Genomic DNA, 115,343 nt, shown 5'->3' with positions numbered 1-115,343 from the left:
CACCGCGAACACCAGCAGCATATCCCCCATGATAGAGATCAGCCCTTCCGAAAAAATATCGGCAATGGTTTCCAGGTCTGATACCGTACGGGTAATAAGCATACCTATAGGCGTACGATCAAAATACTTCAGGCGCAAACTGGTAATGTGGTTAAAAATATCAATTCGAAGATCACGGATAACAGATTGCCCCAGGGCGTTGGTTAAATAAGTTTGATAATATTGGGCAATGGTTAATACGATGAGCTGTGTTATCATCAATATAACCATAAGAAGCAGCCCATCGTAATTATCATTCAGGATATCGTTATCCAGCGTGTGTTGTATCAGGATGGGTTGCAGCAACGCGCCGCCTGCCAGGAAAATGGTCAGAAACGCCGAAATTACAAACGTGCTGTTATACGGCTTTACATAATGCATTACCCGTTTTAACAGTTTCCAATCAAGCGCTTTTCCGGTTACTTCCGACATAGTATCAAGTAATTAGTATCAAGTATCAAGACCTTGGCTTAGCAAATATCGAATAAAAACAGATCAATTGTGTTTGCAGATTGCAACATCGTAATTATCAAGACAAAAAATCGTACTACTTGATATTAACTACCTGATACTAAAAATGGGTATTTCACCTCGGTTAAATATAAGCCGCACGCAGGCACGCTGGTACCAGCGTTTGACCGGTTTTTGCTCTCAATAATGGCACGTACAGTTTCGGGTTCTATTTCATGGCGCCCTACCATTATTAATGTACCAACGATGGCTCTTACCATATTACGCAAAAACCTGTCGGCTGAAATATGAAAAACAATACCCCGTTCTGTTTTCACCCACTCGGCCCGGGTTATTTTACAATTGTTGGTTTTTACCTGCGTATTTGATTTACTGAAACAACTAAAATCGGTATACTCCATAATAATACCTGCCGCCTGGTTCATCAACACCGTATCGGGCACATCGCGTACCAGCCACGAATAGCCATGCAAAAACGGATCCTTCTGAAAATGGATATGGTATTGATAGGAACGCTGTGTGGCATCGAATCTTGCATGCGCTTCGGCATGAACCGGGATGATGTTTTTTATAGCAATATCAGGCGGAAGAAGGGAATTGAGACCTCGCACTTTTAGTCCATAGTCGATAGTCGATAGTCCATGGTTCATAGATTCACTTTCGTTCGTTTTCAGACTATCGTCTATGGTCAATGGACTATGGACCTCCACATCAAAATGTGCAAAAAACTCCCGGGCGTGTACACCCGTATCTGTACGGCCGCAACCAGTAGTTTCAACCGGCTGCCGCAGAATAGTAGCCAGGGCCTTATTTAATAGTTCCTGTACGCTTATTGCGTTTTGCTGTATCTGCCAGCCATGATAATGAGTGCCATCATAAGCCAGTTCAATAAAATAACGTTGTTTATTGGTCACGAAGCAAAGTTAATGATTTCAAATTGGCAGATTTCGGACAGGCATATCAAAAATTCCCCCTTCAGGGGGTTAGGGGGCTAAAAACAATTATATTTGCCCATATAATTTATTAAATATCATGCTGCAACGTATTCAAAGCATTTATCTGTTATTTGCCAGCCTCGTGCTGTTCGCGCTTTTCTTTTTTCCGTTGGCCCATAACGTTTATGTTGCCGGCAAACCTGTAAGCATTATGGTTACCGGCATATTTCAGGATGTAAACGGAGCCCAGCAAAACACAGAATCTTTTACAGCACTTACCGCCGTAACCGCTATTGTAGCCCTTATTCCACTGGCAATTATCTTTTTATACAAAAACCGCAAACAGCAAATTACCATTTGCTACGTAGCCATAGCGGCATTAATAGGATACAGCTACTGGATGGCCCAAACCGTTAAAAATATTATAGGCAGTGGACAGCTTGATACCCATACCATGGGCATAGGCATCTTCCTTACCTCACTAAGTATTGTACTGCTTATACTGGCAGCCAAAAGTATACAACGCGACGATAAGCTGGTGCGATCAGCTGATAGATTGAGATAATTTTTTTGTTAGACTGTAGGATTTTAGGACTATAAGACTGAGGGACTTTGAAATTTTCATGACCAGAGGATTAAGGCCAAAAGTTTTTGATAAAACATAAAAGGAGCAAATATTAAGGACATAAAAATATTTATCCCTAATCTTTGCTCCTTTTTTTATTACCCTCTTGGTTCTTTATTCCACAAACCCCTACTCTTTGCTCTTCAAATCCAAAAGTCCTAAAATCCCAAAGTCCAACAGTCCCCTAAGAATAGTCGAAACTTCCTTTTTTGAACGGCAGTTTAAAGAAAGCTGTTATCACATTAGCTATATGTTTTAAGCGGTACCTCAAGTTCTTTTTAACTTTTGCCATACCATGGGCTTCCAGGTTCATGGGCGGAGTTTTGATGGTTCCGGTTTGTGATGATGTAGGCTGCGGCGTCGGGCGTTTCTCTACAACCACAATCGAATCGTAATAATGAACAGAATTTACCGAACGGGTGAATGAGCTAACCGGCAACGATTTTTCGACCGAATGATAAGCGTTCAGCTGATCAATAAAATTTTTAGAGTATTCGATAAAGCTGCCACGCCTTTTATGGCCACCTCCGTATTTTAGCCAGTATGAGGTATGAACATCCTCGCACAGGTATACACCATCGGGTTTAACATGATCAAAAAGCTCCTCGTATGATACAATTTGCTGCAGCATGGTATGCCCCCCATCGTCAATTAAAATATCGATCGGTGGAATTTCCTGCTTCACCTGCCTTAAAAAGTTACGATCTGTTTGTGAGCCTATCAGTACTTTAATATTTTCTTCCTCCACCGCTTTACAAGCCGGGTTAATATCCATTCCATAAATTTTCGCTTTATCGCCAAAATAGCTTTTCCACATTTGCAGGCTACCGCCATGCAGCGTACCTATTTCCAATATCACAATATCTTTACCACGGTATTTACTAAAATGACGCTCATAAACATCAAAATAATGAGCCCATTTATAAATTACCCGCTTATCATTTTTATTAAAATATAACTCCAGATCGTTCATTTCAGCTTAATTAACGGCTTTAAACCTACATAAAAAAAATCGACTGCCAAATTGAAATTCAATTTGAATAACACCCGGGCACCCGCTTATCGCTTAACTCTCAAATTATCAAAAAGTTACCATATTTTTAAAAATTCAACAAGCTATTGTTTTTAAAAAATATAAACTCTATCTTTGCGCCCGATTTGGCGATGTTGCCAAATTCGTTATTTTAATTCATGAACCCATTTATTCAACTGGGAATCCGTCATGATATTGTTAATGCCATCTCTGAGTTAGGGTTTGAAAACCCAACGCCAATCCAGGAACAGTCAATTCCGGTATTGTTAACAGGCAGCAACGATTTTGTCGGATTAGCCCAAACCGGGACCGGTAAGACTGCTGCCTTTGGCCTACCATTATTAGAGCTGTTGGATTTCGAAGAAAATCATCCACAGGCACTTGTTTTATGCCCAACACGTGAACTTTGTTTACAGATCACGAACGACATTAAAAATTACGCCAAGCAAATGAACAACGTACACGTTGTTGCTGTGTATGGTGGTGCAAGTATTTCTGATCAGTTACGCCAGATTAAACGCGGCGTACAGATCGTAGTGGCCACACCTGGCCGTATGCTTGATATCATCAATCGCAAGGCGATAGATTTTTCGCAGGTAAAATACGTAGTATTGGATGAAGCTGATGAAATGCTCAATATGGGCTTTCAGGAAGACATTGATAATATCTTATCTACCACGCCCGACGAGAAAAAAACCTGGCTGTTTTCAGCCACGATGCCTGCCGAAGTTAGGCGGATCGCCAAAAAATACATGGAGAATCCGTTCGAACTGACCATGGGCACCAAAAACACCGGTAATGCCAACATTGAGCACGAATACTATATAGTACGTGCCCGTGACAAGTATGCCGCGTTTAAACGTATTGTTGATTTTAACCCCGATATTTTTGGTATTGTTTTTTGCCGTACCAAGATAGAGACCCAGGATATTGCAGAAGCGCTGATCAAAGACGGTTACAATGCCGATTCTTTACACGGCGATTTATCGCAACAACAACGTGATAAAGTTATGAAACGTTACCGTGAGCGTAACCTGCAGCTATTAATAGCTACAGACGTTGCCGCCCGTGGTATCGACGTTAATGATGTTACCCACGTAATCAACTACTCGTTACCAGACGAGATTGAGAATTACACCCACCGTAGCGGTCGTACCGCCCGTGCCGGTAAAACTGGTGTATCTATCTCTATCGTTAACGGTAAAGAGCTTGGCAAAATTCGCCAGATTGAACGTGTTATTGGTAAAAAGTTTTCAAAAGCCGAGATCCCCACAGGTTTTGACGTTTGCGAAAAACAACTGTTCTCTATTGTACATAAAGTACATAACGTTACCGTTAACGACGAGCAGATTGAGCAATACCTGCCACGTATCATCGAGGAGTTTAAAGATGTAAGCAAAGAAGAGTTTATCAAACGTTTTGCTTCTATCGAGTTTAACCGCTTCCTGGATTATTACAAAAACGCTCCTGATTTGAACGCAAGTGTTGAAGAAGGCCGTCGTTTTGAAGACCGTGGCGAACGCACTTCAGGTGGCAAATCAGCTTACACCCGTTTATTTATAAACTTAGGTTCTGTTGATGAATTTAACCGCGGCGATTTGCTGGGTTACATTTGTAACACCACCAAAATAAGCGGCCGTACTGTTGGTAAAATTGATGTAAAAGGCGTTTACTCATTTTTCGAAGTTCCGCATGAGGATGTAGAAAAAGTAATGACTGCTTATAAAGAGATCGAATACAAAGGCCGTCCGGTAAGGATAGAAATATCTGGCGAAGGCACCAGTGATAATCGCAGCAGCGGCGGTGGATACCGTGGCGGTGGCGAACGTCGTGAAGGCGGATACCGTGGTGGTGAGCGTCGCGAAGGCGGTGGCGGTTACCGTGGTGGCGAACGCCGTGAAGGCGGTGGTTACCGTGGTGGCGAAAGAAACGGCTCTGGTGGTGGTTTCCGTGATTTCTCTGGAAAACCCCGCGAGGAACGTCCGGAACGTCGCAGAAGATTCTAATTTAAAGAGTCAGGAGATGAGATTCAGGAGTCAGGACCGAAAGCCAGAAACAATAGCAATTTTGTCCTGATTCTTGAATCTTACTTCTTGATTCTAAAAAGAAAATAGTTTTTCATGTAGCTTCTCTGGTAAAGAAGCATAGTTTTAGTTTAGTTTTGTTAACAAAGCCTTCAGCCGCATCAGCAGCATGAAGGCTTTTGTTTTTAATGAGGATTTTGAGCAGCCATCTGAATCAAGGCAAAACTATATTTTATTTTCTTGACTCTTGATTCTAATGTCTTGACTCTTTTAACGACTAAATTCTACCAGGTCAGAGTCTGGGTAAAACAGCGTCAGCTTATGATCGTCCAGATTTTTGATCAGGAATTTGGTAAACGGCCTGCTGCCCTGGTACGATGTAAAAATGGTATCATTCGTTACAAAGTAGTCTTCCGTAACAGGCTTGCCATCGTCCATCGTAAATCCTTTATCGGTTATTTCAAGCTTGGTTTCGCCATCTTTTGACTGCCATTTGCCCACCAGTTTTTTGTTAACCGGGTGTTCAGGCGCACTGTTGCAGGCAAAAACCAATAATATCAATCCAACTACGGGGATCAATAAAGCTTTATGTTTCATATTTAATTTTTATACCCGTGGCAATCCGTATTACCAGATTTTGTTATTTTTTCTCAACAGGTTTATCTTTCAATTTGCTTTTGCTAATATAGATGTGTTTACCCTTTTTATTGACATAGAAATATTTTGAATTCTTATCAATATAAATGGTTTGCCCCCTTGGCCCCACCTTATCAGCATACTTTTTATCAGCTACGGCCGCCGCGCCTTTGGATGCAATTTCGGCTGTTTTATGACCAACTGATGTAGCCACTTTACCAGTCTTGTCGCCCACTTTTTTAAAGAAGCTGGTATCCTTTTTGGTTTTAGTTTGTGAAAAGGCTGGGGATATCATAAATACACACGCAGCAAGGAGGGTAATTTTGAATAGATTTTTCATAAGGAACGGTAATTAAGTTTATTACTAATTTAATAAAATAATCAACTCAATTTTTCTGCCAAATTGTTCATTTCCAATACCGGAGAGCTTTTCCCATATAAAATGGCATAAACAGCATCACATATAGGCATATCCACATTGTATTGTTTATTCACCTCGTGTAGGCAATTTACTGCATAATATCCTTCGGCTATCATATTCATTTCCAGTTGGGCCGATTTTACTGTATACCCCTTACCTATCATATTGCCAAAAGTACGGTTGCGGCTAAACTGCGAATACGCGGTCACCAGCAGATCGCCCAGGTAGGCCGATTCTTTAATGTCCCGGTTAATCGGGTGCACCGCAGCAACAAAACGTTCCAGCTCGCGTATAGCGTTTGATATTAGTACTGCCTGAAAATTATCGCCATAGCCCACACCATGGCAAATACCACTGGCAATGGCATAAACATTTTTTAACACAGCGCCGTATTCCGTACCATATATATCATCAGATACGATGGTTTTGATATAACGGGTATTGATCATGCCTGCAAACTCAGCAGCCAGTTCGGCATCTCCTGATGCGATGGTAAGATAAGAGAGCTTTTCAAGCGCTACTTCCTCGGCATGGCAGGGACCGCTGATCACCATAAAATCATTAAACGAAACGCCCATCTTCTGGTTTAAGAAATCACCAATAATCAGATTTTCATCGGGCACGATTCCTTTTATGGCTGATACTATTTTTTTACCGGCCAGATCGGCAGGGGTTATACCCGTCAAGGCATCTTTTAAAAATGCGGCTGGTACATTCAGCAAAATAATATCCGCATGCTGTATGATCTGCTTAAGATTAACCGAGATATTTTGTTTGGGCAGTTTAATTTCAACCGAGCTTAAATAATGCGGGTTATGCCCAAATTTATGCAAATGTTCCACCGCCTGTACATTCCGCATCCACCAAAAAATCTCCTTTTCTGTAGTATTATCAGCCAGCATTTTAATATTGGCTGTAGCCCAACTCCCTCCGCCAACAACCGCGATCTTTTTCTTGTTTTTTTGCATTAAATAGTGTTGCCAGGTTTTAATTGACAAAGCAAATTAATGAAAAATTGAGGTAAAAGGAGAATGGATTTTTGTTCCTTGCTCATTAAATAGTTAAGTTTGTTTTATACCCTATACCTATGGATCCATCAGCCAGAGCAACATTTAACCGGCACTTTACGACAGAAAAATACGAGGGCTTTTTAACCCGCCTTAACGATGGTCTGCGCAATCCCGTATTATTTCGTGTAGCAGAAACACCGGTTTTCCTGGCTGATGACTTTCGCGATAAACTCATGGCTGCCGGCGAGGGCATCATGGATACCATTTTACAAGCCGGGTTTAAGGAACTTACAGAACGATCCATACCTGATAAGTGGCGCCTGCCCAATGAAAATGCCCATCCACATTTCATCGCACTTGATTTTGGTGTTTGTAAGGATGCCGATGGCCGGATAGTCCCTAAATTGATCGAACTGCAGGGCTTCCCTTCTTTGTATGGTTTCCAGGTTCATTTGGGCAATACCTATCGTGAAGTATTCAATATCGATACAAACAAAACCATCTATTTTAATGGCCTTAATGATCAATCCTACTTTGATCTGCTCAAAAAAACCATCCTTGGCCCCTATCAGCCCGACGAAGTGGTTTTGATGGATGTAAACGCGCCTGAACAAAAAACCTCGGTTGATTTTTATATCACCCAGCGCTACCTGGGCATTCCCGTTATTTCGCTGAGTGATCTGCTACAACAGGGCGACCAGCTTTTTTACGAAGCAAATGGTCAAAAAAAACGCATCCGTCGTATGTATAACCGGTTGATATTTGATGAGATAGACGGCGACGAAAATATTTTTGACAAGGTTGTTGATATACGCCAGCCGCTTGATGTTGAGTGGATAACTCATCCAAACTGGTTTTACCGTATTAGTAAATTTACCATGCCTTACCTGCATGGCGATTATATTCCCAAAACACGATTTTTACACCAGGTAACGCCAATACCTACCGACCTGGAGAATTATGTACTTAAACCCTTGTTCTCTTTCGCGGGTCAGGGGGTGATCATTGATGTAACCGCCGATGATATTAATAATATTACTGATCCCGAAAACTGGATATTACAACAAAAAGTAAATTATGAGCCGGTAGTACAAGCACCGGATGGCGGTGTTAAGGCCGAGATACGCTTACTTTATCTATGGCCCGATGGCGATGCTAAGCCTACGCTGGCCATTAACCTGGCCAGACTTAGCCGTGGCAAAATGATAGGCGTGCGTTATAATCAAAATTTTGACTGGGTAGGCGGAACAATTGCCTTTATGCAGCGTTAAACTTTATACTAATTAGAGCGTCTGTACGTATAATATTGTATATATTAAAAATGTAGTATTTTTGCGACATGAATATTCAAACCATTATAGTAATTATTCTTTTTGCTGGCGCAGTCTTTTACATCGGCCGTATGCTGTATAAAAGCCTGACCGCGAAAAAGGGGTGTGGTGGTAATTGTAAATGTGGAGTTGATTTTTCTGGTATCGAGCCAGAGAACGCGCATAAATAATCAACAATACCATTCATTAAATCTTCATTTGTAACCCGTACTTTTAAATTTAGAAGTAAACTCACTTAATGTCTTCAAACAAGCAAGTTTTTCAAGCCGATTCACCAGGTAGATGGAATAAATTCAAGTGGCTCAGCCGCATACTTCTTGCAATACTTGTAATTGGGATAATAGCCGTAATAGTTACTATCAAATCAACCTATTACCCCGATTTGCCCAACCTGAACCCAGCCCCGAAAAAAATGTCGAAAGAAGAACTTGACCAGTTAAAACGGTCAACCAAGTTCAAGTACTTCAATATACAAAAGTCTGAAATTGAGGCCATGGAGCGAACCCGGCGTTTGCACCAGCTCAAGCATCCTAATAATAAAGACCGCATTAACGCGGCCTTTTACCTGGCCTGGGATCCTCAGGCTTATAATTCACTGATCACCAATCTCGGTCACCTGGATATGGTGGTAAGCGAAGGTTTTTCGATAGCACCCAAAGTTGATACCGTAATTACTAAAATTGATACCGGGCTTGTCAACATCAATAAAAAGTTTAATAAGCCAGTGCTCATTATGCTTTCTAACTACGTTAACTATAACAACGTAAGCGGCGGTTTTGACAGTAAAGATGTTGAACGGATCATCAAAAGCAAAAAACTCCGTACAGGCTTTATTAACAGCATTATCAATAGCCTTACTAAACATAAATTCCAAGGTATTAATGTTGATTTTAATGAAATTAAAGATCGCAACAGCGCAGAGTACCTTACCTTTTTGCAGGAACTTTACAAGGCTCTGCACGCCAAAAATTTCCTGGTAACCCAAAATGTGGTGCCCGATGATGAAGCCTATAACCTAAAGAAATTACAGCATTTTAACGACTTTTTGTTTGTAATGGCTATTGATGAGCACTATGATGCCACCAATGCCGGCGACCTGTCAAATCAGCACTGGGTTGAACAGATACTGGACGACGTTTGCAGCCAGGTGCCCAGCGAAAAAGTTATTTTAACTTTTGCCGCGGGCGGATACGACTGGCCCGAAAAGAGTGTTGGCCATGCCATAGGTTACCAGCAAGCTATAAGTACCGCGCAGGAAAAACAAAGTAAAATTATTTTTGACCCGCTATCGGCCAACCTGCATTTTAATTATGTCGACCAGAATGGCCTTCCACATACCACTTATTTTACAGACGCCGCTACCAATTTCAACGTTATCCGAATGGCCGACGATTGGGCCACCGGTGGTGTAGCTTTATGGCGCCTGGGATCTGAGGATCCGCGTTTATGGTCGTATTTCCAAAAGAATCTTTCGATAGACTCTTTAAGAAAAACAGGCATCGATCTTAAAAAGCTAACTACGGTAGGTTTAAATAACCGTGTGAATGTTGATTATGATGGCGAAGGCGAAGTTTTGGATCTCATCACTACTCCTACTACGGGCCAGATAGACGTAAAACTGGATACCGGCAGCTATACCATTACCAATCAACAGTATATTAAACTACCCACCAAGTACGTAATACGCCGCTATGGCTATGCCCCTAAAAAAGTAGTTTTAACTTTTGATGATGGCCCCGATCCGGATTTTACGCCACGTATTTTAGATATCCTTAAAAAGGAAAATGTACCGGCAGCTTTCTTCGTGGTGGGCTCCATGGCCGAAAAGAACATGCAGCTGGTGCGGCGTGAATATGAGGAAGGCTATGAGATAGGTAACCATACATTCTTCCACCCGGATATCTCAACCATCAGTCTTGACCGGGTTATATTGGAGCTTAACTCAACCCGTAAGCTTATTGAATCCATAACCGGAAGAAGCACCATACTTTTCAGGCCTCCGTTTAATGCCGATGCCGAGCCACAAACCCTGGCCGAGGTTATCCCAGTAGCCGAGAGCCGCAGGCAAAGTTATATTACCATTGGCGAATCTATTGACCCCTGGGACTGGCAGCCGGGTGTAACAGCCGACAGTATTATTGCCCGTACCATCAGGCAAAAAGATAATGGCTCGATGATATTGCTGCACGATGCTGGTGGCGATACCCGGGAAGAAACGGTAAAGGCATTGCCCGAAATTATCCATTTCTTTAAATCGCACGGATACCAGTTTACCACCATTGCCGACGTGCTGGGCAAAACCAAAGCCGATCTGATGCCGCCTATTCCAAATGATCCGCATACAGGTATCCTGGGGCCGGTATATGACGTGGCGGTGCATGGCTATTTTTATATCAACTGGATACTCATCTATATATTTTTATCGGCTATTTTCCTGGCGATTGGCCGTATTGTTTTAATTGGAGTACTGGCCGTAAGGCAGCATGGCGAAAATAAAAAGATGGTAAAAGCCCGCGGCAACAATTTCCCATTGCCACCGGTGAGTATTATTGTGCCTGCTTATAACGAAGAGGTAAATGCCGTTGCTACCATACAAAGTTTATTAAAAACAGAATACCCATCATTTGAGATCATTTTTGTGGATGACGGGTCAAAGGATAAAACCTTTGAAGTGGTTAACTCCGCTTATGCCAATAATCCGCTGGTTAAAATACTAACCAAGCCAAACGGCGGTAAAGCATCGGCACTTAATTTTGGTATTACCCATGCTCAAAATGATTATGTGGTTTGTATTGATGCCGATACACAGCTAAAAACCGATGCCATTTATCACTTAATGACCTATTTTACCGATGAGGAAATAGGCGCAGTAGCGGGTACCGTAAAAGTAGGTAACGAAACCAATATCATTACCCGCTGGCAATCTATAGAATATATTACGGCGCAAAACATGGATAGGCGGGCATTTGACCTGATCAATAGTATTACTGTGGTGCCGGGAGCCATTGGCGCGTTCCGCAAATCGGCAATATTTAAAGCAGGCGGTTTTACTTATGATACGCTTGCCGAGGATTGCGACCTCACCATGCGCATCCTAAAGCAAGGCTATATTGTAAAAAATTGTGCCGAAGCCATTGCTTATACCGAAGCCCCCGAAACCATCAACATGCTGTTGAAACAACGTTTCCGCTGGAGCTTTGGCGTAATCCAGAGTTTCTGGAAAAACCGCGACGCGCTGTTCAACAAAAAGTATAAATTCTTTGGGATGGTGGGCATGCCAAACATTTTGATCTTCCAGATCATATTGCCGCTGTTTTCGCCGCTGGCTGACCTGATGATGATATTTGCCCTTTTTGGTGCCAAACCCGAGAAAATGCTATTCTACTATATAGCCTTTGTTTTGATCGATTTCATCGTGGGCATCATCGCCTTCCGGATGGAAAAAGAGGACTACAGAAAGCTCATTTACATTATCCCGCAACGTTTTATGTGGCGCCAGTTAATGTATTACGTTCTGTTTAAATCTATCAGAAAAGCATTAAAAGGCGAGCTGAGCGGCTGGGGTGTACTGAAACGTACAGGTAACGTAAAGGTTGAAAAAGAAAAGGAAAATCAGGTTTAAATCCTACACGTCATTGCGAGGAACAAAGCAAGCCCCTCACCCAACTCTCGTCAAAAAGTAATAACCCATGAAGTGGCTCAATCGCGCGGTATCGACTCATCCCGACATCGCTGCGCTTATCACCCATCTCTCCGCTTCGCGCATAGAGGGGATTTTCATTCCTTTTTTCTCTTTCCGCCGAAGGCGAAGAGAGGCAGGTCCAGCGAAGCGTAGACCGTGTGAGTCGGCTCTGCACCCTGCTATTTCTCAACAAGACCTATTCTATCTTTTCATGCGCTGTTACATGAGGGCTTCGTCGTTTAGAGGAGCCCCTCCCAAGACAAGCATCATGTCAATTGAGTTTATAGATATGCTTAATTTGGAAACTAAATACGCTGGAAATTAAACGATATTGGTCGGTACCAATTTTTACCTAATGACCAATAAGATACCTGCTATAAGGCCCTCATGGCTTCCATACCTGTTGATTTTATGTTTTAGTATATCCGCGCTTACAACCGTAGCGCAGGATAAAGGCGATGAGGATAAAACCATGGCCAACAGTGTTAAAACCCGCGATCAAAAAGCCATTGACGAGGCTATGCAAAGCTGGTGGCCGGCATCCATGAAAACACGGAACAGCCGGCTAACCTGGTGGCGCGACGCCCGTTTTGGGATATTTATACACTGGGGCATATACTCCTTACCTGCCGGCGAATGGGAAGGTAAAAATATCGGCGGCTATGCCGAGCACCTGATGCGCAAGGCTAAAATACCACGTTCAACCTACCTGGAACTGGCGCATCACTTTGATCCAACAAAATTTAATGCCGATAAATGGGTACAGGCAGCCAAATACGCAGGCATGAGGTATCTGATCATTACGGCCAAGCATCATGATGGTTTTGCAATGTATAACTCGCAGGTTTCTGATTACAATGTGGTTAAACAAACCGCCTGGAAACACGACCCCATGGTTGATCTGGCTGCGGCCTGTAAAAAATATGGCATTAAGTTCGGCTTTTATTATTCGCATGCTTTTGACTGGGAACACCCCGACGCGCCGGGTAACGATTGGGATTACCAGAACCCTGGAGGCGATCTGAACTTGTTTGGTGGCCGCGACTGGTACGATCTGCACCCGGAACTGTTACCCAAAGCGGTTAATTATGTAGATAAAAAGGCCATTCCCCAAATCAAAGAGCTCATCACCAAATATCATCCGGATATACTGTGGTTTGATACCCCGCAAAAACTACCGCTATCAGAAAACATCCGCATCCTGAAAGCCATCCGGGAAACCGACCCGAATATTATAGTGAACGGAAGACTGGCACGGGGCAGCGGTAATTTACAGCTGGGCGATTATAAAAACACCGCCGATCGCCCTGCAGAGTTTTTCCCTGTAATCGGCGATTGGGAAGCTATACCCACTACCAATGAGTCATACGGCTACTCTAAATTTGATAAGAGCCATAAACCGGTAAGCTTTTTTATTCGTTTACTGGCCAAAGCCACATCACGCGGGGGTAACCTCTTGATGAATATCGGCCCCATGGGTGATGGCGAATTTGCTCCGGAAGATACAGCTATTCTGCAAGGCATAGGCCGCTGGATGAGCAAAAATTCGGCAAGCATCTATCAAACAACTAAAACCGCACTACCCTATCAAAGCTGGGGCGTATCAACCCGAAAAAACAACTTGCTTTATCTGCATGTATTTAACTGGCCAAAAAATGGCCAATTGATAGTGGGTGGCTTAAAAAGCGGGATCAGCAAAGCATGGGTGCTGGCTGATAAAAAGGAGTTAAAGTTTAGCAGGCTCGATCCGCTTGATGTGGCCATTCATTTACCTGCACAGGCCCCCGATACCAGCAACACGGTTATTGTATTAGAAACAACAACCGGAAAGATAGAAACCGATACCGTACGCTTGTTGGCAAGCCGTGAAACAACCAATCGTTTACTGGCATTTGATGCCCGCCTGGAAGGCAAGGGCTTTGGTTTTGGTGACGGTAAAACCAGCAGCTATTATGTAGAAGGCTGGAAAAACACCAACCAATCTGTAAACTGGGATTTCAGGCTAATAGAGCCTGCTACCTATAAAATACTTTTAAAGTACGCGGCAGATAATGTTGATGAAGGCACTTATGAATTAAGTAGTGGAAACCATAAAGTAAAAGGCAGCGTTGAAGCTATAGCTAAAGGCGTACAGGTTAAAGAACAGGAGTTAGGTACTGTAAGCCTTGAACCGGGCGCGCATAGCCTGAGCATTACACCGGTTGAAATAAAGAAAGCCGGTTTAATGAAGATATTAGAGATACAGCTGATACCAGTGAGTACACCTTAGTCGCGTTCAATAAGGCAAACCGCGTAGGCTACTACACCTTCTTCACGGCCAATAAAGCCCATTTGCTCGTTAGTAGTGGCCTTAATGGATATATCCTCCTCGCTGATGGACGCGGCCTCGGCTATATAGGTTTTCATGGCCGGTATGTGCGGGTTTATCTTGGGCGCTTCCAGGCATACCATAGCATCGATATTGCCAATACTAAAACCCTTCTCTTTGATCAGCACTACCACATGCTGTAACAGTACCAGGCTGCTGATGCCTTTCCAGCGGTTGTCGGTATTGGAAAAATGAAAGCCTATATCGCGTAAATTCGCGGCTCCGAGTAAGGCATCACAAATAGCATGTAACAATACATCGGCATCCGAATGCCCGTAAGCACCGGAATGATGCTCCAGCTTTACGCCGCCTAAAACAAATGGGTGCTGTTCTTTTAACTGATGTACATCAAACCCAAAACCTACTTTTATCTTACCCATTACCGTTTACCCACATTTGATATACCGCCAAAATTTGCCGACAAGGTAAAGCGCAGCGTATTGGCTAAAGGACTATTTTGCTGGCTCGCTGCCAGGTATGAAAAATCGAAATTAAAAATATTATACTTCATGCCTAAACCCAGGGTTAGATAGTGCCTGTCGCCCTTATCTGGGTTTTCATAAAAATACCCGGCCCTAACCGCGAATTGGTGATTATACCAGTATTCAACCCCAGGCGAAAAGCTGATCTCTTTCAACTCCTCACTAAAACCTCCCGGAGCATCACCAAACGACTGGAATATACCCGCCGGTACAGATACATCATCATCGTGCCCTTTGATGATATTTCCATTCACATCGCGTATGGGAGGTGTAGGCACCAGTAATTTATTGATATCAAAAGTGGCGGTTAATTCATTGGTTTCGTCAAGCTCCCAGGTATTGGCCACGCCCAATTTTAAATTGGTGGGTAAAAAGTATTTAGGTCCTACATCGCTATAGCCTATTTTTGTGCCTATATTGGAGATATGCGCACCAAAGGCAAAAAGATTTTCACTACCCCAGGGCTTTTTATAATACAACGATACATCAGCAGCAATCGCGTTACCCGGCTTGTTAACCTGCCCCGATCCCTGCGCAAAGGATATACTTGATATGCTTGAACGTATATAACGCAGCGTTAATCCGAGCGACAGATTCTCGCCAAATTTACGGGCAAATGAACCGTCTATCGAAAACTCGTTTGGCGTATAAGTGCCCTGGTCATTTGACTGATCATCCGTTAATTGAACCGAACCGTAATTAAAATAACGGAGGGATGCTCCAATGGTATTACGATCATTCAGTTTATGTGCATAGCTCAGGTAGGAAAGGCTGATATCGGGCACCAAATGTCGTAACCAAGGGCTATAAGATAGCGAAAGTGCATCGTTACTCTCCAGAAAAGCGAGTTTGGATGGATTCCAGAAATTGGCATTAACGTCTGGTGAAATAGCCACACCAGCATCGCCCATAGCTCCCGAACGAGAATCAGGGGATATATTTAAAAAAGGCACCTGGACCGGTATCGCCTTAATATTGCTCCCATCAGTACTTGTACCTACAGGCGTTTGCGCAATAGCCGAAACCGGCAGCAGAAAGAGCACGGAATAAACAAGATAGCGAAAGGTAGAAAACTTCATTGGGTGAATTTAGCTTTTATAATTTAATTCATATACAGGTACTCCCAAAATTTACTCAGCATTTTTAAAAAACTATTGTAATAATTGCTCAATCAAAAAAAGCAAACCGGTGCAACTAATTTCAACAAATTTTCGTTCAAATGCCTGATAATAGTTTGAATTATTTTGAATAATGGGTTGTGTGCATTAGCATTATATCCATTTTTTTCTAAATTTACCCTATAATATAACCGTAAAAATATGAAAATACTTTTTACTAAAACTGCTTTCGTGCTGTTGGCTGTAAGTGCCGTGGTAAGCAGCTGCAGTAAACAACACGAAACTTCGCAAAAAACCGGGATCACTTATAACGACAAAAACAATGGTGGTTATGTGCGGTTCAGGCAAACCCATCCCGCACCGGGCCCGGGTCTGGTACCCATTGAGGGTGGTACTTTTGTGATGGGTGGCAGCGCTGACCAGGATGTTGCTTATGACTATAATAACGTAAAACGCAGAGTAACTGTCCCATCTTTTTACATGGATGAAACCGAGGTATCTAACCAGGATTGGCTTGATTACCTGCATTGGACGGCTATCACTTTCCCGAATGACCGGGAGTTATATTATGATGCTTTGCCCGATACCCTGGTATGGCGTAAACCCTTATCGTACAATGAGCCTTATGTAGATAATTACCTGCGTCATCCTGCTTTTCAGGACTATCCTGTAGTGGGTGTAACCTGGGATCAGGCACAGGATTATTGCCAATGGCGTACCGACCGTACCAATGAAAATATTTTACGTGAATCGGGCCGAATGGTGGCCTGGAAGGATTTGAATGGTGGCAAAAACGGGCAACCGGCTGCATCAACAGAACCTTACAATAATGACATGTACCTTAACGGTCAGCAAAGAGGTCCCGGGTTTGACGGCAAGAAAATGATGCCGGATCTGAGTCCAAATGCCCAGGCCGGCACGGGCAAAAACGGCAAGCCCGTAAGGCCAGTACGTATGGAAGATGGTATACTAAAACAAGGTTACCGTTTACCTTCGGAAGCTGAATGGGAATACGCGGCTTTAGCTTTAGCAGGCAATACTCAGTTTGAAAACATCGACGACGGTAAAATGTACCCATGGAATGGTTTGGGCGTACGCTCGGCCAAGAGCAAAACCCGTGGTTTAATAATGGCTAACTTTAAACGTGGTGCTGGTGATAACGCTGGTGTTGGTGGTTACTTGAATGACAAGGCCGATATTACCGCTCCGGTACGCTCCTATGCACCAAACGATTTTGGTTTGTATAACATGGCTGGTAACGTAAACGAATGGGTTGCTGATACCTACCGCCAAACCTCATTTGAAGAGTTTGATGACTTTAACCCCTTCCGTGGTAACGAATACACCAACAAACGTATGGCCGATCCATCAAAAGGTCTTTACGCCAAAGACAAATACGGTCGCCCGATCAAAGATCCGGCAAAAGCCAACAGAAAATTAAAATACAGTGAGCTTTTAGCCTTGCAAGGTCAGCGTCCGGACTCAACCAATGCAACACAGGCTGCCCCTGTAGCAAATGGCAGCGTAGCAGCTGCCAATGCGGCAAGTGCTAATGCACAATTAGCTGTCCGCAATTCGGGTAAAGCATTTAATCCCGATTTGAGGGGAGACAAGGATACCGTTAACCTTGCTCTATACGGAAACACTACGCTTGTTAACAACCGTTCAAAAGTTTACAAGGGTGGCTCATGGAACGATATGGCTTATTGGCTAAACCCGGCTACCCGTCGCTTTATGGATCAGGACGAAGCCAGCGCCGAAATCGGTTTCCGCTGCGCGATGACCCTGGTTGGCGCGCCGGAAATTTACCCGAATGGCAAACCACATTACGGTGTTAAAAAGGCCAAAACTTTTAAATCAAAATAAAATATTCTTCTTATTTATAAAAAAAGCCATCTGGTAAACAGATGGCTTTTTTTATACTCATATTTTCAGCTCCATGTATGGAGGCTTCCTTGTAGTCTTCTTTAACAACAAAAAGGCTCCGTTATTTAGCCATCTTCCGCTACAGCTTCATTTCATCATATATAATCAAAGGATAATATCCGCATTCTGTGATAATCAATTAATTTAAAAAAATGACTATGCGCTTTAATACGCCTGTTTTCCTTATAACAAAAAAAGCCCCGGCCTATATAGCCAGGGCTTTTTTTGTTCAATAGTATTTTATTGATAACCTTCGTTTTGCGTTAAGTTCGGATTTGCATCCCGCTCACGTTTAGGTATCGGAAATATCAACTTTGGTGAATTCCACACGTAAGTATCAGTTACATTACCATCATCGTCATGGAGTATTACCGATTCATGATAACGTTTTAAGTCGTTTAACCTGAAACCTTCAAAAGCAAGCTCAACTCTGCGTTCCTGCTTAACGGCAGCAAATAAACCATCAAAATCTGTTGCTGTGGTATTATCTAATTTAGCCCGGTTCCTTACTACATTTATATCTGCTGCAGCACCGGTTAAATCAGCAGATGGCTTTCTTAACCTCGCTTCTGCTCTGATCAAATATACTTCGGCTAAACGCATCAAAAGAATATTGCCATACAGGTTGTTAAATTTTGAAGTAAAGGTATCACCTCCCGAGTCTGTAAATTCATTGGCCCTGTCATCGCCTTCTTCATAACGGTCAAAATGCTGTTGATTTATTACAGTTTCGCCACGCCCGCCAAAATTGCTGGCTGCAAAAACTTCATTTAGTGCATTAAAGCCCGACTGGCTCGACATTTGAATAGCAAAAATATCTTCGGAAGTATTAAATACGTGTGTGGCCTGAGGAGGAACCTGAAACTCATCAACAAATTTGGGCACCAGAGTAAAATCACCGCTGTTGATCACTTTAGATGCTTCAGTTTCTGCAAGTACAAAATTTTCCTGGGTAAGGTAAATCCTCGCTAAAACAGTTGATGCAGCTGATGAGCTTGCATAAGTCGATCTCCCAACTACAAGATTAGCTTCCGCTTCCTGCAAATCGGCAATAGCTTGCGCATATACCTCGGCTACGGTATTACGTTTCACTTTTTGTATACCTGCTATTGTAGTAGTGGGTGTAAGGACAATCGGTACGCCAGGGTTTGAAGAAGGGGTACCGTCATTCCAGGCCTTACCAAATATTCTTACCAGGTCAAAATAGGTCATACCGCGTAAAAACTTGGCTTCTGCCTGTACCCTTACCTTTTTACCTTTCGCAGTATCAACTAAATTGATATTAGCCAAAACCGTATTACACACGTTTATAGTATTATAGCCACTATTCCAAACACCTTCAACAAAAGCATTGTTAACAGTGATCGTTTTATTACTTAGCTCCGTATATTCTGAAAATGAGCCAAAATAGGAGAAATCGCCATCATCGCCCAAAAAATCAGTAGTTGACATGAGCCTGCCACCATAAATACCCCGTAAAGCGGCGGCAGTATATGCGCCAATCAGCACACCTTCAACATCTTTAGAGTTTTTTATCGCCTGATCTGCCTCAACATCGTTTTGAGGCTTAATATCTAGTTGCTTTTTGCAACTGGAGCTATACAGCATTACCAATGTACTTAATGCTATGATTGAATATTTAATTTTTTTCATCTTTTTCAGCTTAATTTAAAAGCCCACGTTAATTCCAAAAGTGATTGTTTTAGCCTGTGGTGCAGCATAAAAGTCATAGCCCTGGGTTATATTTCCCGAAAAAGCATCTGAATTTAACTCCGGATCCCAGCCTTTATATTTGGTCCAGGTCGCGAGGTTAGTTGCCTGTGCATATATTCTAAGGCTCTGCAATTTAATTTTGGTCAATATCTCCTTGGGGAAATTATAACCTATAATAATATTTTTTAACCTTACATATGACCCATCCTCAATATATCTTGAGCTTGGGCTAATACCGTTACCACCAAATAAACGAGCCTGTGGTACATTGGTAATATCGCCTGGCTTTTTCCATGAGTTTAGCTGATCAATGGTTTGATTGTCATAACCATTGCTACCGCTTGATGACATGTACTGCCCAGCTCCGTTATAGATGTTGTTGCCCTGAACAGCTTGCAATAAGAAACTAAAATCAAAACCCTTAAAAGCTACCGAGTTGTTTAAGCCCGCTATATATTTAGGGTTTGGATCGCCAATTTTAACTGGCGTTGCCTGGTTATAATCATTGGTTTTAGTCCTGTCGCGCTGACCATTTCCCATATCTGTGTTTTTGTAATAAAGCGCATCACCATTAGCAGGGTCAGCGCCTGCAAATTCTGGTGCAAAAAACACGCCCAATGGCTGGCCTTCAACTGCACGGTTTACGGCATCGCCGCTGCCGGTAATCACCTGCCCTTTCAAATCGGTAATCTTGTTGCGGTTAATGGATAGGTTAACGCTGGTTGACCACTTAACCACACCAACAAGGTTTTTGGAATCAATTTGCAGCTCAAATCCTCTATTTTGCAGTTTACCCAAATTTTGAGTAATAGTTGTATAGCCCGAAGTACCAGGTACCTGTACATTTAATAAAAGATCCCTTGTTTTTTTCTGATAAACATCAAACGTTCCAGCTAAGCGCCCTTCGAAAAAACCTATATCCAAACCAAGATCAGCTTGTGCGGTAGTTTCCCACTTCAAATCAGGGTTGGGTAGTTGCGTTGGCCTTGCACCCGCTACACCAGCGTAGCCAAATGCACTAAATAGTCCGCGTGCCGGGAAATTACCAATCTCGGAGTTGCCTGTAAGACCATAACTGGCTCTTAACTTTAACTCAGAAACAAGTTGTTGTTTCTTCATAAAGCTTTCTTCTGAAACAACCCAACCCACTGAACCTGCAGGGAAAAATCCATAACGGTGATTGTCACCAAATCTTGATGAACCATCAACACGTCCACTTAATGACAGCAAGTATCTCTCGTCATATTTATAATTCACCCTACTGAAATATGACAATAAGGAGTAAGCCGAAGTAGTTGATGATCCTGAAATAATGTTTGCCGAACTGGTCAACTTTTTATAAGCATCACTCGGAAACTGCGTACCCTGTAATTGGTTAAGATCATTTTGTTGCCTTTGATAGGTCATACCGCCAACTGCGTCTATATGGCTTTTATCAATATCCTTCGTAAACTGCAAAAAGTTGTTTGTGTTAAAGTTTACCGATGATACTGACGAACTGAAACCTGTTCCATTTGGTGTAGAAGTATTACGAACAGTAAGGCTGCCGGTATAAGTATCTTCGCCAGAATTTAATATATCAACGCCAACCTCTGATCTGAAATTTAAAAAGGGAAGTAATTTTACCTGCGCAAAAACATTCCCCAGGTTGCGGTAATCCGTTGTTTTATAATAACCATCGATAGCATTCAGTATCGGGTTAAAATAAGTAGGATAATTAGTGTTTGGTTCGCCTGTTGTTGGATCTAAAGCGCCACTGACCAAGCCGGTACGCGGGTCAATTGCCGGTGTAATTGGAGCCAAAGCTACAATTTGCATCGGTGTTGAAAACGCGTTATCATTATCTAAACGATTATTTCTGGTACGCGAAATACTTAAGTTTGCACCCACAGTTAACCAACTAGTAGCCTGGTTCTCGATATTAGTTCTGAAACTATATTGGTTAATTGAATTATTGAGCAGATATCCTTTTTGGTTATTATAGGTGCCTGACATATAAAACTTGGTTTTATCATTACCACCAGAAAACACCAAGTTATAGTTTTGTACAGGCGCGTGCTGTACGATCTCATCAAACCAGTTGGTATTTACCTTATAGGTTTTATAATCATCATTACCAGCCGAGTATCTTTTTAACCTCGCCTCGATTGAAGCTGATGAAACCCCTCCGTTTTCAGCAGCTTCACGCATATAGGCAACGTATTGTTGAGCATTCATAAACTCACGTTCATGTGTGGGTTTGCTAAAACCGTAATATTGATTATAACTAATATTTGTTTTACCCGCTTTACCCTTTTTTGTTGTAACCAATACTACCCCATTTGATGCCCTTGAACCGTAGATTGCAGCTGCAGAAGCATCTTTCAATATTTCAATAGATTCAATATCATTTTGGTTGAGATCCACCAGCGGATTGGTTGACGCACCATTAGTCGAAAAATCATCAACCGTAATAGGCAAACCATCTACTACATATAGCGGCTGGCTGCCGGCCGATACCGACGAAGCACCGCGTACACGTACCTGTATGCCCTGGCCCAGCTTACCATTCTGCGCTTGTATGTAAACACCCGGTGTTCTGCCTTGTATTGCCGACTCTAAACTGGGTACAGGGATGTTTGCAATATCTGCTCCTTTGACCTGAGATACAGAGCCCGTTAATGATCGCTTACTCTGTGTTCCGTAGCCTACAACCACTACTTCAGAGAGTTGTTTTGAATCTGACTCCAGTTGTACATTTAGAGGTTTGTTACTAATGGAAGCTTCGATTTCTTTAAATCCAAGAAATTTAAAAACCAGCACCTTTGCGGTAGCCGAAACGGTGAGGCTGAATGTACCATTTGGACCGGTTTGAGTGCCTGTTCCCTGAGCCCCCTTCACAGTTACACTTACCCCAGGTAAGGGCGAACCGTCTTTCTGATCTGTTACTTTACCTGTAATAACACGGCTTTGTGCTAAACCAAATGTAATACAAGAAAACAACAACAAAATTGTTAGTAAATTTTTCTTCATATAATCAGTATTGAGTTAAAAACTCAAGCTAATAAAAATCGGGGGTAAAAACAATAAAAATCTTAAAAAAGCGTTGCCTTTGTTGCGATTTGTATCAAATACTGGTCAAAACTAACTAATTGATGATCAAAATTTTACCTAAACAGAAATATCGACCAATTACCGGTGATATCGTCCATTTTTATAAAAAAACACCCAGAACAAGTGTTTCTACTGTGTAAATATGTATTGAATAAGATTTGCACCCATTTTTAGTGCTTTTAAGCGTGCTTCCTGGGTATCACCGGCATAAGTACCATAATCTTCCCATCCATTACCTAAATCGCACTCATAGGTATAGAAACACACCAAACGGCCTTTGTAGATGAGCCCAAAGCCCTGTGCCCGTTTACCATCGTGTTCATGGATCTTGGGTAATCCATTAGGGAAAGGGTATTTTTGATGATAGATAGGATGATTAACCGGCAATTCCACAAAATCAAACTCCGGAAAAACCTTTTTCATTTGCGGACGAATAAATTTATCGAGGCCATAATTATCGTCGATATGTAAAAAACCGCCTCCGGTTAAATACTTGCGCAGGTTGCGGGCTTCCTGATCGGTAAATATCACGTTGCCGTGGCCGGTCATAAATGTGAAAGGATAATTGAACAAGGAACTGCTGCCCACTTCCACTACGTCATCATCGGCTTCAAAATTTGTTTTTAAATTTTCGTTACAAAATTTGATCAGGTTGGGGAGTGCTGTACGGTCGCCATACCAATCACCGCCGCCATTATATTTAAGCCGTGCAATTTTATAAGTAGGATTGTTAAAACCGCTCATCAGTATGATGGCTGTAAAAGCAATTACAAAAATCTTAATGGTCTTCATACGCGGTTCAAAAAGTTCACCTCAAAGCAGGCCTCAAGTGCCGCGGTTTCGGTGCGCAGGCGGCTTATACCTAAAGTTATGGGTTTAAACCCGTTTTGCAAAGCGCTTTCTATTTCGGCAGGGGCGAAATCGCCTTCAGGCCCTATCAATATCAGGTAACGGCCCTGTTGTTGTAATTCATCACGCAGACTAAGCTTGTCGCCTGGCTCGCAGTGAGCAATATACTTTTGCCCGTCAAACGGACGTGTCAGTAGCTCATTTAGTTTCACGGGCTCGTTTAAAACGGGATGATAGGCTTTAAGGGATTGCTTTGTCGCAGCGGTAATAATCTTGTTAAGCCTCTCGGTCTTGGCCTCCTTACGCTCAGATCGTTGACTGATGATCAAGGATATTTCATCAATACCAATCTCTGTAGCTTTTTCCAGAAACCACTCCAGGCGCTCTATATTTTTCGTGGGGGCAACTGCTAAATGCAGGTAATGGTTACGCTTATTAAAATCAGTTGTAACCGAAGTAATACTTAATATGGTACGTTTGGGGTGGGCATCATGTATAAACGCGGTATAAAATCCTCCGCGGCCATCAATTAATTGAACTTCGCTGCCTGCTTCCAACCGCAACACACGAATGGCGTGTTTACTTTCTTCCTCACTAAGAAAGTACTGAGGGTGTGCGGAGTCGATATCAGGTGTGTAGAATAGATGCATTTGATTAGTATCAAGTAGTTAGTATCAAGTATCACGACAGCTGCATTTACTTCAAGTAGTTAAAAAATCTTGATACTTGATACTAACTACTTGATACCTGCTACTAATGCAAATCTACCGTATCTTCTTCATTGATCAGCAATTCCAGTTTAACTGATTCGATGTTCTGGTCCGATTTCCGGAGCACGGTGATATTATATCCGTTTGATTCTTTTTGTTCACCTACATCGGGGATCTTACCAAAGATATCGCCCAGCCAGCCGGATACAGTATCAAAGTCGCCATCCTCGGGCAGATCATGCGGCAAATGCTCATTTACATCATATATCGATGCCAGGGCATTTACAATAAATTCACGATCATTTACTTTTTCAACGATAGGCTTTTCCTCATCGTATTCGTCCTGAATATCGCCTACCAGCTCTTCCACAATATCTTCCAGGGTAACCATACCGGCGGTACCGCCAAACTCATCAAGCACAATCGCTATTTGAATGCGTTTCTGCTGCAGCTCGGCCATCAGATCGTTGATCTTTTTAGTTTCGGGAATAAAATAAGGTTTGCGGATAATATTTTTGAGTACGATCTCTTCATTACGGGCCAGCAATGGCAAAATATCCTTGGCGTGTACAATCCCGATGATCTTATCTATCACGTCATCATAAACAGGCATGCGCGAATATCCCTCTGTAATGATCATATCCAGCAATTCTTCTTTGGTGGAATTGATGTCGACGCCCGATATTTTAGTACGCGGTACCATGATATTTTTTACCACGCGTTCATTAAAATCAAATACGTTTTGGATCAGTTCATGCTCGTTTGAATCCAGAGCGCCTGATTCTTTACCTTGCTCAAGCAGATATTGTAATTCTTCGGAGCTGTGATGGGCCTCTCCGCCTTCTAAAGTATTAATGCCTAAAAGCTTAAGGATAAAATTAGCAAAGCCGTTTAGCAACCAGATTAATGGCTTAAAGAATACAAAGAAAAATCTGAGTGGAAGAGAAACCGCCAACACCGTGCGTACCGATTTTTGAATGGCTATTGATTTGGGAGCAAGCTCACCAAATACAATATGCAATACCGTAATAAAGGTAAAAGCCAGAATATGGCTTGCAGTAATAAACCCGTTTGAAAGATTTATCCCTACAGCCATAAAGCCTCTGATCACGATGTTTGTGGCAACTTCTTCGCCTACCACACCCAATGCCAGTGATGCGATGGTAATACCTAATTGCGTTGCCGCAAGGTAACCATCTAAATTATGTAATATGCCACGTGCAACTTTGGCAACCCCGCTTCCCGATTTGGCTTTTATTTCAATTTGTGAGCCTCGTACCCTTACCATGGCAAACTCGGCGGCTACGAAGAAACCGTTGAGCAAAACCAGAAATACGGTTGCAATTAAATAAAAGGTACTTATTTCGTAATGCGCGGGGTCCATCTATTAATTATTGCGTGACAGGAAAAGTAGTCTTATACAATTCCAAACTTTCTTGTATTACCTTATGGGCATAACGTACACCCAGCAAATGCTCAATGGTTACGTTTTTGCCTTCCAGTTTCTTGTAATCTTTAAAGAAACGTACAATCTCGGTCATGGCATGCGGGGGCAGCTCATTCAAGTCGTTAATATAATTTACCGACATATCATTTTTGGCTACCGCGATAATCTTATCGTCCTGCTCGCCATTATCAACCATGTGCATTACACCTACTACTTTGGCCTCGATGATCGACATCGGGAATACGTCAATAGAGCATAACACCAGGATATCAAGCGGATCTTTATCGTCACAATAAGTTTGCGGAATAAAGCCATAATTGGCCGGATACATTACCGACGAAAATAAAACACGGTCGAGTTTTAATAACCCTGAATCTTTATCAATTTCGTATTTAGCTTTTGAACCTTTGGGGATCTCGATGATCGCATTAACAACTTCAGGAATATTATCACCAGGAGAAACCTGGTGCCAGGGGTGTTGTGTACTCATTTAGTATATTCTGTTTATATTATTTATTTTCTTTTGCTTCTATTATTTTCTTTCTGATATACGCTACAATCAACGGAATAGAAGTAGCTATGATCAACCCTAAAACAATGTATTGCAGATAATCTTTTAACTGAGGGAAACGTTTTCCCAGAAAAAAACCGCTCAGGGTAAACGCGCATACCCAGGTTATACTGCCTATAAAGTTAAATAAAGTAAACCTCTTTATATCAACCTTTACCACACCTGCAAATATAGGGGCAAATGTTCTAACTATAGGGAAAAATCTACCTAAAATCAATGCCATGCCGCCATACTTGTTATAAAAATCGCTGGCCAGCGTCACGTATCGTTTTTTAAAGAACAGGGAATCATTCTTGTTGAACAATACCGGCCCCGTTCGATAGCCGAACCAATAACCGGCAAAATTGCCTAATACACCGGCACCTATAAGCGATAAAACTAATGTGGATATAGATACGTCGACTTTCCCTGCCGCGCACAGCAGGCCTGCCATGAACAGCAGATAATCTCCCGGTAAAAAAAAACCAAAAAACAGGCCGGTTTCAGCAAACACAACAACAAGCAGGAGATAAAACCCTCCCCTGCTTATAATGGATTGAGCGTCCGTTAAATTTTGAAGGTATTCCCAAAAACTTTCCATTCACTATATCTGTAAAACTACAAATATTAAATCAATTTGCAGTTATCCAGTAACCGATTAAATAAACCGGGTAATGAAATCTGGGTAAACACCGATAAGAATAGTTACCAGCGCCGAAATGATAAATACTATTTTATAATAAGCAGGTACTACCAGCTCTGTACGGTCGGCCGAGCGGAAGTACATAGCAATAATAACCCGGAAATAGTAAAAAATGCTGATGATGGCATTTATCACCGCTATAATAACCAGCCAAACATGGTACTTGGCAAGAGCTCCCGAGAACATGAAGAATTTACCCATAAAGCCGGCCGTAAGCGGTATACCAGCCAATGAAAGCATAGCTATGGTTAATACAAATGCCAGGAAAGGATTACTCTTACCCAAACCATTAAAGCTTTCAAAATTGTCGCTGCCGCTTTGTTGCTGAACCAGGATCAAACTACCAAAAGCGATGATCGAAGCGATAGAGTATGCTGTTGCATAAATAAATACCGAATTAGCCGAGCCAGAACCTAATGCCACAATAGCAAATAACAGGTAACCCGCATGTGATATGCTCGAAAAAGCCAGCATGCGTTTAAAGCTTTGCTGATACAATGCGGTAATGTTCCCTATAAATAAAGTGATAACGGTGATAACCAATATGATCGGCACCCAGAAATCTGACAGTGGCGCGAAACAAGCCGAGAACAGACGCAGGAAAGCGGCAAAGCCAGCGGTTTTTACCACAGTCGACATGAACGCGGTGATGAGCGTTGGCGCACCTTCGTACACATCCGGCGTCCAGAAATGGAATGGTGCCGCGCCTACTTTAAAGCAAAGCCCTACAATGATCAGTCCTACACCTGTGTAAAACATAGGATCGGTGTGCGGATGTGCTACAACCCAATCGCGGATCGCTTCCAGGCTAAATGAGCCTGTTGTGCCATATAATAACGTGATACCAAACAACAGAAAACCTGTTGAAAAAGCCCCCATTAAAAAGTATTTTAAAGCAGCTTCGTTTGATGCGAAATCACTTTTCTTGATCCCCGCCAGGATGTACAAGCTTACCGACATAATCTCGATACCGATAAACAACATCACCAGGTTGTAGAACGATACCATCACAATGATACCCGCCAATGAGAACAGGATAATAGCATAGTACTCCGCCACGTGTTTACTGATCTTATCAAAATATCCTTTTGACAACATCAGGATAAGCACAGTAGCTATAATAGTAATGCCGGAAAACGCGATAGAGAAATTATCAAACATCATCATACCGTTGTATATAGGCAGGGCAACATTATTCCATTGGGCAATAGCTAAGCCTAAGGCCGCCAGCAAACCAATAATAGTAACCGGTAATAACGCTTTTGTGGCTTTATACAAGCCCAGGTACAAAAGCACTATTGGTAAAACAGATATGATGATTAAAGTATTCATTTTATATTTTAAAAGCTCTGTAAGGTTATCTTCTCTTATACAGGGTTTATTATTATTTAATGTTTATTGATCGTATTAAATTATTAACAGCCGCTTCTGATATATGCAGAATAGGATGCGGATAAACACCTATTACGATGATCAGCACGCAAATAATACATAAGGTTAGTTTTTCAGATCCGCTAACATCGGTAAAAGTAGCGGTTAACTCATTGGTTTCGCCCTGCATTACATTTTTGTACATCCGCAGCATGTATACCGCACCAAAAATAATGGTTAAACCGGCAACGGTAGCCAGTGCAATATTGAAATAATGATATGCACTATATTCAAATACACCGTTAAGCAGTAAAAATTCACCCACAAAACCGTTGGTTAAAGGCAAGCCTACCGTACCTAATACTATAATTAAAAAAGCTATTGAAAATTTTGGCGCAACCTTGGCTATACCGCCAAGCTGGCTGATATCGCGGGTATTTAACCTGCGGCTGATGATATCCCAGATCAGGAACATACCTACCACATTGATACCATGGCTAAGCATTTGTATCATGGCTCCCTGTACGCCTATACTTGTCCACGCAAATATCCCCGCGGCTATTAGGCCAACGTGTGCTATAGACGAATAAGCCACCAGTCGTTTACCATCCTTTTGGTTAAAGGCGATCAGTGAAGCATATATGATACCGATCACCGCTAATATCATCACCAGGCTTTGCCATTGTAAAAAACCAAGCGGCGCATTGGGTATTAACCAGCGGATAACACCATAGATACCCATTTTAAGCATAATACCTGATAACATCATGGTACCGGCAGTTGGTGCTTCGGTATAGGTATCGGGTTGCCAGGTATGGAACGGAAACAATGGCATCTTGATGGCAAAGGCCAGGAAAAATGCCCAGAATACCAGCGACTGATGTTTTGCATCCAACCCAAGGCGGTAAAACTCATGAATATCATATGTTTTGCCCGGCGACTGCAGGTACAGGTAAATGATACCTATCAGCATAAATAACGAACCGGCAAACGTGTATATAAAAAACTTAATGGTAATGCGGATACGATTTTCGCCACCCCATAAGGCACATATAAAATAGATAGGGATAAGCGCTGCTTCCCAGCCTACGTAGAACAAAAATCCGTCTAAAGCTGTAAATACAACTAACATACCGGCCTGCATAAACAATATCAAACCGTAAAAAGCACCTTCGTTATTGTGTTTGTGCTGATAGGTTGATAAAATAACAAGTGGTACCAGCAAGGTGGTCAACAGTATCATGATCATACTGATACCATCGATACCGGCGCTAAAGTAAATGCCAAATTTAGGTATCCATGGTACGTCTATAGCAAACTGGGTACTTGCATCGGGTATAAATTTGCTTAAAAATAAACCGGCAATTACCAGTTCGGCAACTGAAAGAAATAATGCTGCATGTTTGGCAACCCCATTTTTTAATAAGGCTACTATAACTGCGGCTACTACTGGTAAAAATATTAATATACTAACGGTCATGTTATATGGTAAACGCTTATCGTTTATATTTTAGTTAATCCAAATATGCTATACGCCAATACAGCAATAATTCCAAGTACCATGATAAATATGTAGAAACCTACATTACCGGTTTGCAATAAACGCAAGCCTTTACTGGTTTCCATAGTACCCTTACCCAATCCGTTCACCAAACCATCAATACCCAGGCGCTCCACCACATTATAAAAGAAGGTGGACAGAAAATCCAAAGGTTTACGGATGATCATATCATAAAGCTCATCGATATAAAACTTGTTGTAAGATAGACTAGTCAATGCCGGGCGCTCTTCTGTATCTGCAACCGGTATGCTGCCTCCTTTTGCATACTTAACATATGCATAAATTAAGGCTACGAGAGCTACTGCTACCGAAATACCCATCAGCAGAAACTCTGTAGGAGCAGACATTTCATGTTCGCCCAATATTGCGTTTGATTTTTCAAACACAGGGGCCAAAAACTGCTCCAATAGGTGATGACCACCTAAGACTTTAGGCCTTCCGATAAAACCAGCTGTAGCGGACAGCACTGCAAGCACAATCAATGGGATAGTGATAGTTGCCGGCGACTCATGTAAATGATGTTCCTGCTCATGCGTACCACGGAACTTTCCGTAAAAAGTAAGGTAAAGCATCCGGAACATATAGAATGAGGTGAGCATGGCAGTAAATACACCGATGGCATAAAAGGTGGTGCTATGCGCGTAGGCATGGGCCAAAATTTCATCTTTTGAAAAGAAGCCCGAGAAAGGCGGGATACCAGCTATGGCGATAGTACCTATCAGCATAGTAACAAAGGTTAATTTGATCTTCCCTTTTAAGCCACCCATTTTGCGCATGTCCTGCTCGCCGCTCATGGCATGGATCACCGAACCAGCACCCAGGAACAATAAAGCTTTGAAGAAGGCATGTGTTAACACGTGGAAGAAAGCACCGGTGTAAGCACCAACGCCCAAACCTAAAAACATGTAACCCAATTGTGATACAGTTGAATAAGCCAGTACCTTTTTAATATCGGTTTGTGTTAAAGCAATCAGCGCCGCAAACAAGGCCGTTGCCAAACCAATGATGGCTACCAGCTCCATCGTAAATGGCGACAGAGTATAGAAAATATTGGAACGCGCTATCATGTAAATACCGGCGGTAACCATGGTAGCCGCATGTATCAATGCCGATACCGGTGTTGGGCCGGCCATCGCATCGGGCAACCACGTAAATAATGGTAATTGAGCCGATTTACCAACAGCCCCCACAAAAAGCAATAAAGTTATAGCAGTTAAAGGCACCGCTTCTTTCGCGGTTAAAGCTGCTGCTTTAGGAAATATGGTAGCAAAGTCAATGCTGCCAAAAAAATGTATGATCAAAAATATGCCTAATAAAAAGCCAAGGTCACCAATACGGTTCATGACAAAGGCTTTCTTGGCGGCATCGGCATAACTAGGATTGGTATACCAGAAACCGATAAGCAGGTACGAACATAAACCTACGCCTTCCCAGCCAATAAACATGATGAGATAGTTTGAACCCATCACCAGTAAAAGCATAAAGAACACGAACAGGTTGAGGTAGGCAAAGAATTTACCAAAGCCATTATCATCATGCATATAGCCTATTGAATACAGGTGGATGAGGAAACCAACACCCGTAATGATCAACAGCATGATAGCACTTAACTGGTCGACCAAAAACGCAAAATGAATTTTAAGTTCGCCAACAGAGATCCAATCGAAATAAGTAATATTAATAGGATGGACCGATGATTTGATCTGGAAGAAAACCGCCAGACTTAAACCAAAAGACACCAGTACCAGCAGGCTGCCAATAAAGCCGATTACGTTTTTTGATAATGAATTGCGGCCAAGTCCGTTAATAATAAAACCGGCTAACGGTAATATAGGAATAAGCCAGATGTATTGATTCATAAGCCCCCTCTAAATCTCCCCCTGAAGGGTGAGACTTTTAGTTTTTTATTGTTTTATTTATATGCCTTCCTCGCAGAAGGTGTTAATTAGTTATTCATTTTCTAACCCTCCCCCTTCAGGGGGCCGGGGGGCTCTACCATTTCAGCCTGTTCAGCACGTTGATGTCGATCGAATTGGTATTACGATATATCATCACGATGATGGCTAAGCCAACCGCTACTTCTGCAGCAGCCAATGCCATAATAAAGAACACGAAAACCTGTCCGCTGGCATCACCACGGTAAACCGAGAAAGCAGTAAGCAGCAAATTTACAGCGTTAAGCATCAGCTCGACAGACATAAAGATCACGATAGCGTTACGGCGTATCAATACACCCACTACACCTATCGAAAAAATGATGGCACTTAATAATATGTAGTGATTAAGCGGTACCGCGTGTATGGTATTTGTTAAACTTTCCATTATGCAGTTTTAGGGTCTTTAGTAGCCAGCAAAACAGCGCCTACCATTGCCGATAACAGCAATACCGACGATACTTCAAACGGCAGTAAAAATTCATTGAACAATACTTTACCCAGGTTTTTCACCAGGCCCAGATCGGGATTTTTTAATATCACCGGGTTTGATGCGGCTACCAGTTTTAAGGATGATGCCAAAGCAACCGCCAATATACCGCCGCCAAATACACCCGCTATTTTTACCATAAACGGCTTAACAGGTTCGCTCTCTTTGTTGAGGTTGATCAGCATCAGCGTGTACAGGAACAATACCAGGATAGCCCCCATGTACACAATAAAATTAACGATGGCCAAAAACTGGGCATTCAGTAAAATATAGTGAATTGTGAACGTAAAAAAGGTAAGTATCAGGTAAAGGATACTATGTACCGGGTTTTTGGCCGAGATAACCAATATCGAAAAGAATATGGACAAAAACGCGATGAAGTAAAATGTACTCATGTTTATATTTACAAAATACCCTTTCCCATTAAAGTTTGGGCAAAGGTATAAAACTTCTTTATTGATTTAAGGGCGCCTCTACTAATTTGTCTTTACCGTAAATAAAATCCTTGCGCAAATAATCGGCAGGAACGTGATCACCGTCAAGATAAATAGCTTCTTTAGGGCAGGCCTCTTCACACAGTCCGCAGAAAATGCAGCGCAGCATATTTATTTCATAAACAGCAGCATACTTTTCCTCGCGGTATAAATGCTCCTCTCCTGGCTGACGTTCAGCGGCAGTCATCGTAATGGCTTCGGCCGGGCATGAAAGGGCGCATAGTCCGCAGGCGGTACAGCGTTCCTTACCATTCTCATCGCGTTTTAGCGAGTGCATCCCTCTGAAGTTTTCTGAATATTCACGCTTTTCTTCAGGATAACTGATGGTAACCGGTTTCTTGAAAAAGTGTTTCATGGTAGTGGCAAGACCACCAGCAATGGCCGGCAGGTAAGCACGCTCTAAAAAATTGAGTGGCTTTACTTCCAGTACTTTTTTCTTATTACTTAATGATTCCATTTTAATTAATATCCTAAGTGTGTAAGCAATGTACTACCTATACCGGTAAGCACAATGTTGGCAATAGCCAGTGGTATTAATATTTTCCAGCCCAGGTCCATCAATTGGTCATAACGGAAACGTGGTATTGTCCAGCGTACCCACATGAAAAAGAAAATGAACAGGAATATTTTAGCAAATAATACAACCACCCCTATAATTGCTGCCGGATTTGCGCCAAGGCTCGCAGCAACATCGTCCATAAACGGATAGTTATACCCCCCCCAATATAAGGTAGCCATTACCGCCGATGATATAAACATGTTGATATACTCCGCAAACAGGTAAAAACCCAGTTTCATGGATGAGTACTCGGTATGATAACCACCTACCAGCTCGGTTTCGCACTCAGGCAAATCAAACGGGGTACGGTTGGTTTCGGCAAACGCGCATACAATAAACAGGATAAAACCAAGCGGCTGACGTATTATATTCCAGTGCCAGCTATGTTGTTGTTCGGCGATCTCTTTTAAACTCAGGGTACCGGTCAACATCAAAAGGGCAATGATGGATAAACCCATCGAAATTTCGTAACTGATATTTTGCGATGCCGCGCGGATAGCGCCAAGCAGCGAATATTTATTATTTGATGCCCAGCCGCCTATCATCACACCATAAACGCCTAATGATACCACGCCAAATATGTAAAGCACACCTACATTGATATCAGTAACCTGTAAATCAAAAGTATGGCTACCTATAGAGATAGCCTTCCCCCATGGAATAACCGCCGAACCTATACACGCTGTTAATATAGCCAATGACGGTCCCACGATAAACAGGAAACCTGTAGCGTTGGTCGGGATGATCTCTTCCTTTAAAAACATTTTGCCACCATCGGCCAGAGGCTGTAAAATACCCCACGGTCCGGCACGGTTAGGGCCAATCCTGTCCTGGAAAAATGCTGCTACCTTACGCTCTGCGTAAGTAGAGTACATGGCTACAACCAGGCTGATAGCGAATACGATCACTATCAATACAATCCTAAATATTAAGTCGGCAGTTTCCATTATAAACGGGTATCCCTTTCAAATTGTTCTTTATTCGCTTCCATCAACACCGGGTTGGTTTTAACCACTGGCAGCGGTGTAAATTCGTAATGATTGGAGCTGATCACCGATTTGTGCGATATCTTGCGCGGACCTTCGATAACCCAATCAGCTGTTTTCTTTTTATCAAAACGGCAGGTATTGCAGATAAACTCCTCTACCTCGCCATAAACATCTTTACGACCGGTTACCCTGATCACATCCTCGCCTTTATACCACAAAGTTGTTTTTCCACAGCATTTATCACAATCGCGATGCGCGTCGACCGGTTTGGTGAACCAAACCCTGTTTTTAAAGCGGAAAGTTTTATCGGTTAACGCACCTACCGGACAAACGTCGATCACGTTGCCCGAGAAATCGTTGTCAATTGCTTTTGATATATAGGTTGAGATCTCAGAGTGATCACCCCTGTTCAGGATACCATGTAAACGGGTATTGGTGATCTGATCGGCCGTGAACACACAACGGTAGCAAAGGATGCAACGAGTCATGTGCAACTGGATCTTATCGCCGATATCAATTTTTTCAAATGTACGGCGGTCAAACTCATAACGGGTTTTAGCCGCGCCGTGTTCAAAACCTAAGTCTTGCAGGTGACATTCGCCAGCCTGATCGCACACCGGGCAATCCAGCGGGTGATTGATCAATAACATCTCCACCACACCTTTACGGGCCTCAATTACTTCGGGCGAGGTAATATTCTGCACTTCCATGCCATCCATTACCGTAGTACGGCAAGAGGCTACCAGTTTGGGCATAGGGCGCGGATCTTTCTCAGAGCCTTTGCTTACCTTAACCAAACAGGTGCGGCATTTACCGCCACTGCCTTCCAGCTTGGAGTAATAGCACATAGCAGGCGGAACAATATCGCCCCCTATCTGCCTCGCGGCATTTAGTATGCTTGTTCCTGGTTCTACTTCAACGGGTATTCCGTCTATGGTTACTTTCATTTTTAAGTCAAAATTAAAAATTCAAAAGTCAAAACTACTTTTGAAGATTAATAATTATTGAGGCAATGATCTTTGAAAGCTCATCAGCTTCGTTAATCAAATCTTTTATTTTATCCTTCTCCACATTTATAGTGTCTCTGATCAAACAGAGCCAATATTTTGTTTCGTTTGAAGATTTTAAGGCTATCGTGTAGAAGTTCTTAAAATCTTTTACTGAGCTTCCGGACTTGCCTTCCACTACATTTGCTCCTATTGAAGTTGCACTTCTAAGCAACTGGTCAAAAATCGAAAAGTAAATTCTATCGTAGTTTGCTGTTGATATAAATTGAATCACCTCTTTTGAAAATTGATAACATCTATGTTTGATGTCAAAAGGCTTTTCACTCAATGCTTTCTATTTTTGAATTTTGACTTTTTAATTTTGACTTATCCGGCCACCGGCTCGGGCGTAGGCAACGGATCAGCATAATGTGCTAAACCATAATTCCTTGTTGTTGCTTCGCTTGCATTAGTAACGTGCCATTCAAACTCATCTCTGAAGTGGCGGATAGCGCTGGCCACCGGCCATGCTGCCGCGTCGCCAAGCGGACAAATCGTGTTGCCTTCAATTTTTTTAGAGATATCAACCAACAGGTCCATATCACTTTGTTTACCATGACCGTACTCTAAACGGTGCAATACTTTCTCCATCCATCCGGTACCCTCACGGCAAGGCGAACATTGTCCGCAGCTTTCATGATGGTAAAAACGGGCAAAGTTCCAGGTATTCCTAACAATGCAGGCATCCTCGTCATAAGCAATAAAGCCACCGGAACCTAACATGGTGCCGCTCACAAAACCACCATCGCTCAATGATTCATAACTCATCAGGCGTGGCTCGTTATTCACTGTTTTCAGGATCAGGTTAGCCGGCAAAATAGGTACTGATGAACCACCAGCCACAACCGCTTTTAAACGTTTGCCATTGGCAATACCACCGCAATATTCGTCGGAGTATATAAACTCTTCAACCGGTAAGCCCAGGTCAATTTCATAAACACCAGGTTTTTTCAGGTTACCACCGGCCGAGATCAGCTTGGTTCCTGTACTTCTGCCGATACCCAGTTTAGCGTATTCGTCGCCACCTTCGTTAATGATAGGCACAACTGCTGCAATAGACTCTACGTTGTTCACCACGGTTGGGCAACCATACAAACCAGCAATAGCCGGGAATGGTGGTTTAATACGCGGGTTACCACGTTTGCCTTCCAGTGATTCTAACAGGGCGGTTTCTTCACCGCAGATGTAGGCACCGCCACCGGGTTGTACATAAAGCTCCAGATCATAACCCGAGCCTAAAATATTTTTACCCAGAAAACCTTTGGTCTTGGCTTCGGCAATAGCTTTTTCCAGGATCCTGATCTGTGGCATCATTTCGCCACGAACGTAGATGAATGATGTATTGGCGCCCAGCGCAAAACTCGATACGATCATTCCCTCAATTAATAAGTGAGGGATATAGGTCATCAGGTAACGGTCTTTAAAAGTACCGGGTTCCGATTCGTCGGCATTACAAACCAGGTAACGTGCTACACCTTCGGGCTTGGCCAGAAAGCTCCACTTCATACCGGTTGGGAAACCCGCACCGCCACGCCCGCGTAATCCGGATTTCTTTACTTCCTCCACAATCGCATCGGGCGACATGGTTTTAATAGCTTTTTCAACAGAAGCGTAACCACCCTTGGAGCGGTAAACATCAAAAGTATTGATGCCGGGTACGTTTATATGTTCTAATAATAATTTGCGTCCCATGATACTGTTAATTTTTTGCCTTTGCTGTTAAATCGCCTATCAGTTTATCAACCGACTCGTTGGTCAGGTTTTCATAAAAAGTATATTCAGGGCCAATTTGTAAAACCGGACCGAAGCCGCAGGCTGCCAAACATTCTACACCGCGCCAGCTAAACAGGCCATCGGCAGTAACTTCACCCTCTTTTACACCCAGCTTTTGCTCAATATGATCCATGATCTTTTCGGCGCCTACCAGGCAGCAACCGCTGGTACGGCAAACCTCCAGTACATATTTACCCTGCGGGCGTAAAAAGTACATGGTATAAAACGAGGCAACTTCGTATACCTCGATAGGTAATATATTTAAGTAAGCGGCTACTTTATCCATGGCAGGTACACTCACCCAGCCAAACTCGGCTTGTACCAGGTGCAAAATGGGCAGCAAGCCCGATTTTTGTTTTCCCTGTGGATAACGGCTTACAACATCATCAAATTTACTGATCAGTTCCGGCGAAAAGTCAACCGGTACCTGAGTATCTTCCACTTTAAGCATCTAACTCTCCGGCTATAACGTTTAAACTACTCATGTTAATAATAGCGTCTGATAACAACATACCGCGGCTCATTGGCGCATACATCTGGTAATTGATAAAGCTTGGTCTGCGGAAATGCAGGCGATATGGGCTGCGTCCGCCATCGTTCACCAGGTAAAAGCCCAGCTCGCCATTGGCACCTTCTACCGAATGATATACCTCGGTATTTGGGGTAGGTATTTCGCCCATCACAATTTTAAAGTGATAGATGAGGGCTTCCATGTTATTATAAACTTCTTCTTTTGGAGGCAGGTAAAACTCGGGCACATCAGCGTGGAAAACATCTGTTGGTTCTTTTTCCAGTTTTGCCAGGGCCTGTTCAATAAGGCGCAGGCTTTGCCACATTTCTTCGTTACGTACCAAAAAGCGGCTGTAAACATCACCATTATCGCCTACGGGAACATCAAAATCAAAGTCCTCATAGCTCGAGTAGGGGTTCATCGCCCTTACATCATAATCCACACCGGTTGCGCGTAATATCGGGCCTGTCCAGCTAAAGTTTAATGCTTCTTCGGGTGTAACGGCTGCTACTCCCCTGGTACGGTCAACAAAAATACGATTACGGTTAAACAGCGATTCAAATTCCTTTAATACCTTAGGGTATCCGGCTATGAATTTACGCAGCTTGGCAAATGCTATAGTATTAAAATTACGTTCAAAACCACCTATGCGACCTATATTGGTAGTTAGCCGCGAGCCGCAAACCTCTTCATAAATTTCATAAATATGCTCGCGCCATTGCATCATGTAGGTAAAGCCGGTTAGGGCGCCTGTATCTACACCCAAAATAGCGTTACAAACAATATGGTCTGATATGCGGGCCAGTTCCATGATAATGATGCGCAGGTAATCAACCCTTTTTGGCGTGGTGATGCCCAGCAGTTTTTCAACCGTCATATGCCAGCCCATGTTGTTGATAGGCGATGAGCAATAGTTTAAACGGTCGGTGAGCGGGGTTATCTGGTAAAAAGGCCTGTGTTCGGCAATTTTCTCAAACGCGCGGTGTATATAACCAATGGTTGATACGCCGCTCACAATTCTTTCACCGTCAATCTGCAGCACGTTTTGAAATACACCGTGGGTTGCAGGGTGAGTTGGCCCCAGGTTCAGGGTTGAAAGCTCGCTTTGCGGATCGTTGTCTGTATATACAGGATGATTTTGCATCAGTATAGTTTTTTAATCAGTATCGAGTAATTAGTATCAAGTATCAAGACTGTTGTTATGTGCCGTTTAAGCGCTTAAAAAATCTTGATACCTGATACTAATTACTTGATACTAAATTTTATATGTGTTATCTTCCGAAGAAGTAATCCTTTTTATCAACACGGTTAGGGTCTTCCAATGGAAACTCTTTTCGCATCGGGAAAGCCGTCATGTCATCAACATTCAATATGCGGCGCAGATCGGGGTGGCCGTCAAATATAACCCCAAAAAAGTCATACGTTTCACGCTCCATCCAGTTGGCGCCTTCCCATAAAACAGTAGCTGTTGGGATATGCACATCGCCATCAGCTAAAAAAACTTTTATACGGATGCGCGTATTTGTTGTAAGGCTATGCAAATGGTAAATAATACCAGTTTGCTTTTCCTGCTCAGGGTAATGTATGGCGGTAATATCTGTTAAAAATATAAACCGAAGCGCATCATCAGTTTTTAAAAAGGTTAACAGATCAATGATCTGTTCGCGACCGGTTTCTACGGTAAGCAAACCATACGGCTCGCCCACAAGGCTTACCTGCTGATCAAATTTCTCAGCAATTCTTTTTAAAAGCTCTTCGTTAGGGATCTGGGCCATTATTGAATTCCGTATTTAGCTAACAACTCCTGGTACTTAGGCTCGTTTCTTCTGCGAAGCGATTCTGTTTGTACCAGCTGTTGAATATTAATAAAACCATCGATAATAGCTTCGGGACGGGGCGGGCAACCGGGCACGTAAACATCAACCGGTATTACTTCATCGATACCCTGTAAAACAGAATACGTATCAAATATGCCACCACTTGATGCACAGGCGCCTACAGCCATTACCCAACGGGGTTCGGCCATTTGCAGGTATACCTGTCTTAATACAGGAGCCATTTTTTTGGCGATAGTGCCCATAACCATTAACAGATCGGCTTGGCGGGGCGAAAAGCTGATACGCTCGGCGCCAAATCTGGCCAGGTCATAATGAGAAGCCATAGTAGCCATGAATTCAATACCACAGCATGAAGTGGCAAATGGCAGGGGCCATAATGAATTTGAGCGTGCTATACCTATTACTTTATCAAGCGAGGTAGCAAAAAATCCGGCGCCTTCTACTCCAGCAGGAGCGTCAACTAATTGAATATCACTCATTGAACTATTTTAATAGAAATCCACTATCCGGAAAAGACGGATAACGAGCGCAAATTTACAATAATAACCATGTAAAAAGTACACGATGACCATCCGGAAGCCATATTTAGAATCAATCTAAAGAGGGATTTTAATGTACAGATAGGAGAATTTTATATGTGCAGATGATTTTGTCTGAACCTGAATCTGCAGAATTTAAGAATTAACTGAATCCTATCATCTGCCTATCCGCACATCTACATATTTGCCCATCTAAACTTAATCCCAGTCCAAAGCTTTCTTTTTTATTACGTATATAAAACCTAATAAAAGTGTAGCCATGAAAATGAACATTTCGATCATGCCCTTGGTGCCCATCGCTTTAAAATTTACAGCCCAGGGGTACATAAATATTACCTCCACATCAAACAGCACAAACAATATGGCTACCAGGAAATATTTGATGGATATAGGGGTACGGGCGTTACCCACTACCTCGATGCCCGACTCAAAGGGGGTCAGTTTATCCTTAGTTTTACGTTTAGGACCAATTTTATGTGTTACAAACATGGTTGTTACCACAAAGCCTATAGCCACCAACATCTGAAATATGATGGGTAAATAATTAACTGGTGTACTGTGTAATTCCATGCTGCAAATATACTAATGCAACCATAATAAAAAAGGCCTCTTTTTGAAGAGGCCTTTTTTATTTTTAGGCAATAGGTATAAAGGATAAGCCTTTATATCTCCCGTTATAAAACCTTATTTGCTTTTACCAGCACCGCCTTTGCGGGCAAAGAAAGCAGCAGCTTGTTTATTAGTTGGATCTGCCTCCCGGGCTTTAGTGTAATTCTCGGTTGCTTTGGCGTCATCCTTTGCTTTAAACTCGTAATAAGCACCTAAGTAAGAGTAAGCTTCTGCCAGATATGGTTTATCCGTATCAGCAACGGGTTGTTTAGCTGTTAATAAAGCTATGTATTGCTCGTAATATGGTTTAGCATATCCATTAGTTGTATTTCTGCTTGGCTCTCTTAAATCATTAGCCCTGGCCTGGTAAAGTGCTACCGCTGCAAGTGGTGCCGCTGCTTTATGTTGTATATAACTAAACGCAGTGTCGGCTTTTATAAGCAACATAGTATCAGCTACCGGCTTTGGAGTAGCAGTACTATAATACTGCAATTTAAATGCATTGTAATAACTTACACCTTCTTTTAAATAATCATTCAACGTAGCTGTACGTGATTTAGAAATAAATGCCTTGTAAGCATCACCAGCTTCGGCATATTTCTTTTGGTTATAAAGGCTTTTAGCAATCTCACCATAAACATCAGCCTGAGTTGTATCTAATGTTAATGCTTTCCTTAAGGTATTGATACCTAAAGAATCCTGATTCGATGCTATTTGTATACGGCCAAGGTATAAATAATCACGTGGCAGGATACGTTTTGGCTCAGCCTTCTGGAACCAGGTGTTCATAGCGCTTAAAGCAGCTGGATAATCTTTGTTCTCATAAGCTGCATAAGCCTGGTAACGGTATGCCCTTGCATTGCTGTTTGCTGATTTGGAAAGATCTGTAGATACTTGTTGCAAGTCTTTGTAATTACCAGACATCAATAAGAAGTCGGCATAGTGCATTTGTGATTCTACAGACTGATCAGTCAGGCTGATATATTTTTTGTAATGATCGGCAGCCTCTTTGATTTTGGCAGATGCCATTTTCGGGTCTGTATTGGCCCAACGCAGGTCTGTTTCGGCCCATTCGCGATAAGCCGGCCCGTAGTTAGGGTCGATAGTTAAGGCATCCTGAAATTGTTTTTCAGAATCTTCAAAGTTATTGGCAAACTGCCATAAAACACCGGTAGCTACTTTTGCAGCCGGGTTTTTAGGATCGATGGTTGCTGCATCAGAATAAGCCTGATAAGCTTCGTTGCTCTTTAACTGTGAGCGGTAGGCATTACCCAAAGTGATCAACAAGTCGGCATCTTTAGGGTTTACTACCTTACCTTTTTGTAAAACCGCAATAGCAGCATTAGCATCGGCAGCCGCCACTTTACCGCCGGCCGGAACCAATAAATAAGCCTCGCCTACGTATTGATATGGTTTTGAGCTTTTACCCGCCAATGTGATAGCCTGGTTAAAGTTGTTGGTTGCTCCGGCGTTATCTTTATCTAAACGGGCAACAGCGCCTAAACCGGCATAGTTTAAAGCCGATTTAGAATTTACGGCAATACCTTTGTTAAAAACCGTTTTTGCCGAGTCAGCATAATCTTGTTTAATATATACCCAACCCAGGTAAAAAAAGTTCTCATCCTTATCGGCTTGTGTTACCGTAAGGTTTTTAAGCATCGATTTAGCTTTCTGATACTGTTCGGCGTCAATAGCTTTTTTGGCGTCGGCTAGACTTTGCGCAAAAACTGATGAACCCCCTAATAACAGTCCTAATGATGCCGTAGCTATTTTACTGATCATTTTCATCTTTAATTAAAATTTATTTTTTATACTAATCTCTCTCGTTGGTATAGAATCGGGCAACAGGCCCGATTTTAGTATGATACGCTGGCCTACCTGGCTGCCTAAAAAGTTGGCAAACCCCATGGCCAAGCCTACCTTGCTGGTACAATTGATTATATAAAGCCCTCTGCTTAAAGGGTACTGTTTTAAGACAAGCGACTCCTGCGAGGGTTTAAAATAAGTGTCCGGGTATTGTTTATTTGACTCATCCCTGACACCTACTATTTTAACGTTATCTACGTATCCCGCATAATCTTTATCCGGATCATTCAACCAGCTAAAACCGGTTATACCTAATGCATCGGGATGCTCGCTTACATATTTTAAAACCTCTTTATTTGATTTAAGGGCGTAAATATTTTTTTGTGTAAATCCTTTGCTTCCGCTAAAGTCCTTCAAATATCTTACCAAACTCGAATTTGGGTTATCAAAAACAATAGTTCTGTTTAAATCGGCCTGTCCGGTGAGCATTTTTTTCAATTGCCCTACAGTAATGGTCGTATCATTAGAAGCCTTGTTTACAATAAGCGCAACGGCGTCAATGGCAAAACGTAATGTTTCAATAGCCAGTGTCCTTTTAGTGAGCACAGCACGCTCATCGGCGGTAAGCTCACGCGACAGGATGGCTACGCGAACACTATCGTTGAGCAGGTTATTTACGGCCTCATTCTCTGTTTTATACAAAACATTGATTTTGGCATTGGGATTTGCATTTAAAAAAATATACAGCTCCTGGTCTAAAATAGGCGAAAAAGAAGCATCGGCTACAAATGTTGCTGTACCTGCTTTAACATTATTATCACCAGCAAATTTTGAGGTTTTTTGTTTACAAGCCTGTAAGCCTGCTATCAAAAACAATGCGAAAAATAAAAGCTTACCGTTAATATTAATTTTCATACTGATCCTTCTTAAACAACCTCGAAAACCGCAGAATGGAATAGGCAATAACAAAGGCTCCAAAGAGCATGCGCTGGTACCGCGGTAACTGTAAAGGCAGCTGATCCCAAAACATGATCATTAAGCCCAAAACAATAAAACAGACAAAGGTGACTGCGCCTAAAATAAACAAAAACCGCCTTTTGGGCGATTTTTGTTCTTTATTAATATTAAATGGCATTATTCGCTGGCTAACGTAAAGCTGATAGGCACACTATATTGTACACGTACCGGACGACCATTCTGGATACCAGGTTTCCAGTGTGGAGAGTTTTTCAATACACGAACGGCTTCTTCGTCGCAACCACTACCAATACCTCTGGTAACTTTAATGTCTGTTAACGAACCGTCTTTTTCCACAACGAAGGTACAAATTACCCTACCTTGAGTTCCGTTTTCACGGGCAACTGCAGGGTAACGGATACTTTTACCCAAATAGCTACCAAATTTTTCCAAACCTCCCGGGAATTCCGGAACTTGCTCTACCGAGGTAAAGATCTGGTTAGGATCGGCTTCTACTACTTGCTTAACATCCGAGTTACCTACCGGCTCATCAATTCTAATGTCGGCATTTGGGTCACCTTTCTGATCTTTCTGACCCGGGTCAGCAACCGCCAATTCTTTTACAGTTGGTGGATCTTTCTCCTTAACCTCGTTATCTGGTTTTACAACCGGAGGAGGGAAACGTACCTGGTCAACCTTTGGTTTTGGTGGTTCAGGTGGCGGCGGAGGTGGTTTTTTGGTTTGATCCACAGGTGGTGGAGGTAACAGCACAACGTCTGTTATCTTCACTTTTTGATCAGCTTTAGGGATAAGTCCCTGAATCCTGTTGATAATAGTAGGCAAAGCAACAACAAATACAAACACAATAATGGCTATAATAAGCGATTTGCTTGTATTTTTGGAGTTATCTCTTCTCAGCTCGTAAGCCCCGTAGGCCTTATTTCTGCTACTAAAAACAACGTCGATCCATTTCTGATCCAATATATCTAATTTCGATCCAAACATCTTTTAAGATTTAATGGGTTAATGTAACGTTATTTTAAATTAATTTATTATTAGTATAAACCATCTTTCTTGAGTAACTCGATCTCAACTGGTGAAATATCAACTATACCATAACTGGATATATTGGTAATATTCATCTCATCAAGAGCGGCAACTACGTTTTTGTAAGTTGATTTATCACTTGGTTTAATTACAACAAACATGGTTTTACCTGTTTTTTCTAAAACCTCTTTACTTTTTTCAATAAGGGTTTTACGCAAACCGTCTTTGCTGTAATTATCAATGGTTGGTGCCGATTTTCCGGGCTCACCCAAGTACCACTCCAGCTTATCATTGCTGCCCAATAACAAGGTTAATGAGCGTGAAGCAGCAATAGCTAATTGATCCTTGGTTTTTTCGTCCTTATCAGGCATTGCAAGGTCCATAGCTTTTGGCTTGGCCAATGTTGTGGTCATGATAAAGAAAGTGATCAACAAGAAGGCCAAGTCAACCATCGCTGTCAAATCTACACGGGTGGATTGCTTCTTACTGCGAACCTTCCCGTCTTTGTGTTTGCCTCCCCCGGAGGTGTCTAATTCTGCCATGATCTTTTATTTTTTAGGAGCAGCGCCGCCGCCACCTAAGCTTGTTATTAAACTAAACTTGTTCACTTTTTGCTTTTGCAAAATGCCTATAACATCTTTAATAACCGGGTACTCTTCCTTGCTGTCGCCTTTAATAGCTATACGCAGTTGCACGTTATGCAATGCCACGGTAGCTTTACGGGCCTCACGTATCCAGTTAAACAATTCGTTACTTACCGAATCACGTGGGATACCTGGTTTGTTAAGTTTTTTCTGGTCATCAGCTGATAAAGCAATAAACTGATGCAGTTGAGCAAATGGAACACCTACTGATGTAAGTGTAGAAAACCTGTTCAACTCATCTGGCGTAAATGTTGTTTTATAAATTTCGCCCATTTGAATTAAGGTTTGCTTGCGCAGATCTACACCCTCCATTCCAAAAAATGCTTTCTGTGAACCTACAGAAATAGTAGCGAAGTCTGATTCCGGGATCGGCTGCTGTATCGATGATTTTGGAATATCGATAGGAACCGGGTCCTCGGTACGGACCTTCGCGGTCATGATAAAGAAAGTTAGCAGCAGGAACGCCACGTCGCACATAGCGGTCATGTCAATCGCTGTACTCTTTCTTGGAACTTTTATCCTTGCCATATTTGATTTTTTTTAAAATATATAGTTTACAATAATTATTAATACATCCACGCATTATTCCTGATTACATATAGGACAAACGGGGGGACGAAAGCTAATTAACCTATATATTTATTATCTGTTGGCATTTTTGTGTGAAGCAGCAAATGTTTGTACTATGCTGAAACCTGCTTCGTCAATGGCGTAAGTTAATTTATCAATTTTTGATGTAAATACGTTGTACATTACGATAGATACAGCAGAAGTACTGATACCGAATGCAGTGTTGATCAACGCTTCAGAAATGTGAGCAGATAGTTCGATCTGGTTTGGTACACCTGATACCGCTAATGAACCGAAGGCCTTGATCATACCCACAACCGTACCTAACAGACCGGTTAATGTACCGATAGATACCAAAGTAGCGATGATAGTTAAGTTTTGCTCTAACATTGGCATTTCCAACGCAGTTGCTTCTTCAATATCTTTCTGAATAGCTAATACTTTTTGGTCAACGTCAAGATTTGGTTCAGCTTCCATTTCAGCATATTTTTTCAGTGCCGATTTGATAACGTTTGCTACAGAACCTTTTTGTTTGTCGCACTCTGCTGATGCGCCAGAAATGTTACCAGCATTCAGTTGTGACTGGATCTTTCTAACAAAAGCATCTACACTGCCAGTACCTGAAGCTTTGCCGATAACTACGAAACGCTCAATTGAGAAAACGATAACCATTAACAAAAATGCCATGATCACCGGTACGATTACACCACCACTGTGAACCTGTCCAAATGGGTCTGTTGGGTAACCATTAACATCACCACCTTTGAAGTGGCTTGGATCGCCCAGAACGAATATGAAAATAAGAGTAGTAACAATCAGACAGATTGGAATAGTTAAGGATGCAAACAAGCCAGATGCACTTGAGCTTTCTTTGTTAACAGGAGTAGTTGGTTTTGTTGGTGCGTTTGCCATTACTTTTAAATTTTAGTTTTAGTTTTTGTTTATATTATAAGTTTGTTAAATGTGCTTTTGAATTAGCGAATAACAAAAATAGAATTTTAATGAAATAAAAAAATCTTTTATGTTATTCTTTACAATTTTTTAATACCGAATTACATTTTGTCCCTAATTGGTCATTATTAACGTAACAATGCTTAAATATTGTGTGTTGCCACGACAATTATTTGCAATGAAAACCATTTTTTTTTAGATTATCAAGCATTAACTGATAAAAATTGTGTTACTAATATGTTACAATATTAGTTTTAAAGCCGTTTTATAGCGGGCCGGGAGTAGTATAACGCTAAATATTTTTTTTTATTTTAGTGTACATTGTACGTTTTGTTATTTATTACCCGCCCGCCTTTTTAGCCTTATATCCATCGGTTTGCAGCAAAGTCAGGATCTTATCCCTGAAATCGCCCTGTATAAGTATTTCGGCATCCTTTACCGAACCACCAACACCGCATTTAGTTTTCAATTTTTTGCCGATCAGTTCCAGATCAGCATCGGTGCCGATAAAGCCCGAAACCCGGGTAACCAGCTTGCTGCCCCCCTTACGGTCGAGATAAATTTTAAGGTTTTGCTGCTGCGGTGGTAGTGTTTGCGCAGATTGCCCACCATTTTCCTGGTACTCAAAATCAGGATCGGTTGAATATACTACCCCGGTGAAATTTTTCTTAGCCATAACATTAGTTTTGAAGCGGGAGCGAGAAGCGTGTTGCCAAAACAGAATTCCCTAAATCAGACACCCGCACCACACACTCGCTCTCGCTCTTTTACTTAATTCTTTTTATACGTTGGGCCCACAATAACTTTTAACGAATTGGGCACTATATTAATATGTATAGCGGTACCCATTACTTGCGGCTCACCGTCAAGATGTATAGGTCCTTCGGTTTGGCGGGTTACATTAATTTGTTTACCGCGTATAATTTCAACATAACTGGTACTCTCTGATGTTTTGGTGAGCATACGGATACCCATTTCCGGAAAGCGCCACAACGGGAACTTACGTATGAGGCAAACATCAAGCAAACCATCCTGCACGGATGCCTTGGGCGAGATGTGCGCGTTGTTACCATATTGCGATGAATTGGCAATGCTTAGCATAAACGCGTTACGCTCATAAACCTTACCATCAATCTCAATATGATATTGCTGTTCGCCATAGCGGGATATTTCTTCTATGGATGATTTGATATAGGATATAAAACCCCGCTTTTTGCCGTGCGAAAATACTTCACTGATGTGGGCGTCGAAACCCATACCTGCCATATTAAAAAACGGCTGCCCGTTCACCGTTCCCGAATCAATGGTTTCCGCATTGCCTTTTACCAATGCCTGTATGGCCTGGTTAGGGTTCATGGGCACACCTAAAAAGCGGGCCAGCCCGTTACCCGATCCGTAAGGCACAATACCCAGGGCTGTATCACTCCCTACTATGGCCGATGCTATTTCATTTACCGTACCATCGCCGCCAACAGCCACAATAATATCATATTTGCCTACGGCCTCCAGCGCGATGATCCGCGCGTGCGATACGCCATCGCTAAAAACAATGGTCGCGTCAAACACCGCCTTATCAATATTCTGATCAATAAGATCGGGCACCCCGTCCTTCTTCTTCCCTCCCGATATGGGGTTTATTATAAATAACGCTTTACGTTTCAATTATCTGTATTATTTCAGCCCCCAAAAGTAAATGTATTTTCGGCTTTGTGAAATTTGTTTTATTTTTGCCACCCGAAAGTGGACTGATTTAATTGCCTTTATAACACAAGGCTGGATTGCAACCACGTAAAAAAGTGCTAAAACCAACGCTTCTTTTTACCTCGATCCGTTAAAACTTACTCCTTTCGGTTTTTTTAATTAATTTTTTATCAAACTTATATGCCATACTTATTTACCTCTGAATCCGTATCAGAAGGACATCCGGATAAAGTTGCAGACCAAATATCAGACGCCCTCATCGATCATTTTTTGGCGTTCGACGAAAATTCAAAAGTTGCCTGTGAAACACTGGTAACCACCGGACAGGTAATTTTAGCCGGCGAGGTAAAATCAAAAGCTTATTTAGACGTACAAAAAATTGCCCGCGAGGTGATCAATAAAATTGGTTACACCAAAGGCGAATATATGTTTGATGGCAGCTCTTGCGGTGTACTATCGGCCATTCATGAGCAATCGCCGGATATTAACCAGGGTGTCGACCGTCAGGCTAAAGAAGAACAAGGCGCCGGCGACCAGGGTATGATGTTTGGTTATGCCACTGTTGAAACTGATAACTACATGCCCCTGGCACTGGATATTGCCCACGCCCTTTTAATTGAGCTGGCAGCCATCCGCCGCGAAAACAACGAGATCAAATATCTGCGCCCGGACGCAAAATCGCAGGTTACCTTGGAGTACAGCGACGACAATAAGCCGCAACGCATCGATGCCATTGTGATATCAACCCAGCATGATGATTTTGATGAGGAAAAAGCGATGCTGGCCAAGATTAAACAGGATATCATCAGCATCCTGATCCCTCGGGTTAAAGCCAAATATCCAAAATACGCTCACTTCTTTAACGATCAGATCAAATATCACATCAACCCAACCGGTAAATTCGTTATCGGAGGGCCACATGGCGATACCGGCTTAACCGGTCGTAAGATCATCGTAGATACCTACGGTGGTAAAGGCGCGCATGGGGGTGGTGCTTTCTCTGGCAAAGATCCGTCGAAAGTAGATCGTTCCGCGGCTTATGCAACCCGTCACATCGCCAAAAACCTGGTAGCTGCCGGTGTTTGCGACGAAGTACTGGTGCAGGTATCATACGCTATTGGTGTGGCCCAACCGATGGGTATTTATGTAAACACCTACGGCACAGCCAAAGTAAACCTGCACGATGGTGAAATAGCAAAAAAAGTAGAGGAAGTATTTAACATGACCCCGTACGCTATTGAAACCCGCTTTAAACTCCGCAACCCTATATACAGCGAAACCGCGGCTTACGGTCATTTCGGTAAACCAAGCGAAGTGGTAACCAAATCATTCATTGCTCATGACGGCAGCGAACTGAAACGCGAAGTAGAACTGTTTACCTGGGAAAAACTGGATTACGTTGACAAAGTAAAACAGGCTTTCGGTTTGTAAAACCAAGCAGCGTCGATTTAAGATAACTTTTATACATTTAAGCCACCTTAACAGGTGGCTTTTTTTATTTTAACCAACAATGACATTTAGCAAAGCTAAAGCTATATTGACATCTATTGAATCCAATTTAGATGGACGAATGAAATATACGTATGACTTAATCAAGCCTGATAGCTATAGTTTGAAAATGCAGGATAGCATAAGTGGCGTTATACGTTATTTAGATTTCAAATTAAAAAAGATTAAAGATATTGAGGTAGAATTTACCTGTCACGGGTTTAGTTTTAATTTTCCGCTGATAAAAAACGTGAGCTCTTTCACTTTTAATGTCAATGACTTCAGCCTGTTATTAACATATGGAATAAAGGTTGACGAAAATTCCTCAAACCCCGAATTAGATTTAGATGTGGAGTTTTAAGTTTTTCCTATTTACGCGCGTTTATCAGGCATTCAATTCCCGGCATAATGATTGCCTGTTAAAAAAATGACGTTACGTAAAGAAGATTTTACCAATTTGGTGAACATTCTATCCGTTTTGTTTACGAAACTTTGCACCATATTTTTAAATCAACATATACCATGAGTAAAACAAAAATAGGATGGATCGGTCTGGGCAATATGGGTATCCCCATGTCGCTGCAACTGATCAAAGCCGGCTACCCGGTAACCGTTTATAACCGCAGTAAAGAAAAAGAATCGCCGCTAAAAGCCATGGATGCGGCCGTTACCTCATCACCAGGAGAGCTGATACAACAAACCGATGTGATCTTTATTATGGTGTCCAATGATGAAGCCATTGGCGATATATTTAATGGAAAAGAGGGTTTGCTGAGCGCTAAGGCCAAAGGTAAGATCATCATTAATATGAGCACCGTATCGCCGGCTATCAGTAAAGAAATGGCCGCTTTATGCCATGAACAGGGCAACGACTATCTTGACGCGCCTGTATCTGGCAGTGTAAAACAAGCCGAAGATGCCGCCCTGGTGATCATGGTAGGTGGTAAAGAAGCAACATTTAAAAAAGCGCAGCCCTTATTGGAAAAACTGGGTAAACTCGCCCTGCTGGTTGGTGAAACCGGCGCGGGTAACAGCGCTAAACTGGCCATCAATACCTTATTGAGCTTCCACGCGCAGGGATTGGCCGAAACCGTTCTTTTCGCACAGGAAAAAGGCATTAAAACCGAGGATATGCTGTCCATTATCAATAACAGCGCGCTGGGAAATATTTTTGCCAAAATCAAGGGCGATGCCATTTTAAATGATAATTACAAAGCCGCCTTCGCGCTAAAGCATATCGCTAAAGATCTGCGCCTGGCCAAAGCGGAAGGCCTGAACTCTCCCCTGTCTAAAATAGCATACCAAACTTTCCAGGAAGCCGAAGCCAAGCACGGCGAAGAGGATATCATCGCGGTAATTAAGCAGATAGGAAAATAATTGAGAGGGCGCTGGCCCTTTCTTTCCATGCGTCATTGCGAGCGCAGCGTGGCAATCCCTAAAATACAGAGCGGCTCTGCTCATCGGGGATTGCCACGCTGCGCTCGCAATAACGTGTTCTTTTATTAAGCACTCCCCTGCACCTTCAACACAAACCGCACTAATCCTACCCCAAGGCTCAACAAGATCAGGTATACCACATTAAGCTTAAACCTTTGCATCAAAACAAGGGATAACCCTATCCATATCAAGGATAAAACATTAAGATGCCCCCAAGCCAATCCACCGGGAAAAACAACGTCTTTACCTAAAAACAAGGTCAGGTTCAGGATCACGCCTACCACAGCGGCGGTAACCAGTTTCAGGATCTGGCTCACCACTTCGCTGCCGTGCGATTTTTCTATCAACGGCCCACCCGCAAATACGTATAAGAAACAAGGCAAAAAAAGTATAAAATATGGTAGCGAACAAGGTGACGGTGCCCATAGCTATGTAAGCATGAAAATGATTAAAGCCGGCCATAAAGCCCACAAAGCCAACTACAATAATAAGCGGCCCGGGTGTAGTTTCGGCCAGGGCAACACCATCAACCATCTGCGATTTAGACAACCTGAATTGTTTCAGGATCCCATAGAACAGGTTAGCCATCATGTTGTACATCTCCGGTTAATTACTCTTGCAGAGTGTTGTTGGTGACAACACCAACAACGGCGGTGGATTTGATTTTTTTGGTGATCAGGGAAATCGCTTTTAGATTAACGAGCTGATAGGAGGCACTAAATGTATTGTTTTCCAGCTATAAACAGCTTGCTTATCCCGCAAATTTTCGCAAAACGTATTAAAACAACAGCCCGGTTATCTTTAGCAGATAACCGGGCTGTTTGGTTAAGGCAAAACAAGGTCAAAAATCAACCGGTTTTAATTCATGTAGCATATCGAAAACCTCATACTTTTTAAATTTTCAAAAACCATCAAAAATTTGTTAAAAGCGTTAAGGCAAACTTAAAACTCTATTAAAAAACCTAATTATGAACTCATTTCACAGCGTTTTTGAACAAAAATTTGTTAAAATCCGGGGTTTAAAAAGTTTTATTATTACACTTTACCAAATACTACGGTACCATTGTGCCCGCCAAAACCAAAGGTATTGCTCATGGTTAAATTCACCGGGTAACTGATGGTTTCCCCTAAAACAATGTTCATGCTTTCGGGTACCGCGGGGTCAAGCTCGGTGGTGTTAATGGTGGGTGGTATCAGGCTGTCGCGCATGGATAGCAGGCAGATAATAGCCTCAATAGCTCCCGCCGCGCCCAGCAAATGGCCTGTCATGGATTTGGTAGCGCTGATTTGTATATTGTTCTTTTCATTTTTGGTTAATACCTGTAAAGCTTTCAGCTCGGATAGGTCACCAACCGGGGTTGAGGTGGCATGCATATTCATATAATCTATGTCGAAAATAGATACACCGGCTTCTTCCAGGGCCAGTTGCATACCCTTGGCCGCACCCAAACCTTCGGGATGAGTGGCCGTCATATGATAGGCATCGGCAGTCATGGCGGCGCCGCGTACTTCAGCATAAATGTGGGCGCCGCGTTTTACGGCATGCTCATATTCTTCCAGCACCAGGGCTCCGGCACCTTCGCCCATGATAAAACCATCGCGATGGGTATCAAACGGCCGGGAAGCACCCTGAGGGCCGTCGTTACGGGTCGACATGGCCTTCATCGAACTAAAACCACCAAATGAAGCGGGCGTAATAGGAGCCTCAGAACCGCCGGTAATGATCACTTTGGCCTTCCCTAACCGGATATAGTTAAAAGCATCCATAATGGCTGTATTTGAGGTTGCACAGGCCGATACGGTGGTATAATTAATGCCCATATAACCATGACGGATAGAGATCATGCCCGAGGCCATATTGGTAATCAGTTTAGGCACAAAAAACGGACTGAAACGCGGATGCCCATCGCCCAGGGTGTACTCACGCACCTGTTCCTCAAAGGTTTCCATACCGCCCTGTCCCGATCCCCAGATCACGCCAACATCAAAGGGGATCATCTTATCGAGCTCAAAGCCCGAATCTTTGATAGCCTCGTCAGATGCCACCAGCGCGTATTGGGTAAAAGGGTCGGTACGTTTAAGATCGGCCCGATCCAGGAAATCGGCCGCGTTAAAATCTTTCAGCTCGCAGGCAAACTGCGTGCGGAACAAAGTGGGATCAAAATGGGTGATGCGTGCGGCAGCACTTTTACCTGCTACTACGTTTTTCCAAAAATCTTTTACTTGGTTGCCCATAGGGGTTAATGCCCCCAGGCCGGTTACCACTACTCGTTTTAACATGGTTGTAAACTTTAAATAAAAATTTGGCAAAAGTAATGATAAAAATACCGTATGGTATATTGATAATGTAAATATATTTTCTATGGAACGGCTAATCGTTTTTACCAAATGGTAAGTGGATGCGCCCTAAACCGGCAGAACTTTGTGGTACTAAATATGTATATCATGAACACACCAAATCAAAACAGCAAATTACAAGGTAAACGAACTATATTAATGGGCGGTACATCGGGCATCGGCCTGGCTACAGCCAAAGCAGCAGCGGCCGAAGGTGCCAATGTGGTGGTGGTATCCAGCAGTCAGCAACGGGTAGACAGTTCCCTGGCCGAACTGCCCGAAAGCGCCAAAGGCTACGCGATTGATCTGAGCAAGGAGCAAAACATCCAGGATTTTTTTGATGGCATAGGTAATTTTGACCATTTGGTATACACAGCCGCCGAAAACATCAGCTTAATTTATGTGAACGATCTGGAGCTGGACAAGGCCCGTGATTATTTTAACCTGCGTTACTGGGGCGCGCTGGCATCGGTAAAATACGCTGCTCCGCATATTAATAAGGGCGGTTCTATCTCCTTAATGAGTGGCATTGCCAATCCTCGACCGGGATCGGGCTGGCTGCTTGGTGCAAGCATCTGCGGCGCTGTAGAAGGCCTAACCCGTGCTATGGCTGTGGAGCTGGCTCCTGTGCGTGTAAACGCGGTTTCGGCAGGTGTGGTGAAAACCAATTTGTGGAACAGCATCCCTGAAACCGATCGCGAAGCCTATTACAAAACCGTTGGCGATGCCCTGCTGGTAAAACGTGTTGGCGAAGCCGAAGATATTGCCCAGGCATTTACCTACCTCATGAAACAACAGTTTACAACCGGCCAGATACTGATCACCGATGGCGGTACCGTGCTGGTTTAATAAAACGCGGCTAAAGACCTACGAAGCTTTTGAAACTTCGTAGGTCTGAATACAAAATATTGATGCAAAAAGTGGGTTTACACTTTTTGTCGAAAAAAATTTATAATTTATTGACTATCAGATAATTAAATCAATTTTAACCTTAAATTATGTAAACCATGTAAACCCACTTTTTTAATAAAATCACGCCGCTACCGTATATTTTTACGGATGCGGCTAAGCGATTGCGGGGTAATACCCAAGTAGCTGGCTATATCTTTTAAAGGTACACGCAGCGCGATATCGGGGTTTTGCTCTACAAATAAGCGGTATTGATCTTCGGCTGCTTCGCCTATGTAACGGTTACGAACATTTACCTTATGGATCAGGTGTTCCTGGTTAACATTATCGATCACTTCGCGCAGGTAAGGCAATTGCGCATACAGGGCCATCAGCTTGCTTTTGCTTACCACCATGATCTCGGCATCGCAACAGGCCTGGATAGCTGTTGGGGTGATGCTGCCTTCATTAAAACTTTGCAGAATAGTGCAGAGGTTATTTTCGCGATAGAAAAAGTGGGTGATATCCACACCACGTTCATTATGGGTTGCTATACGCACCACGCCTTTGCAAACAAAATACATCTCGGAGCAAACCCGGTGCCCCTTAAACGGATACTCCCCCTCCTTGTAGCTTTTTAATTCAAAAGCAGCCAGGATCAGGCGGGCATCATCAGCAGCAATATGCCGGAACTGTTGAAAATAACTGATAAGCGGGTTGGGCATAAGCTTTTGAGCAAAATGATCAGGCAAATATATCAAAGCTTTGGAGTTCCTTCTCCTCCCCATTAATGATAACAGAAAGCTGATGTTTACCGGGATAAAAAGTACGGGTGGTGATCGGCTTAAATGGCTGCTTTCTTTTAACCACAATTTTCTCTCCGGCCAGGTAGGGTCGTTCGCTTATTTTGAATACCTTTTTGCTCAGTTGTCCATTGGCTTTATTGTAGTAAATACCATATTCCAGCCGTACGGTTTGCTTTTCGGTATGGTCATTTGTTACTGTGAAAGTAAATTCCAGGCTATCCCCTATTTTTACTTCGGGTGTCAGGATAAGGAAGCCGGTCATGGTTAAGCTCTTGCTCTCCAGCCCATAATGCTGCAGTATTTCGGCATGGCCGCTTTTTAACAGGGTACGACTGGCATGTTTTATGATAGCATCCGTTTCTTTACTGATGCCATGCCACTCACGGGCAATGGTCATCATTACTCCCGGGTGATCTTTGGAGATATCGTTCAGGTTATTGGCTACGCTTTTACGTACCCATTCGGAGGGATCGTTTTTTAAATTTTCCAAAACCGCGAGTACCGGTGCCGGGTCTTTTTTCAATGCGGGTATCGCCAAGCCCCAGGGCAGTCTGGGCCGGCTGCCTTCGCTGGCAAAACGACGCACTTTATGATTTTCATGTAATGACCATAGCTGCATCTGCATCATCATCCGGTCGGTGTATTTGAGCAGAAATGGCCGTACCGCAAATTCGCAGCTTACAAACTGGGTAATAAACTCCAGGGATTTTACAGACGCTTCATAATGATCAAGACCATAAACTTCTATATAATCGGGCAAAAACATCATGGCCAGGCTATCCTCGCCAAAATGTTCGGCACGCAAACGGGTAATGATCTTTTCCATCATCTCCGCAGCGACTGGAAAATCAGCAGGCATAAACTCATGCAGCACAATGGAATTGTGCCGCATCCGCTCTTTCAGCGCCTTGTTCTCGTATCCATCAATAAAAATAAGCGACAGGAAACGCTTTTTATCAAAATCAGGAAGTACATGCGCAAGCACATCTGCAAACCGGTTATAAAACGCGGGAGAGTAAATATCTTTTAATAAACTGCTCATCTGGCTATTGATCGTACTTTGGCTACCGCCGGTATCAATTCGGGGTTGGTTTTAGCAATTACCCGTTGCAATTGTTCACGATTGTTATCACCCCACTCCCCCATCAGATCAATTACGGGCAGCAGGCTTTCGCCAAAGGGGGTTAAGCTATATTCCACTTTTGGGGGTAGCTGAGGGTATATTTTTTTGGTCACTATCTCATGTTCTTCCAATTGGGATAGCTGCATATTCAACACCCGCCGGGTAGCCTCTGGTATTTCCCGCTGAAGTTCACTTGGGCGTTTTTTACCTTTTGATATGTAGTAGATCAAATGGATCTTCCATTTACCGTACATCACTTCCTTCATAAGGTCGAGGCCGCAATACTGATCAATCGGGATCTTTTTTTCATACATAATACAAAGGTATACCATTCAATTTAAATGAACCATAGGGATAAATTTATCCCATACCGAATCCTTATTCCCTTATTGTGGTGATGATCGGCTCTCCCGAATTTTGTTATCGCAATTCAGCACAATAAAATTAAAAACGATGACAAACAATATAGAAATAAACCATCCCGAATTTCTGAACAAACGCGTACTGGTTACCGGTGGCACCAAAGGGGCAGGAAAAGCCATTGCCGAAAGATTAGCAAATGCAGGTGCCACAGTAATTACAACGGCCCGTAATATTCCTAAAGACCAACAAACGGGAATCCACTTCATCCAGGCAGATATCAGTACTGGCGAAGGTGTACAAAAAGTAGTTAATGAGTTAATGACTGATTTTAGCGGTGTGGATATCCTGATCAATAATGCAGGTGGCTCCTCGGCAGCTAACGGGGGCTTTAGCGCGCTTAATGACAATAATTGGGACGATGCCATCAACACCAATCTATACGCAGCGGTACGGCTCGACAGAGGCCTCTTACCAGCGATGCTAAAACAGGGTTCGGGTGTTATTATCCACATATCATCCATTCAAAGATCATTCCCGCTTTATGACTCCACTTTACCTTATGCAGCAGCAAAGGCGGCCTTAACCAACTACAGTAAAGGCTTGTCTAATGAAGTATCGCCAAAAGGAATCCGCGTATTAACCGTCTCTCCGGGCTTTATACAAACAGAGGCCGCAGAAACCTTTATTCAAAAAATGGCAGAAAGCGCCGGCGGCACCTACGAAACTGCCCTTGCTCGATTAATGGATTCGCTTGGGGGAATTCCGATGGGACGTCCAGCTTCGCCCGCCGACGTAGCCGAATTAGTAGCGTTCCTGGTATCTGACCGTGCGGCTTATCTAAGCGGTACAGAATATATTATTGACGGAGGTACTATCCCAACTGTTTAAATGATAATATCACCCTCAAAAACAATTGCGCTCTTATAATGATAGTTGGTTATTCTATCGAAAGGCTTCTTTTGGTTTGGTATTTGCTTCCGTATAATTATTAAAGTTAATCTAATACTTAATATTATGAACATTATTCAGGGAGCATCAGGACAAGTTGGGTCGGCTATTGTGACCAATCTTGTAAAAAAGGGCGAGCCTGTAAAAGGGATCGTAAGGAGTAAAGAAAAAGCAGAACAGCTTAAAAAGAAAGGAGCTGATAGTGCCATTGGCGATGTGTTTGACCAGCAAACCATAACGGACGCGCTTGAAAAAGGATCAACATTTTTTGTTATTACCCCAGAAACAGGCAAAGGCGACGATATATTAGGTGATACCAGGAAAAGTCTTCAAAATATCCGGAAAGCGATAGAAAAATCGCCTGTAAAAAAGGTGGTTGGTCTATCATCAATTGGGGCGCAATACGATAAGGGGACAGGCAATCTGCTTATGTCCTATTTTTTAGAACACGCCTTTAAAGATCTGGACATCGAACAGTCCTATATCAGGCCTGCCTATTATTACAGCAATTGGATGGCCTATCTGCCAGTAGTAAAAGAGAGTGGCATTTTACCTACTTTCTTCCCGGTTGATCTATCTATCCCGATGATATCGCCTATGGATGTAGCCAAATTTGCTACTGATATTATTACCAGCGATGACTCCGGGAATAAAATTTATGAGGCATCGGGTCCGGAATCATTGAGTTCCGCGGGTGTCGCGGCGGCATTTTCAAAGGCATTGCATAAAGAGGTGAAAGCAAAACAGATCCCCCGTGATCAATGGCCGTCGACCCTCAAAAAAATAGGATTCTCTGAAGATGCCATCAAAAACTATATCGAAATGACCGATATGGTAATATCCGGCCAGATACATGCCGAAAATCTGGGAACTATAGCCTTAAAAGGAAAAACAACGCTGCAGGAATATATCAACAACGCTGTAAACTAAACAAGCATTTAAAAGCAAAAGGAGCAATGAACTATGATTCATTGCTCCTTACCAGATCAGTTATACGTCTTGGGCGTTAATTTTCTTCGTAAAACTTAGGTGCTATCGCCATGGATAGCAGATCGGTTTTATGTTTATTCAGTAGTTTTTTCCACCAGAACTGAAATTTACGCGGATACACTACTCTGTCTTTAAAATCGGCCTTATGCAGGTCTTCCATCGCCAGTAATTTATGCATCACCTTGCGCGAGTGATCAACTACCGCGTGCGACCGTTCTGTATATCCCAGTATCCGGTTTATTTCGCGGTTGGTTTTCCCTACCAATATATATTCAAATATCTGCAAATGTAAAGTCGAAAATCCTTTGGTTTTGAGTAATGGTCTGCTTACTGATAATCTATCCTGCTTAATCATAAACCCCGGTGTTTAAATCTTTACTTTATGTTTTCAATCTTAATAACTTCAATCGTACCTAAACCTGTGCTTTACTTACACGGATTTGAAGTCTTATCATTCGGATCCTTTAGCACCTTAAACTCGGTACGCCTGTTTAACTGGCGACCAGCAGGATTATCTTTTCCGTTAGGAAGCGAGTTAGGTGCAACCGGCTTTCTTTTACCGTAGCCCTTTGCATATACACGCGCCGCGTCTATACCTTTTGATATGATATAGGTAACGCATGATTGAGCCCTGGCCTGTGATAATTTATCGTTATACTTATTTGAGCCAATGGAATCGGTATGCGCACTTAATTCCACTTTTATAGTCGGGTTATCTTTCAGTACACCAACCAATGTATCCAAAACAACTTTTGATTCCGGCCTTAATGTAGCTTTGTTAAAGTCGTACAATACATTTTTAATCACGATAGGTTTTTCCGGCGTAAAGGCTTGCAAGCAGATATCGGCGCTATATAAAGTATCATTACGCATGGTACCTGTAGCGGGAGCAGGCAGGTTTTTAGCAAAGTAGCAACCTTTTTCAAGTCGCAGACTGTGCGGACGTTTATCGGTTACATCAAATGCATAACGGCCATTTTTGCCAACTACCATTTGCTTTAAGGTGTCTTTTGACAACGAATCGATAAAGCTTACTTTAACGCCCTCTAATGGCTGATGCGTATCGCAATCAGTTACAAGGCCAGATAACACATATTTTTTGTTTTCTGCCGAGAAAATAGCCAAACAGCAATCAGATTCACGATCAGAGCTGATGTAGAACTTCTTGGCATCATCATGATCGGGCAAATAATACAGATCGTCTTTTGCGGAGTTAATAGGGTAGCCCAAATTTTTAGGCTCGCTCCATTTATCCAGTGTGCTCTGGCTTTCAAAAAAGTCAAAACCACCCAAGCCTATAAACCCTTTTGAACTGTACACCAATCTTTTGTTTGGCAGATCATAATAAGGCGCTTCTTCATCAAAAGCAGTATTGATAACACTACCCAGGTTAGTTGCGCTCACCGCATCGCCATTAAAGTTCAGATAAGCCACCCAGATATCGTCGCCACCCTGACCGCCTGGTTTGTTAGAGGCAAAAAACAGGCGCAAACCATCAGCTGTAACAAATGGCTGTATAGAGTTAAACCCGTCAACGTTTACGTTGCTGTTCATTTTCTTTGGGGCCGACCAATCGTTATCTACCCATTCGGTAAAATAAATGGCGTGTATGGTCTTGGCTCCCTCTTTATACCAGCGGGTAAAATACATCCGCTTGCCGGTTTCATTGAATGAAGGGGTGCCGTACTCCAATTCTTTTTTCCCTTTAGTATCCGGATCTTTTAAACTGATCACAATAGGTATGCCCGGTTTTGCTTTATCAAGTTGATATATCCGGTTCAGGTGTTTTTTATCATCTTTAACAAACCGTGATGAAGTGAAATAACTATTGCCGTCACGCTGAACAAGGGAATAATCAGAACCATCAGAAGCATAAGGCGCTGGCAACTTAGTTGCCTCAACCAACAAAGGATACTGATATTGATCTTTCGCGAAATGACAGTTTTTAATTTCTTTAGTAGCTATATCCTTGTACTTGCTTTCACCATTGTAATTTGCCTGGAATTGTTCTAATTGTTTTATGGCGTCGTCAAAGTGTTGAGTAGCCCTTAAACACACACCATACCAAAGGCGGGCCAAAGGATATTCTTTTTCATAATTGGCACTGATCACTTTATAATACCAGCCCTGGGCCTCAATATAGTTTTCATATAAACGATATGATTCGGCTAACTGGTAAGATATGTAAGCCTGGTCGCCCTGTTTTGTAGGCTTCTTGCTGGTTTTTTCACCGGCATGGTAAGGTATAGCCTGCAGTAAAGTAAGACTTAAACCTTCGGCAGCTCTTTTATAGTAAAAAGCAGCCTCATAGTAATCCTTATTGTTAAAGGCCTTATCGCCATAAACCCTCGGATTGTCCTTGCTATACTGGGCGTTGACCCCTTTAAACACAAGCAGTATGAGTAATGTAAAAATTATTTTCTTCATGTTGATAAAGTTTAAAGCCTTGGGCAAATTGCTTCCGGTTCCTGGATGCGTTTGCGAAATACATAACTTACCGATAACTCAATACCTCCGTTGCCAGATGTGGCCCGGGTAAGCGATGATGTATTGAAATCATAACTTGCGCCTATGATCAAGCTGTTAACATGGTATCCGATGTTAGCAATAGCCGCATCCTTAAAACGATACATACCGCCCAATATTAAACCTTTATCATCCTGTAGTTTTAATTCTGAATAAGCACCAACGGCTTTCTCTTCGGCTTTTTGTTGCCTGATATAAATGGCATGCGGAATAATGTCAAAATAATCCGAAGCCTTTATACGTACACCAGCGTGTACAGTATAACGTATGGGCAATTTAAGACTGGAACCATCAACCGCAAATGGATCCTTTGAGCGGGCAAGGTGGGATACACTTACACCACCAAAAAAGTTGGCGTTATGCAGGGGGTCGCCATCATAATAAAACACACCAGCTCCCGCGTCAAATATGGTAGCATTGGTATTTAAAAAGTTTTCGTTACTGGGTAGCGTTGGATCGAAACCGCTGCTTGGGTTAAACTGGCTGCCGAACTGCGCCTTGTTGGGGTCGAAGCTACGGTTAATGATACCTGCCTGTACGCCAAAGCTTACTTTTTTGTACCCATCATTTGAAACGGAAATAGCATAACCAAAAGAGCCGTAAGCCGCAAAATAGTTATATCCGACATCGCCCGCGGCCTGGTTGATCACATTAAAACCTACCCCCACTTTATCAGTTGGCCTAAAATCAACAGACAAGGCGCCCGTTTGATACGCATTGTTGATGGTTGCGTATTGGTTTTTAAAATTTGCATTGACACGCACGTCGCCATTGATCACCCCGGTTAATGCCGGGTTAAGATACAAGGGATAGGCGTAATATTGCGAAAAGTGCGGATCGATCTGCGCCTTTAATTGACTTATTGCTCCAATCTGAAGCAGTATTGCCATGATAACTATAACTCTTTTTTTCATAGTAGTTTTATTAATTGTGATGCGGTCATGAAGTACGGTATCACGCTATGATACATGATACCGTACATATATAGGCCTTATCGTAATAGCGTAACTGTACCTTTTCTCTTAATTACCTGACCATCATTCATGGTAGCTTCAACATAATAAACGTATACACCAACCGGCTGCTTGGTACCCTTATATGTACCATCCCATCCACTTGCTTTATTAGTTGATTTGAATTGCAGCTCACCCCATTGGTCGTAAATTGATAATGTTAAGGCCTGGATGGTAGTTCCATAAACGTACAGTATATCGTTATTTCCATCCCCGTTAGGAGTAAACGCATTCGGTATAAATAATCCATTACCAAAAGGATTACTTGTAGTTCCGGTAACTGCTACAGAGTTAGCACTCAACTGGCAAGCAGAATTTCCGGTGGCGCGTACAATAATAGTAGCCGATTGTCCTGGCTGTAATCCGCTCACAGTATGGCTTAAGCCTGCGGCACCTGAACTTGGTGCAACAAAATGTTGTCCGTTATCTAAGCTTACCTGGTAACCGGTAGCCCCTGTAACAGCAGCCCATGTAAACGTAATGCTCTCTGAAGTAGTTGAGCCTACGGTCACTACTGGTGCAGCCAGCGGACTAAGTATGGTAACTGTTACCGGCGTGCGGGTAGTTGATACACAACCGCCTGCAACTTCGGCTTCGGCATAATAAGTAGTATTAGCTGATAATACAGGTGTTGTAAAATCGGTACCGGTGAACAAGGCTGCCCCTCCTGTATTGGCAGCATACCATTTGATAACCGCACCAGGTGTAGAACTTGTGGCCGATATGGTAGTGCTTGATCCAGGACATATTGAAGTACCTTGAGTGCTTGCCTGTGGCGCAATTGGCGCTGATGTTACGGTAACGGTAACACTTGTACGCGAAGCAGATGGGCAACCTGTATTATTTACCGCCTCTGCAAAGTATATGGTATTGGTAGTTAGCGTAGGTGTAACAAAGCTTGTACCAGTATATAATGGAGTACCACCACTTGCTGTGCTGTACCAGTTATAGGTAAAGTTTGCCTGCGGATTATCGATAGTTAATGTTACCGAACCTCCTGCGCAATTATTTACTGAATTACCGCCAGCTATTACCGGTGCTCCAGGCGCCGGAACCGCGGTTACCTGAACAGTGGCCACACCTGGGCTTGAGCATGTACCGCTTGCTGCTTCTACATAATAGGTAGCATTAGCGTTAACAGCCCCAAGCGGGAAGCTTGATCCTGTAAATACCAGGTTGGTTCTTCCGGCATCGGTGTACCAGTTGTAAGTAATACCCGCCTGTGGCGAAGCTACAGAAAGCGTTGCCGTACTACCCAAACATACCGATACATTCGGACTCGAAACGGTTGGCGTTGGTGGTTGTGGCGTTACTTTAACCGGCGCGGCTATTCTTGTTGACGCGTTACATGCCTGGGCATTTGTAGCTTCAACATAATAGGTTACATCGGCAGTTAACACAGGTGTTGTAAAGGTTGAACCTGTATGTACTGAGGCTCCGCCTGTTGCTGATGTATACCAGGTATAAGTTGTTCCTGGTACCGCGTTAACTATTTTGATAGTAGCTGTACTATTTTGACAAGTAGTTAAGCTGGTAGCATCAACTGTTGGATCTGGTGCTTTAGTATTATCAATATTAATAGTTACCGAAGTACGTGGTGAACTTGATGTACAACCTGTAGTATTGCTCACGGCTTCTACATAATAAGTAGTAGCTGCCGTAATTACAGGAGTAGTGAATGTAGCTCCAGTAAATATCGGAGTGCCTCCGGTGGCTACATTGTACCATTTAAAGGTAACATCAGGTGTAGTGCTTTTTGCAACCAACACAGCCGAACCACCTGAACATACTGTTGGTGTTGACGAACCTGCCTGGGTTGTTACTGTTGGTCCGTTTGGCAATGTGTTAACAACCACATCAACTTTAGTGCGGGTTGCCGAAGTACAACCAATGTTGTTTGATGCTTCTACATAATAAGTAGCATTAGCTGTTAGTACTGGCGTGGTAAAAGTTACCCCACTGGCCAATGCAACACCGCCTGTTGCAGAACTGTACCATTTATAGGTAAGCAATACACTTGGATTTGAAACAGTTATTAAGGCTGTAGAACCTGAACAAGTTGGCACTGTGTTACCACCTGCTATTACCGGTGCCCCTGGCGCTGCCACCACAGTCACTTGTGCAAAGCCGAAGCCGCTGCTGCTACAACCGGTAGCATTTGTTGCTTCTACATAGAAATCTGTAGTGGTGGTTATAGCGGCTGTTGTATAAGGGTTACCTGTAAACAGTAAGTGATTTTTGGTAGTTGAATCATACCATTTATAAGTAACACCGGCTTGTGGTGCTTGTACAGACAATGTAGCTGTACTGCCTAAACATACCTGTTGGTTGGCCGCCGCAACTACCGGATCTGGTGGAAGCGGTGTAACTGTTACAGATGCCTGGGCACGTGCAGATGCGTTACAATTGCCTGCAGTTGCTGCCTCAACATAGTAAGTTGTATTGGCTGTTAAAGCCGGACTAACAAACTGCACGCCTGTATATAATAACGTGCCATTAGTTGGTGCATCATACCATCTGTAAACCACACCTGTTTGCGGGTTAGCTATATTGATGGTAACTGATGAGCCCGAGCAAACGGTAAGACCACCAGTTGGGATCTGTATCACCGGAGTTGGAGGTATTGGCAATACCGTTACATCCACTTTTGTACGTGTTGCACTGCTGCAATTGGTTGAGCTTGCTGTATTAACCGCCTCAACGTAGAAAGTAATACTTGCTGTTAAATTATTAAGCGTATTTGATGTTCCGGTAAATACTGGAGCACCGCCTGTGGCTGCAGCATACCAGTTATAAGTTATGCCTGCAACAGGGTTAACAATACTTACGGTAAGGCTTCCACCATTACAAACCGGAGTAGATGTGTTGCTCAATATCGGCGCGGCTGGTAAACTGTTTGGTGTAACAGTAACCGATGTACGTCCACCGCCATTTATACAGCTTGAAGAATTAGTAGCCTCAATATAGTAGGTAATCGCCTGTGTAATTGCCGGGGTTGTAAATGTAGCACCGGTATGCGCCAATGCGCCGCCGGTAGCTGCAGTATACCAGTTATAGGTAACACCAGCCTCTGGCGAGGTAACTGCTAACGTAGCAGGACTGCCAGCGCAAACCGCCACATTTGGTGATTGTACACCTGGTTTTGATGGCAATTGATTAACTTTTATTGTAGCCGTTGTACGTGCAGGGCTGGTACAGGTGCCATTTACTGCTTCAACATAATAAGTGATGGTTGAAATTGGTGTTACATTAAAGCTTGTACCTGTAAACACCGGAGTGCCGCCGGCTGCTGATGTATACCAGTTAATGGTTGCACCATTTGCATTAGTTACAGTAAGCGTTACTTGCTGACCCGCGCAGATCTCGGCAGGGAAGCTGGCCAATACCGGGTTAACCGGTGATGGTGTAACGTTAGCAGTTGCCGCTACCCTGTTCGGGTTAGGACATAGCGTTGAAGTATGGCTGCTTTCTACATAATAAGTAGTAGTAGCCAGTATATTGGTTGGGCTATAGCTTGTACCTGTATGTAACAGTGTACCACCTACTGCCGCACTGTACCATCTGTAAGTTACACCTGCACGTGGGTTGCTTACTGTAAATGTAGCAGTACCACCCGCGCAAATATTTTGTGTATTAACGGCTAAGCGAGGCGCTTCAACTTGTTTGCTTGCATAATAGATGTTAGTTGTAGTTAACAATGTCGCTATACCTGAGTTTAAACGAACCTCTACCCTGTCAAACACCGCTTTTGGTGCGAATTTGATAATGGCAGTTTGGCCACCAGGCAGGATAGCTATTTTTATTAAGTTACTGCTCAGTGTAATACGATCGTTGTTAAAAGTAGCGCCGTTGTATGAGGCTAATTGTATAGAGCCCAATACATTGATATCGGCCAGGCTTCCCGGAACGCTTATTTTCAAGGTCACCGTGTCACCAACAAGCCCTGGATCCGCAAATATGAGTTTTTGTGATACATATGAACCCAATACACTGATTGGCAGATGTAATTGACTGAAATTGGTAGTATCCTGATCAACTGAATTATTTTCATCAGTTACACCGCAGGCAACGCAAATCAGACCGCCATTCACATCAAATGTTTGAGTTGATGCGAAATCGCAATTGGTTGAGAATATTGGATTTACTTTAACAGTAACCGCTGTACGTGTTGTGCTGGTACAGCCAGAGCTGGTTAATACAGCCTCAACATAATAAGTAGTATTTGATGTTAAAGGCGGAGTAGTAAATACGGCTCCGGTAAATATTGCCGTACCACCGGTTGCCGAGGTATACCATTTAAAGGTAGCACCCGCAGTGGTAGATGTAGCTGTTAATGTAGCTGTTTGACCAGACGTGATCTGACCGCCCGGAGCATTTGAAGTAATAACCGGAGCAACAGGTGTTGGATTTACAATCACATCTGCTTTAGCTCTGGTTGAGCTTGTGCAACCACCCGCTGCTGCTTCAACATAATAAGAAGTGCTGGCAGTTAAAGCCGGTGTAACAAATGTAGCTCCGGTTGCAACTGGTGTTCCGCCGGTTGGCGTAGTATACCAGTTAAAGGTAACTCCCGACTGGGTTGAAGTAGCCGATAATACCGCAGATGAACCAGAGCAGGTTGATACCGGTGTTTGTGATACAGTTGGCACCAGTGGTGTTGCTGTCACATTCGCGGTTACCTGGGTACGACTTGAACTTCCGCAAGATGCAGCGCTTGTAGCTTCAACATAATAATTTGTTGTAGCAGTTAACGCAGGTGTCACGAAGGTAGCACCTGTAAATACTGGTGTGCCACCTGTTGGTGCGGTATACCAGTTAAAGGTAACACCCGCAACCGCTGTTGCAGTAAAGGACGCCGGCTGACCAGAGCATACCGTTTGTGTTGGCACAGCAACAACAGGTTTAGCTGGTGCCGGTGTAACTGTTACAGTAGCCGGTGTGCGTATAGCCTGGGCGCAACCATCGGCTGTGCGGCTGGCTTCAGCATAGTAAGTTGTAGTAGCAGTTAATGCTGGTGTTAAGAAGGTTGCACCAGTAAATACTGCTGTGCCGCCAGTTGCTGAAGTATACCATCTTACAGTAACGTTGGCTGGTACGGTAGCTGTCAGAGTAGCCTGCAAGCCAGAGCAAATGGTAACATTTGGCGCACTGATAGTTGGTGATGCTACGGATTGGTAAGCATCATAAACATTCACAGCGGCAAGTAAACCAGCAACACCTGAGTTAAAGGTGACCTCCACTCGGTCAAATGTATGCGCGGCTTTAAATTTATATTTGAAACGGGAGGTTCCGTTCAATAAAGTTATTTTAAGTAATGATCCGTCAACGGTAACACGATCGCCATTATAGGTTGAACCATTATAGGTAGCTACCTGTATCTGTGATAGTAAGCCTACATCGGCTAATGAACCAGGGATACCTAAGTCAACAGTTACGCTGTCACCTACAATACCTGTATTGGCAAAACGTAAGGTTTGTTGTGCGGATCCACCCAGTAAACCTACCGGTACATGTATTTGCGAGAAGGTTTCACTATTGTTATCAACAGAACCACCGGCATTGCTCACACCGCACAGTAAACATATACCGTTAACCGAGCTGGTCTGATCGATCGCGGCGTCGCAAGGAACCGGGTTAGGCCCAATTGGGTTTACATTAATGATACCCGATGCTCTTGAAGCCGACACTGCTCCGGTAGCAGGAATGCTTGATTCTGCATAATAAGTAACTTGTCCAAATACAGCAGGACTAACAAAGTTTGGTCCTGTAAATATGCTTGTACCTCCGGTTGGCGTAGTAAACCAGTTAAATACAGCACCTGGCGTAGTTGATGATGCGGTTAAGCTGCCCGAAGTACCCGCGTCAACAGTTTGTGTTGGCGGATTAACGGCCACATCTGGTATGATGATAGGCTGATTAACAGTAATGATCACCGCTGTACGTTGCGCGCTTACGCAACCAGAAGCCAGTGAGCTTTCTGCATAATAAGTTGTAGTAGCAGTTAAAGGCGGAGTTATAAATACTGCTCCCGTAAATACAGGTGTACCGCCGGTTGCTGTTGTATACCATTTAAAGATAGCTCCGGCAGTGGTTGAAGTGGCAGTCAATGTAGCCGAGCTTCCTGTTGTAACTTGTCCATTAGCCGGGTTTACAGCTATCGTTGGAGCAACGGGTACAGGATTAACAATTACATCGGCCTTAGTACGGGCTGGGCTAACGCAGCCATTTGCCGATGCTTCTACATAATATGATGTATTTGCGGTAACTACAGGCGTTGTAAATTGAGCCCCGGTTGCTAAAGGTGTACCACCGGTTGCAGCTGCATACCAGTTATATACCACACCTGCTTGTGTTGGTGAAACAGTTAACACTGCTGATGAACCCGAACACACAGGTACCGATGCCTGCGCCAGAACCGGATTAACCGGAGCCGGAGTAACATTGGCAGTGGCCGACGCCCTGTTAGGATTAGCACAACCGCTTGAAGCACGGCTGCTTTCTACATAATAAGTAGTTGTTGCATTTAACGCTGCCGTTGTAAATGTTGCTCCGGTATGTACTAATGTACCACCTGTTGCTGATGTATACCATTTATAGGTTATACCGGCACGAGGATTGTTTACAGTAAATGTAGCGGTACTACCAGAGCATATACTTACAGTTTTAGCAGCCAAAGTTGGCGCCTCTACCTGTTTGGTAGCATAATAAATATTTAATGTATTGAACAATGATGCCAAAGCGCCGTTAAACCTGATCTCAACCCGGTCAAACGCCGATTTTGGAGCAAATTTTACTAATGCGGTTTGGTTACCGTTCAGCAAGGTAATTTTCAGCAGGTTACTGCTTAAAGTAAGACGGTCGTTGTTATAAGTAGCGCCGTTATAAGAAGCTATTTGTAATTGGTTCAGTACACCCACAGTAGCCAGGCTAGCCGGAACCGCTATTTTAACCGTTACGGTATCGCCTACAACACCGGCATCGCTGAATATTAATTTTTGTGATACGTTTGAACCTACCAGACCAATTGGAACGCTCAACTGACTAAAGTTGGTGGTATCCTGGTCAACAGAGTTATTAGGATTGTTCACCGCGCAACCAACGCAAAGCAGGCCGCCGTTCACATCAAATGTTTGAGTAGACGCGAAATCGCAATTGGTTGAGAAGATCGGGTTAACTGTAATATTTACTACAGTACGTGTTGCACTTGTACAACCCGCAGCAGTACTTGCCTCTACATAATAAGTGGTATTGGAGGTTAAAGCCGGAGTAGTGAATGTAGTGCCTGTAGCCAGGGCTGTACCACCAGTTGCAGCAGCATACCATTTATAGGTAACACCTGCTACAGATGAGGTAACTGTCAGTGTAACTGATTGACCAGATGTTACCTGGCCGGGGGCATTAATAGTAGGCGCAACGGGTGTCGGATTAACCGACACATCCGCTTTTGCCCTTGTTGAGCTGGTGCAGCCCCCTGTTGACGCAGCTTCAACGTAATATGATGTATTGGCAGTTAATGCCGGGGTAGTATATTGAGCACCTGTAAATACCGGGGTACCGCCTGTAGCGGTAGTGTACCAGTTAAAGATAACACCAGCCTGAGTTGATGAGGCTGATAATGTAGCCGGTGAACCGGAGCAGATCTGTACCGGTGTAACTACGGTTGGTACTAAAGGTGTTGTAACAACATTAGCTGTTACCTGGGTACGAGCCGAGCTTCCGCATGAACCTGCAGTAGCCTGAACGTAGTATGAAGTAGTAGCAGTTAATGCCGGGCTGGTAAATTGTGCCCCGGTAAATAATGGAGTACCACCTGTAGCAGTAGCATACCAGGTAAACACAACACCGCTAACGGCTTGTGCCGTAAATGTAGCTGGTTGGCCAGAACATACAGCCTTAGTTGTAGCATCCACAATCGGAGACGCTGGCGCCGGAACAATAGTTACGGTTACTGGTGTACGCTTAGTTTGGGCGCAACCATCAACTGTGCGGCTGGCTTCGGCATAATAAGTAATATTAGCATTAACTACCGGCGTAACAAAATTGGCACCAGTAAATACCGCTGTACCACCAGAGGCGGCAGTATACCATTTTATGGTTACGTTGGCCGGCACGTTAGTAGCTGTAAGTGTAGCGGTTGTTCCCTGGCATGTGCTTACGTTGGCAGCGCTGACAGTAGGTACGGCTACTGACTGGTAAGCGTCATAAACATTTACCGAATTTAGTAAGCCGGCCACACCCGAGTTAAACTGAACTTCAACACGGTCAAATGCCGCACCTGCTTTAAAGGCTACTCTGAAACGGCTTGTACCGTTCAATAAGGTAACATTTAATAAAGATCCATTTACCGTAAAGAAATCGTTATTGAAAGTTCCACCATTAAAAGTACCTATCTGAATTTGTGATAACAAACCAACATCAGCCAGCGAACCTGGGATACCTAATTCAACAATAACGCTGTCGCCTACAATACCTGGATGCGCAAATTGTAATGTTTGCTGAGCCGAACCGCCCAATAAACCTATCGGTACATGTATTTGAGAGAATGTATTACGATCATTATCAATCGCTCCTCCGGCATTGGTAATACCGCACAATAAACATAATCCATTAGCCGAATTGGTTTGTGCTGTAGCCGCAGCACAAGCTACAGGGTCGGAGCCAACAGGTATAACATTAACCACACCTGCTGCGCGGGTAGCCGATACGGCACCGGTAGCTGTTACTACTGCTTCGGCATAATAGGTGGTATTGGCAAATACTGCTGGTGTTACAAAAGTTGGCCCGGTAAATATCGGGGTACCTCCGGTTGGGGTAGTGTACCAGTTAAATACAGTTCCTGGAGTTGTTGAACTCGCGGTTATAGTGCCGGTTGTTCCGATGTTAACAGATTGTGTTGGCGGATTAACAGATACATCCGGTATTACTATCGGGGTAACGGTTACAGGCACAACAGTTCTGTCTGGCGATACGCAGCTGCCTAATGAAGCTTCTGCATAATAAGTAGTATTGGCATTCAATACCGGGGTAGTGAAAGTATTGCCGGTAAATACTGGTGTACCGCCGGTTGGAGCGGTATACCATTTTATAGTAGCCCCGTTAACAACGGTAGCTTTAAAAGTAGCTGTTTGTCCAGCCAGTATGGTAGCACTTGATGGCGTTACAACCGGTTTCACCGGAGTATCATCCACTATTACCTGTACCGGCGCACGTGTTGGGCTTACACAGCTTCCGCCACGGCTGTATTCAACATAATAAGTTGTATTAGCTGTTAAGGCTGGTGTAGTATAAGATGTTCCGGTATGAACAGCGGTACCACCGGTTGGCGTGGTGAACCAGCTAAAAGTTCCATTAGCCGGAGTCGGAGATGTAATGGTTAGTGTAGCCGGACTGCCTTTACAAATTTCAGGGGCAGTTGGGTTAAATTTAGGTGTAGGATATTGCTGTACCGCGTAGTATATCTTTAACGAGGTAAGCAACGTTGCTGCCCCTGAATTCAATGTTACTACCACACGGTCATAATTCCCAACAGCAGGAACGTATGCGGCATACTTACCAGTGCCGCTCAACAACCTTAATGTTAGCAGTGAGTTATTAAGTGGATAGCTGCCTACTAATGTTCCGCCATTATAAACGGCAACGGTTATTCCGCCAAGCAAATTTAAATCGGCAAGGCCACCTGGGGTTTCTAAGGCAAGTTTAATGGTATCACCTGCAAAACCTGGGTTCGGGAATATCAGTGTCTGTGAAGCCGATCCGCCCAAAAGTCCAACAGGTACAGTTATGGTTGATGCCGTGGTTGTGTCGGCGTCAGCTGCGAGTACATCGTTGTTAATGGAACATAATAAGCACAAGCCATTGATAGCAGTACTTTGCTGATTAGCAAATGTGCAAGGCGAATTATTATTGATGGTAACAGTGATTGTTATCGGGGTACGGGTTGTCGATTCGCAACCGGTAGCATTGGCAGCTGACACATAATAAGTAGTGGTGCTGAAAAGAGCCGGTGTTGTAAAAGGATTACCTGTAAATACAGGGGTAGCGGCTGCGGCCGAAGAGTACCACTTATAAGTAATGCCTGTTTGCGCGTTACTTACATTGATAGTGGCAGTTTGTCCAGCTACAATGGTTGCATTATTCACAGCCAGCGTAGGAGCTGCAGGCTTAGGCACTACAGTTACATTGGCTGCAACACGGGTGGCACTTGTACAACCGGTGGCGTTAACAGCCTCGGCATAATAAGCAGTATTGGCGCTTAAAGCAGGGCTGGTAAAGTTGGTACCGGTAAACAATGGCGTACCACCGGTTGCGGTAGCATACCAGTTATAAGTTTGTCCGGCTACTGGTGATGCAATGGCCAATACGGCTACATCACCCTCGCAAATAGCTACGTTTGTTGCGGCCAGCGTTGGTGCTGCAGGTAGCGCACTCAAAGTGGCAGTTACTTTGGTACGTGTAGTACTTACGCAGGTACCGCCGCTTGCTGCCTCAGCATAATAGCTTGTAGTAGCGGTTAAAGCCGGGCTGGTAAAAGTATTACCTGTAAACAATGGAGTACCACCGGTTGCAGTTGCATACCAGTTAACGGTAACGCCGGTAACCGGCGTGGCCGCAAATATCGCGGTGGAACCAGGGCATACCGTAAGATTGGCATTAGCAACAACTGGCGCTACCGGAATTTGATTAACATTAATGGTTACTGGGGTGCGGGTAGATGCCGTAGCACAACCTGGTCGGGTTGCCGATACATAATAAGTGATATTATTAGTTAAAGCCGGTGTGGTAAAACTTGCTCCTGTAAATACCGCAGTACCGCCTGTTGGCTGGGTAAACCAGCTAAAGCTTGTACCCGCTAAATTGGCGGTAGCATTAAGGGTAACCGTACTACCGGCACATAATTGCGCTGTAGTTACCGCCACGTTATTAACTTTTATGATAGGTTGCGGTATCGCTATCTCGCCCTCATTCAGATCAAGGGTTGACAACACATTGGCCACCCCTCCAAGCCTGAGCTGAACACGGTCAAACACTTTCGTTGGTACGTAAGAGACGGTTAGCCGCTGCCGGTTATTTGAAAAATCGAGCAGGCGTATACTAAGCAATGATGCGCTTAAGAACTGCGTGTCATTATTATCGGTATTACCATTAAAAGTTGATATCGATATACTGGAAAGAAGCCCAACATCCAGCAAAGATTTAGGTATGGTTAGTGTCAATTTTACAGAATCGCCAACAGTTGATGCTGATTGAAAAATGAGTGTTTGTTGTGCAAATGCCCCTAACGCACCAACACCCGCGTTAAGGGTGGATGCTGTATTCGGATTGCCATCAATTGCGTTTTGAGGGTTCGCTACACCTCCTACGTTTAACCCCAAGCCAAGCAATGCCGAGGATATACCATGTAATTCATCATAAGTGGTATTGCAAATAGGCGGACCGGGAGTAGTATAAAACGCGTCATACAGGTATATACTGCTTAACGCTCCCAGCAAACCACCGCTAAGTGTTACCCTAACCCTGTCATAAGCCTGCGTTGGCGCATAAATAAGCTCCAATTGGTTATTGCTGCTGGCTACACTTGCCAAAGTTGGCGCCGTAACCGGTGTGCCCGCCACACTGCCATTATATGGGGTAATTGTTACTCCACCAAGAAGTGTAACATCAAGCAGGTTATCGCCAGTTCCCAGTTTAATGGTCAGTTGCGTATTGGCCGGAACCGTAGTAGGGAAAATTAATTCCTGATACGTGGATGCTAAAAGGCCAACCGGTACGTTTAAAGTAGAATACGTTTGCAGATTTGCATCAATGGCATTGCCTTGATTGTTAACCACGCAGCCCAAGCAAAGTAAACCTGTAGCGCCGCTTTGTTGAGTAGTTGCAAAATGGCGTTGTCCGAATATTTGACTTGTAGCACACAATAACAGGCATAACACTATTATGTACCTGCTATAAAAGGTAAAGGTTCTCATGCAAATGAAGTTAAGGTAGGTGCAAATAGTTACACCTGTCAAAACTACGTACCGCCTGAGGATAATTATTAATACATCTTATTCACTTATTAATTCTAATTGAACATCCATTCACGAACAATATCAATTGTTCATTTTGTTCATTAAATGTTATTTTAAAACCTACAGCTCTACATTTCTCGTAAACACAGTAAAATGTGATAAAAACACATAATCCGGATAAAATACTACTGCAACATTATTTGATATTACCCCCGTATAATAATAGCAGTAACATTAATAATGTAATAACGGTAACCGATTCAGATAAATTGCGTAATATAAAATACAAACCTAGTAACCTAATTGCTTGAGTCTATGATATCCTTTTCACCAATTCAGTTTGAAACGTTGAAATCCCGAGTATTGGCCAATGCGAATATCAGAAGCATTACTCCGGGAGATTGCAAGGCCCTTGCATTTCAAATATATTCAAAAACAAAATTAACCGTAAGCGAAACCACATTAAAACGGGTTTACGGTTTTGCATATAGTAAATTCAAGCCATCTCTGTTCACTATTGATGTTTTAGCTAAATTTTGTGACTACGAAGGCTGGGATGATTTTTGTGAACAGGAAAGCGTTCCTTCTGAAAGATCACAAAATGAACATGTTGATTGGAAAACCCTTGGTCAAAATGCGGCCAAGATCACCCACTTTACACTTCAGGCCTTAAAAAACCGTTCAGGTATCCCTTTTGGCCAAACCATCCGCCGCAAATTCATCGACGATCATTTTGATGAATTTTTAAGAGGCGATTACACTGCAACCGTATTCGCCGCCCCTTCGGGCTATGGAAAAACTATTGGTCTTTGCCACTGGATAGACGAAAAATTAGAATCAGACAGCAACGATATCATCCTGTTTTTTAGCAGTAGCGCCTTAATGAACGTTTTTTTAAGCGGCCGCGACCTGAACGACTGGCTGCTGGCTTTGCTGGGCTACTCACATGAAGAAGATATTGAAGCCTTATTTGACATCAATAAACGTAACGATGGCAAGTTTTATCTTATTATTGATGGCTTTGATGAACATATGTTTAAAAATGACCAGTTTGAACTGGTGCTGACGCAGTTGATGGATATATTTTCTTTCTATCAGTCGCACGAATGGTTTAAGCTCATTTTAACCATGCGCTCGGCTAACTGGATCAATAACAAACACAATATGGAGTTTGGGCTTAAAAACTGGTTTACCGGTTTTATAACAGATCATGACCTCACTACCAATGTACCTTTATTCAATATCCAGGAGATCAAAGAACTGAGCCGCAAAATAAATCCCGATGTTCAGAATCTGATCGCCATTGATGTGGCCAACAATTTCAACCATCCGCTATACTTCCAATTCTATTATAAACAGAACAAGAACAACTTTTCGCTCAATAACATTGACCACATCTGTATATATGAGCTCATTTCCATATTTATACTGAACAAGGTTTACCTGGGCCACTATGCTACAGAAAAGATTCTGCTGTTAAAAGGGCTGGTTGATGAGATGGATTTTCAGGCCGGTATATATGAGCTGGATAAATTTAAATGCAACGATTTGCTTAAACAATACAGCCATGCCTATAACGAATTGTTAAGCATTGGCTTTTTACGCGAAGTGAACTCCAGTAACGACTTCCAGTTTAAGACTATGGTTCAGTTCGGCAACAATAACTTCCTGGAATTTACCATAGCCCGCAAACTACTTTTAGATAACAATCAACGCTTTGATCTGCAGCTGATCAAACTAATCAACAATGCATTTAATGACAGTGAGCATAAGCTACCTGTTATTAAGTGGTGTGTGATACATGCTGTTAAAAACGGGCAGCAGGAAAGCTTTGAACTTTTAGCACAAATCAGTCTTAACCCTAAAGAAAAATCGGAGTTGATCATTTTTTTAGGCGATTTGCTCCAGCGAGTCTGCTTTGGGTCAACCAATGCTGAAGCTACCGCCAACTATTTTAAGCAGGATTGCAGCGACGGACTTTTTTATTACTTTTTTGGATTAGAGCTAATTAATACCGATTACAAAAAAGCATTGCAAACTTTATTAAAGTTTGAACTGTCTGATCATAAAAAGGTACTTACTTATACCGCCCTGGCTACTATAGCCGTACTTCAGTTGGACATGAAACAATTGGAGGATTACCTGGCGAAGCTAAAAAGTTTCCCACAGCATGATTTCCATCAATTCGCAATCAATCCATTACATTGCCTCAATGCTATTTATCAGTACCTAAAATATGGCATGATCAGGAAAGATTTCTTTGCCGAGATCACCCGCTTCTATTTTAATCCGCCAAAACAAAACGAAAACATACATAGCAGAAAAGCTAATGAGCTTATTTTCCTGCTATCGGCTTACTCCACTTTCATTTGTCTTAAACCACACAAAACATTAAGATTTGTGAACGCGCTTCATACCATTGATAAAGGCAGTGCCGAAACATCATTCTCCTATAATTTCTTTTTAAAGATAGCCGAGTCTGACGCTTATTTTTTACTGGATAACCAAACCGAACTGTTAAAAAACAGTAATGAAATTTCTGCATCCTATAAACGGGAAGAGTATTTATTTACTCCGTTTATGAGATCATTATTTTACGGGCTTAAAATAAAAAACACCATTTCGAACAATGATTATTCAACCATTAATGGTTATTTGAATTGTCTTAACCAGGTGTCTGATGAGTCTGGGAACAAATTATCAAAGCTATTTATATATGCCAGCATTCTGAATAACGAGGCTCTGCTGAATCTCGACCCGCAATTGTATAAACAGATATCCTACAACTATACCCGCCTGTTACGCGAATGTGGTTTAAGTGCTGATGTGTTTATAAAGCCTAAAAGCGAAGCTCTGGCGGTTAAAGTAAAGGTTAATAACTAAAGCTATGCATTTGAAGTAATCATTTTACTTTCAAACTTTCGCGTACTTTTTTCACTTCCAACGCAGTAACCAAGCTGCTGTTGTTTCCAAAATTATTGCGGATATAGGTGAGCACCTGGGCTATCTGATCATCGCTAAGAAAATTATGCGGGGGCATCACACTATTATAAGGTACATTTTTAACCTTCACTGGACCTTGCAAACCATTAAGCAATACTTTAATAGCAGGCTCCTTCATCATGTATTTGCCTCCGGTAACCCACTCCGATCCGCTAAGCGGCGGAAAAAGGTTACCATCGCCTTTGCCGTTTTTTTGATGACAGTTGGCACAATAAGTAGCATATAGTTTGGCCCCACCCGTTAACATACCGCTCATCAGGTTGTTACGTGTTTCATCAGGCGTTTTAAAACTCGGTAGCTTTTTTCTTAATTCCATTTTAGCCAGTTGGGCGATTGTGAACTTGGTTTTATCGCCCTGGTAAAATATGCGCCATACCCTCCCCTTCTCGGTATCACTTATATATAAGGAACCGTCGGGTCCCTGCGATATACCCATAGGCCGGCAAACCGCATCGCTCACACTTACTATAGTATTATGCCCGGCAAAACCATCGGCGAATATCTCCCACGGTCCGGCAGGTTTACCTCCTTTAAAAGGCACAAAGCAAATAAAGAACCCTGCCTGCGGATAAGGTGACCTGTTGGTAGATCCATGAAAAGCGATAAATGCCCCGTTCTTATACCTTGTCGGGAATTGGTTACCCGTATAAAACAACAGATCATTAGGAGCCCAATGTGCCGGAAAGCCGATCAAGGGTTGGGCATATTTGGCGCCATCACCTGCTTTTTTACCATCGCCCCCATACTCGGGATTCAGGAGTTTCTTCTTTTTAATAGGGTCATAATAATAGTATGGCCAACCTACATCCGTACCTTCTTTAATTTTCAAAAACTCTTCGGCAGGCAGCACCGCGCTTTGCCAGGGAGTAAATTGTTTAGGGAACTGCAAACGAAAGTCATCACGCCCGTGTGCCGCTACATATAAACAGTTATCGGCTGTATTCCAATCCATAGCCACTACACTCCGCAGTCCGGTAGCATAGCGTTTGCCATCTGCCTGTAGCTGGTTAGGTTTATCTTCATCAAACTGCCATATGCCCCCATACTCATTCAACAACGGGCAACCAGTTATCCCCATAGAACCGGGCACCCGGTTTTGCTCCTGGCAGGCGTTTGAGGGCGCGCCAAAAGCCACATACATATGCCCTTTGTTATCAAAAGCAAGTGGTTTGGCATCATGTTCCTGCGGTGGATGTACATCATGAACGATCAGTTCCGGCTTACCATCGGGCACCAGAGTATTGGGATTGAGTTTCATCCGATATACATTGATCTCGGAACTGAAATAAAGATATCCTTTATGCACCCGCATCGCCGTGCCATAGCTTCCCTTATCTTCATAATCAGCGAATTTTTTGATGATATCGGCTTTACCATCATGATTGGTATCCCGCATGGCCACGTTGCCGCCTATGGAATCAGGAAAGCGGAGTTTTACATATACATCACCATTATCATTCACCGCCAGATGACGGGCCCGCCCGGCAAGGCTATCCACTACTACCACAGCTTTAAAATGGCCGGGCAGAAACAGCCCTCCGTTGTTTTTATCGGCAATGGGTAAAGTGTCCTTATTTCCGGCGATGGTAAAACTGATGATAAAAAACGCGGCAATAGCCGTCAAAAATAAAATGGCGCGGTTTTTCATTAGATAAGTCGAAAGGTTGATGTACCAGCTACAACGAATTTTATCCTACAAATGTTTAACTAATGATGTGTTTTTTGTTAATGGATAAATAGCCGTAATCTAAATATCACAATTGATGTGGCGCTTTTTTATCAGCGCTTTTCTTTTTAAAATCCTCATAACTATTTCTGATATATATAATTAGATCATAATCGCTCATGGTATTCAGCTGTTGTAAAGTGGGCGCATAATCAACCCTGAAATCATCAATTTCATTAGTCTTAACAGGGACAACATTTTTTATCAATGAATCATTAAAGCGCTGGGTAATTTCATAGGCGGTTATTTCCCGTTTGGCAAAGCGGTTAAACCGTCGGGCTTGTTTAACCTCGCTCTTAAAATTTTCATATATAAAGGTCATCGGTTTTAAAAACAGGTAATAATAATGTGGCGTGCCGGTATAAAAGACGCTCTTTTTGCGATACCCCTTCTGGGTTTCGCGTAACTCTTTAATGAGCGAGTTCTCTTTGATTACCACTTCGGCCAGCTCGATAACAGGCTGCAGGTAGATGATTTTATCGGAAAAATCGCTTACAACCAACTCCAGAGTTAAGTAATTAGCATTGGAGAACTGCAAAGTATCATTCAGTAAAGCAACAATACTAAATACACCTTCTGTATTTGATCTCGCGGTAATACGGCTGCGCTTATTCAAAACCTGCACATCCGCTAATCTTATAGTAACGCCACTTTTAAGCACCAGGCCCTGTAGCGTTTTAGCCGCCTGCGCTTTAACATCATTAGATGGTGTTAAATAAATAATGAACAAAAATATCAGGATTTCAGGATTCATTGGCACTCCTAAAATTAGCGCAACTAACTGGCAATTACTTATTTTTAACTCTTTTTAACAACTCACATTAAGTTAAGAAGATTCGTAAACCCCATCGAGGTTAAAGCTTTGTAGAAAAATTACAGTTTCAAAACCAGTGCGGTAGGTACTATACTCAGGTTGCATACCTACGGCATGCTAAATACTTATACCTTGTTTGCTACAAAGCTTTTACTCCTACGGAGTAGCTTAGCATAATGACATGCCGCAATCAGGGCTAATTTCCTTAATCATCGAGATTAGCAAATAGTGCAAATAAATATGCTATCTTATCTTTGTAAAAAATCACGAACAGCTATGCCTGCATCCTCCTCCGAAAAAAATAAATTGGGTTTATGGACCAGCACCTCCCTGGTAGTTGGTAATATGATCGGTGCGGGCGTATTCCTGATGCCCGCCGCTATGGCCTCCTATGGTAGTATCGGCCTATTGGGTTGGGTGTTTTCGGCGGTGGGATCTTACTTTTTGGCCAAGGTTTTCAGTAACCTGAGCAAGTTGTTGCCGCACGCAACGGGCGGACCCTACGCTTATACCCGCAATGGCTTGGGCGATTTTGCCGGTTTCCTGGTAGCCTGGGGTTATTATCTGGCTGTAGCCTGCGCCAACGCGGCCATTACCATATCGTTTGTGAGTGCGCTGAGCACCTTTTTCCCGGTGCTGGCATCCAGTGCCGTTACTGCCATAGCTACAGGTTTATGTACCATTTGGCTGCTTACCTATATTAATACCCGTGGTGTAGTAACCGGCGGTAAGGTTCAGCTGGTTACTACTATATTAAAAGTAACACCGCTGATATTGGTAGCTATAGGCGGCTTATTTTTTATCCAGGCCAAAAACTTTTCGCCTTTTAATGGCAGCAGCACTACTATATATGGAGCTTTAAACGCAACAGCCACCATGACCATGTTTGCCTTTATTGGTATTGAAAGTGCCACGGTACCTGCAGGCAGTGTGGCCAATCCCGAGAAAACCATTCCCCGGGCCACTTTGCTGGGTTTGCTAATCGCCACATTGGTGTATGTACTGAGCAGTTTTAGTGTGATCGGCGTTATCCCTGCGGCAGCTTTAAAACATTCGGTTACTCCTTTTGCCGATGCAGCCGTAGTGATATATGGCAGCAATGCCCGCTATTGGGTGAGCGCCGGTATAGCCATTGCCGCCTTTGGCTCCCTCAACGGCTGGACTTTGTTACAAGGCCAGATGCCCTTTGCCATTGCCAGCGACAAACTATTCCCCGCCGTTTTTGCCCGTAAAAACAAAAAAGGAGTACCCTATGTGGGTATTTTGGTAAGCAGCGCGATGGTATCGCTTTTTATGAGCATGAATTATACTAAGGGGCTGGTAGAGCAATTCCGATTTCTATTACTGCTGTCCTTATTATCTATCCTGATCCCTTACCTGCTTTCGGCAGCATCATACCTGATCATCCGTGTAAAGCAGAAACAGGTTGACGGCTTAACCGGCGCGGTGATACTGGCCATTTTGGCTTTTGGCTATGCCTTATGGACCATTGCCGGTACCGGTAAAGAAGCTGTTTATTATGGTTTTTTATTGCTGATGGCCAGCATACCTTTTTATGTATGGGTGGCTTATAAAAAGAATAGCGGGAATTGAGTTGGCAGTGGGCAGTTTGCGTTATCTAATTTTTAACTATAAACAACATGTCATTGCGAGGAGGAACGACGAAGCAATCTCATCGCATACTTAAACGCGAAGAGATTGCCACGCTGCGCTCGCAATGACATGGAGGGTTGGAATTACTTAAAACTCACGACTTGGTGCTTAAAACTCAGTACTTGCCCCCCCTCCCCTATTTCTCGTTCGACATAGAGTAAGGTACATCTTCGGCTTTGATACCGCGCTGTTTATTGGGCGTTGCCGACATATCAAAATTGAGCTCGGCGCCGCCTAACAGGGCTTTATGACTTAGCCAGTTAAAATCGTAAGGCTTACCATTCACGGTTAAGCTGTTCACATATTTGTTATCGGCATTGTTTTTTGGTGCGTTGATGGTAATGGTTTTACCGTTCTCCAATTTTATAGTGAGCTTTTTAAACAATGGGGTACCCAGCACATACTGATCGCTGGCAGGCGTTACCGGATAAAAACCCATGGCCGAAAATATATACCACGCCGATGTTTGGCCGTTATCCTCATCACCGCAGTAACCATCGGAGGTAGCTTTGTACAGCTTATTCATGGTTTCGCGTGCCCAGTATTGGGTTTTCCAGGGTTCGCCGGCATAGTTATACAGGTATATCATGTGCTGGATAGGCTGGTTACCATGCGCGTACTGGCCCATGTTGGCGATCTGCATTTCGCGGATCTCATGGATCACGCCACCATAATAACTATCGTCAAAAACAGGAGGCAATGAAAATACAGAATCGAGCTTAGCTACGAATTGTGGTTTGCCACCTACCAGGTTTATCAGGCCTTGTATATCATGGAAAACGCCCCAGGTATAGTGCCAGCTATTGCCTTCAGTAAAGGCATCGCCCCATTTAAACGGATTGAATGGTGTTTGGAACGAACCATCTTTATTTTTACCACGCATCAGTTTGGTGGATGGGTCAAACAGGTTGCGGTAGTTTTGGCTGCGCTTTTTGTAGATATCAGTTTCAGATGCCGGTTTGCCCAGGGCTTTGCCTAATTTATAGATGGCAAAATCGTCATAAGCATACTCCAGCGTGCGGGCGGCGTTCTCGTTAATCTTTACATCATAAGGTACATAGCCCAGGGTGTTGTAATATTCCACGCCCCTACGGCCCGTGGCGTTTGGCCCCTCGTTGTTGGCGCCATGTTTTAACGCTTCGTAAAGCGAATTGATATCATAACCACGCAGACCTTTCAGGTACGCTTCGGCTACTACCGATGCGGAGTTGTTACCAATCATACAATCGGCATAACCCGGGCTCGACCACTCGGGTAGCCAACCACCTTCTTTGTAAGAATTCACCAGGCCCTCCTGCATTTCTTTATTCATGGATGGATAAACCAGGTTGAGGAATGGGTACAGCGCCCTAAAAGTATCCCAGAAACCTGTACCTGCAAAATAGTAGCCCGGCAATACTTTGCCATTTACAGGGCTGTAATGCACGGTTTGGCCTTTAGCATCAACCTCATACATGCGGTTAGGGAAGAAAAGCATACGGTACAAGCTGGAATAAAAAGTACGGGTCTGATCGATCGTACCACCTTCTGGCGTTAAATGGCTTAAGGTTTTGTTCCAAACAGCTTTTCCCTTTTGGCAGGTAACATCAAAACTATCGGTACCCAGCTCGCGCTTCAGGTTAAGTTCAGCTTGTTCGGTGCTGATATAGGATGAGGCTACACGCAGATGTACCTGCTCGCCTTTTTTAGTTTTAAAGCTGATAACTGCGCCTGCATGATTGCCGGTATATTCCAACGAGCCATCTTTTTGGTTATCGTGCCAGGTTGATGACACTTCAAAAGGTTTATCAATATAAATAACAAAATAGTTTTTAAAATTGGCTGGTACAGCACCGCTGTTTTTGGTACTGTAACCGATGATCTTGCGTTCGCCGGGGATAATTTTCACGTACGATCCTTTATCAAAAGCATCGATCACAATGTGTGAGCTATCGCTTTGCGGGAAAGTAAACCTGAAGCTGGCAGCGCGCTCGGTTGGTGTAAGCTCGGTGGTTACATCATAGTCGGCCAGGTATACGCTGTAATAATAAGGCTTTGTGATCTCGGCTTTGTGCGAGAACCAGCTTCCGCGCTGCATATCATTCAGTTTAAGCTTGCCTGTTTCCGGGAATATGGAAAACATGCCATAATCATTCATCCATGGTGATGGCTGGTGCGTTTGCTTAAAGCCCCGTATTTTAGTGGCATCATAGGTGTACTGCCAGCCGTCGCCCATTTTACCGGTTTGCGGGGTCCAGAAATTCATACCCCAGGGCAGCGCAATAGCGGGATAAGTATTCCCGTTGGAAAGCGCCGGGTTTGATGAGGTGCCCATTAAAGGGTTAATATAATCAACAGGAGTAATGGGTGGAGTAGTTTGCTGAGCAATAGTTGCTATGGGTAGAAGGGCAAACACCAATGGGAATAATTTTTTCATTATTAATTTTTAGATGGGCGCTTTTGCTAGTTTGCTAAAACGTTTAATCAAGCTATGCAATATACAGCAGAATTCAATAATTTATTGTGATACGGTAATATTTTTTGATAGGGCTTACGGGTTTACAGGTAAACATATACGATGTGTTTATATGGGCTGAATATGAGTATACAGTACCCACAAAGCAAGTACTGTATACTAAATGCATTTCAATTATTAAAAACACTGGCTTACAGCTTTTTATAATAGATCAACTCCCCAGCTTCGCCATTTGCAGCTAATTGTGAAGGGATAAACTGGGTGATCACCAGCGCGGCTTGTCCGCCAACGGTTAAAGCAGTAATAGTTGGGTTGGCAAATGCCTGGCTGCCACCATCGGTATGGATGCTCAGCTTATCGGCATTGCCGGTTTGATAATCATACAGGTAACAGCGCCAGGTACCAAAATCGCCTTTAGCGCCCTGTCCTTCAATCAATCCAAAATTAAAGTTCTGGAATTTCAGGTAGCCGTCCCGGTCGCCGATGTTACCGTGCACACCCCAGTATAAAATGGCATTATCAATTTGGGGCTGGGCACTGGCAGTCCACGATGTCCAGGTGGTAGTACCACGTGCCTGACGATCAACATCGCAGTTTGACCAGTAATGGAAACCTACATCCACAGAAGTACTGCTGGCTGAATAAATATTGGGCGTACCCTCCGCACAAGTTGATAAAGTATGCGGAGCTTCGAATGTTTTGGCTACTGCGCCGTTCTGCAGATCTGTCCAGCTGTTAAAATAGCTGAATTTTAGGTGGTTGTTGGGTTCCTGCTCCCAAACCATTACAAAACCACCGGTTGAGGTAGCAGCAATAGTAGGCTGCGATGCGCCACCGTTGTTACTGCCTGCCAACTCGCGGATCCAGGTCCAGTGCAACAGATCGGTTGATGATGCCACATTAGTTTTAAAGGTACCGTTGATCATGGTATGATAAACCCCAATGTACCCGCCCGATGGATTGGCAATGATCTTGAGGCAATCCATGGTTTCGCCTGTATTGTCTTTAGCATTGTAAATTTTACCATCGGCGGTGGTCACATTTTCAACAATGCTGCGCAGGGCAGCCCTGGGTGCATCAGATGGTGGCGCAGCGGCCACTTTCTGTATGCTGTCTTTTTGTTTGTCGGCCGCGGTATTGTTGCTCTTTTGACAGGATGCCAATACCAGCAGCATAAGCATGCTTTTAATCATCATGGTGTGTGTTTTCATAGGTGGTTAATTTTGGTTTATAGATAATTGGTTAATTTTCTGTTACCATTTCAAATCAACCTTAATACCATCTGGGCTGTTGCCAAAACCCAGGTAAAGGGTATTTGACGATGCATCCCATGATGTTTTCACATCGCTGATATTTTGGCCTGTGCTATCGATTACCTTGGTTTCCTTAGGTTGCGCGGGTAACAGCACACGTACACTATTTAATGTTTTTGCCGGACTTTTAGCTACAAACGAATAACTGCTGCCCTGCCTGTTTTCGTTATAAATTCTTGATGCCGATGCCAGTACCTGCGGTAGCTTTTTATTGGGCACACGGTTCACTACATATAATAAGGACTGCTCACCGGGGTTCACTACTTTTTCATTCAGTACCGGCAATTGCGGATCGAACAGATCGATCACCGGACCTTTGATAGTGTAAGGCTTGCTGTCGGCATTCTCGTCCATTACGGATACTACATCATACGGACCACGTTCCAGGTACAGGCTATTTTTAAATGTCAGCTCACCGGCTTTGGCCTTTTGCTCGTAGGCTTGTTTTACGGTGCTGATGTAGTTATCATCTTTGCCAGCTTCCAGCACATACTCTTTAGGATTTTGCCTTAATACATAAACCGAGCCTTTGCCTACTTTAAACTCCTGCTCATCTTTTGTTGGATTGATGCCCAGCAGCTTGAACAAATGCTGCGATGGCGCGGTAAATTTATTACCCTTGGTATCCCACCATTCCATAACCGACTGATACGGATCATCATCCCTGCCGCAATAGATCAAAACACCGCCCTGTTTTACCCAGTTGGCAAGATAAGTATGTACCGCTGCCGATACTGGCTTCATGTTGGAATAACTCATCACCAGTACCTTGATGTTTTTTAACGATGCCGGGTATTCCAGGTTTTCCATATGCACAGTTTGAACAGGTACGCCACGTTTCAACAAGGGCAGCGTTTGACCGTAAAAGTTGGAAAACTGCGGATCTTCAAAACCATTATGCGTTGGGAAGCGCTGAAACATCAATGTATTGCTCATCAGCACACCAATACCATTTACACCCGATACTCTGTTGGTGGATACCGGCATGCTGTTCAATGCGTTCACCATGATCTGCATCTGGGTGGAATAAAACTGCGGGATCAGCGTCTTTTGGTCAGTGCCTGCAACTTTGTATGGATGGGTGTAGATACGCTCGGGCCATGGCATCACCTCGTAATCGGCAACCATGGGATATAGCAATTTGGCGGTGAAGGTAGCCTGGTAATTACGTTTGTAATCGCTCCAGTCGCGCGGCCAATCCTCAATAGGGTCGGTCAGGAAAAATACTTTACGACCGGTTGGCGCGGTCATCGAAACTACCGAGCCATACTCCAGGAAAGCATTCTCGAACACACGCTCTTTACGCTGTCCATTAAAAAATGTTGGCTCGCGCGAAGTGCCCGTCCATACCTGCGCAATGTAACCATCAATACCCGGCAGCGACGCCAGGCTGGCTTCCGGGCTCACAATTTGCCACGACGAATAGTTCACCAGCGAGTGGGTAGCTATAAATACTTTAATATTTAACCCTTTGCTTTTTCCATAGGCTTTGGCATAGTTGGATACCTCTTTGATGGTTTCAAAGTACAGGTGATATTTTAATTTGCTCGACAGGTAGGTATTCTCCGCAGAAGCATCCTGCGGTTTCCAGGGGAAGCCATAATACTTTTGCCATTGCTCTTTAAAACCCGCGCTGTATCCGGCACGTGCCCAAAACTCGGGCTCCTCTAAAAAGATGTTGGTAATACCCGCGTTGATCACTTTTTTTACCACCGCGGTTTTCATGTATTCGATGAACGAAGCATCGGGCACTACATAGGGCATGTCCTTACCGTGAAAGATGGTATCGCCCTTAATAGTTACCTGGCCTACGCCCAGGTGGTTTTTGCCATCCCATTTTCCTAAAAAATAATCTTTATAGTCGCCCCAGGCTATGCCGGTCATAAAATTTACCTGGTAGCCATGGTCGCGCCATGATTGTACGCGCTGTTCAAAGGTTAAACCCGGGCGGTCATTGGCGCCATAAACAATGGCGATGTCTGACCGTACATCGATCTCTGGAATCCAGGGGCTGCTTGTCTGGAAAGCCGTTTTCTCCGGCAGTTTAACCGGGTTTGATTTTTGCGCATAACCCGCGAGCGATAATGCGATGAGGAAACTGGAAAACAGAATGTTTTTCATAGATATTATTTGTAGTCCTTTCTAAAATAAACGGAAGGACCTAATATCCTTCCGTTTTAATATATGACAAAATTTAAGGAACGGTTACCGTTTTAACGTCGGTATAATTATAATAATTTAACCCGTATGATATCCTGGCACCTACCCTCACAAAGTACTGGCGTTTGCCCGGCAGCGGACCGCCAATGGTAGTAACACTTAAAGTTTTACCTACCGACGTGCTGGCATCCGAGCCGCTAAGTTTTGGTGTATACCGGTTATCATAATTATTGTTTCCCACGTATTTGTTTGAATTAATAAACACTGCTATATCACTTATATCCTGCTGAAAATTGGGATCGCTGGTACCGCGGGTAATTTTAAAGCTAGTGGTGATGGTACCATCGGCGTTAACAACCGGGTCGCCAACAAAATCGATCCTTAAAAATGGTTCTACCGAAAAATTTACCGTAGTTACATCTTTCACATCCACCGTCTGGCTTTTATCCACAATGGTTTTGCCGTTATTATCCACCTGCACCATCGGCACAAAAGGGCCTTCGGCCGAGATCACATTTTTTCCCGCGAAGAGTTTGGTATTATTATAGGTACCATCCTGGTACGAGGATATATAAAAAGGTGTAGGGTTACTGCTCCAGCTTATTTCCAATAGTTTTATCCTGGTGCCCGAGCCCTGTTCGGTTTGTATGCTTTTACCGGTAACGGCATCAGATACCACCCCTTTTAAGGTTACATCGGGCGCGGCATAATTATCAACCTTTTTGCACGAGCTGCCTGCTGCAACCAATACACTTAACGCTATGCTATAAAATATTTTTTTCATCTCTCTTAAAATTAATAACCCGGATTTTGAATTAAATTCTGACTCTTCTGTATCTCGCCCTGCGGAATTTGCTCATAGTACCAGCGCACATCAAAAGTATAGCGGCTGTTGCGCTCATCTAAACGGGCATCAAAAAAGTACTTGCCGTCGTTGGCCGAGTAAAATGGCATCAGCGTACGGTAAATGGTACTGTTTTGTTCCTTATCAATCACACGCCAGCGGCGCAGGTCCCACCAGGTTTTGTTTTCAAAGCCAAGTTCTTTTTTCCTTTCGGTACGCACTACATTAATATCGCTCAGGTCGGTTGGGCTCAGCAGCAGGTTGGCACCGGCCCTTTCACGAATCTGGTTAATGGCGGTAAACGCGTCCTGTAAATAGCTCTTATCATTCTGGCCCAAAGCATTCAACTCCACTGCGGCTTCGGCCCGGTTTAACAGTACTTCGGCATAACGCATTTCCAGCCAGGTTTGGTCAGACCGGTTTTCCAGCACTTCTGATGTTGGTTTATCGGGTACCAGGTTTTTGCGGATCGAGAAGCCCGATACGGAGCAAGTTCCGTCGCCGGTAAAATAACCGCTTAAGCCGGCGGGGTTCATGGTTGTTCCATTTGGTAAAGTGTAGGGTGTCTGGCTCGCGTTTGATGATTGTACCATATGATCGGTAGGATAATGCGCGGTTGAACCAGCCGGCAACAGCGGACTGATACCACCTGTTGAACTGCCGGTATAAATACCACGGCGGATCTCGATGCTTACCCCTTTAAATACATCGCCCGGCAAAATAACGGTAGCTCGCAATCTTGGTTCGGCATTGGCAAACAGATCCATAGTATTGGTGTACAGATCATATTTACCACCGGTTGTAGTTTTAATGGTACCATCGGCATTTTTAGGGATACCATCAAACATCTCCACAAAGTTCAGTGTAGGGTTAATTTCCGAAGAGTACCCATTAGCGCCCATCAACTGGCGGGGCACATTGTAGGCATCATAACCGTGTACCGACTCGGGGTAATGATACTGGCGTACAAACACATTCTCGGGACTGGTGGCATCAAAAAACAGGTTCACATAATTTTGATACTGCGCGTTCTTATCGCCCGCGGCCCATGCTTTTTTGTACAGACTGTATTTACCATCAAGCAATGCAGCGGCATCATAAGCAGCTTTAAAATAGGTAACCGCTTTAGCCGCCGGTATACCGCAAAGCCTGTTGCCGCCGGCATCGGTAAGGTTAATACTATTGTATTTGGCGATGGAGCCCGCATACAACATGGCACGCGATTTAAAACCGGCGGCCACATATTTATTGGCCCGGCCTACCTGGTTGCTCTCGCCCAAATTGGCATAAGCATAATCCAGATCGGTGGATATAAAGTCATAAACCTTTTCTTCTGATGAACGTGGAATTTTTAATTCATCGATGCTTTGTGCCGGATATTGTAATACTTTATCTACAATGGGCACACCACCATAACGTTTCACCAGGGCAAAATAGGTGGCGGCTCGCAAAAAGCGGGCCTCGCCCAGCCATGCGCTTACCTGTGCAGGCGTAAAGTTCGACGAATATTTAGGCAGCGTTTCAGCAAAATAGTTGGCATCCCTAATCAGCGTATAGGCGTCGCCCCAGTAACCAAAGGTTTCCTGTGTGGCGCTGTTCTGGTCGCGGCTCAGGCCCTCGCCACTGATACAGCTGAATGGACTGATGATCCAGAAAAAGTTTAATCCCCGGGTTGGTGAATACCTGAAATCCTCGATAGGCAATTCGGCGTACATACGGGCCATGTAGGCCTGTATACCGGCACTGTTACTAAAAACGTCATCGTCTTTAACGATACTTGGCGGCAACGTATCGAGCTTTTTGCATGCCGACGTCCAGCAAAGCAAAACAGCAAATATGATATATGTGTATTTTTTCATGATCTGTATGGATTATAATTTAACATTTACACCAATGGAGAATATTTTATCTAATGGGTATAAATAGCCGTAAGTGGCCGATGGGTGTTCCGGATCAAGATATTTCAGGCCGGTGATGGTTAATACGTTATAACCATTTACAAATATCCTGGCTCCTTTGATACCTATCTTTTTAGCCACCGCGTCGGTAATACTGTAACCTATCTCGGCCGATTTAAGCCTGATGTATGCCGCGCTGTGGATGTTGGAGAGCGAGTTTACATCGGCAGTGGTACCGGTAAGCGCAAAGGTGCCTGGTGTCCATACGGTGTTCGGATCGTAAGGATCGGCTTTAGGATCGGTTGGGTGATACCTGTCCAGGAACATGCCCAGGGCACTACCCCCACCCCATAGCGGTATGTTAAGCTGTTCGATATAGGATACATTGATACCCGCGGCTCCCTGCCATACGGTACTGATGTCAAATCCTTTGTACGAACCACCCAGTGTTAAGCCAAATGTTGTTGATGGCACACTGTAGTTGTTGTTACTTACGTTTTGAGCTATAGGGTGTACATCCTGATCATTGATCACGCCATCGCCATTCCAGTCCTGCAAAATATAATCGCCCACTACCGCGTTACGTGATACAAACTGCGGACTGTTCAGAATCTGCTGATAGTTTTGGTATTGTCCGTTTGAACCGTATCCCCAGAAGATATTATTATAGCGGTTATCGTTGTTATTGTGCCAGTTAAGCTGTGAATTACCATACGCCGAATGCACCTTGCTGATCCATTGCGTACGGGTATACCCGAAGGTTCCTTTTACAAAATAGTTAAAGCTGCCAATATGGTTACGGTGATTAACCTCGATATCAAAACCCTGTGCACGGTCGCTGTTCAGGTTTTCCTGTGGCAAGCCTGCGCCCACTACACCTGGTAAATTATCGGCACGGGTATCCAACAGGCCGCTTCTGTCGCGCCTGAAAGCGTCAACCGTTAAACCCAGCAAACCATGCCAGGCCTGCAGGTCGATACCTGCATTGTAAGTTTTGGCTACGTACCAGAAAATATACGGATTGGGGATGCCCCTGCTTTGCGCGCCATTAACAAAAGTACCGTCAAATACCGAACCCGGAGGCGTTTGGTTATTGCTGCCGTTTGCCGGATAATTATAACCGCTCAGAAATTGGTAAGCATTTAAACCGGCGTCATCACCCAGTTTGGCGTATGACAGGCGGATCTTCAGATCATCCACAAATGATAGTGCCGATGAGTTTTTAAAGAAACCTTCCTGTGACACCCGCCATCCTACTGATGCGCCCGGGAAAAAGCCCCATCTTTTAAGCGGTGAGTTTTGCGAACTGGCGTCATCCCTGAAACTGAACTCGGCCAGGTACTTGCCTTTATAATCATAATTTACCCTGCCCACAAATGATTTGGTTACAATATCATATGGAAAATCGCCATCCACAGTGGCCGTTTGGTTTAAGGCATTACCGGCCTTTAACTGGTCTACCGGTAAGGATAATTGACGTTGCGCGTTAAAATTATCGCCTTTGCGCTCACTCTCTTCATAAAGGGCTAAAGCCGTAATGTTGTGCCCACCCTTAAGCGCGCGGTTATAGTTTAATGATAATTGCATTAAACTGGTTGGCTTTTCATAAAACTGCCTGGTTAATGAGCCCGGTGTTTGATTAGCTATAGCGTTATAAGTATTGGAGTTAGCGTCATAAGTATACTGGTTGTATGGTTTTTGGTATTGCTTATTGCTCGACATGTAATAATCGTAGTTATACAAACCTTTGGCGCTAAGCCCCGGTACAAATGGCACATTATACGTTGCCGAAACTGATGATTGCAGCCACTTATTGTTGATCTGTTTATAACCATCAATATCAGCATCAGCCATCGCAACCGGGTTTGATCCGTCAACCTCGCCATTGTTCAGATATTTTGGGTTGTTGTTGGCATAAATGCTTTGCGTAGGCACCTGGCGCCAGAATGAACGGATGATCCACCAGGCATCCTGGTAGGGCTGGTTCTTTTGTTCCAGTGTTCCGCTCAGGTTCACATCCACGGTAAGATTCTTATTGATTTTGGTGGTGAGGTTTGAGCGCAGGTTATATCGTTTATAGTTCAGGTCGCCGCTTTTGAAAAAGCCGTCCTGATCGGTAATACCCATACTCACAAAATAGCTGCTATTGTCGGTACCGCCGCTGGCGTTCAGGTTATGCTGCTGCTGGGGGGCGCTGTTGGCAAAAACATTGCCATACCAATCGGTACTGGTTTTGGTACCGTTGCGGTAAGCGGCAAAATCGGCATCGGTATATTTTACCTGGCCACCGTTTACGTTATGCAGCAATTGCTCGTTAACCAGGGTCATATAATCTAAAGCGCCAACCGGTTTGGGCATATACGCCGGTATCTGCCAGCCATAAGTACCCGAGTAATTCAGATCCACCGTACCCTTTTTGCCTTTTTTGGTAGTTACGATCACCACACCGTTTGCCGCGCGCACACCATAAATAGCCGCCGAAGCATCCTTCAGTACAGATATGCTTTCAATATCATTAGGATCCAAACGGGTGATGTTATCGCGGGGGATACCGTCAATAACCACCAACGGATTTCCAAAACCACGAATGTCAAAAGCGTTATCAAATGATCCCGGTTCGGCCGAGTTTTGTACAATGCGTACACCGGCTACTTTACCGGTAAGCATATTCAGCACGTTTTCGTTTTTGGTAGTTACGATTTCTTTGTTGGTAACCGAGGCGATAGACCCGGTAACGGTGGCTTTTTTCTGTGTGCCATAACCTACCACTACTACCTCGTTCACATTGGTGGCGTTTGATGCCAGCGATACTTTAATACTGTTTTGGCCCCCTACAGGAATCTCCTGCGTGGTGTAACCCACAAACGTAAATACCAGCGTTTGCTCGTTTGTGGCATTAATGGTGAACTTGCCCTCCACATTGGTAACCGTACCAATGGTTGTGCCCTTGATCTTGACGCTTACGCCGGGCAAGCCCTGCCCGGTTTCGTCCACAACGGTACCGGTACGGTTGCTTTGAGCCATAGCCACCGAGCATACAAGCAAAAACAAAAGAGCCATGATACCATGCCGTACCACACCTTTAAATTTTGCCGGATAATGGATACCATGGCACCCACCATAATAGGTAAAAATTTCCTTCATAAATAATTGATTAAAATGGTTTATAATAATTTGCCCAAATGGTGTTTGGTATAAACAGGCTGGTTAAACCTGCACATTGGCATTACGCACACATTTGGCGCAACAATTATATGCCCGGCGGTATTAAAAGATGGGTTAATAAACGGGTTAACTCGGCTAAAATTTCATTAACCATAGCGAATTAAGTGGATTAACATCACAAACCACCCTGAATTTATTTTCAGGATCCCTACAGGACAGGTTAACCGTTACGATGTACGCCTTACTTATAAGATACTTGTCATCCTGAGCGGAGCGAAGGATCTATTCATCAACAAGTATGGCGCAGACCCGCTCTTGGCCGCGGGAGGGCCTTTACTTTGTAGCCACAAAGTAACCAAAAGGCTTTCAGCAGAAATGCTTCTTTGCGCTCATAGCCTTTGCCCTGCAAAGCGGACAGAACCACGGGCCGCTAAACCTTACCTCCACTTACGTTCGCTCATTATTCCCCGCTTCAGGTAAGGTTCGCAATGCCCTTGCAACTGCACCACCCACCATTGTTCTGCCCACTTTCGCCCGAAGCTTATCTGCTGACGGGGGAAGAAAGAAAAGAAATCATGAAAATCCTTTAATCCTAAGAATCATGGTTCAGACACCCCCCGCGTTAGTTAGTAGCGGATACCGGCCTGTGGCTAATGCCTTGTGGCGTATGAGCGGATAGCCCGGGCCGAAGGTAACGCCCTATTGGCTAATCCCACAAATTTTTCGTATCTTTATATCAACAAAACAGCCCGGTTCTCTTTTTTACCAGAGAATCGGGCTGTTTTGTTAAGAGCGAAACAAGGTCAAAAATCAACCGCTTTGCATTTAGTTATTTGACAGTCAATAAATTAATACTTTTTAAAGTTTCAGAAATCACAAAAAACAGTGTTCAAATTTGTTAAAAAGTGTTAAAATGAAGGTTTTTTGAATGTTTTTCGCCCATTTTTAGCCCGAAATAGGGCAGAAAAGTGTTAAAATTTAAGGTTTAAAAAGTTTTCTGACTGGCAAATGGCTAGTTGCTTTTACTTCTGCTCGGTTTTGTTGGAGCAGATCTTATCAAAAGGTACCTGGTAACTGATACCCAACGATTTTTCATACTCGGCGGTAAACTCGTCATATACCTTGCGGGCATATTCAATGCCTTTGATGCGACGCAGAGCCTTGAGCTTATATTTCAAGGCGGTATCATTAAACGGGTCGATATTTAAAACCACCCGGGCAATATCCAGCGCCTTGCGGAAATCGCCACTTTCATATATCTTTTTCACCTGGGGTAATATCACGGGCATCAGGGTTTCTTCGTAGCCAAGTTTAATGTCATCTAGCCAGGTTTCGGGAATATATTGCAGCAAGCCACCACGGGCAATCAGATCAAAGTACTGAAGGACAGCTGCCTCAGAGTTGTTGATCTGCTCCAGGGCTCCGGTTACCGTAAAGTAATCACAGAAAAGTTTATCATCCAGCTTAAAACAATAGGTATCGTTCAAAAAGGTAAGTTCAATACCCTCTATATCGGCAATGATGTTGCGCAGGTGGTTAATGGTTACTCCTTTGATGTTCTTTGTTTTTACCACATCCTTATCGGGCCATAAAATGGTAGATATTTTTTTGGATACCACCCCGGTAGCATTCCGGCTGTTGAGCAACAGGAGGATGAACAGCTGCTTTATTTTAGGACTAAACAGGTAGGTGATATCCCGGCTGCTTTTATCGTAAACGGTAAATTCACCCAGCAGATAAATGGCGTTAGCCCGCTTTTCATCGTTTTTTTTATTTATAACTACTGTCCCAGGATCTTCTTCTCCGAGTGGTTCTCGCGCTGCTTGCTCCTCTCTTCTTTTTTTGATGAGCACGATTGTTAGGCCGATAACCAGAACAGCTGCCAGCCCAAATATTACATATTTGAAAACCGGACTGGCGGGGGCAATAGCTTTTTGAGATTGTTCGTAATCCTGCTGGCTCACCGGCGGGAACTCCAGCGCCAGGATCCGGATAGTCGACCGGTTAGGATCGGTAAACTCCTGAATGGCGCATAAGAATTCGTCCTGCACAGGATTAAAAAACAGGTTAATATCGCTCTCAATCCGTTCAGATGTAACCGGGATGGTTCCGCTCACTACCTGGTATGAGCCATCTTTGATGGAGAATTTATACAAGCGTAATTGGGTTTTTGGATGTTCATGCGGATAGCAGAGCGCATAGAAGTATCTGCCATCCTTAGCGATGATGAGGTTGTTGGTAGGTACAAAATCCTCTTCGTTGGGCTTTATTTCCCAGCATTTTTTGATCGTATGGTTAGTCAGGTTAACCCGGTACAGGTCATAAAAATGTCGCCCGCCCACAATCTGGTTACCCGACTGGTTACCATAGCCGCCAAAGATGTAAACCTCATTATTTCCATTAGCCTGGCTACTGGCCGAAAAAAAGCGCGGAGTAATGCGATCGCCGGTGAATGCTATTTTATCCCAGTTATCAGTTTGCGTATTGAGTCTGAAAAAATCATTATGATAGGCAAACGAGCCGTAGCCGCCAAACAGGTAAAGATCATGTTGATCCTTATCATAGAAAATGTTGTGATGGTGCCTTTGTTCTTTGATATTAGCGTTCCCTACTATGTCCCACTTCAAAGTAGCCAAATCAAGCGATGCTACGCATGGCCCCGGTTTAGATGCCCGTAATACCTCGTAAGCATACAACTTATTCTCCGCGGTGTTCAGAATACTTTTACCCAGAAATAAGGGAACTGATGTTTTGTTTTGAAAAGCCTGGGCCGATATCCTTCCGCTCCTCATATCATAATGAATGAGTGAGTCGCTCTTAAAAATAAGCAATGATTGATCTTTGGGATTGAAATTGGCTCCCGCTACTTCACGAAAACTAAAAGCGATCCTCTTTTCCCAAAAGTAAGAGCTGTTAATGAGCCAGACCGGGTTATCTACATGTCCCCGAATTTCGCCTGAACCATCGTGTACCTCGTTGCCAGACCATTCATTTAGCGGAAAAGTAAAGGTTTTATTATCGTCACTTACTATTAAATTTTTAACCGCCATTTTGGGCACATCAGAATAATGCGGGTTTTTACCAAAGGTGATGGTGGGTATTATCTTGCTCTCAAAACCAAAATCGCTGGCCCTGTATACTTGGCCATTTACAAAAAATGCTACGGTATTTGCTTTCAGATTGATATCCACTTTAACATTTATCCAGATCCGCTTATTTAATTGCGATAAACGAAGCGGTATCTTGATCTTGTTGCTTTTACTATCGATGTTAAAATTAAGCGCAGGCGAACCGTCAATATTATATATATAGGTTAAACTGTAGGAGTTTTTATGGCCGTCGATAATATTAAAAACATAACCCAGGTGCTCATTGTCCCATAATGACAGGTCGAAGTTCATCCGCAGATGGTCATAAAAAGCAGGCACATCCGAGCTGAACACGGTATAAGAGGTGCGTTCGCCCATCAGGCTGTCGTTTGAATTAAACATTAACCCTTGTGCCTGGCTTTTAAGTGCCGGCACGAGTAAAATAAAAAGAAATACGATCTTATATACCTTTAATTGAAGTATTAAAAATTTATCTTTTTTTATCATCGCAGGGGATTCGTTTACAAAAAACCAACCTGGGCGGCCAGTTCAAATAACAACGCTAAAATATAGTTTTTTTAAGTAACAGACAGCCTAAAGACAGTGGTGTTGCCTGGCTTTTTTATAATTCATGCCACTATCAAAATACATCTGCTTTGCGACGTCTAAACACCTTAATAAAATTTCGTTACACGAAATATAATTCACTAAAAACAACAGTAATGATTGGCGACATACCGACGCATTACATCAAACACTTTAAGGTTATTGCTTGTGCGGTTACTAGCAGCTTCCTGGCCTTATCCTGCACAAAGCTCCTCATCCTGGCCCTATTGAGATCTTTAGGTGCAAGTAAATCAACACTTTCAATACCAGTTGCTTACGAAGTGGGTTTACATGGTTTACATTTTTCATGGTTAAAATTATTTTATTTAATTGACAATCAAATACTTAATCTTAACTTATCATCAAATAGCGGGTTTACATGTAAACCCACTCAGGATTACCCGAAAAAAAAAACTAAGGAGACCGAACCAGTTTTGACCCCGGCAAAACAACGACCAAGTATATCAACTATCAAAGCCGTGTTCTGCCGAAACATTTTGTAAGATTTCATAGTACAAATGTTAATAAATGTTAAATCCACAGGTTAATTTGTTAAATATTTTTGATTACTAAAGTTTTAGTTATACCTTGGTTTCCATAAATAACCTTATGAAAATCACAATACCTGCACTACTAATTCTTTGTTTAAGTACGGTTTCGGTGTTTGCCCAAAATACCTATTCTATTAAGGGATCGGTTGCTGATACGGCCTCCAGTTCCAAATTAACCAATGCCACTGTCAGCGTATTAAATGCCAAAGATTCTATTCTTCAAAAGTTTACCCGGGTAAAAGATGGTAATTTTGAGATCAACAATCTCAAAAAGGGGAAACTGATATTGCTGGTTACTTATCCAGGCTATGCCGACTATGTAGACCGCTTTACCTTAGACTCCGCACATACCACGCATGATTTTGGTCGCATTAAAATGATATTGAAAACCCAGCTGCTTGCCGAAGTAATTATTAAGGCAAAAGCCGCTGCTGTTAAAATAAAAGGCGATACTACCGAATTTAATGCCGCGGCATTTACCGTACAGCCCAATGCCAAGGTAGAGGACCTGCTCAAGGAATTACCGGGCATACAGGTAGATAAGGATGGTAAAATTACAGCCCAGGGGCAAACAGTAAGTAAAGTATTGGTTGATGGTGAGGAGTTTTTTGGTGACGACCCTACTTTGGTTACCAAAAACCTGCGCGCCGATATGGTTGATAAAGTACAGCTATACGATAAAAAGAGCGACCAGGCCACCTTTACCGGTATTGACGACGGTGTAAAAAACAAAACCCTGAACATTAAACTAAAGGAGGACAAAAAGAATGGTTACTTCGGCAAGATAGACGCCGAAGGGGGTACTGATAAATACTACCAGGAGCAACTGATGTTTAACCGCTTTAAAGGCAAACAAAAATTTTCGGTCTATGGAACTATCGGTAATACCGGTAAAACAGGTTTGGGCTGGGAAGATAATTCCAAGTATGGCAACTCCAACAATGGTATGGAGTTTGGCGATGGAGGCGAGATCTATTTTTATGGAGGCGGTGGTGATGACGGCCTGGATTCATTCAACGGCCAATACAACGGTCAGGGTATACCGCTGGCGCGCACGGGCGGCGCACATTATGATACCAAATGGAATAGCGACAAGGAATCTATCAATACTAATTATAAAGTAGGTTCTTTAAATGTTGATGGAACCACCAATACACAAACTCAAAACAATGTTCCGGGGGCCAACGGTCAACCGGGAATTATTTTAAACAGCAATAGCGATAAAAACTTCCACAATCACATCTTCAGGCAAAAACTGGATGCTACCTACCAATTAAAGATCGATACTTCATCCAATCTCAAAATATCTGTTGATGGTACTACCAAAAGTACGGTGACCGATAACGATTATCATACTACAAGCCTGCGTAATGATACTTTATTGAATAAAAGCACCAGAAGTGTGATCAATAACGGCGATCAAAAAATATTCAATGCCAATGTATTTTATAATAAGAAATTCAAAAAAGTAGGCCGTAGTTTTTCTGTAAATTTTACCGAGGCCTATAATCAAAATAAGTCACACGGTTTTTTAAATTCAGAAATAAACTACCTTTATGGTAAGAAAGGGCCTATTGACAGCACAGTGCATATTGATCAGTATAAAACAGGCCTGAGCGAAGGTAATATTATCAATACCAACTTTACCTATTCAGAGCCTTTTACAAAAGCCCTTGCCCTGGTATTAAATTATGGTTTAAATATCAACAATGGAAAGTCAGATACACGCTCATTTGATAAAGACGCTTCTGGTAATTATACCGTACAAGATGACTCGCTGAGTAACAACTTCAAGCTCAATCAATTGTCAAACCAATTTGGAGCTATCTTTAATTATAATAAGAAAAAAGTCATTATCAATTTTGGTTCTAAAGTATCTGCGGTAAACTTCAAACAGATCAATGAATTTACCAATAGCACATTTACACGCAATTTTGTGAATTGGTATCCGCAAGCCAGTTTTCAGTACAAGTTTTCGCAACAGCAATCTTTGCGGATAAATTATAATGGTAATACCACACAACCTACTATTGATCAGATACAACCGGTACGCGTAAACACCGACCCATTGAATATTACCCTGGGTAACCCTAATTTAAGGCCCTCGTTCACTAACCGCATAAGTATCAATTACAATTCCTATAAAATAATAAGCAGTCAATACATCTGGCTTGGGGGCTCCTATTCCCAAACCATTAATCCTATTGTAAGTAATGTAACTACCGATGCTTTAACCGGAGCAAGTACATATCAATCATCCAATCTTAAAGGTCATCAAACCTCCAATATGTATTTTTATGGCGGTTATGATCAAAAGATACCAAAGATCGATATGAATGCCGGCCTTAACTTAAACATGAATGGCAGCGATTATTTTAACCTTAACAACACACAACTGGTAGAAACCAAACAATACACCTACTCTGCCAGTTTACGATTATCAAAATACAAGCAAAAGAAATATGATTTCTGGGCAGGGGCAGGGCCAACCTACACGGTAAACTCCCAGTCGTTACAAACACAGCTCAATAATAATGGACGGGGCTTTAACGCGTACGGCGGCTTTAATGTGTATCTGCCAGCTAAGTTCCAGATAGGTACCGATGCTAATTATCAGTATAACGCGGCAACACAATCCTTCAACGAAGATTTTAGGCGCACTACTTTAAATGCAAGTATTACCAAAGCATTTATGAAAGATGAAAGCCTTAAATTATCGATATCAGGCAATGACCTCCTGAACCAGAACGTAGGCTATAACCGCACCGGCTCGGCCAACCAGTTAACCCAGGAACGGTACACGGCTATAAAAAGATACTTTATGCTTTCACTTGTTTGGGATTTTAATCACATGGGCGGCGGCACACCTAAAAAATAATCACCATGAAATACATCATATTAACCATCACCATATTTTTTGCGCTTGGCAGCAACAGGCTGTTTGCCCAAAACAAACACTTTACCGAAAACGGCACCATTACGTTTGAGAAAACCGTAAATATGTACGCCCTTATTGAAAAACAGATCAATAAGGATAACGAAAGTTATTTGCGTCCGGCCTTCGATTCTTATAAGAAATCACAAAAGCAATTCAAAGCTTTGAAAAGCACCATGACCTTTGGCAACAACAAAACGCTGTATACACCCATTGAACCCGAAACCGCCACAGGTGGCTTTTTTAGCGACAGCCCCATGGCCGGGCAGGTAAATACAGTTTTTACCGATCTTTCTGCCGGCAGTGTTATCAATCAGAAAAAGGTATTTGAGGAAACCTTCCTGGTAAAAGACAGTACCCGCAAGATAAACTGGAAGATCACCAGCGAAACCCGTGAAATTGCCGGCTATACCTGTCGTCGTGCTAATGCCCTGGTGCTCGACTCTATTTACGTTGTGGCTTTTTATACCGAAGAGATACCTGTATCTGGCGGTCCTGAATTATTTAACGGTTTACCGGGGATGATATTGGGTGTGGCCCTGCCCCATGAAAACATGACCTGGTTTGCCACCAAAGTAACCGATATGCCTGTTGACGAGAAGAGCCTGGCCCCACCTAAAAAAGGCAAAGCGGTTAATAACAAATCATTGTATACCACATTATCTTCTGTAATGAAAGACTGGGGCGAATATGCCAGACCCTATTTAAAGGCTTTCATGCTATAAATAACAAAATGCAACCAACCTGAACATTATACAATTAGTTTATCGCGATTGGTGATAAACAAACAAAGCCATACGTAAATTACGTATGGCTTTTTAATTTCAAATATCTGTTAATCGGATGCTATACTACTCAGCGTTGGCCAATGCCCTGTCTAAATGAACATAACCGCCATCTACATAAATAAGCTGTCCTGTGGTGTGGCTTGAGCATGGCGACAATAAAAACGCGGTGGTATTGGCAATTTCTTCGGCGGTAGTCATGCGGTTGCCTAGTGGTATCTTGGCTTCAATTTCGCGCAATTTACCATCCGGATCTGGTAATGTTTTTATCCAGTTGGCATATAGTGGTGTCCAGCATTCGGCCACTACAATGGCGTTAACGCGGATGCCATATTTCAACAATTCAACAGCCCATTCGCGGGTTAAAGCATTACGCCCACCGTTTGATGCTGCATAGCCAGAGGTATGGCCCTGACCGGTATCTGCCGTTTTTGAGGTGATATTCAATATAGCCCCCTTTGATTTTTTCAGTTCGGGTAAAGCATGATGGGCCATCAGGTAATAATGTACCACATTTTTATGCAACGATGCCATAAAGCCTTCATAATCGCCGCTCTCCAATCCTACGCCATCGTTTACACCAGCATTATTCACCAGGCCATCAATACGGCCAAATTTGGCCACCACCGCCTTAATGGCATTTTCGCTTGCAGCAGGGTCCGTCAGTTCGGCTACTACCTGGAAAGCCCTGCCTCCTGCCGCCTCTACCGCGTGTATCGCTTTGAGATTATCTGCCTCTACCCTCCCAACAATAACCGGTATGGCGCCTTCAGCAGCTAATACTTTTACAATCCCTTCGCCAATGCCCTTTGCACCACCGGTTACTATAATTACCTTATCTGTGAGTTCTAAATTCATCTTTATATATTATAATCTTTTCAATACTTAGTGAGCAACAGAAAGTTTTACATCTTTTACTTTCAGGTTTTTATAAGCAAAATATAGTACAACGAGGAAGCATACAGCGGGTACCAAATAAGCTGTTTGTATATTACTCTTATCAGAGATAAAACCCAATATGGGTGGAAAAACTGCCCCACCAGCAATTGCCATAATTACTAATGATGAGCCTAATTTAGTTTTGGATCCCAGGCCTCTTATACTTAATGAAAATATTGTAGGGAACATAATCGACATGAAGAACTCAACTCCCATTAAAGCATAAACAGAGAATTTTCCATGTGACATTACTGCCAAAATTATCAGACAGATATTGATAACACTATAAAGAGCCAGCAATTTAACCGGGCTAATATATTTCATCAAAAATGTACCAATGAAACGTCCGGCCATGAAGCCCGCTAAAGCCACCGATAAAAACAGAGAAGCCGATTTTTGCTCGATGCCAGCTACCCGGCCTGCAAAGCGAATAAAAAAACTACTTACACACACTTGTGCACCTACATAAAAAAATTGAGCAACTACTCCTCTCATTAAATTTTTCTCTTTAAAAAGCGCTGTGAACCTCTTGAAAAAAGAGTCCTCTTTTAATAAAGCGCCTTCGCTTTCTTCTTCTTCCGCAATTTCAGGCAAGGAGGTTTTAAATAAAATAATGGCTAATATTAGTACCACGGAGCCAATAACCAAAAAGGGGATCTGAACAGCAGATGCTTCCTTATTAAGATAATCATTTAGTTGTGATGGCAACATACTTTTCTCCTGCGCTGAAGTTAAGTTGGTTTCTGATAAAATAAAAAGACCTCCAACATATGGAGCAATCGTTGCCGCCAAACCATTAAATGACTGTGCAAAATTTAAGCGGAATGCGGCACTTTCGGGATCACCCAAAGCCGTAATATAGGGATTGGCTGCTGTTTCTAAAAAAGCTAAACCACACGCTATAATAAATAAAGCCGTAAGAAAAAATCCATAGCTCCGTACTATCGATGCCGGATAAAATAAAAACGCGCCTAAAGCACATAACGTTAAACCTAATATAATACCGCCTTTATATCCAAATCTCCTCATGAACAAACCCGCTGGGATCGCCATAATAAAATAACCAATATAGGATGCAAAGTCAACAAACGACGATTGCAGATCGCTCAGCTGGCAGGCCTTCTTTAAATGCGGTATAAGGATAGGATTTAGATTTAGCGCGAAACCCCATATAAAAAACAGCGAGGTGATGAGGGCTACAGCAAACAGATTGTTGTTCTTGGTCATTGGGTGGTTGTAATGGGTTTAATAATTAGGTTTTGAATGTGTTTATTTAAATGTTATGATTTTTATCATGAAGCGAATAGCCAAGTGTTTTCAATGCTATCTTATCCAGGGCATCTATATTCCCGATAAAGTGAAATACGCTATGCTTGTGTGATAATTTTTCGCCAGGTTTTAAAAATGCGGCGGGCGATACGCTTTCCAATTCATAAAAAGGTCCCATCTGGCTACCATTAGCCAATGGCCCGTCGTTATAGGCGTTAACGGCATCACCGGTAAAAGGTGCTGTACCAGGTTTCCATTCCTGGTTCAGGTAATCGCCTTGAGTATCAAGGTCAAAAAGTACAATCGTCAAAACATGATTTGCGGCATCGTAACTGCCGATCCTATTTTTGGCCCGGTTGGGCGGAATACCTAATTTACCACGCGATTTTCCGTCGGCTTTAAATAATAGGGTGCCGTTGTTGTACACGATCCTGTCTTTAGATATCTCGCCAAAATAGTTAGTGGTGGCCACTTTACCCGTAGCCTCTTCTTTGTAAGGTACAATAATTACCGTTTGGGGTGATGGGGTAAACATATCCAGGCTCCATAAACAGGGTGCACCGGCAGTTTTATCCCAGGCTGCGGTGCCGCTATTGGCAATGGTGTTTACCGTAGCAAACCCTACAGATTTTACCGTACTATCTGCATCAATCCCCAATAGTTGCTGGATAGCGGCAGGTTCTAATATCTCAACATCGCGTTGTAGTTTGATGGATAATGTTGTACCCGCATAATTTTGTATACTGGTACTTTTTGCGAGGCTGGCTTTTTTACCGGTTGATGAAATCAGGTCCCAACTCTCATTATCAATAGCCGGCGGGGTATGCCAGTTGTCGAACTCCATTTTGGTGCCCGGTTTAAAAAACAGGGAGAATCTGCCACCTTCGGGGCCAAGCCAAAGTCGATCCTCGCCACCGTAGGCGTTCATGTGGGCATCCAATTGTTTGGCGTTAAAAGTTTCGTATTTTATCCAGCCAAAGCTTTTGCCATTCAAACCATCCGCAGTTGAGGTAAATACTTTAGCCTGGTATTTAGGAGAAACAATAACCTGTCCTTTACCATCAGCGCTGCTTAAAACAACAACACTATCCTTTGCTTTTAAAAACTCCAGATCGTAACCAAAAGTACCTTTAGCAGCTGGCGGCGGAGCTGTTTGTACGTTGCATGCATTTAAACCAACTACCCATAAAGCAAAGAATAAAATTTTAACTACTCTCATACCATGCTCATTTATGTTTTGGATTTAATGCGATAGTATTTACCAGTGTGCCTATACCATCAATCGAAATTTCAACTACGTCGCCGGGTTGCAGGGTAAAAGTAGGTGGCGGCACCAGGCAGGTACCGGTCATTAAAAATGCGCCCACGGGAAAATCACACTCGCTGTATAAATAGCCAACCAACTCCGTTAACGAGCGTTTCATTCGTGATACGCTGGTGGCATCCTTGTAAACTACTTCGTTATTACGTTTAATAAGCATTTGAATGGCCGATTCAGCAGCAATTGGCTCCGTTGCTACCAGCAAACAAGGGCCAAGCGCGGCGCTCTTTTCATATATTTTTGCCTGCGGCAGGTACAAAGCATTTTCGCCCTCGATACTTCGCGAGCTCATGTCGTTACCGATGGTATACCCCTGTATGTTTCCTTTGGAATTGATAAACAGGGTAAGCTCCGGTTCGGGAACGTTCCATTCAGAATCTTTACGGATATAAACCTCGGCGCCTGTTCCGGAGACGCGTTGCGCTATCGCTTTAAAAAACAGCTCGGGGCGTGGGGCATCATAAACCTTATCATACAAAGTGGCTCCGCCAGAGCTTTCGGACTCTTCCATCCGGGCATCCCTGCTTTTCAGATAAGTAACACCCGCCGCCCAAACTTCCTGGCTGCCAATGGGCGGCAATATTTTGCCATTTAAGTGTTCGTTTTTTACTTCGGTACTGATGGGGGTAGTATCGGCAGATATTGATTGCAGATATCCCGCAAGGTCATCGCGGTTGATGAGGCTGTCCCACTCGTCATCAATAATATAAGCCGAATCGTGATGCTCCAATAAGATGCCTTTTCCTATTTTATATAATTTCATGAGGTAGATCTGATAGCAACATTAATTAACTTCCAATTCATCACGCGACGGAAACTTGGGGAAAGGGCCGTGCGGGCCGCTCTGGTACCAGAAAACCGTAGAAGCGATATCGTCCTGCAAAGGCATATACCGCCCATCGTGTCGCCAACCCAGGGCTTGTATGGTAACCTTTAAACTTTTCTCAAACCGGATCGGGTCGGCAATATGCCAGCGATACAGGCCGAAACGCTGTGCTATATTATAGTGTCCATCACCACGGATCACCTGGTGTAAGCCGCTGTACGGACTGCAAAATTCGGTGTATTCGGTTTTATCCTCTTCTTTGCCATTAGCAGCATCTTTATGATGGGTATCAAAATCATATGATCCGCAGAAATAATCTTCGGTACCGGTGCCATTTATCGTTGGGAATTTGGTATCGCCATCCATAAAAAATTTAATCTCACCCTCGCCCCACCAGCCATTTTTGTTGGAGCCATAGGCCAGGTACGTGCCTACGTATTGCCCTTTACCCTGAATACTATCCACCAACACAAAATCCTTTTTATAAGGCAATGGGTTTACCCTGCGAAACTGTGCATGAAAATAAGCGGCATCCTCGGGTACTTGTGTGAGTGTATAATCCACCTGGTAATAAAGCACCATATCGCGGTCGTCGATATTTTCCATGGTGATGCGGCATTTTTTGCGGAAAGGCATAGGCCAGTAGCAATTAAAAGCGCTGCCCGGATTAACGGCCACTGCCAGCGATTGCAAGGGCGCGTATTTACCCCAGCCCATGCAAAAGAAATCGCCAACAGGTACTTCTACAGACGGGGTAGTTTCACCGTCCCAATAAAAACGGAGTATGGAATAGCGCCAGTTACCAGTGGGTGTCATCCAGATATGCTGGATAGCACCGGGGCCGTCAATATCGGCAATGGTATAGGTGGTTCCCTTTTTGATAATGACGCTTGGGCTCACTTTCCAGGTTTGCCCCAGGTCGCGGGAAGCATTGGCACCGGTCCCGGTGGTGGCCATCCCGCCTTTGCCTTTTTCGCCATTAAAATTTTCCGGACTTATCGATCGGGTTTTGGCATCAGATAAACGATAAATGTTTCCGAGGTTTACATCGAGGCCATTAAATTTTTGCTGACCAAATGCAGATGATGTAACAAGAACAAACATCCAGACTACTAAAGCATAATTCTTCATCATAAGGCTATTCATTAACTATTGCTATATGCACTAATTGGAAATGCACATCGGTTTACATTGTTTGCAAATTCCCCCGGGACATACTACCTCAAGGTATTCACAATCTTATCAATAATTTTTAATTTATAAATGCGGCTTATCAGCATAACATACCTTTATTTTGGCATGAGGGGCTGGACTAAATTATTGATTGATGAAAGCTAATTTACATTTTATAAAAATTAAATTCATTTTTGCGTATGTCATTTCAGCTCATATTAAATAATCTGGCCAAACACATTCATTTAACAACCGATGAACAGGAAACCTTCACTGCCTACTTACAAACCAAAAAGATAAAGCGGAAACAGTTGTTGCTTACTGATGGCGATATATGCAGGTATTCGACCTTTGTTACTTCGGGTTGTTTGCGGGGGTATACGGTTGATAAGAGCGGAATTGAACATGTATTGAGTTTTGCCCCGCCCGATTGGTGGATTGCCGATATGTACAGCCTGTTATCCCAAAAACCCGGTATACTGAATATCGAAGCACTGGAAGATACAGAAGTGTTACTACTATCCAAAGCAAACCAGGAAAAGTTATATCTGGAGATACCTAAGTTTGAACACTTTTTCAGGATACTGACAGAAAACTCCCTGGTGGCCAGTCAGCAAAGATTGATCGACGGCTTGAGCCTAACCGCCGAAGAGCGCTACAACAATTTTTGCAAACGCTATCCTACGCTGATAGATCACTTGCCGCAAAAACAGATCGCGTCATACATTGGCGTCACCCCTGAATTTTTTAGCCGGATGAGAAACAAAAGACACTAATACCACTAATAAGAACGAATTGCACGAATTACTCCAAACCATACATTTTTATAATTAGAACCTATTATAATTCGTGGAATTCGTGCCATTTCATTTCTTAATCTACATCAAGTGTACATCATTGTTGTTGCCTTAAATTTGTTATACAAACAAAAAGGTAAACATCATGGCACAAACCATTTTACATAAAGCAGAAACCCGCGGCCACGCCAACCATGGTTGGTTAAGCAGTTATCAATCCTTCAGTTTTGCTAACTATTATAATCCCGAAAGGATGCAGTTTGGCGCGTTACGCGTATTGAACGACGATACGGTGGATGCCGGCATGGGCTTTGGCAAACATCCGCATGATAATATGGAGATCATTTCTATACCATTGGAAGGCGACCTGGAACATAAGGACAGCATGAACAATGTAGCGGTAATTAAAAATGGCGATATACAGGCCATGAGCGCCGGTACAGGCATTTATCATAGTGAATACAATAATGATAGAGCAAGCCAGGTAAAGTTTTTACAGATCTGGATATACCCCAATAAAAGAAATGTGGAACCCCGCTATGATCAGCTTACCTTAAACCTGGCCGACAGGCACAACAAGCTTCAACAGGTATTGTCACCTAATCCTGATGATGCTGGTGTATGGATACATCAGGACGCCTGGTTTCATTTGGGCAAGTTTGATAAAGGCATCGATACAGAATATACCATCAAAAAACAAGGTAACGGCGTTTATACTTTTGTACTGAATGGCCAACTGGAAATAAATGGACAAGTATTGAATACCCGCGACGCATTAGGCATCTGGGACACCGATCAATTTAAAATAACAGCGCTTACAGATGCTGAGTTTTTATTGATAGATGTTCCGATGGTATTTTAAGTTTTTAAATGATGATTGATAGCGCTTTGTTCGCCCCCTCCGTTCTGTCCTTGGCTGATGGAGGGGTGCCGGGCAAAGTGATACGGACTCATTTCACTGTTGATAAAAATTAAAACAATGAATCAAACACAAATATTAGTGATAGGCAGGCACCCGGAGATATTACAAACCGTAGTACGCCTGGTAAATAATAACCCGGAGTGGAAGGGCACGGGATGCCTTACAGAACAGGAAGCTATTAGTGTTTTTGATCAGCAAGTATTTGACCTTGTTTTATTAGGCGCCGGGATCGACGAATCTTCGGAGGACAGCCTATGTGCTCATTTCAAGGCCCGCAAACCCGATATAAAAATTGTGCAGCATTATGGTGGCGGTAGCGGGTTACTGAGCGCGGAGATATACGAGGCGCTAAAATCAAATCAATTATAGTGCGGTTGCTGGTATTTTACTAACTCATTTACCAGCATTTCTTTATTTAGGGTTTCCGGTTGAATAATAATCACCCCCTTTCCATACATACTTCTCATAAATGGCGAAATACTTTTGTCATACAAATTAATCGAACCCTTCGATTTAATTTTAACCATTAGGTTTTCCCAGCGAATACTCTTATAAGGCATCATTTCGGCCTTAGCCTCAATACCGTTATCATTCCATATAATTTGAAGTGTTTTATATGATTTTACCAATCTATTAGTAGCCCTAAAAACTGATACGCTTAAAATCAATATACAAAAAATCATTACGCCAATGATAATTAGAGTTTCTCCCTTCTTAGCTTGAAGAAACTGAAATACACCAATAAATAACGTAAGCAAAACAATTACCCTTACTCCCCTAAATAAAAATCTACGTTTTAAATTATCAAGTTGATTTTCATCAATTGTGTAGATCTGATTTTTTACCATATAAGCTTATCTAATCACAACGAAAATAATAAATTCTATTCGCTTATTTAAAGCTGTTTTTGAAAGAGATCGAGGACCTGTATCCAAGAAAGTTTACGGCACAAAAAAAGCCTCAGCGATATGCTGAGGCTTTAAGTTTTACATCCTTGCTGGATGATAAGATTTGGCACCGACCTACTCTCCCACGTTTTACCGCAGTACCATCGGCTCTGGCGGGCTTGACTTCTCTGTTCGGAATGGGAAGAGGTAGACACCGCCGATATAGGCACCTGAATATTTTTAGTGTTGTAAGTTCTGAGTCTTTAGTTTTTAGTTCCAAATCATTTCTGACTATGGACTATCGACCATCGACTATGGACTTATTCAACAATGACATATTATTGAAAGAAGTGATTGAGTTAAGAGAAAACAACAGACATTGTTGTTTTTGTTTTGGTGGGGTACAGTATTGCTACCGTACCCGCACTTTTTCTATCTGAAGAAAGCTTCGGGCAATTAGTATTACTCGGCTATGATGTCACCACCTTTAGACCTGTAACCTATCAACGTAGTAGTCTCCTACGACCCTCAATGGAAGTCTCATCTTGTGGCTAGTTTCGCACTTAGATGCTTTCAGCGCTTATCTATTCCCAACGTAGCTACTCTGCAATACAGCTGGCGCCATAACAGATTCACCAGAGGTTAGTCCAACCCGGTCCTCTCGTACTAAGGTCAGCCCCACTCAAACTTCCTACGCCCACAACAGATAGGGACCGAACTGTCTCGCGACGTTCTGAACCCAGCTCGCGTGCCACTTTAATGAGCGAACAGCTCAACCCTTGGGACCTTCTCCAGCCCCAGGATGTGACGAGCCGACATCGAGGTGCCAAACCTCCCCGTCGATATGAGCTCTTGGGGGAGATCAGCCTGTTATCCCCAGCGTACCTTTTATCCTTTGAGCGATGGCCCTTCCATGCAGAACCACCGGATCACTATATCCGTCTTTCGACCCAGCTCGACTTGTCTGTCTCACTGTCAAGCAAGCTTATGCTATTGCACTCCACGTACGGTTACCAAGCGTACTGAGCTTACCTTTGAAAGCCTCCGTTACCTTTTTGGAGGCGACCACCCCAGTCAAACTACCCGCCAAACAATGTCCCCCGTCTTACAGGGTTAGACACCAAATACAGAAAGGGTGGTATTTCAACGTTGACTAACCAACTCCTAGCGAAGCTGGATCACAGTCTCCCACCTATCCTACACATCCTGTATCCGATATCAATGTTAAGTTGTAGTGAAGGTGCATGGGGTCTTTCCGTCCCGTTGCGGGTAACCGGCGTCTTCACCGATACCACAATTTCACCGAGCTCATGGCTGAGACAGCGCCCAGATCGTTACACCATTCGTGCAGGTCGGAACTTACCCGACAAGGAATTTCGCTACCTTAGGACCGTTATAGTTACGGCCGCCGTTTACCGGGGCTTCGATTCAATGCTTCGCCTTGCGACTAACATCCCCTCTTAACCTTCCGGCACCGGGCAGGTGTCAGGCCATATACGTCATCTTTCGATTTTGCATAGCCATGTGTTTTTGTTAAACAGTCGCCTGGGCCTTTTCACTGCGGCTGACATTGCTGCCAGCGCCCCTTCTCCCGAAGTTACAGGGCCATTTTGCCGAGTTCCTTAGCCATGATTCACTCGAGCACCTTAGGATTCTCTCCTCGACTACCTGTGTCGGTTTACGGTACGGGTTTTTATAACCTGAAGCTTAGCGGGTTTTCTTGGAAGTCTGATTACCTGAACTATCTCGTCCCCCGAAGGTTTCAAGTACTATCAGCTTTCAGCATGGTCTGCGTACTTAACTACAGTCCATATACCTACGGCCTTTAACGAACTATTCCGTCAGTTCGCGTCAGTGTCACTACTCCGTCACCGCATCGCAGTTATAAAAAGTACTGGAATATTAACCAGTTGTCCATCGGCTACGCCCTTCGGCTTCACCTTAGGCCCCGACTAACCCTGATCCGATTAGCGTTGATCAGGAAACCTTAGTCTTTCGGTGGGCGGGTTTCTCTCCCGCCTTATCGTTACTTATGCCTACATTTGCTTTTCTATAACCTCCACAGTCGGTTGTCCCTCCTGCTTCACCGGCATATAGAATGCTCCCCTACCAGTGCATTTACATGCAATCCATAGCTTCGGTATACTGCTTGATGCCCGTTTATTATCCATGCCCGATCGCTCGACTAGTGAGCTGTTACGCACTCTTTAAATGAATGGCTGCTTCCAAGCCAACATCCTAGCTGTCTGTGCAATCGGACCTCGTTAGTTCAACTTAGCAGTAATTTGGGGACCTTAGCTGATGGTCTGGGTTCTTTCCCTCTCGGCCCTGGACCTTAGCACCCAGAGCCTCACTCCAGCGTATATTATAAAGCATTCGGAGTTTATCTGGATTTGGTAGGATTTGACTCCCCCGCACCCAATTAGTAGCTCTACCTCTTTATAACTCAACCGCCAGGCTGTTCCTAAAAACATTTCGGGGAGTACGAGCTATTTCCCAGTTTGATTAGCCTTTCACCCCTACCCACAAATCATCCGGAAACTTTTCAACGTTTATCGGTTCGGTCCTCCAGTACCTGTTACGGCACCTTCAACCTGTCCATGGGTAGATCACAAGGTTTCGCGTCTACCTCCCCTGACTATACGCCCTATTAAGACTCGCTTTCGCTTCGGATCCGTGTCTTAAACACTTAACCTTGCCAGGGAAGAGTAACTCGTAGGCTCATTATGCAAAAGGCACGCCGTCACGGATTGCTCCGCTCCGACCGCTTGTAAGTACACGGTTTCAGGTTCTATTTCACTCCCCTGTTCGGGGTTCTTTTCACCTTTCCCTCACGGTACTGGTTCACTATCGGTCTCTCAGGAGTATTTAGCCTTACCAGATGGTGCTGGTAGATTCCCACAAGGCGTCTCCGACCTCGCGGTACTCAGGATTCCACTATCCTATCATTACTTACCCGTACGCAGCTCTCATGCTCTATGGCCGGGTTTCCCACCCCGTTCCGGTTCATTTTGATATTCATGTTGTGGTCCTACAACCCCTGCTATGCCGTAACATAACAGGTTTGGGCTTCTTCCATTTCGCTCGCCACTACTCTGGAAATCACTATTGTTTTCTCTTCCTCTGCTTACTTAGATGTTTCAGTTCAGCAGGTTCGCGCATTTATGCAACTATCCTTCAGATAGTTAGGTTTCCCCATTCGGAAATCCGCGGATCAATTCATATTTGCTGATCCCCGCGGCTTATCGCAGCTTATCACGTCCTTCATCGCCTCTGAGAGCCAAGGCATCCCCCGTGTACCCTTTCTTACTTTCTTCTACTCATACGCCTTTTGCGCCGTATGGTATGTCTTTATTTTAGTTGGTTGTTCGTAGAGTCAGGACTTCAGGATTCAAGAACCAGGACCGAAGTCTTGTTTCTTGTTTCTTGTTATCTTGATTCCAGCCAAACAACGTCCCTATTCTGTTGTTTTCTCTTGTTTCAATTACTTCTTCCAATATGTCAAAGAACTTTACCCCATTCCAATTAAATGGTCATTTGCATGATATCCTATCCCTTTCAGGAAACGGAGGGTTTGTGGAGAATAACGGATTCGAACCGTTGACCCCCTGCGTGCAAGGCAGGTGCTCTAGCCAGCTGAGCTAATCCCCCGAAAAGATTAATGTCGATTTAGTGATTTTGTGAAGGAGTGATTTGATTCACTAATTCACTAATCCAATAATTCACTCATTGCCTTTATAGTAGTCCCGAGCAGATTTGAACTGCTGACCCCTACATTATCAGTGTAGTGCTCTAACCAAGCTGAGCTACAGGACTTTTTGTTTAGTTTGCAGTACGTAGTTTGCAGTTTGCTTTATAGTTAGCTCTTGTTGCCAACTGCTAACTGCATTACTGCCCACTATGATCTGCCTACCTTATCCTTTGCTCACCTTTCGGCTTCGCTCCACATAGATGGCTTCATCTTTTGGGTTTTCTTTTTGTTTTTTATTTAAGAAATAATCATGTAGGTAACACTTGTTATAGTACTTACATTGGAAACTGCTCCAGAAAGGAGGTATTCCAGCCACACCTTCCGGTACGGCTACCTTGTTACGACTTAGCCCCAGTTACCGACTTTACCCTAGGACGCTCCTTGCGGTTACGCACTTCAGGCACTTCCAGCTTCCATGGCTTGACGGGCGGTGTGTACAAGGCCCGGGAACGTATTCACCGCGTCATTGCTGATACGCGATTACTAGCGAATCCAACTTCACGGGGTCGAGTTGCAGACCCCGATCCGAACTGTGAACAGCTTTAAGAGATTGGCATCCTGTTGCCAGGTAGCTGCCCTCTGTACTGCCCATTGTAGCACGTGTGTAGCCCCGGACGTAAGGGCCATGATGACTTGACGTCGTCCCCTCCTTCCTCTCTATTTGCATAGGCAGTCTGTTTAGAGTCCCCATCATTACATGCTGGCAACTAAACATAGGGGTTGCGCTCGTTGCGGGACTTAACCCAACACCTCACGGCACGAGCTGACGACAGCCATGCAGCACCTAGTTTCGTGTCCCGAAGGACTAAAGCGTCTCTGCTTTATTCACTAACTTTCAAGCCCGGGTAAGGTTCCTCGCGTATCATCGAATTAAACCACATGCTCCTCCGCTTGTGCGGGCCCCCGTCAATTCCTTTGAGTTTCACCCTTGCGGGCGTACTCCCCAGGTGGAATACTTAACGCTTTCGCTTAGACGCTGACCGTATATCGCCAACATCGAGTATTCATCGTTTAGGGCGTGGACTACCAGGGTATCTAATCCTGTTTGATCCCCACGCTTTCGTGCCTCAGTGTCAATACCACCATAGTAAGCTGCCTTCGCAATTGGTGTTCTGTGACATATCTATGCATTTCACCGCTACTTGTCACATTCCGCCTACCTCTAGTGGATTCAAGCTCTTCAGTATCAAGGGCACTGCGACAGTTAAGCTGCCGTCTTTCACCCCTGACTTAAAAAGCCACCTACGCACCCTTTAAACCCAATAAATCCGGATAACGCTTGGATCCTCCGTATTACCGCGGCTGCTGGCACGGAGTTAGCCGATCCTTATTCTTACAGTACATTCAGCTACTTACACGTAAGTAGGTTTATTCCCGTATAAAAGCAGTTTACAACCCATAGGGCCGTCTTCCTGCACGCGGCATGGCTGGTTCAGGCTTCCGCCCATTGACCAATATTCCTTACTGCTGCCTCCCGTAGGAGTCTGGTCCGTGTCTCAGTACCAGTGTGGGGGGTCATCCTCTCAGATCCCCTAAACATCGTAGCCTTGGTAAGCCGTTACCTTACCAACTAGCTAATGTTCCGCATGCCCATCTTGTTCCTATAAATATTTGGTTATTAAACGATGCCATTCAATAACGTTATGCGGTCTTAATCTCTCTTTCGAGAGGCTATCCCCCTGAACAAGGTAGGTTACATACGTGTTACGCACCCGTGCGCCACTCTCATGGAAAGCAAGCTCTCCAATCCCGTCCGACTTGCATGTATTAGGCCTGCCGCTAGCGTTCATCCTGAGCCAGGATCAAACTCTCCATTGTAAAATGTTTTGTTTGTTCACTGACCCTATTATTAATAATAGAATCTGTATTTGATGAGCTAATCTCATGAACTTGCATTCATTACTATTACTCAATCGTGTATCTTTATACAGTTTCCCGCTTTCTTATAACTTACCGGAAGGGTTTAGTTTCCGATCGT

General features: G+C 43.3%; 82 protein-coding genes, 2 tRNA genes, 3 rRNA genes and 1 pseudogene (1 of these 88 running past the window's edge). 20 read left to right on the top strand and 68 right to left on the bottom strand.

The features are described from left to right. Positions 1-471: the 5' portion of an ABC transporter ATP-binding protein gene (locus tag ACTJKG_RS25090; RefSeq protein WP_440740714.1), read on the bottom strand. It extends 1,329 nt beyond the left edge of the window; 471 of the gene's 1,800 nt are visible here — the first part of the coding sequence; it begins with the start codon at positions 469-471; its stop codon lies off the left edge, out of view. 125 nt (positions 472-596) lie between these two features. Next, positions 597-1,424: a tRNA pseudouridine(38-40) synthase TruA gene (truA, locus tag ACTJKG_RS25085; RefSeq protein WP_172335724.1), complete on the bottom strand. Its 828-nt coding sequence runs from the start codon at positions 1,422-1,424 to the stop codon at positions 597-599. A 118-nt stretch (positions 1,425-1,542) separates the two neighbouring features. Between truA and ACTJKG_RS25080 the strand changes: the two genes are divergently transcribed. Further along, complete coding sequence (locus tag ACTJKG_RS25080; protein WP_172335725.1) at positions 1,543-2,010, top strand: DUF4293 domain-containing protein; 468 nt, start codon at positions 1,543-1,545, stop codon at positions 2,008-2,010. Positions 2,011-2,254: 244 nt separating this feature from the next. Here the strand turns inward: ACTJKG_RS25080 and ACTJKG_RS25075 are convergent, their stop codons facing one another. Beyond that, a complete protein-coding gene (locus ACTJKG_RS25075; RefSeq protein WP_172335726.1) occupies positions 2,255-3,043 on the bottom strand; it encodes a class I SAM-dependent methyltransferase in 789 nt (262 codons plus the stop codon). 218 nt (positions 3,044-3,261) lie between these two features. Here ACTJKG_RS25075 and ACTJKG_RS25070 point away from each other — a divergent pair, with 218 nt between their 5' ends. Then, positions 3,262-5,109 carry a DEAD/DEAH box helicase gene (locus ACTJKG_RS25070; protein WP_172335727.1) on the top strand — a complete coding sequence of 616 codons (1,848 nt, stop codon included), beginning with the start codon at positions 3,262-3,264 and terminating at the stop codon, positions 5,107-5,109. A 288-nt stretch (positions 5,110-5,397) separates the two neighbouring features. Here the strand turns inward: ACTJKG_RS25070 and ACTJKG_RS25065 are convergent, their stop codons facing one another. From ACTJKG_RS25065 to ACTJKG_RS25055, 3 genes are read right to left on the bottom strand one after another with little or no spacing between them, the layout of a single operon-like run. Further along, a complete protein-coding gene (locus ACTJKG_RS25065; protein WP_440740713.1) occupies positions 5,398-5,724 on the bottom strand; it encodes a hypothetical protein in 327 nt (108 codons plus the stop codon). A 43-nt stretch (positions 5,725-5,767) separates the two neighbouring features. Next, positions 5,768-6,103 (bottom strand): hypothetical protein, encoded by a 336-nt coding sequence (locus ACTJKG_RS25060; protein ID WP_172335729.1) that lies wholly within the window; start codon positions 6,101-6,103, stop codon positions 5,768-5,770. 41 nt (positions 6,104-6,144) lie between these two features. Continuing rightward, on the bottom strand, positions 6,145-7,152 hold the full coding sequence (locus ACTJKG_RS25055; protein ID WP_440740712.1) for an NAD(P)H-dependent glycerol-3-phosphate dehydrogenase: 1,008 nt from the start codon (positions 7,150-7,152) through the stop codon (positions 6,145-6,147). Positions 7,153-7,271: 119 nt separating this feature from the next. Between ACTJKG_RS25055 and ACTJKG_RS25050 the strand changes: the two genes are divergently transcribed. The 4 genes from ACTJKG_RS25050 to ACTJKG_RS25035 all read left to right on the top strand — a co-directional run bounded on the left by ACTJKG_RS25050 (position 7,272) and on the right by ACTJKG_RS25035 (position 14,476). Then, entirely contained in the window at positions 7,272-8,465 is a 1,194-nt protein-coding gene (locus ACTJKG_RS25050) for a hypothetical protein (protein WP_440740711.1), read from the top strand. A 68-nt stretch (positions 8,466-8,533) separates the two neighbouring features. Further along, positions 8,534-8,695: a FeoB-associated Cys-rich membrane protein gene (locus ACTJKG_RS25045; RefSeq protein ID WP_172335732.1), complete on the top strand. Its 162-nt coding sequence runs from the start codon at positions 8,534-8,536 to the stop codon at positions 8,693-8,695. A gap of 242 nt (positions 8,696-8,937) precedes the next feature. After that, the gene (locus ACTJKG_RS25040; RefSeq protein ID WP_440740710.1) at positions 8,938-12,147 is read left to right on the top strand and encodes a glycosyltransferase; all 3,210 of its coding nucleotides are present in this window, start codon (positions 8,938-8,940) and stop codon (positions 12,145-12,147) included. A 415-nt stretch (positions 12,148-12,562) separates the two neighbouring features. Further along, the gene (locus ACTJKG_RS25035) at positions 12,563-14,476 is read left to right on the top strand and encodes an alpha-L-fucosidase (protein ID WP_440740709.1); all 1,914 of its coding nucleotides are present in this window, start codon (positions 12,563-12,565) and stop codon (positions 14,474-14,476) included. Here the strand turns inward: ACTJKG_RS25035 and ispF are convergent. Beyond that, complete coding sequence (gene ispF / locus ACTJKG_RS25030; protein ID WP_076375898.1) at positions 14,473-14,955, bottom strand: 2-C-methyl-D-erythritol 2,4-cyclodiphosphate synthase; 483 nt, start codon at positions 14,953-14,955, stop codon at positions 14,473-14,475. The two genes, ACTJKG_RS25035 and ispF, sit on opposite strands and share 4 nt — an antisense overlap. Continuing rightward, positions 14,955-16,136, bottom strand: a complete 1,182-nt coding sequence (porV, locus tag ACTJKG_RS25025) for a type IX secretion system outer membrane channel protein PorV (protein ID WP_172335735.1) — start codon at positions 16,134-16,136, stop codon at positions 14,955-14,957. Before porV ends, ispF begins: the two co-directional genes overlap by 1 nt. Before the next feature lie 240 nt (positions 16,137-16,376). Here porV and ACTJKG_RS25020 point away from each other — a divergent pair, with 240 nt between their 5' ends. After that, positions 16,377-18,041: an SUMF1/EgtB/PvdO family nonheme iron enzyme gene (locus ACTJKG_RS25020; RefSeq protein ID WP_172335736.1), complete on the top strand. Its 1,665-nt coding sequence runs from the start codon at positions 16,377-16,379 to the stop codon at positions 18,039-18,041. Between the two features lie 300 nt (positions 18,042-18,341). On the opposite strand, the gene ACTJKG_RS25015 is transcribed toward ACTJKG_RS25020, so the two are convergent. The 30 genes from ACTJKG_RS25015 to ACTJKG_RS24870 form a co-directional block, all read right to left on the bottom strand. Further along, entirely contained in the window at positions 18,342-19,754 is a 1,413-nt protein-coding gene (locus ACTJKG_RS25015) for a RagB/SusD family nutrient uptake outer membrane protein (RefSeq protein ID WP_172335737.1), read from the bottom strand. A 15-nt stretch (positions 19,755-19,769) separates the two neighbouring features. Further along, positions 19,770-22,826: a SusC/RagA family TonB-linked outer membrane protein gene (locus tag ACTJKG_RS25010; RefSeq protein WP_440740708.1), complete on the bottom strand. Its 3,057-nt coding sequence runs from the start codon at positions 22,824-22,826 to the stop codon at positions 19,770-19,772. A gap of 210 nt (positions 22,827-23,036) precedes the next feature. Then, positions 23,037-23,699, bottom strand: a complete 663-nt coding sequence (locus ACTJKG_RS25005) for a DUF4159 domain-containing protein (RefSeq protein ID WP_440740707.1) — start codon at positions 23,697-23,699, stop codon at positions 23,037-23,039. Beyond that, positions 23,696-24,406, bottom strand: coding sequence for a 16S rRNA (uracil(1498)-N(3))-methyltransferase (locus ACTJKG_RS25000; protein ID WP_440740706.1), 711 nt, complete (start codon positions 24,404-24,406; stop codon positions 23,696-23,698). The genes ACTJKG_RS25005 and ACTJKG_RS25000 overlap by 4 nt, the downstream gene beginning before the upstream one ends. Positions 24,407-24,509: 103 nt before the next feature. Further along, a complete protein-coding gene (locus ACTJKG_RS24995; RefSeq protein ID WP_172335740.1) occupies positions 24,510-25,850 on the bottom strand; it encodes a hemolysin family protein in 1,341 nt (446 codons plus the stop codon). Positions 25,851-25,857: 7 nt separating this feature from the next. Then, positions 25,858-26,403 (bottom strand): inorganic diphosphatase, encoded by a 546-nt coding sequence (locus tag ACTJKG_RS24990; RefSeq protein ID WP_172335741.1) that lies wholly within the window; start codon positions 26,401-26,403, stop codon positions 25,858-25,860. 19 nt (positions 26,404-26,422) lie between these two features. Further along, positions 26,423-27,064: a DedA family protein gene (locus ACTJKG_RS24985; protein ID WP_172335742.1), complete on the bottom strand. Its 642-nt coding sequence runs from the start codon at positions 27,062-27,064 to the stop codon at positions 26,423-26,425. Between the two features lie 57 nt (positions 27,065-27,121). Beyond that, positions 27,122-28,498 (bottom strand): NADH-quinone oxidoreductase subunit N, encoded by a 1,377-nt coding sequence (locus tag ACTJKG_RS24980; RefSeq protein ID WP_172335743.1) that lies wholly within the window; start codon positions 28,496-28,498, stop codon positions 27,122-27,124. A gap of 52 nt (positions 28,499-28,550) precedes the next feature. After that, entirely contained in the window at positions 28,551-30,017 is a 1,467-nt protein-coding gene (locus ACTJKG_RS24975; protein ID WP_172335744.1) for a complex I subunit 4 family protein, read from the bottom strand. Between the two features lie 23 nt (positions 30,018-30,040). Then, positions 30,041-31,957 (bottom strand): NADH-quinone oxidoreductase subunit L, encoded by a 1,917-nt coding sequence (nuoL, locus tag ACTJKG_RS24970; RefSeq protein ID WP_440740705.1) that lies wholly within the window; start codon positions 31,955-31,957, stop codon positions 30,041-30,043. A gap of 133 nt (positions 31,958-32,090) precedes the next feature. Continuing rightward, the gene (gene nuoK, locus ACTJKG_RS24965) at positions 32,091-32,420 is read right to left on the bottom strand and encodes an NADH-quinone oxidoreductase subunit NuoK (protein WP_172335746.1); all 330 of its coding nucleotides are present in this window, start codon (positions 32,418-32,420) and stop codon (positions 32,091-32,093) included. Beyond that, a complete protein-coding gene (locus ACTJKG_RS24960) occupies positions 32,420-32,917 on the bottom strand; it encodes an NADH-quinone oxidoreductase subunit J family protein (protein WP_172335747.1) in 498 nt (165 codons plus the stop codon). Before ACTJKG_RS24960 ends, nuoK begins: the two co-directional genes overlap by 1 nt. Before the next feature lie 58 nt (positions 32,918-32,975). Further along, positions 32,976-33,473 (bottom strand): NuoI/complex I 23 kDa subunit family protein, encoded by a 498-nt coding sequence (locus tag ACTJKG_RS24955; protein WP_172335748.1) that lies wholly within the window; start codon positions 33,471-33,473, stop codon positions 32,976-32,978. 5 nt (positions 33,474-33,478) lie between these two features. Next, positions 33,479-34,522, bottom strand: a complete 1,044-nt coding sequence (gene nuoH / locus ACTJKG_RS24950) for an NADH-quinone oxidoreductase subunit NuoH (protein WP_172335749.1) — start codon at positions 34,520-34,522, stop codon at positions 33,479-33,481. Further along, a complete protein-coding gene (locus tag ACTJKG_RS24945) occupies positions 34,522-35,511 on the bottom strand; it encodes a 2Fe-2S iron-sulfur cluster-binding protein (protein WP_172335750.1) in 990 nt (329 codons plus the stop codon). The genes nuoH and ACTJKG_RS24945 overlap by 1 nt, the downstream gene beginning before the upstream one ends. Positions 35,512-35,545: 34 nt before the next feature. After that, entirely contained in the window at positions 35,546-35,899 is a 354-nt protein-coding gene (locus ACTJKG_RS24940; RefSeq protein WP_172335751.1) for a four helix bundle protein, read from the bottom strand. 38 nt (positions 35,900-35,937) lie between these two features. Continuing rightward, entirely contained in the window at positions 35,938-37,302 is a 1,365-nt protein-coding gene (gene nuoF / locus ACTJKG_RS24935; protein ID WP_440740704.1) for an NADH-quinone oxidoreductase subunit NuoF, read from the bottom strand. Positions 37,303-37,309: 7 nt separating this feature from the next. Further along, positions 37,310-37,834 carry an NADH-quinone oxidoreductase subunit NuoE family protein gene (locus ACTJKG_RS24930; protein ID WP_172335754.1) on the bottom strand — a complete coding sequence of 175 codons (525 nt, stop codon included), beginning with the start codon at positions 37,832-37,834 and terminating at the stop codon, positions 37,310-37,312. Continuing rightward, positions 37,827-39,038, bottom strand: coding sequence for an NADH-quinone oxidoreductase subunit D (locus ACTJKG_RS24925; protein ID WP_172335755.1), 1,212 nt, complete (start codon positions 39,036-39,038; stop codon positions 37,827-37,829). Before ACTJKG_RS24925 ends, ACTJKG_RS24930 begins: the two co-directional genes overlap by 8 nt. 127 nt (positions 39,039-39,165) lie before the next feature. Next, the gene (locus ACTJKG_RS24920; protein ID WP_172335756.1) at positions 39,166-39,669 is read right to left on the bottom strand and encodes an NADH-quinone oxidoreductase subunit C; all 504 of its coding nucleotides are present in this window, start codon (positions 39,667-39,669) and stop codon (positions 39,166-39,168) included. Next, positions 39,669-40,211 (bottom strand): NADH-quinone oxidoreductase subunit B, encoded by a 543-nt coding sequence (locus ACTJKG_RS24915; protein WP_172335757.1) that lies wholly within the window; start codon positions 40,209-40,211, stop codon positions 39,669-39,671. The genes ACTJKG_RS24920 and ACTJKG_RS24915 overlap by 1 nt, the downstream gene beginning before the upstream one ends. A gap of 258 nt (positions 40,212-40,469) precedes the next feature. Continuing rightward, complete coding sequence (locus tag ACTJKG_RS24910; RefSeq protein ID WP_172335758.1) at positions 40,470-40,841, bottom strand: NADH-quinone oxidoreductase subunit A; 372 nt, start codon at positions 40,839-40,841, stop codon at positions 40,470-40,472. Between the two features lie 114 nt (positions 40,842-40,955). Beyond that, positions 40,956-42,662 carry a tetratricopeptide repeat protein gene (locus ACTJKG_RS24905; RefSeq protein ID WP_440740703.1) on the bottom strand — a complete coding sequence of 569 codons (1,707 nt, stop codon included), beginning with the start codon at positions 42,660-42,662 and terminating at the stop codon, positions 40,956-40,958. 12 nt (positions 42,663-42,674) lie between these two features. Continuing rightward, positions 42,675-43,601 carry a PstS family phosphate ABC transporter substrate-binding protein gene (locus ACTJKG_RS24900; RefSeq protein WP_172335760.1) on the bottom strand — a complete coding sequence of 309 codons (927 nt, stop codon included), beginning with the start codon at positions 43,599-43,601 and terminating at the stop codon, positions 42,675-42,677. A 219-nt stretch (positions 43,602-43,820) separates the two neighbouring features. Next, on the bottom strand, positions 43,821-44,648 hold the full coding sequence (locus tag ACTJKG_RS24895; RefSeq protein WP_172335761.1) for an energy transducer TonB: 828 nt from the start codon (positions 44,646-44,648) through the stop codon (positions 43,821-43,823). 50 nt (positions 44,649-44,698) lie between these two features. After that, on the bottom strand, positions 44,699-45,232 hold the full coding sequence (locus tag ACTJKG_RS24890; protein WP_172335762.1) for an ExbD/TolR family protein: 534 nt from the start codon (positions 45,230-45,232) through the stop codon (positions 44,699-44,701). A 6-nt stretch (positions 45,233-45,238) separates the two neighbouring features. After that, positions 45,239-45,862 carry an ExbD/TolR family protein gene (locus ACTJKG_RS24885; protein WP_172335763.1) on the bottom strand — a complete coding sequence of 208 codons (624 nt, stop codon included), beginning with the start codon at positions 45,860-45,862 and terminating at the stop codon, positions 45,239-45,241. A gap of 114 nt (positions 45,863-45,976) precedes the next feature. Further along, positions 45,977-46,816 carry a MotA/TolQ/ExbB proton channel family protein gene (locus ACTJKG_RS24880; protein ID WP_172335764.1) on the bottom strand — a complete coding sequence of 280 codons (840 nt, stop codon included), beginning with the start codon at positions 46,814-46,816 and terminating at the stop codon, positions 45,977-45,979. 379 nt (positions 46,817-47,195) lie between these two features. Beyond that, positions 47,196-47,531 (bottom strand): translation initiation factor, encoded by a 336-nt coding sequence (locus ACTJKG_RS24875; RefSeq protein WP_440740702.1) that lies wholly within the window; start codon positions 47,529-47,531, stop codon positions 47,196-47,198. Between the two features lie 95 nt (positions 47,532-47,626). Then, positions 47,627-48,517 (bottom strand): diacylglycerol/lipid kinase family protein, encoded by an 891-nt coding sequence (locus ACTJKG_RS24870; protein ID WP_440740701.1) that lies wholly within the window; start codon positions 48,515-48,517, stop codon positions 47,627-47,629. 219 nt (positions 48,518-48,736) lie between these two features. Here ACTJKG_RS24870 and metK point away from each other — a divergent pair, with 219 nt between their 5' ends. The 3 genes from metK to ACTJKG_RS24855 all read left to right on the top strand — a co-directional run bounded on the left by metK (position 48,737) and on the right by ACTJKG_RS24855 (position 51,421). Then, positions 48,737-49,987, top strand: a complete 1,251-nt coding sequence (gene metK, locus ACTJKG_RS24865) for a methionine adenosyltransferase (protein ID WP_172335767.1) — start codon at positions 48,737-48,739, stop codon at positions 49,985-49,987. Between the two features lie 79 nt (positions 49,988-50,066). Further along, entirely contained in the window at positions 50,067-50,405 is a 339-nt protein-coding gene (locus tag ACTJKG_RS24860; protein WP_440740700.1) for a hypothetical protein, read from the top strand. A 161-nt stretch (positions 50,406-50,566) separates the two neighbouring features. After that, positions 50,567-51,421 carry an NAD(P)-dependent oxidoreductase gene (locus ACTJKG_RS24855; RefSeq protein ID WP_440740699.1) on the top strand — a complete coding sequence of 285 codons (855 nt, stop codon included), beginning with the start codon at positions 50,567-50,569 and terminating at the stop codon, positions 51,419-51,421. A gap of 125 nt (positions 51,422-51,546) precedes the next feature. Here ACTJKG_RS24855 and ACTJKG_RS24850 read toward each other — a convergent pair whose 3' ends face one another. The 3 genes and pseudogenes from ACTJKG_RS24850 to fabF all read right to left on the bottom strand — a co-directional run bounded on the left by ACTJKG_RS24850 (position 51,547) and on the right by fabF (position 53,761). Next, positions 51,547-51,864 carry a chromate transporter gene (locus ACTJKG_RS24850; protein WP_440740698.1) on the bottom strand — a complete coding sequence of 106 codons (318 nt, stop codon included), beginning with the start codon at positions 51,862-51,864 and terminating at the stop codon, positions 51,547-51,549. Positions 51,865-51,964: 100 nt separating this feature from the next. Further along, a pseudogene (locus ACTJKG_RS24845) lies at positions 51,965-52,015 on the bottom strand (hypothetical protein); the annotation flags it as partial. Positions 52,016-52,516: 501 nt separating this feature from the next. Then, positions 52,517-53,761, bottom strand: coding sequence for a beta-ketoacyl-ACP synthase II (gene fabF, locus ACTJKG_RS24840; RefSeq protein ID WP_440740697.1), 1,245 nt, complete (start codon positions 53,759-53,761; stop codon positions 52,517-52,519). Positions 53,762-53,926: 165 nt separating this feature from the next. On the opposite strand from fabF, the gene ACTJKG_RS24835 reads away from it, so the two are divergent. Further along, the gene (locus tag ACTJKG_RS24835) at positions 53,927-54,667 is read left to right on the top strand and encodes an SDR family oxidoreductase (protein ID WP_440740696.1); all 741 of its coding nucleotides are present in this window, start codon (positions 53,927-53,929) and stop codon (positions 54,665-54,667) included. A gap of 191 nt (positions 54,668-54,858) precedes the next feature. On the opposite strand, the gene ACTJKG_RS24830 is transcribed toward ACTJKG_RS24835, so the two are convergent. From ACTJKG_RS24830 to ACTJKG_RS24820, 3 genes are read right to left on the bottom strand one after another with little or no spacing between them, the layout of a single operon-like run. Continuing rightward, on the bottom strand, positions 54,859-55,431 hold the full coding sequence (locus ACTJKG_RS24830) for a Crp/Fnr family transcriptional regulator (RefSeq protein WP_440740695.1): 573 nt from the start codon (positions 55,429-55,431) through the stop codon (positions 54,859-54,861). Positions 55,432-55,450: 19 nt separating this feature from the next. After that, positions 55,451-56,554 carry a DNA alkylation repair protein gene (locus ACTJKG_RS24825; protein WP_172338169.1) on the bottom strand — a complete coding sequence of 368 codons (1,104 nt, stop codon included), beginning with the start codon at positions 56,552-56,554 and terminating at the stop codon, positions 55,451-55,453. Beyond that, the gene (locus tag ACTJKG_RS24820) at positions 56,551-56,949 is read right to left on the bottom strand and encodes a winged helix-turn-helix transcriptional regulator (protein ID WP_440740694.1); all 399 of its coding nucleotides are present in this window, start codon (positions 56,947-56,949) and stop codon (positions 56,551-56,553) included. Before ACTJKG_RS24820 ends, ACTJKG_RS24825 begins: the two co-directional genes overlap by 4 nt. A gap of 139 nt (positions 56,950-57,088) precedes the next feature. Between ACTJKG_RS24820 and ACTJKG_RS24815 the strand changes: the two genes are divergently transcribed. Both ACTJKG_RS24815 and ACTJKG_RS24810 read left to right on the top strand, forming a co-directional pair. After that, positions 57,089-57,886, top strand: a complete 798-nt coding sequence (locus tag ACTJKG_RS24815) for an SDR family oxidoreductase (protein ID WP_440740693.1) — start codon at positions 57,089-57,091, stop codon at positions 57,884-57,886. A gap of 126 nt (positions 57,887-58,012) precedes the next feature. Next, positions 58,013-58,876: an NmrA family NAD(P)-binding protein gene (locus tag ACTJKG_RS24810; protein WP_440740692.1), complete on the top strand. Its 864-nt coding sequence runs from the start codon at positions 58,013-58,015 to the stop codon at positions 58,874-58,876. Positions 58,877-58,952: 76 nt separating this feature from the next. Here the strand turns inward: ACTJKG_RS24810 and ACTJKG_RS24805 are convergent, their stop codons facing one another. The 4 genes from ACTJKG_RS24805 to ACTJKG_RS24790 form a co-directional block, all read right to left on the bottom strand. Then, positions 58,953-59,291, bottom strand: coding sequence for a hypothetical protein (locus ACTJKG_RS24805; RefSeq protein ID WP_172338168.1), 339 nt, complete (start codon positions 59,289-59,291; stop codon positions 58,953-58,955). Between the two features lie 71 nt (positions 59,292-59,362). Next, positions 59,363-61,363 (bottom strand): OmpA family protein, encoded by a 2,001-nt coding sequence (locus ACTJKG_RS24800; RefSeq protein ID WP_440740691.1) that lies wholly within the window; start codon positions 61,361-61,363, stop codon positions 59,363-59,365. A gap of 11 nt (positions 61,364-61,374) precedes the next feature. Further along, complete coding sequence (locus tag ACTJKG_RS24795) at positions 61,375-62,376, bottom strand: PorP/SprF family type IX secretion system membrane protein (RefSeq protein WP_172338166.1); 1,002 nt, start codon at positions 62,374-62,376, stop codon at positions 61,375-61,377. 77 nt (positions 62,377-62,453) lie between these two features. Next, entirely contained in the window at positions 62,454-74,441 is an 11,988-nt protein-coding gene (locus ACTJKG_RS24790; protein ID WP_440740690.1) for a gliding motility-associated C-terminal domain-containing protein, read from the bottom strand. 390 nt (positions 74,442-74,831) lie between these two features. Between ACTJKG_RS24790 and ACTJKG_RS24785 the strand changes: the two genes are divergently transcribed. Next, complete coding sequence (locus ACTJKG_RS24785; RefSeq protein WP_440740689.1) at positions 74,832-77,366, top strand: hypothetical protein; 2,535 nt, start codon at positions 74,832-74,834, stop codon at positions 77,364-77,366. 19 nt (positions 77,367-77,385) lie between these two features. Here ACTJKG_RS24785 and ACTJKG_RS24780 read toward each other — a convergent pair whose 3' ends face one another. After that, positions 77,386-79,134 carry a c-type cytochrome gene (locus ACTJKG_RS24780; RefSeq protein ID WP_172338163.1) on the bottom strand — a complete coding sequence of 583 codons (1,749 nt, stop codon included), beginning with the start codon at positions 79,132-79,134 and terminating at the stop codon, positions 77,386-77,388. Between the two features lie 106 nt (positions 79,135-79,240). Beyond that, positions 79,241-79,966: a hypothetical protein gene (locus ACTJKG_RS24775; protein WP_440740688.1), complete on the bottom strand. Its 726-nt coding sequence runs from the start codon at positions 79,964-79,966 to the stop codon at positions 79,241-79,243. A 336-nt stretch (positions 79,967-80,302) separates the two neighbouring features. Between ACTJKG_RS24775 and ACTJKG_RS24770 the strand changes: the two genes are divergently transcribed. Continuing rightward, positions 80,303-81,619: an amino acid permease gene (locus ACTJKG_RS24770; RefSeq protein ID WP_172338161.1), complete on the top strand. Its 1,317-nt coding sequence runs from the start codon at positions 80,303-80,305 to the stop codon at positions 81,617-81,619. Between the two features lie 196 nt (positions 81,620-81,815). On the opposite strand, the gene ACTJKG_RS24765 is transcribed toward ACTJKG_RS24770, so the two are convergent. The 7 genes from ACTJKG_RS24765 to ACTJKG_RS24735 all read right to left on the bottom strand — a co-directional run bounded on the left by ACTJKG_RS24765 (position 81,816) and on the right by ACTJKG_RS24735 (position 97,038). Beyond that, positions 81,816-84,095, bottom strand: a complete 2,280-nt coding sequence (locus tag ACTJKG_RS24765; protein ID WP_440740687.1) for a GH92 family glycosyl hydrolase — start codon at positions 84,093-84,095, stop codon at positions 81,816-81,818. A gap of 230 nt (positions 84,096-84,325) precedes the next feature. Next, positions 84,326-85,345: a hypothetical protein gene (locus ACTJKG_RS24760; RefSeq protein WP_440740686.1), complete on the bottom strand. Its 1,020-nt coding sequence runs from the start codon at positions 85,343-85,345 to the stop codon at positions 84,326-84,328. 42 nt (positions 85,346-85,387) lie between these two features. Then, positions 85,388-87,568: a hypothetical protein gene (locus tag ACTJKG_RS24755; RefSeq protein WP_440740685.1), complete on the bottom strand. Its 2,181-nt coding sequence runs from the start codon at positions 87,566-87,568 to the stop codon at positions 85,388-85,390. A gap of 73 nt (positions 87,569-87,641) precedes the next feature. After that, positions 87,642-88,391: a DUF3823 domain-containing protein gene (locus ACTJKG_RS24750; protein WP_440740684.1), complete on the bottom strand. Its 750-nt coding sequence runs from the start codon at positions 88,389-88,391 to the stop codon at positions 87,642-87,644. An 11-nt stretch (positions 88,392-88,402) separates the two neighbouring features. Next, positions 88,403-90,310: a RagB/SusD family nutrient uptake outer membrane protein gene (locus ACTJKG_RS24745; RefSeq protein WP_440740683.1), complete on the bottom strand. Its 1,908-nt coding sequence runs from the start codon at positions 90,308-90,310 to the stop codon at positions 88,403-88,405. A gap of 12 nt (positions 90,311-90,322) precedes the next feature. Continuing rightward, entirely contained in the window at positions 90,323-93,493 is a 3,171-nt protein-coding gene (locus ACTJKG_RS24740) for a SusC/RagA family TonB-linked outer membrane protein (protein WP_440740682.1), read from the bottom strand. 1,043 nt (positions 93,494-94,536) lie between these two features. Next, a complete protein-coding gene (locus ACTJKG_RS24735; protein ID WP_440740681.1) occupies positions 94,537-97,038 on the bottom strand; it encodes a Kelch repeat-containing protein in 2,502 nt (833 codons plus the stop codon). A 780-nt stretch (positions 97,039-97,818) separates the two neighbouring features. Between ACTJKG_RS24735 and ACTJKG_RS24730 the strand changes: the two genes are divergently transcribed. Together ACTJKG_RS24730 and ACTJKG_RS24725 are read left to right on the top strand one after the other, a co-directional pair. Beyond that, positions 97,819-100,638, top strand: coding sequence for an outer membrane beta-barrel family protein (locus tag ACTJKG_RS24730; RefSeq protein WP_172338155.1), 2,820 nt, complete (start codon positions 97,819-97,821; stop codon positions 100,636-100,638). A 5-nt stretch (positions 100,639-100,643) separates the two neighbouring features. Next, the gene (locus ACTJKG_RS24725) at positions 100,644-101,420 is read left to right on the top strand and encodes a GLPGLI family protein (RefSeq protein WP_440740680.1); all 777 of its coding nucleotides are present in this window, start codon (positions 100,644-100,646) and stop codon (positions 101,418-101,420) included. Positions 101,421-101,546: 126 nt separating this feature from the next. Here ACTJKG_RS24725 and ACTJKG_RS24720 read toward each other — a convergent pair whose 3' ends face one another. From ACTJKG_RS24720 to ACTJKG_RS24700, 5 genes are read right to left on the bottom strand one after another with little or no spacing between them, the layout of a single operon-like run. Next, positions 101,547-102,338 carry an SDR family oxidoreductase gene (locus ACTJKG_RS24720; RefSeq protein ID WP_440740679.1) on the bottom strand — a complete coding sequence of 264 codons (792 nt, stop codon included), beginning with the start codon at positions 102,336-102,338 and terminating at the stop codon, positions 101,547-101,549. A gap of 27 nt (positions 102,339-102,365) precedes the next feature. Continuing rightward, entirely contained in the window at positions 102,366-103,646 is a 1,281-nt protein-coding gene (fucP, locus tag ACTJKG_RS24715) for an L-fucose:H+ symporter permease (protein ID WP_440740678.1), read from the bottom strand. Between the two features lie 46 nt (positions 103,647-103,692). Then, positions 103,693-104,907, bottom strand: coding sequence for a DUF6786 family protein (locus ACTJKG_RS24710; RefSeq protein ID WP_172338151.1), 1,215 nt, complete (start codon positions 104,905-104,907; stop codon positions 103,693-103,695). Positions 104,908-104,914: 7 nt separating this feature from the next. Further along, a complete protein-coding gene (locus tag ACTJKG_RS24705; RefSeq protein ID WP_172338150.1) occupies positions 104,915-105,772 on the bottom strand; it encodes a fumarylacetoacetate hydrolase family protein in 858 nt (285 codons plus the stop codon). A gap of 21 nt (positions 105,773-105,793) precedes the next feature. After that, positions 105,794-106,969, bottom strand: coding sequence for a glycoside hydrolase family 172 protein (locus ACTJKG_RS24700; RefSeq protein WP_440740677.1), 1,176 nt, complete (start codon positions 106,967-106,969; stop codon positions 105,794-105,796). 239 nt (positions 106,970-107,208) lie between these two features. Between ACTJKG_RS24700 and ACTJKG_RS24695 the strand changes: the two genes are divergently transcribed. The 3 genes from ACTJKG_RS24695 (at position 107,209) to ACTJKG_RS24685 (ending at position 109,096) form a co-directional block, all read left to right on the top strand. Beyond that, a complete protein-coding gene (locus tag ACTJKG_RS24695; RefSeq protein ID WP_440740676.1) occupies positions 107,209-107,784 on the top strand; it encodes a Crp/Fnr family transcriptional regulator in 576 nt (191 codons plus the stop codon). A 166-nt stretch (positions 107,785-107,950) separates the two neighbouring features. Next, positions 107,951-108,667, top strand: a complete 717-nt coding sequence (locus ACTJKG_RS24690) for a pirin family protein (protein ID WP_172338148.1) — start codon at positions 107,951-107,953, stop codon at positions 108,665-108,667. Positions 108,668-108,784: 117 nt separating this feature from the next. Continuing rightward, a complete protein-coding gene (locus tag ACTJKG_RS24685; protein WP_440740675.1) occupies positions 108,785-109,096 on the top strand; it encodes a hypothetical protein in 312 nt (103 codons plus the stop codon). Here the strand turns inward: ACTJKG_RS24685 and ACTJKG_RS24680 are convergent. From ACTJKG_RS24680 to ACTJKG_RS24655, 6 genes are all read right to left on the bottom strand, one after another. Next, entirely contained in the window at positions 109,087-109,575 is a 489-nt protein-coding gene (locus tag ACTJKG_RS24680) for a hypothetical protein (protein WP_440740674.1), read from the bottom strand. The two genes, ACTJKG_RS24685 and ACTJKG_RS24680, sit on opposite strands and share 10 nt — an antisense overlap. A 161-nt stretch (positions 109,576-109,736) precedes the next feature. After that, positions 109,737-109,848: ribosomal RNA gene (gene rrf, locus ACTJKG_RS24675) — 5S ribosomal RNA — on the bottom strand. A 202-nt stretch (positions 109,849-110,050) separates the two neighbouring features. After that, positions 110,051-112,931, bottom strand: a 23S ribosomal RNA gene (locus ACTJKG_RS24670). A gap of 260 nt (positions 112,932-113,191) precedes the next feature. Beyond that, positions 113,192-113,265: transfer RNA gene (locus tag ACTJKG_RS24665), tRNA-Ala, on the bottom strand. 90 nt (positions 113,266-113,355) lie between these two features. Then, a tRNA-Ile gene (locus ACTJKG_RS24660) sits at positions 113,356-113,430 on the bottom strand. A 231-nt stretch (positions 113,431-113,661) separates the two neighbouring features. Continuing rightward, positions 113,662-115,183, bottom strand: a 16S ribosomal RNA gene (locus ACTJKG_RS24655). Together the 16S, 23S and 5S rRNA genes with 2 tRNA genes alongside form the textbook arrangement of a ribosomal RNA operon. Positions 115,184-115,343 lie beyond the last annotated feature (160 nt).

The organism is Mucilaginibacter sp. 22184 (assembly GCF_052045695.1).
Lineage (GTDB): Bacteria > Bacteroidota > Bacteroidia > Sphingobacteriales > Sphingobacteriaceae > Mucilaginibacter.
This window is presented reverse-complemented; position numbering and strand designations above follow the sequence as displayed.

Bases quoted from the DNA above. Each gene is read 5' to 3' on its own strand.
- ACTJKG_RS25050 (WP_440740711.1), top strand. From the start codon at position 7,272: ATGGATCCATCAGCCAGAGCAACATTTAACCGGCACTTTACGACAGAA.
- ACTJKG_RS24975 (WP_172335744.1), bottom strand. From the start codon at position 30,017: ATGACCGTTAGTATATTAATATTTTTACCAGTAGTAGCCGCAGTTATA.
- ACTJKG_RS25040 (WP_440740710.1), top strand. From the start codon at position 8,938: ATGTCGAAAGAAGAACTTGACCAGTTAAAACGGTCAACCAAGTTCAAG.
- ACTJKG_RS24720 (WP_440740679.1), bottom strand. From the start codon at position 102,338: ATGAATTTAGAACTCACAGATAAGGTAATTATAGTAACCGGTGGTGCA.
- ACTJKG_RS24695 (WP_440740676.1), top strand. From the start codon at position 107,209: ATGTCATTTCAGCTCATATTAAATAATCTGGCCAAACACATTCATTTA.
- ACTJKG_RS24825 (WP_172338169.1), bottom strand. From the start codon at position 56,554: ATGAGCAGTTTATTAAAAGATATTTACTCTCCCGCGTTTTATAACCGG.
- ACTJKG_RS24890 (WP_172335762.1), bottom strand. From the start codon at position 45,232: ATGGCAGAATTAGACACCTCCGGGGGAGGCAAACACAAAGACGGGAAG.
- ACTJKG_RS24860 (WP_440740700.1), top strand. From the start codon at position 50,067: ATGACATTTAGCAAAGCTAAAGCTATATTGACATCTATTGAATCCAAT.
- ACTJKG_RS24755 (WP_440740685.1), bottom strand. From the start codon at position 87,568: ATGAAAAACATTCTGTTTTCCAGTTTCCTCATCGCATTATCGCTCGCG.
- ACTJKG_RS24945 (WP_172335750.1), bottom strand. From the start codon at position 35,511: ATGAAAGTAACCATAGACGGAATACCCGTTGAAGTAGAACCAGGAACA.
- ACTJKG_RS24805 (WP_172338168.1), bottom strand. From the start codon at position 59,291: ATGATTAAGCAGGATAGATTATCAGTAAGCAGACCATTACTCAAAACC.
- ACTJKG_RS25060 (WP_172335729.1), bottom strand. From the start codon at position 6,103: ATGAAAAATCTATTCAAAATTACCCTCCTTGCTGCGTGTGTATTTATG.
- ACTJKG_RS24915 (WP_172335757.1), bottom strand. From the start codon at position 40,211: ATGAGTGATATTCAATTAGTTGACGCTCCTGCTGGAGTAGAAGGCGCC.
- ACTJKG_RS24705 (WP_172338150.1), bottom strand. From the start codon at position 105,772: ATGAAATTATATAAAATAGGAAAAGGCATCTTATTGGAGCATCACGAT.
- ACTJKG_RS25055 (WP_440740712.1), bottom strand. From the start codon at position 7,152: ATGCAAAAAAACAAGAAAAAGATCGCGGTTGTTGGCGGAGGGAGTTGG.
- ACTJKG_RS24810 (WP_440740692.1), top strand. From the start codon at position 58,013: ATGAACATTATTCAGGGAGCATCAGGACAAGTTGGGTCGGCTATTGTG.
- ACTJKG_RS24700 (WP_440740677.1), bottom strand. From the start codon at position 106,969: ATGATGAAGAATTATGCTTTAGTAGTCTGGATGTTTGTTCTTGTTACA.
- ACTJKG_RS24680 (WP_440740674.1), bottom strand. From the start codon at position 109,575: ATGGTAAAAAATCAGATCTACACAATTGATGAAAATCAACTTGATAAT.
- ACTJKG_RS25005 (WP_440740707.1), bottom strand. From the start codon at position 23,699: ATGAAGACCATTAAGATTTTTGTAATTGCTTTTACAGCCATCATACTG.
- ACTJKG_RS24885 (WP_172335763.1), bottom strand. From the start codon at position 45,862: ATGGCAAGGATAAAAGTTCCAAGAAAGAGTACAGCGATTGACATGACC.
- ACTJKG_RS24895 (WP_172335761.1), bottom strand. From the start codon at position 44,648: ATGTTTGGATCGAAATTAGATATATTGGATCAGAAATGGATCGACGTT.
- ACTJKG_RS24880 (WP_172335764.1), bottom strand. From the start codon at position 46,816: ATGGCAAACGCACCAACAAAACCAACTACTCCTGTTAACAAAGAAAGC.
- ACTJKG_RS24830 (WP_440740695.1), bottom strand. From the start codon at position 55,431: ATGCCCAACCCGCTTATCAGTTATTTTCAACAGTTCCGGCATATTGCT.
- ACTJKG_RS24745 (WP_440740683.1), bottom strand. From the start codon at position 90,310: ATGAAAAAATACACATATATCATATTTGCTGTTTTGCTTTGCTGGACG.
- ACTJKG_RS24730 (WP_172338155.1), top strand. From the start codon at position 97,819: ATGAAAATCACAATACCTGCACTACTAATTCTTTGTTTAAGTACGGTT.
- ACTJKG_RS24770 (WP_172338161.1), top strand. From the start codon at position 80,303: ATGCCTGCATCCTCCTCCGAAAAAAATAAATTGGGTTTATGGACCAGC.
- ACTJKG_RS24920 (WP_172335756.1), bottom strand. From the start codon at position 39,669: ATGGCCCAGATCCCTAACGAAGAGCTTTTAAAAAGAATTGCTGAGAAA.
- nuoF (WP_440740704.1), bottom strand. From the start codon at position 37,302: ATGGGACGCAAATTATTATTAGAACATATAAACGTACCCGGCATCAAT.
- nuoL (WP_440740705.1), bottom strand. From the start codon at position 31,957: ATGAATCAATACATCTGGCTTATTCCTATATTACCGTTAGCCGGTTTT.
- fucP (WP_440740678.1), bottom strand. From the start codon at position 103,646: ATGACCAAGAACAACAATCTGTTTGCTGTAGCCCTCATCACCTCGCTG.
- ACTJKG_RS25065 (WP_440740713.1), bottom strand. From the start codon at position 5,724: ATGAAACATAAAGCTTTATTGATCCCCGTAGTTGGATTGATATTATTG.
- metK (WP_172335767.1), top strand. From the start codon at position 48,737: ATGCCATACTTATTTACCTCTGAATCCGTATCAGAAGGACATCCGGAT.
- ACTJKG_RS24760 (WP_440740686.1), bottom strand. From the start codon at position 85,345: ATGAAAACACACACCATGATGATTAAAAGCATGCTTATGCTGCTGGTA.
- ACTJKG_RS24900 (WP_172335760.1), bottom strand. From the start codon at position 43,601: ATGAAAATTAATATTAACGGTAAGCTTTTATTTTTCGCATTGTTTTTG.
- ACTJKG_RS24980 (WP_172335743.1), bottom strand. From the start codon at position 28,498: ATGAATACTTTAATCATCATATCTGTTTTACCAATAGTGCTTTTGTAC.
- ACTJKG_RS24795 (WP_172338166.1), bottom strand. From the start codon at position 62,376: ATGAAAAAAAGAGTTATAGTTATCATGGCAATACTGCTTCAGATTGGA.
- porV (WP_172335735.1), bottom strand. From the start codon at position 16,136: ATGAAGTTTTCTACCTTTCGCTATCTTGTTTATTCCGTGCTCTTTCTG.
- ACTJKG_RS24835 (WP_440740696.1), top strand. From the start codon at position 53,927: ATGAACACACCAAATCAAAACAGCAAATTACAAGGTAAACGAACTATA.
- ACTJKG_RS24960 (WP_172335747.1), bottom strand. From the start codon at position 32,917: ATGAGTACATTTTACTTCATCGCGTTTTTGTCCATATTCTTTTCGATA.
- ACTJKG_RS25045 (WP_172335732.1), top strand. From the start codon at position 8,534: ATGAATATTCAAACCATTATAGTAATTATTCTTTTTGCTGGCGCAGTC.
- ACTJKG_RS25000 (WP_440740706.1), bottom strand. From the start codon at position 24,406: ATGCATCTATTCTACACACCTGATATCGACTCCGCACACCCTCAGTAC.
- ACTJKG_RS25015 (WP_172335737.1), bottom strand. From the start codon at position 19,754: ATGAAAAAAATTAAATATTCAATCATAGCATTAAGTACATTGGTAATG.
- ACTJKG_RS24780 (WP_172338163.1), bottom strand. From the start codon at position 79,134: ATGAAAAACCGCGCCATTTTATTTTTGACGGCTATTGCCGCGTTTTTT.
- ACTJKG_RS24685 (WP_440740675.1), top strand. From the start codon at position 108,785: ATGAATCAAACACAAATATTAGTGATAGGCAGGCACCCGGAGATATTA.
- ACTJKG_RS24820 (WP_440740694.1), bottom strand. From the start codon at position 56,949: ATGTATGAAAAAAAGATCCCGATTGATCAGTATTGCGGCCTCGACCTT.
- ACTJKG_RS24855 (WP_440740699.1), top strand. From the start codon at position 50,567: ATGAGTAAAACAAAAATAGGATGGATCGGTCTGGGCAATATGGGTATC.
- ACTJKG_RS24955 (WP_172335748.1), bottom strand. From the start codon at position 33,473: ATGGAATCATTAAGTAATAAGAAAAAAGTACTGGAAGTAAAGCCACTC.
- ACTJKG_RS24775 (WP_440740688.1), bottom strand. From the start codon at position 79,966: ATGAATCCTGAAATCCTGATATTTTTGTTCATTATTTATTTAACACCA.
- ACTJKG_RS25080 (WP_172335725.1), top strand. From the start codon at position 1,543: ATGCTGCAACGTATTCAAAGCATTTATCTGTTATTTGCCAGCCTCGTG.
- ACTJKG_RS24985 (WP_172335742.1), bottom strand. From the start codon at position 27,064: ATGGAAAGTTTTTGGGAATACCTTCAAAATTTAACGGACGCTCAATCC.
- ACTJKG_RS25075 (WP_172335726.1), bottom strand. From the start codon at position 3,043: ATGAACGATCTGGAGTTATATTTTAATAAAAATGATAAGCGGGTAATT.
- ACTJKG_RS24750 (WP_440740684.1), bottom strand. From the start codon at position 88,391: ATGAAAAAAATATTTTATAGCATAGCGTTAAGTGTATTGGTTGCAGCA.
- nuoH (WP_172335749.1), bottom strand. From the start codon at position 34,522: ATGGAAACTGCCGACTTAATATTTAGGATTGTATTGATAGTGATCGTA.
- nuoK (WP_172335746.1), bottom strand. From the start codon at position 32,420: ATGGAAAGTTTAACAAATACCATACACGCGGTACCGCTTAATCACTAC.
- ACTJKG_RS24815 (WP_440740693.1), top strand. From the start codon at position 57,089: ATGACAAACAATATAGAAATAAACCATCCCGAATTTCTGAACAAACGC.
- fabF (WP_440740697.1), bottom strand. From the start codon at position 53,761: ATGTTAAAACGAGTAGTGGTAACCGGCCTGGGGGCATTAACCCCTATG.
- ACTJKG_RS24765 (WP_440740687.1), bottom strand. From the start codon at position 84,095: ATGAAAAAATTATTCCCATTGGTGTTTGCCCTTCTACCCATAGCAACT.
- ACTJKG_RS25070 (WP_172335727.1), top strand. From the start codon at position 3,262: ATGAACCCATTTATTCAACTGGGAATCCGTCATGATATTGTTAATGCC.
- ACTJKG_RS25035 (WP_440740709.1), top strand. From the start codon at position 12,563: ATGACCAATAAGATACCTGCTATAAGGCCCTCATGGCTTCCATACCTG.
- ACTJKG_RS24690 (WP_172338148.1), top strand. From the start codon at position 107,951: ATGGCACAAACCATTTTACATAAAGCAGAAACCCGCGGCCACGCCAAC.
- ACTJKG_RS24875 (WP_440740702.1), bottom strand. From the start codon at position 47,531: ATGGCTAAGAAAAATTTCACCGGGGTAGTATATTCAACCGATCCTGAT.
- ACTJKG_RS24990 (WP_172335741.1), bottom strand. From the start codon at position 26,403: ATGAGTACACAACACCCCTGGCACCAGGTTTCTCCTGGTGATAATATT.
- ACTJKG_RS24725 (WP_440740680.1), top strand. From the start codon at position 100,644: ATGAAATACATCATATTAACCATCACCATATTTTTTGCGCTTGGCAGC.
- ACTJKG_RS24995 (WP_172335740.1), bottom strand. From the start codon at position 25,850: ATGGACCCCGCGCATTACGAAATAAGTACCTTTTATTTAATTGCAACC.
- ACTJKG_RS25010 (WP_440740708.1), bottom strand. From the start codon at position 22,826: ATGAAGAAAAATTTACTAACAATTTTGTTGTTGTTTTCTTGTATTACA.
- ACTJKG_RS25020 (WP_172335736.1), top strand. From the start codon at position 16,377: ATGAAAATACTTTTTACTAAAACTGCTTTCGTGCTGTTGGCTGTAAGT.
- ACTJKG_RS24910 (WP_172335758.1), bottom strand. From the start codon at position 40,841: ATGGAATTACACAGTACACCAGTTAATTATTTACCCATCATATTTCAG.
- ACTJKG_RS24710 (WP_172338151.1), bottom strand. From the start codon at position 104,907: ATGAGAGTAGTTAAAATTTTATTCTTTGCTTTATGGGTAGTTGGTTTA.
- ACTJKG_RS24800 (WP_440740691.1), bottom strand. From the start codon at position 61,363: ATGAAGAAAATAATTTTTACATTACTCATACTGCTTGTGTTTAAAGGG.
- ACTJKG_RS24925 (WP_172335755.1), bottom strand. From the start codon at position 39,038: ATGCAAAATCATCCTGTATATACAGACAACGATCCGCAAAGCGAGCTT.
- ACTJKG_RS24790 (WP_440740690.1), bottom strand. From the start codon at position 74,441: ATGAGAACCTTTACCTTTTATAGCAGGTACATAATAGTGTTATGCCTG.
- ACTJKG_RS24905 (WP_440740703.1), bottom strand. From the start codon at position 42,662: ATGATCAGTAAAATAGCTACGGCATCATTAGGACTGTTATTAGGGGGT.
- ACTJKG_RS24740 (WP_440740682.1), bottom strand. From the start codon at position 93,493: ATGAAGGAAATTTTTACCTATTATGGTGGGTGCCATGGTATCCATTAT.
- ispF (WP_076375898.1), bottom strand. From the start codon at position 14,955: ATGGGTAAGATAAAAGTAGGTTTTGGGTTTGATGTACATCAGTTAAAA.
- ACTJKG_RS24930 (WP_172335754.1), bottom strand. From the start codon at position 37,834: ATGCTTAAAGTGGAAGATACTCAGGTACCGGTTGACTTTTCGCCGGAA.